121 protein-coding genes, 2 pseudogenes and 1 other annotated feature (1 of these 124 running past the window's edge) are annotated in these 115343 nt (G+C 41.6%); of the genes and pseudogenes, 35 read left to right on the forward strand and 88 right to left on the reverse strand.

Annotation, left to right across the window (positions count from 1 at the left end; translation table 11 throughout):
• Window positions 1-243 precede the first annotated feature (243 nt).
• From ACSU6B_RS10255 to ACSU6B_RS10290, 8 genes are all read right to left on the reverse strand, one after another.
• Window positions 244-1068, reverse strand: coding sequence for a hypothetical protein (locus tag ACSU6B_RS10255; protein ID WP_410884918.1), 825 nt, complete (start codon window positions 1066-1068; stop codon window positions 244-246).
• 60 nt (window positions 1069-1128) lie between these two features.
• Window positions 1129-1380: a binding site (T-box leader), on the reverse strand.
• A gap of 747 nt (window positions 1381-2127) precedes the next feature.
• The gene (locus ACSU6B_RS10260) at window positions 2128-3114 is read right to left on the reverse strand and encodes an acrylyl-CoA reductase family protein (protein WP_410884920.1); all 987 of its coding nucleotides are present in this window, start codon (window positions 3112-3114) and stop codon (window positions 2128-2130) included.
• A gap of 96 nt (window positions 3115-3210) precedes the next feature.
• Complete coding sequence (locus tag ACSU6B_RS10265; RefSeq protein ID WP_410884922.1) at window positions 3211-3654, reverse strand: PaaI family thioesterase; 444 nt, start codon at window positions 3652-3654, stop codon at window positions 3211-3213.
• A gap of 176 nt (window positions 3655-3830) precedes the next feature.
• Complete coding sequence (locus ACSU6B_RS10270; protein WP_410884924.1) at window positions 3831-4670, reverse strand: alpha/beta fold hydrolase; 840 nt, start codon at window positions 4668-4670, stop codon at window positions 3831-3833.
• Between the two features lie 77 nt (window positions 4671-4747).
• Window positions 4748-5878, reverse strand: a complete 1131-nt coding sequence (locus ACSU6B_RS10275) for an NADH:flavin oxidoreductase (protein WP_410884926.1) — start codon at window positions 5876-5878, stop codon at window positions 4748-4750.
• Window positions 5871-6005, reverse strand: a complete 135-nt coding sequence (locus ACSU6B_RS10280) for a hypothetical protein (RefSeq protein WP_410884928.1) — start codon at window positions 6003-6005, stop codon at window positions 5871-5873. Before ACSU6B_RS10280 ends, ACSU6B_RS10275 begins: the two co-directional genes overlap by 8 nt.
• Window positions 6006-6114: 109 nt before the next feature.
• Window positions 6115-6690 (reverse strand): TetR/AcrR family transcriptional regulator, encoded by a 576-nt coding sequence (locus tag ACSU6B_RS10285; RefSeq protein ID WP_410884930.1) that lies wholly within the window; start codon window positions 6688-6690, stop codon window positions 6115-6117.
• Window positions 6691-7366: 676 nt separating this feature from the next.
• The gene (locus ACSU6B_RS10290; RefSeq protein WP_410884932.1) at window positions 7367-8218 is read right to left on the reverse strand and encodes an aldo/keto reductase; all 852 of its coding nucleotides are present in this window, start codon (window positions 8216-8218) and stop codon (window positions 7367-7369) included.
• A 206-nt stretch (window positions 8219-8424) separates the two neighbouring features.
• On the opposite strand from ACSU6B_RS10290, the gene ACSU6B_RS10295 reads away from it, so the two are divergent.
• On the forward strand, window positions 8425-9345 hold the full coding sequence (locus ACSU6B_RS10295) for an AraC family transcriptional regulator (protein WP_410884934.1): 921 nt from the start codon (window positions 8425-8427) through the stop codon (window positions 9343-9345).
• A gap of 534 nt (window positions 9346-9879) precedes the next feature.
• On the opposite strand, the gene ACSU6B_RS10300 is transcribed toward ACSU6B_RS10295, so the two are convergent.
• Complete coding sequence (locus ACSU6B_RS10300; protein WP_410884936.1) at window positions 9880-10266, reverse strand: hypothetical protein; 387 nt, start codon at window positions 10264-10266, stop codon at window positions 9880-9882.
• A 411-nt stretch (window positions 10267-10677) separates the two neighbouring features.
• On the opposite strand from ACSU6B_RS10300, the gene ACSU6B_RS10305 reads away from it, so the two are divergent.
• The 3 genes from ACSU6B_RS10305 to ACSU6B_RS10315 all read left to right on the forward strand — a co-directional run bounded on the left by ACSU6B_RS10305 (window position 10678) and on the right by ACSU6B_RS10315 (window position 11481).
• Entirely contained in the window at window positions 10678-10785 is a 108-nt protein-coding gene (locus tag ACSU6B_RS10305; RefSeq protein WP_410884938.1) for a YjcZ family sporulation protein, read from the forward strand.
• A 68-nt stretch (window positions 10786-10853) separates the two neighbouring features.
• Entirely contained in the window at window positions 10854-10949 is a 96-nt protein-coding gene (locus ACSU6B_RS10310; protein ID WP_214711879.1) for a YjcZ family sporulation protein, read from the forward strand.
• A 421-nt stretch (window positions 10950-11370) separates the two neighbouring features.
• Window positions 11371-11481 (forward strand): YjcZ family sporulation protein, encoded by a 111-nt coding sequence (locus ACSU6B_RS10315; RefSeq protein WP_410884940.1) that lies wholly within the window; start codon window positions 11371-11373, stop codon window positions 11479-11481.
• Window positions 11482-11652: 171 nt separating this feature from the next.
• Here the strand turns inward: ACSU6B_RS10315 and ACSU6B_RS10320 are convergent, their stop codons facing one another.
• A complete protein-coding gene (locus ACSU6B_RS10320; RefSeq protein ID WP_410884942.1) occupies window positions 11653-12360 on the reverse strand; it encodes a GntR family transcriptional regulator in 708 nt (235 codons plus the stop codon).
• Window positions 12361-12448: 88 nt separating this feature from the next.
• Window positions 12449-13858 carry a GH1 family beta-glucosidase gene (locus ACSU6B_RS10325; RefSeq protein ID WP_410884944.1) on the reverse strand — a complete coding sequence of 470 codons (1410 nt, stop codon included), beginning with the start codon at window positions 13856-13858 and terminating at the stop codon, window positions 12449-12451.
• A gap of 836 nt (window positions 13859-14694) precedes the next feature.
• Here ACSU6B_RS10325 and ACSU6B_RS10330 point away from each other — a divergent pair.
• Entirely contained in the window at window positions 14695-14901 is a 207-nt protein-coding gene (locus ACSU6B_RS10330) for a DUF1657 domain-containing protein (protein ID WP_410884946.1), read from the forward strand.
• Window positions 14902-15116: 215 nt separating this feature from the next.
• On the opposite strand, the gene ACSU6B_RS10335 is transcribed toward ACSU6B_RS10330, so the two are convergent.
• Entirely contained in the window at window positions 15117-15692 is a 576-nt protein-coding gene (locus ACSU6B_RS10335; protein ID WP_410884948.1) for a dihydrofolate reductase family protein, read from the reverse strand.
• A gap of 334 nt (window positions 15693-16026) precedes the next feature.
• Here ACSU6B_RS10335 and ACSU6B_RS10340 point away from each other — a divergent pair, with 334 nt between their 5' ends.
• The 5 genes from ACSU6B_RS10340 to ACSU6B_RS10360 all read left to right on the forward strand — a co-directional run bounded on the left by ACSU6B_RS10340 (window position 16027) and on the right by ACSU6B_RS10360 (window position 20178).
• On the forward strand, window positions 16027-17382 hold the full coding sequence (locus ACSU6B_RS10340) for a TrkH family potassium uptake protein (protein WP_410884950.1): 1356 nt from the start codon (window positions 16027-16029) through the stop codon (window positions 17380-17382).
• Window positions 17383-17623: 241 nt separating this feature from the next.
• Complete coding sequence (locus ACSU6B_RS10345; protein WP_410884952.1) at window positions 17624-18412, forward strand: alpha/beta fold hydrolase; 789 nt, start codon at window positions 17624-17626, stop codon at window positions 18410-18412.
• A gap of 2 nt (window positions 18413-18414) precedes the next feature.
• Window positions 18415-18909, forward strand: coding sequence for an undecaprenyl-diphosphatase (locus ACSU6B_RS10350; RefSeq protein ID WP_410884954.1), 495 nt, complete (start codon window positions 18415-18417; stop codon window positions 18907-18909).
• Between the two features lie 402 nt (window positions 18910-19311).
• Window positions 19312-19701 carry a YmaF family protein gene (locus ACSU6B_RS10355; protein WP_410884956.1) on the forward strand — a complete coding sequence of 130 codons (390 nt, stop codon included), beginning with the start codon at window positions 19312-19314 and terminating at the stop codon, window positions 19699-19701.
• A 210-nt stretch (window positions 19702-19911) separates the two neighbouring features.
• Window positions 19912-20178, forward strand: a complete 267-nt coding sequence (locus ACSU6B_RS10360; protein WP_410884958.1) for a hypothetical protein — start codon at window positions 19912-19914, stop codon at window positions 20176-20178.
• Window positions 20179-20260: 82 nt separating this feature from the next.
• On the opposite strand, the gene ACSU6B_RS10365 is transcribed toward ACSU6B_RS10360, so the two are convergent.
• The 7 genes from ACSU6B_RS10365 to ACSU6B_RS10395 form a co-directional block, all read right to left on the reverse strand.
• A complete protein-coding gene (locus ACSU6B_RS10365) occupies window positions 20261-22198 on the reverse strand; it encodes a beta-propeller fold lactonase family protein (protein ID WP_410885175.1) in 1938 nt (645 codons plus the stop codon).
• Between the two features lie 60 nt (window positions 22199-22258).
• Window positions 22259-24361, reverse strand: a complete 2103-nt coding sequence (locus ACSU6B_RS10370; protein WP_410884960.1) for a hypothetical protein — start codon at window positions 24359-24361, stop codon at window positions 22259-22261.
• A gap of 119 nt (window positions 24362-24480) precedes the next feature.
• Window positions 24481-25011, reverse strand: coding sequence for a hypothetical protein (locus ACSU6B_RS10375; protein ID WP_410884962.1), 531 nt, complete (start codon window positions 25009-25011; stop codon window positions 24481-24483).
• Window positions 25012-25625: 614 nt separating this feature from the next.
• Window positions 25626-26363 carry a hypothetical protein gene (locus ACSU6B_RS10380; RefSeq protein ID WP_410884964.1) on the reverse strand — a complete coding sequence of 246 codons (738 nt, stop codon included), beginning with the start codon at window positions 26361-26363 and terminating at the stop codon, window positions 25626-25628.
• Window positions 26364-26534: 171 nt separating this feature from the next.
• Window positions 26535-27323 carry an ABC transporter permease gene (locus tag ACSU6B_RS10385; RefSeq protein WP_410884966.1) on the reverse strand — a complete coding sequence of 263 codons (789 nt, stop codon included), beginning with the start codon at window positions 27321-27323 and terminating at the stop codon, window positions 26535-26537.
• A 3-nt stretch (window positions 27324-27326) separates the two neighbouring features.
• A complete protein-coding gene (locus tag ACSU6B_RS10390) occupies window positions 27327-28226 on the reverse strand; it encodes an ABC transporter ATP-binding protein (RefSeq protein WP_410884968.1) in 900 nt (299 codons plus the stop codon).
• Window positions 28223-28462 carry a PLD nuclease N-terminal domain-containing protein gene (locus tag ACSU6B_RS10395; RefSeq protein ID WP_410885177.1) on the reverse strand — a complete coding sequence of 80 codons (240 nt, stop codon included), beginning with the start codon at window positions 28460-28462 and terminating at the stop codon, window positions 28223-28225. The genes ACSU6B_RS10390 and ACSU6B_RS10395 overlap by 4 nt, the downstream gene beginning before the upstream one ends.
• Window positions 28463-28586: 124 nt before the next feature.
• Here ACSU6B_RS10395 and ACSU6B_RS10400 point away from each other — a divergent pair, with 124 nt between their 5' ends.
• Together ACSU6B_RS10400 and ACSU6B_RS10405 are read left to right on the forward strand one after the other, a co-directional pair.
• On the forward strand, window positions 28587-29126 hold the full coding sequence (locus tag ACSU6B_RS10400; RefSeq protein ID WP_410884970.1) for a transcriptional regulator: 540 nt from the start codon (window positions 28587-28589) through the stop codon (window positions 29124-29126).
• A gap of 313 nt (window positions 29127-29439) precedes the next feature.
• Window positions 29440-29949 (forward strand): DoxX family membrane protein, encoded by a 510-nt coding sequence (locus tag ACSU6B_RS10405; RefSeq protein ID WP_410884972.1) that lies wholly within the window; start codon window positions 29440-29442, stop codon window positions 29947-29949.
• A 335-nt stretch (window positions 29950-30284) separates the two neighbouring features.
• Here the strand turns inward: ACSU6B_RS10405 and ACSU6B_RS10410 are convergent, their stop codons facing one another.
• Window positions 30285-30407 carry a YjcZ family sporulation protein gene (locus tag ACSU6B_RS10410; protein ID WP_410884974.1) on the reverse strand — a complete coding sequence of 41 codons (123 nt, stop codon included), beginning with the start codon at window positions 30405-30407 and terminating at the stop codon, window positions 30285-30287.
• Window positions 30408-30734: 327 nt separating this feature from the next.
• On the opposite strand from ACSU6B_RS10410, the gene ACSU6B_RS10415 reads away from it, so the two are divergent.
• Window positions 30735-31349 carry a DUF47 domain-containing protein gene (locus ACSU6B_RS10415; protein ID WP_410884976.1) on the forward strand — a complete coding sequence of 205 codons (615 nt, stop codon included), beginning with the start codon at window positions 30735-30737 and terminating at the stop codon, window positions 31347-31349.
• Window positions 31350-31445: 96 nt separating this feature from the next.
• On the opposite strand, the gene ACSU6B_RS10420 is transcribed toward ACSU6B_RS10415, so the two are convergent.
• Entirely contained in the window at window positions 31446-32690 is a 1245-nt protein-coding gene (locus ACSU6B_RS10420) for a LysM peptidoglycan-binding domain-containing protein (RefSeq protein WP_410884978.1), read from the reverse strand.
• A 295-nt stretch (window positions 32691-32985) separates the two neighbouring features.
• Between ACSU6B_RS10420 and ACSU6B_RS10425 the strand changes: the two genes are divergently transcribed.
• From ACSU6B_RS10425 to ACSU6B_RS10465, 9 genes and pseudogenes are all read left to right on the forward strand, one after another.
• Window positions 32986-33414: a hypothetical protein gene (locus ACSU6B_RS10425; protein ID WP_410884980.1), complete on the forward strand. Its 429-nt coding sequence runs from the start codon at window positions 32986-32988 to the stop codon at window positions 33412-33414.
• Window positions 33415-33495: 81 nt separating this feature from the next.
• Window positions 33496-33720: a hypothetical protein gene (locus ACSU6B_RS10430; RefSeq protein WP_215004801.1), complete on the forward strand. Its 225-nt coding sequence runs from the start codon at window positions 33496-33498 to the stop codon at window positions 33718-33720.
• 239 nt (window positions 33721-33959) lie between these two features.
• Window positions 33960-34169, forward strand: a complete 210-nt coding sequence (locus tag ACSU6B_RS10435) for a hypothetical protein (protein WP_410884982.1) — start codon at window positions 33960-33962, stop codon at window positions 34167-34169.
• A gap of 371 nt (window positions 34170-34540) precedes the next feature.
• Window positions 34541-36295 (forward strand): alkaline phosphatase D family protein, encoded by a 1755-nt coding sequence (locus tag ACSU6B_RS10440; protein ID WP_410884984.1) that lies wholly within the window; start codon window positions 34541-34543, stop codon window positions 36293-36295.
• A gap of 265 nt (window positions 36296-36560) precedes the next feature.
• Entirely contained in the window at window positions 36561-37070 is a 510-nt protein-coding gene (locus ACSU6B_RS10445) for a CBO0543 family protein (RefSeq protein WP_410884986.1), read from the forward strand.
• A gap of 4 nt (window positions 37071-37074) precedes the next feature.
• Window positions 37075-37185: pseudogene (locus tag ACSU6B_RS10450) on the forward strand (cupin domain-containing protein); the annotation flags it as partial.
• A gap of 185 nt (window positions 37186-37370) precedes the next feature.
• Window positions 37371-37508 carry a hypothetical protein gene (locus ACSU6B_RS10455; protein WP_168240856.1) on the forward strand — a complete coding sequence of 46 codons (138 nt, stop codon included), beginning with the start codon at window positions 37371-37373 and terminating at the stop codon, window positions 37506-37508.
• Window positions 37509-38100: 592 nt separating this feature from the next.
• Window positions 38101-39732, forward strand: a complete 1632-nt coding sequence (locus ACSU6B_RS10460) for an SWIM zinc finger family protein (RefSeq protein ID WP_410884988.1) — start codon at window positions 38101-38103, stop codon at window positions 39730-39732.
• 338 nt (window positions 39733-40070) lie between these two features.
• A complete protein-coding gene (locus ACSU6B_RS10465; RefSeq protein WP_410884990.1) occupies window positions 40071-41093 on the forward strand; it encodes an FUSC family protein in 1023 nt (340 codons plus the stop codon).
• Window positions 41094-41212: 119 nt separating this feature from the next.
• On the opposite strand, the gene ACSU6B_RS10470 is transcribed toward ACSU6B_RS10465, so the two are convergent.
• Entirely contained in the window at window positions 41213-42112 is a 900-nt protein-coding gene (locus ACSU6B_RS10470) for a PdaC/SigV domain-containing protein (RefSeq protein WP_410884992.1), read from the reverse strand.
• Between the two features lie 759 nt (window positions 42113-42871).
• On the opposite strand from ACSU6B_RS10470, the gene ACSU6B_RS10475 reads away from it, so the two are divergent.
• Window positions 42872-45814: a DEAD/DEAH box helicase gene (locus tag ACSU6B_RS10475; protein ID WP_410884994.1), complete on the forward strand. Its 2943-nt coding sequence runs from the start codon at window positions 42872-42874 to the stop codon at window positions 45812-45814.
• A 181-nt stretch (window positions 45815-45995) separates the two neighbouring features.
• On the opposite strand, the gene ACSU6B_RS10480 is transcribed toward ACSU6B_RS10475, so the two are convergent.
• Window positions 45996-46478, reverse strand: a complete 483-nt coding sequence (locus tag ACSU6B_RS10480) for a hypothetical protein (RefSeq protein ID WP_410884996.1) — start codon at window positions 46476-46478, stop codon at window positions 45996-45998.
• Window positions 46479-46583: 105 nt separating this feature from the next.
• Here ACSU6B_RS10480 and ACSU6B_RS10485 point away from each other — a divergent pair.
• A pseudogene (locus ACSU6B_RS10485) lies at window positions 46584-47351 on the forward strand (DUF3231 family protein); the annotation flags it as partial.
• Between the two features lie 187 nt (window positions 47352-47538).
• Here the strand turns inward: ACSU6B_RS10485 and ACSU6B_RS10490 are convergent.
• Window positions 47539-47820: a hypothetical protein gene (locus tag ACSU6B_RS10490; protein WP_410884998.1), complete on the reverse strand. Its 282-nt coding sequence runs from the start codon at window positions 47818-47820 to the stop codon at window positions 47539-47541.
• A gap of 280 nt (window positions 47821-48100) precedes the next feature.
• Here ACSU6B_RS10490 and ACSU6B_RS10495 point away from each other — a divergent pair, with 280 nt between their 5' ends.
• From ACSU6B_RS10495 to ACSU6B_RS10505, 3 genes are all read left to right on the forward strand, one after another.
• The gene (locus tag ACSU6B_RS10495; protein WP_179195985.1) at window positions 48101-48247 is read left to right on the forward strand and encodes a hypothetical protein; all 147 of its coding nucleotides are present in this window, start codon (window positions 48101-48103) and stop codon (window positions 48245-48247) included.
• Window positions 48248-48412: 165 nt separating this feature from the next.
• On the forward strand, window positions 48413-48547 hold the full coding sequence (locus ACSU6B_RS10500) for a hypothetical protein (RefSeq protein WP_282599625.1): 135 nt from the start codon (window positions 48413-48415) through the stop codon (window positions 48545-48547).
• Between the two features lie 342 nt (window positions 48548-48889).
• Entirely contained in the window at window positions 48890-49870 is a 981-nt protein-coding gene (locus ACSU6B_RS10505; protein WP_410885000.1) for a DUF3231 family protein, read from the forward strand.
• A gap of 122 nt (window positions 49871-49992) precedes the next feature.
• Here the strand turns inward: ACSU6B_RS10505 and ACSU6B_RS10510 are convergent, their stop codons facing one another.
• The 5 genes from ACSU6B_RS10510 to ACSU6B_RS10530 all read right to left on the reverse strand — a co-directional run bounded on the left by ACSU6B_RS10510 (window position 49993) and on the right by ACSU6B_RS10530 (window position 54232).
• Window positions 49993-50310, reverse strand: a complete 318-nt coding sequence (locus tag ACSU6B_RS10510) for a hypothetical protein (RefSeq protein WP_410885002.1) — start codon at window positions 50308-50310, stop codon at window positions 49993-49995.
• Between the two features lie 157 nt (window positions 50311-50467).
• Window positions 50468-51241 carry a methyltransferase domain-containing protein gene (locus ACSU6B_RS10515; RefSeq protein WP_410885004.1) on the reverse strand — a complete coding sequence of 258 codons (774 nt, stop codon included), beginning with the start codon at window positions 51239-51241 and terminating at the stop codon, window positions 50468-50470.
• A 118-nt stretch (window positions 51242-51359) separates the two neighbouring features.
• On the reverse strand, window positions 51360-51734 hold the full coding sequence (locus tag ACSU6B_RS10520) for a CBO0543 family protein (RefSeq protein ID WP_410885006.1): 375 nt from the start codon (window positions 51732-51734) through the stop codon (window positions 51360-51362).
• Between the two features lie 387 nt (window positions 51735-52121).
• Window positions 52122-52952 (reverse strand): aldo/keto reductase, encoded by an 831-nt coding sequence (locus ACSU6B_RS10525; RefSeq protein ID WP_410885008.1) that lies wholly within the window; start codon window positions 52950-52952, stop codon window positions 52122-52124.
• A 47-nt stretch (window positions 52953-52999) separates the two neighbouring features.
• Window positions 53000-54232 (reverse strand): MFS transporter, encoded by a 1233-nt coding sequence (locus ACSU6B_RS10530; RefSeq protein ID WP_410885010.1) that lies wholly within the window; start codon window positions 54230-54232, stop codon window positions 53000-53002.
• Window positions 54233-54412: 180 nt separating this feature from the next.
• On the opposite strand from ACSU6B_RS10530, the gene ACSU6B_RS10535 reads away from it, so the two are divergent.
• Entirely contained in the window at window positions 54413-54784 is a 372-nt protein-coding gene (locus ACSU6B_RS10535; RefSeq protein WP_098932429.1) for a winged helix-turn-helix transcriptional regulator, read from the forward strand.
• Between the two features lie 114 nt (window positions 54785-54898).
• On the opposite strand, the gene ACSU6B_RS10540 is transcribed toward ACSU6B_RS10535, so the two are convergent.
• Both ACSU6B_RS10540 and ACSU6B_RS10545 read right to left on the reverse strand, forming a co-directional pair.
• Complete coding sequence (locus ACSU6B_RS10540; protein ID WP_410885012.1) at window positions 54899-56584, reverse strand: hypothetical protein; 1686 nt, start codon at window positions 56582-56584, stop codon at window positions 54899-54901.
• Window positions 56585-56775: 191 nt separating this feature from the next.
• Window positions 56776-57909, reverse strand: coding sequence for a 3D domain-containing protein (locus ACSU6B_RS10545; RefSeq protein WP_410885014.1), 1134 nt, complete (start codon window positions 57907-57909; stop codon window positions 56776-56778).
• A 147-nt stretch (window positions 57910-58056) separates the two neighbouring features.
• Between ACSU6B_RS10545 and ACSU6B_RS10550 the strand changes: the two genes are divergently transcribed.
• Window positions 58057-58185: a hypothetical protein gene (locus tag ACSU6B_RS10550; protein WP_410885016.1), complete on the forward strand. Its 129-nt coding sequence runs from the start codon at window positions 58057-58059 to the stop codon at window positions 58183-58185.
• Window positions 58186-58268: 83 nt separating this feature from the next.
• On the opposite strand, the gene ACSU6B_RS10555 is transcribed toward ACSU6B_RS10550, so the two are convergent.
• Entirely contained in the window at window positions 58269-58685 is a 417-nt protein-coding gene (locus tag ACSU6B_RS10555) for a hypothetical protein (RefSeq protein WP_410885018.1), read from the reverse strand.
• 220 nt (window positions 58686-58905) lie between these two features.
• Between ACSU6B_RS10555 and ACSU6B_RS10560 the strand changes: the two genes are divergently transcribed.
• Window positions 58906-59319 (forward strand): helix-turn-helix domain-containing protein, encoded by a 414-nt coding sequence (locus tag ACSU6B_RS10560; RefSeq protein ID WP_410885020.1) that lies wholly within the window; start codon window positions 58906-58908, stop codon window positions 59317-59319.
• 303 nt (window positions 59320-59622) lie between these two features.
• Here ACSU6B_RS10560 and ACSU6B_RS10565 read toward each other — a convergent pair whose 3' ends face one another.
• Together ACSU6B_RS10565 and ssb are read right to left on the reverse strand one after the other, a co-directional pair.
• Window positions 59623-59850, reverse strand: a complete 228-nt coding sequence (locus tag ACSU6B_RS10565; protein WP_215004854.1) for a hypothetical protein — start codon at window positions 59848-59850, stop codon at window positions 59623-59625.
• Window positions 59840-60211, reverse strand: coding sequence for a single-stranded DNA-binding protein (gene ssb, locus ACSU6B_RS10570; protein ID WP_410885023.1), 372 nt, complete (start codon window positions 60209-60211; stop codon window positions 59840-59842). Before ssb ends, ACSU6B_RS10565 begins: the two co-directional genes overlap by 11 nt.
• Before the next feature lie 246 nt (window positions 60212-60457).
• Here ssb and ACSU6B_RS10575 point away from each other — a divergent pair, with 246 nt between their 5' ends.
• A complete protein-coding gene (locus tag ACSU6B_RS10575; protein WP_168241238.1) occupies window positions 60458-60895 on the forward strand; it encodes a YwpF family protein in 438 nt (145 codons plus the stop codon).
• A gap of 39 nt (window positions 60896-60934) precedes the next feature.
• Here ACSU6B_RS10575 and ACSU6B_RS10580 read toward each other — a convergent pair whose 3' ends face one another.
• The 5 genes from ACSU6B_RS10580 to spoIIID all read right to left on the reverse strand — a co-directional run bounded on the left by ACSU6B_RS10580 (window position 60935) and on the right by spoIIID (window position 64612).
• A complete protein-coding gene (locus ACSU6B_RS10580) occupies window positions 60935-61291 on the reverse strand; it encodes a hypothetical protein (protein ID WP_410885026.1) in 357 nt (118 codons plus the stop codon).
• Between the two features lie 195 nt (window positions 61292-61486).
• Window positions 61487-61921, reverse strand: coding sequence for a 3-hydroxyacyl-ACP dehydratase FabZ (gene fabZ, locus ACSU6B_RS10585; protein ID WP_168241240.1), 435 nt, complete (start codon window positions 61919-61921; stop codon window positions 61487-61489).
• 92 nt (window positions 61922-62013) lie between these two features.
• Window positions 62014-62685 carry a DNA-directed RNA polymerase subunit beta gene (locus tag ACSU6B_RS10590; RefSeq protein ID WP_410885028.1) on the reverse strand — a complete coding sequence of 224 codons (672 nt, stop codon included), beginning with the start codon at window positions 62683-62685 and terminating at the stop codon, window positions 62014-62016.
• A gap of 457 nt (window positions 62686-63142) precedes the next feature.
• Window positions 63143-64144, reverse strand: coding sequence for a rod shape-determining protein (locus tag ACSU6B_RS10595; RefSeq protein WP_088090147.1), 1002 nt, complete (start codon window positions 64142-64144; stop codon window positions 63143-63145).
• 195 nt (window positions 64145-64339) lie between these two features.
• Window positions 64340-64612 (reverse strand): sporulation transcriptional regulator SpoIIID, encoded by a 273-nt coding sequence (gene spoIIID / locus ACSU6B_RS10600; protein WP_026568271.1) that lies wholly within the window; start codon window positions 64610-64612, stop codon window positions 64340-64342.
• Between the two features lie 93 nt (window positions 64613-64705).
• On the opposite strand from spoIIID, the gene ACSU6B_RS10605 reads away from it, so the two are divergent.
• Together ACSU6B_RS10605 and ACSU6B_RS10610 are read left to right on the forward strand one after the other, a co-directional pair.
• Window positions 64706-64879, forward strand: a complete 174-nt coding sequence (locus tag ACSU6B_RS10605; RefSeq protein ID WP_410885031.1) for a hypothetical protein — start codon at window positions 64706-64708, stop codon at window positions 64877-64879.
• A gap of 464 nt (window positions 64880-65343) precedes the next feature.
• Complete coding sequence (locus tag ACSU6B_RS10610) at window positions 65344-65652, forward strand: MGMT family protein (protein ID WP_410885033.1); 309 nt, start codon at window positions 65344-65346, stop codon at window positions 65650-65652.
• A gap of 432 nt (window positions 65653-66084) precedes the next feature.
• On the opposite strand, the gene ACSU6B_RS10615 is transcribed toward ACSU6B_RS10610, so the two are convergent.
• The 3 genes from ACSU6B_RS10615 to ACSU6B_RS10625 all read right to left on the reverse strand — a co-directional run bounded on the left by ACSU6B_RS10615 (window position 66085) and on the right by ACSU6B_RS10625 (window position 69592).
• Window positions 66085-68067, reverse strand: coding sequence for a penicillin-binding transpeptidase domain-containing protein (locus ACSU6B_RS10615; RefSeq protein WP_410885035.1), 1983 nt, complete (start codon window positions 68065-68067; stop codon window positions 66085-66087).
• 84 nt (window positions 68068-68151) lie between these two features.
• Window positions 68152-68625: a hypothetical protein gene (locus tag ACSU6B_RS10620; RefSeq protein WP_410885037.1), complete on the reverse strand. Its 474-nt coding sequence runs from the start codon at window positions 68623-68625 to the stop codon at window positions 68152-68154.
• Window positions 68626-68752: 127 nt separating this feature from the next.
• Complete coding sequence (locus ACSU6B_RS10625; protein ID WP_410885039.1) at window positions 68753-69592, reverse strand: peptidoglycan DD-metalloendopeptidase family protein; 840 nt, start codon at window positions 69590-69592, stop codon at window positions 68753-68755.
• A 158-nt stretch (window positions 69593-69750) separates the two neighbouring features.
• On the opposite strand from ACSU6B_RS10625, the gene ACSU6B_RS10630 reads away from it, so the two are divergent.
• A complete protein-coding gene (locus ACSU6B_RS10630; protein WP_410885041.1) occupies window positions 69751-70167 on the forward strand; it encodes a VanZ family protein in 417 nt (138 codons plus the stop codon).
• Window positions 70168-70188: 21 nt separating this feature from the next.
• On the opposite strand, the gene ACSU6B_RS10635 is transcribed toward ACSU6B_RS10630, so the two are convergent.
• The 38 genes from ACSU6B_RS10635 to spoIIR all read right to left on the reverse strand — a co-directional run bounded on the left by ACSU6B_RS10635 (window position 70189) and on the right by spoIIR (window position 106102).
• Window positions 70189-71148 (reverse strand): nuclease-related domain-containing protein, encoded by a 960-nt coding sequence (locus ACSU6B_RS10635; protein ID WP_410885043.1) that lies wholly within the window; start codon window positions 71146-71148, stop codon window positions 70189-70191.
• A gap of 316 nt (window positions 71149-71464) precedes the next feature.
• Window positions 71465-72502 (reverse strand): stage II sporulation protein D, encoded by a 1038-nt coding sequence (gene spoIID, locus ACSU6B_RS10640; protein ID WP_410885045.1) that lies wholly within the window; start codon window positions 72500-72502, stop codon window positions 71465-71467.
• A gap of 417 nt (window positions 72503-72919) precedes the next feature.
• Window positions 72920-74230 (reverse strand): UDP-N-acetylglucosamine 1-carboxyvinyltransferase, encoded by a 1311-nt coding sequence (murA, locus tag ACSU6B_RS10645; RefSeq protein WP_410885047.1) that lies wholly within the window; start codon window positions 74228-74230, stop codon window positions 72920-72922.
• A 32-nt stretch (window positions 74231-74262) separates the two neighbouring features.
• Window positions 74263-75039 (reverse strand): YwmB family TATA-box binding protein, encoded by a 777-nt coding sequence (locus ACSU6B_RS10650; RefSeq protein ID WP_410885049.1) that lies wholly within the window; start codon window positions 75037-75039, stop codon window positions 74263-74265.
• A gap of 168 nt (window positions 75040-75207) precedes the next feature.
• On the reverse strand, window positions 75208-75465 hold the full coding sequence (locus tag ACSU6B_RS10655; protein ID WP_088090158.1) for a DUF1146 family protein: 258 nt from the start codon (window positions 75463-75465) through the stop codon (window positions 75208-75210).
• A 566-nt stretch (window positions 75466-76031) separates the two neighbouring features.
• Window positions 76032-77543: an NADH-quinone oxidoreductase subunit NuoN gene (gene nuoN, locus ACSU6B_RS10660; RefSeq protein WP_410885051.1), complete on the reverse strand. Its 1512-nt coding sequence runs from the start codon at window positions 77541-77543 to the stop codon at window positions 76032-76034.
• Window positions 77544-77549: 6 nt separating this feature from the next.
• A complete protein-coding gene (locus ACSU6B_RS10665) occupies window positions 77550-79061 on the reverse strand; it encodes an NADH-quinone oxidoreductase subunit M (RefSeq protein ID WP_410885053.1) in 1512 nt (503 codons plus the stop codon).
• Window positions 79058-80929, reverse strand: a complete 1872-nt coding sequence (gene nuoL / locus ACSU6B_RS10670; protein WP_410885055.1) for an NADH-quinone oxidoreductase subunit L — start codon at window positions 80927-80929, stop codon at window positions 79058-79060. The genes ACSU6B_RS10665 and nuoL overlap by 4 nt, the downstream gene beginning before the upstream one ends.
• Window positions 80930-81135: 206 nt before the next feature.
• A complete protein-coding gene (gene nuoK / locus ACSU6B_RS10675; protein WP_098932392.1) occupies window positions 81136-81450 on the reverse strand; it encodes an NADH-quinone oxidoreductase subunit NuoK in 315 nt (104 codons plus the stop codon).
• A complete protein-coding gene (locus ACSU6B_RS10680; protein WP_214999308.1) occupies window positions 81447-81965 on the reverse strand; it encodes an NADH-quinone oxidoreductase subunit J in 519 nt (172 codons plus the stop codon). Before ACSU6B_RS10680 ends, nuoK begins: the two co-directional genes overlap by 4 nt.
• Window positions 81962-82381 (reverse strand): NADH-quinone oxidoreductase subunit NuoI, encoded by a 420-nt coding sequence (nuoI, locus tag ACSU6B_RS10685; RefSeq protein ID WP_088090191.1) that lies wholly within the window; start codon window positions 82379-82381, stop codon window positions 81962-81964. Before nuoI ends, ACSU6B_RS10680 begins: the two co-directional genes overlap by 4 nt.
• Before the next feature lie 126 nt (window positions 82382-82507).
• Window positions 82508-83512, reverse strand: a complete 1005-nt coding sequence (gene nuoH / locus ACSU6B_RS10690; RefSeq protein ID WP_410885058.1) for an NADH-quinone oxidoreductase subunit NuoH — start codon at window positions 83510-83512, stop codon at window positions 82508-82510.
• A complete protein-coding gene (locus ACSU6B_RS10695; protein WP_410885060.1) occupies window positions 83512-84612 on the reverse strand; it encodes an NADH-quinone oxidoreductase subunit D in 1101 nt (366 codons plus the stop codon). The genes nuoH and ACSU6B_RS10695 overlap by 1 nt, the downstream gene beginning before the upstream one ends.
• Window positions 84613-84615: 3 nt before the next feature.
• Entirely contained in the window at window positions 84616-85845 is a 1230-nt protein-coding gene (locus tag ACSU6B_RS10700; protein ID WP_410885062.1) for an NADH-quinone oxidoreductase subunit C, read from the reverse strand.
• A 3-nt stretch (window positions 85846-85848) separates the two neighbouring features.
• Window positions 85849-86361, reverse strand: coding sequence for a NuoB/complex I 20 kDa subunit family protein (locus ACSU6B_RS10705; RefSeq protein ID WP_214999302.1), 513 nt, complete (start codon window positions 86359-86361; stop codon window positions 85849-85851).
• Window positions 86352-86726: an NADH-quinone oxidoreductase subunit A gene (locus ACSU6B_RS10710; RefSeq protein ID WP_168241277.1), complete on the reverse strand. Its 375-nt coding sequence runs from the start codon at window positions 86724-86726 to the stop codon at window positions 86352-86354. Before ACSU6B_RS10710 ends, ACSU6B_RS10705 begins: the two co-directional genes overlap by 10 nt.
• 876 nt (window positions 86727-87602) lie before the next feature.
• A complete protein-coding gene (locus ACSU6B_RS10715; protein WP_410885064.1) occupies window positions 87603-87758 on the reverse strand; it encodes a hypothetical protein in 156 nt (51 codons plus the stop codon).
• 65 nt (window positions 87759-87823) lie between these two features.
• On the reverse strand, window positions 87824-87985 hold the full coding sequence (locus ACSU6B_RS10720) for a hypothetical protein (RefSeq protein WP_410885066.1): 162 nt from the start codon (window positions 87983-87985) through the stop codon (window positions 87824-87826).
• 353 nt (window positions 87986-88338) lie between these two features.
• A complete protein-coding gene (locus ACSU6B_RS10725) occupies window positions 88339-88746 on the reverse strand; it encodes a F0F1 ATP synthase subunit epsilon (protein ID WP_410885068.1) in 408 nt (135 codons plus the stop codon).
• 21 nt (window positions 88747-88767) lie between these two features.
• Complete coding sequence (atpD, locus tag ACSU6B_RS10730; RefSeq protein ID WP_214732857.1) at window positions 88768-90189, reverse strand: F0F1 ATP synthase subunit beta; 1422 nt, start codon at window positions 90187-90189, stop codon at window positions 88768-88770.
• A 180-nt stretch (window positions 90190-90369) separates the two neighbouring features.
• On the reverse strand, window positions 90370-91227 hold the full coding sequence (gene atpG / locus ACSU6B_RS10735) for an ATP synthase F1 subunit gamma (protein WP_214999298.1): 858 nt from the start codon (window positions 91225-91227) through the stop codon (window positions 90370-90372).
• 96 nt (window positions 91228-91323) lie between these two features.
• Complete coding sequence (atpA, locus tag ACSU6B_RS10740; protein ID WP_088090200.1) at window positions 91324-92832, reverse strand: F0F1 ATP synthase subunit alpha; 1509 nt, start codon at window positions 92830-92832, stop codon at window positions 91324-91326.
• A 25-nt stretch (window positions 92833-92857) separates the two neighbouring features.
• Window positions 92858-93394: a F0F1 ATP synthase subunit delta gene (locus ACSU6B_RS10745; RefSeq protein WP_410885071.1), complete on the reverse strand. Its 537-nt coding sequence runs from the start codon at window positions 93392-93394 to the stop codon at window positions 92858-92860.
• On the reverse strand, window positions 93391-93921 hold the full coding sequence (gene atpF / locus ACSU6B_RS10750; protein WP_410885073.1) for a F0F1 ATP synthase subunit B: 531 nt from the start codon (window positions 93919-93921) through the stop codon (window positions 93391-93393). Before atpF ends, ACSU6B_RS10745 begins: the two co-directional genes overlap by 4 nt.
• 99 nt (window positions 93922-94020) lie before the next feature.
• Window positions 94021-94245, reverse strand: a complete 225-nt coding sequence (gene atpE / locus ACSU6B_RS10755) for a F0F1 ATP synthase subunit C (protein WP_088090203.1) — start codon at window positions 94243-94245, stop codon at window positions 94021-94023.
• Window positions 94246-94319: 74 nt separating this feature from the next.
• Window positions 94320-95033 carry a F0F1 ATP synthase subunit A gene (atpB, locus tag ACSU6B_RS10760; RefSeq protein ID WP_214999290.1) on the reverse strand — a complete coding sequence of 238 codons (714 nt, stop codon included), beginning with the start codon at window positions 95031-95033 and terminating at the stop codon, window positions 94320-94322.
• 22 nt (window positions 95034-95055) lie between these two features.
• Entirely contained in the window at window positions 95056-95430 is a 375-nt protein-coding gene (locus ACSU6B_RS10765; RefSeq protein WP_088090205.1) for an ATP synthase subunit I, read from the reverse strand.
• Between the two features lie 2 nt (window positions 95431-95432).
• Complete coding sequence (locus ACSU6B_RS10770) at window positions 95433-95657, reverse strand: AtpZ/AtpI family protein (protein WP_088090206.1); 225 nt, start codon at window positions 95655-95657, stop codon at window positions 95433-95435.
• Between the two features lie 375 nt (window positions 95658-96032).
• Window positions 96033-98312 (reverse strand): S8 family serine peptidase, encoded by a 2280-nt coding sequence (locus ACSU6B_RS10775; protein WP_410885076.1) that lies wholly within the window; start codon window positions 98310-98312, stop codon window positions 96033-96035.
• 232 nt (window positions 98313-98544) lie between these two features.
• Window positions 98545-99174, reverse strand: a complete 630-nt coding sequence (gene upp, locus ACSU6B_RS10780) for a uracil phosphoribosyltransferase (protein ID WP_168241286.1) — start codon at window positions 99172-99174, stop codon at window positions 98545-98547.
• Between the two features lie 142 nt (window positions 99175-99316).
• Window positions 99317-100558 carry a serine hydroxymethyltransferase gene (gene glyA, locus ACSU6B_RS10785; protein ID WP_214712009.1) on the reverse strand — a complete coding sequence of 414 codons (1242 nt, stop codon included), beginning with the start codon at window positions 100556-100558 and terminating at the stop codon, window positions 99317-99319.
• 266 nt (window positions 100559-100824) lie between these two features.
• Entirely contained in the window at window positions 100825-101391 is a 567-nt protein-coding gene (locus ACSU6B_RS10790; protein WP_410885078.1) for a TIGR01440 family protein, read from the reverse strand.
• 48 nt (window positions 101392-101439) lie between these two features.
• On the reverse strand, window positions 101440-101886 hold the full coding sequence (rpiB, locus tag ACSU6B_RS10795; protein WP_088090213.1) for a ribose 5-phosphate isomerase B: 447 nt from the start codon (window positions 101884-101886) through the stop codon (window positions 101440-101442).
• 171 nt (window positions 101887-102057) lie between these two features.
• On the reverse strand, window positions 102058-102495 hold the full coding sequence (locus ACSU6B_RS10800; RefSeq protein ID WP_410885080.1) for a low molecular weight protein arginine phosphatase: 438 nt from the start codon (window positions 102493-102495) through the stop codon (window positions 102058-102060).
• A gap of 85 nt (window positions 102496-102580) precedes the next feature.
• Window positions 102581-103138: a manganese efflux pump MntP gene (locus ACSU6B_RS10805; protein WP_168241290.1), complete on the reverse strand. Its 558-nt coding sequence runs from the start codon at window positions 103136-103138 to the stop codon at window positions 102581-102583.
• 223 nt (window positions 103139-103361) lie between these two features.
• Window positions 103362-104405 carry an L-threonylcarbamoyladenylate synthase gene (locus ACSU6B_RS10810; protein ID WP_410885082.1) on the reverse strand — a complete coding sequence of 348 codons (1044 nt, stop codon included), beginning with the start codon at window positions 104403-104405 and terminating at the stop codon, window positions 103362-103364.
• A 184-nt stretch (window positions 104406-104589) separates the two neighbouring features.
• Complete coding sequence (locus tag ACSU6B_RS10815) at window positions 104590-105036, reverse strand: GNAT family N-acetyltransferase (protein ID WP_410885084.1); 447 nt, start codon at window positions 105034-105036, stop codon at window positions 104590-104592.
• A 160-nt stretch (window positions 105037-105196) separates the two neighbouring features.
• A complete protein-coding gene (gene spoIIR, locus ACSU6B_RS10820; protein WP_410885086.1) occupies window positions 105197-106102 on the reverse strand; it encodes a stage II sporulation protein R in 906 nt (301 codons plus the stop codon).
• Window positions 106103-106423: 321 nt separating this feature from the next.
• Here spoIIR and ACSU6B_RS10825 point away from each other — a divergent pair, with 321 nt between their 5' ends.
• Window positions 106424-106735, forward strand: coding sequence for a hypothetical protein (locus ACSU6B_RS10825; protein ID WP_410885088.1), 312 nt, complete (start codon window positions 106424-106426; stop codon window positions 106733-106735).
• A gap of 71 nt (window positions 106736-106806) precedes the next feature.
• Here the strand turns inward: ACSU6B_RS10825 and prmC are convergent, their stop codons facing one another.
• The 8 genes from prmC to ACSU6B_RS10865 form a co-directional block, all read right to left on the reverse strand.
• On the reverse strand, window positions 106807-107754 hold the full coding sequence (gene prmC / locus ACSU6B_RS10830) for a peptide chain release factor N(5)-glutamine methyltransferase (RefSeq protein WP_410885090.1): 948 nt from the start codon (window positions 107752-107754) through the stop codon (window positions 106807-106809).
• On the reverse strand, window positions 107747-108820 hold the full coding sequence (gene prfA / locus ACSU6B_RS10835) for a peptide chain release factor 1 (protein ID WP_168241296.1): 1074 nt from the start codon (window positions 108818-108820) through the stop codon (window positions 107747-107749). The genes prmC and prfA overlap by 8 nt, the downstream gene beginning before the upstream one ends.
• Before the next feature lie 180 nt (window positions 108821-109000).
• Window positions 109001-109513 carry a hypothetical protein gene (locus ACSU6B_RS10840; RefSeq protein ID WP_214999264.1) on the reverse strand — a complete coding sequence of 171 codons (513 nt, stop codon included), beginning with the start codon at window positions 109511-109513 and terminating at the stop codon, window positions 109001-109003.
• 339 nt (window positions 109514-109852) lie between these two features.
• Window positions 109853-110452 carry a thymidine kinase gene (locus ACSU6B_RS10845; protein WP_214999330.1) on the reverse strand — a complete coding sequence of 200 codons (600 nt, stop codon included), beginning with the start codon at window positions 110450-110452 and terminating at the stop codon, window positions 109853-109855.
• Window positions 110453-110560: 108 nt separating this feature from the next.
• Window positions 110561-110776, reverse strand: coding sequence for a 50S ribosomal protein L31 (gene rpmE, locus ACSU6B_RS10850; protein ID WP_088090223.1), 216 nt, complete (start codon window positions 110774-110776; stop codon window positions 110561-110563).
• A 239-nt stretch (window positions 110777-111015) separates the two neighbouring features.
• Window positions 111016-112281 carry a transcription termination factor Rho gene (gene rho, locus ACSU6B_RS10855; protein WP_088090224.1) on the reverse strand — a complete coding sequence of 422 codons (1266 nt, stop codon included), beginning with the start codon at window positions 112279-112281 and terminating at the stop codon, window positions 111016-111018.
• A gap of 495 nt (window positions 112282-112776) precedes the next feature.
• Window positions 112777-113739 (reverse strand): class II fructose-bisphosphatase, encoded by a 963-nt coding sequence (gene glpX, locus ACSU6B_RS10860; protein ID WP_088090225.1) that lies wholly within the window; start codon window positions 113737-113739, stop codon window positions 112777-112779.
• A 360-nt stretch (window positions 113740-114099) separates the two neighbouring features.
• A protein-coding gene (locus tag ACSU6B_RS10865) for a UDP-N-acetylglucosamine 1-carboxyvinyltransferase (protein WP_168241299.1) crosses the window boundary here: on the reverse strand, window positions 114100-115343 show its 3' portion. It continues 43 nt past the right edge of the window; 1244 of the gene's 1287 nt are visible here — the last part of the coding sequence; its start codon lies beyond the right edge, outside the window; the stop codon is at window positions 114100-114102.

Here is a 115343-nt window from a genome sequence, read left to right on the forward strand (position 1 = left end):
TTCATTTGAAAAATCCGCCAAATCTTGACTCATCCAATTCACCCACTATTATCAAAAATATAGTACATCATTCATTTATATTAAACTTTTTGGTTACAATTCCTAGTCGCTGTACAGATAAAGAATTTTTTCTATATTGTTATTTCACTAACCTGCCCGTTAGTTACACAAGAAAAAGATCGCCGCAGCGATCCCATCATTTAACTCTTGCACCCGTTAGCTTAATAAACTATTTGATTATGATTAGGCTTGGAGAGCTTTTTGTAATGATTTTTTCATTGCTTCTACAAAATTCTGACGTGTTTCAGCAGATAATTCTAATAGGGAAAGGTAAGGGTTTAAATCTTCCAATTCGACTAATAAAAGCTCCCCTTGCTCATTCCGACAAGCATCAACTCGTTGAATTCCCCAATCAAGATTGTTCCATTCAATAAATCGTTTAGCAAAAGCTAAATCTTCTTCCGTAGGTACATACTCTTTCAATTCCCATCTTTTATCTTTATCTGGTGCATAAAGAGCATACTGAAATTCTTTGTCGATAAAATAAAATGAGACTTCATATTCAAAATTGAGAAATGGTTGTACCAATGTATCTTTCGATCCTGAATTAACTTTTTCACTCAGTTCATCTTTTGTAACAAATTCCATCCCGATAGAGTCTGCTCCATCTTTCGGCTTTACGATATACGTGTCTACACTAGGAAGTTTATTTAGGGAATCAAGGGTATCAATGGTTGGAATAACAGGAAAATGAGCATTTGTTAGTTCAATTAAATATTCTTTTCCGTTCATATCAGCCTTCCCATCAAACGAATTATATGTGTTTAAATGTTTAGAAACAATTCGGCTGCGGAATGCTTCATATTTGTCTTTAAAATTTGCGACTGGACCTGCATTTCGGAAAACAATTAAATCAGCATTATCTTCAAATCCTTCAATATCTTCAGGATGACAGATGACTAAGTTAAAGGCTTCTCTAAGTTTTGAAGTTAGAAATAAATCCTCTTCATAATAGTTTCTTCCTTTTGCTTCATAATATAAATCTGTTACAAATAGTAGCGTCTTCATTACGCCTTCACCTGCTTTTCTTAGATTTTTGTTTGCTAAAAAACAAAAAATCCCGTCTCAGTAAGAGACGAGATTGAAACTCGCGGTACCACTCTTGTTTAATAAGATGTTTGAAAACATTTTATTACCCTTTACAAACGTACAATAATACGTTGTCCCTTGTAACGGAGGAAACCGATAAAGCTTACTAAACATTCGGCTTTACTTCTCAGAGATGATTTTCGGTTATTATCTGAACACTGGTTTTCAGCAAAACACCAGCTCTCTTTGGAACAGAAACAATAACGTACTCTTTCTCTTCATAGAATTTTATATAAAGTAAATTAATTTTTCCTATTATATATTAGATAGAAAATAGAATCAATAGTAGTAAAAGGTAAATGCTTCTTTTTCCTTTTTCCATTAACCTGCCCCTTTAGTCGAACAAGAAAAGGCTGCCATATTGACAGCCCCTGTCTTCAACTCTAGCACCCTATAGTTTAAGTGAAAATCTTCACAATCCTTTGTGTAGGAGCATATAAAAAAAGACGCCTTCTTACTAAAGAAAAGCGCCCGATTCTTGAATAAATAGATGTGGTTATAATAGCTGGATTACTTCAAGAAGCCTTTTACTTTTTTTGCTTCACCTATAAATACGAAACAATTGAGATTATAAATCCCACAAATGAAAGTATAAGCCCAAATATTACTAGCGAAGGGCAAGTAATGATAAAATAATTGCTATTCCTAATAGGTGTCGGCCAACATTTCGGAAATTTTGTAGGCTAAGCGAATTTCAACCTAAAAAGTCGAATTCCTGTAACGCTAAGGAATCGACTTTTTGTGTTTGGCTATGGTTAATTTGGATTGACTTTCTTTAAGATGGCGTAATCTTTTCCTTACTATTACTCTGCTGATCATGAAAAAGTTCTTCTGTGCTGGTAAACATTCCCCTTATAATTGCAGTAATAAGTAAAAGAGAAAGAGGATACTAGTAGATACTTCTTATACTCTTTCATTTTAAATTACAGAAAGACCATTGATTGAATATTTTATATGTTTTGTTATAACTTGAACAATTTATAGTTTAACAAGAATTCTTCCACGTACTTTTCCTTGTAATATAGTGCCTAATACTTCTGGAAGCTCTTTTAATGAGATTTCATTTACCATTTCTTTATTTAATTTTGTTGGTTTCAAATCATCACCTAGACGATTCCAGACATTCAAACGCTTCTCCATTGGATATTCAACCGAGTCAACACCAAGCCAATTAATACCTCTTGAAATATGAGGGAAAACGGTTGTGGAAACATCGCTGCCACCTGTAAAACCACATGTAGCTACAGATCCGCCATATTTCAATGTACTTAGAATGTATTGGAGTGTTTTCCCACCAACAGGATCAACAGCCCCAGCCCACTTTTCTTCACGCACTGGCTGATTGTCGTTATCTACAATTTCATCACGATGAATGATTTGTTTCGCACCTAATCCTTTCAAATATTCTTCTTGATCTGTTTTTCCTGTACTAGCAACAACATCATAACCTTTTTTAGCTAAGATATTTACAGCAATACTGCCGACCCCTCCAGTAGCGCCTGCAACTAAAACAGGACCATAGCTCGGTTCTAATCCATTATCTTCAAGTCTTTGAACGGCTAATGCTGCTGTAAACCCAGCTGTTCCAAGAATCATGGATTCCTTTAAAGATAATCCTGTTGGAAGCGGAACAACCCACTCCGCAGGTACACGTGCGATTTCACTAAATCCGCCAAAATGTCCTGTTCCTAATTGGTAGCTAGTAACAATGACTTCATCACCTGTTTTAAATCGTTCATCTTTTGAATCAATAATCGTTCCAGCTAAATCGATTCCTGGTACTATCGGATAGGAGGTTACGAACTTATTTAGGATAGCTACTGCACCGTCTTTAAAGTTCACACTAGAATATGCTACTCGAATGGTTACTTCCCCTTCAGGAAGATCATCCATACTTAATTGTTTAATTTCTAACTTTGTTTGATCATTTACTTTATCTAATACCATTGCTTGAAAATTAGTCATTTTCTTCACCAGATCCCTTCGTGAATTTAATCTTCATTTTATTTGTACATAAATAATTCGTGAAAAAAAGGTTGAATTCTCTATTCCTTCAAAACTTCACTTCTCTACTCTTTTTTGTTCAGAATTTCCTTTTAAAATCATACACGTACAAGTTGAATGAGCGACAAGACTCCCTTTTTCATCATATACATGACATTCTAGTAGCCCAACTGTGGCACCTTTTTTAATTAATTTCCCCTCAGCTCGAAGTTTCGCTTTAAAAACAGGTTTAAGGAAATTCAATTTAATTTCCATCGTCGTAAAAAGTTCATCTTCAGCAAGCGTACTAGCAAAAGCTAATCCCATCGCAGCATCAGCAATATCACAAAGTATCCCACCATGTAGCGTGCCCATCGGATTATGCAATCTTTCAGAAGCTTCTATTTCAACAACAACTTTACCTTCTTCAGCATCTATCACCTTAAAACCAAGTACTTGTGCAACTGGGGGGGCGGGTATTTCACCCGTCATCATTTTCTTTAAGTTTTCTAAGTGATTCATTATCCACGCCTCCTAAATAATAAATTTTAATTTTTAAGAGTATTTTTCAACGACGCAGGTGAAGATGTCCATCGAGGGTGCAGTTCCATTGTATTGCTCATGCGTACTGTGGGTATAGCATTAAACGATAAGGCAAATAATGTCAATTCTTTCGAACAAGTAGAACTCATCGAAGACTAGGCATCAAGAAAAAGCTTTACATGTTCGGCAAACAGTTTGGGATATTGGAACAGGTGTCCATGTCCGGCATCTGGGTAAATGATAAGCTGTGCGTTAGGTAGTTGCTGAGCAAGAATGTAACTATTTTCGGTAGGGACCATGATATCCTCAACCCCGTTGGTTACAAGCACTGGTTGCTTAATCTTATGTAACCACTCATACGATTGGTGAGGCACCCGTTCAGCCCACTGTTCTATCGCCTTCAATTGTGCGTCGCGTACCTGCAACGAACTTCCAATTTTTTTCTGGGCACTAATACGCTTCAGTGAAGCAGCTCCAGCCACCCGACCGATTTCGGTCGGAGGATAAAAAAGGAACATGAATCTTTCGAAGGAGCCATTAGCATCTTCGTTAGTGCCTGCCACATATACATCGTACCGAAAATGGAGACCAACGCCTGATTGTGGAGCGGTACCCGCCAATACTAAGCGGCGAATTAAATCCGGCCGTTGCAATACTAACTCCTGAGCTACGAACCCACCAATTGAGAAGCCAAGTACATCGACCTGTCGCAAACCAAGTGCAAGAATGAAGGACGCTGCATTTTTGGCCATTTCAGCTATAGTAGATGGGGTTTCACCACTGGATTCACCGACACCAGCATTATCAAAAAGAATAATTGGTCGACTTTCAGCTAAAACACCAATCATATTAGGATCCCAGTTTTCCATTGTTCCGCGGAAGTGAATGAAGAAAACTAGCGGAATTCCTGTTTCTTGGCCAAACTTTCTATAGGCAAACCGAATTCCATCGGCTTCGACATATTTAGATGTGGTTGGAATAGTAAATGTTGACATTGTATTGTCCCCTTTCGAACGAATCGCTCGGTAGTTAGAAATTAGGTTGTTATCCTTGATATTGTGGTATCGATGACTTAAACAAGCGTTTGTAATGCCTCTCCAGTAAAGGGCACAAGTTCGTCTGTTCTTCCGTCGCGTATCTTGGTCACCCAAGCAGGATCAGCTAGTAATGCTCGCCCAACTGCTACTAAATCGAATTCATCTCTTTCAAGCATGTCAATTAACTTACTAATATCAGCGTTATTGGCCCGTTTGCCTTCAAATGAAGCTCTTGAAAACTCACTGTCTAACCCTACAGAACCAACAGTGATGGTAGGCTTGCCTGTGAGCTTTTTGGTCCAACCCGCTAGATTAAGGTTAGAGCCTTCAAACTCAGGTTCCCAGAAACGACGGGTCGAGCAGTGAAAAATATCGACACCAGCATTAACTAGCGGAGTTAAAAACTGTTCGAGCTGAGCTGGACTTTCCGCTAGTTTCGCTGTATAATCCTCACTCTTCCATTGGGAAAAGCGTAATATAATGGGAAAGTCTGATCCAACTGCCCGACGGCAAGCTTCGATTATTTCTACAGCAAAACGAGTCCGTTTGACTATGTCGCCACCATAATGGTCGGTGCGTTTATTGGTTTTCTCCCAAAAGAATTGGTCGATCAAATATCCGTGTGCACCGTGAAGTTCGATCCCGTCAAAACCCAGATGTTTAGCATCTGTAGCTGCTTGCGCATAAGCATCAATCACTGCTGAAATCTCCGATTCGTTCATTGGATCAGTTACCTTGTCACCTGATGCGGTAAGACCTGATGGTCCAATCGGCAGCGCATCATGATTCGGTAGATCACCTATCTTACGTCGCATACCAACATGCCAAAGTTGCGGAATAATTCGCCCGCCAGCTTCATGTACAGCATCCACTACCTGCGACCATCCTTTTAGTGAATCTTCGCCATGGAAGTTCGGCCAGTTGGGATCGCTCGCCGCTGCCGGATGGTTAATTAAGGTACCTTCGGTTATGATTAAACCGACACCGTTCTCAGCGCGACGGCGGTAATAAGATGCTACATCTGGCCCAGGTACCCCGTCTGGAGAAAAACCTCGAGTCATCGGAGACATCACGATGCGGTTAGGCAACGTTAAATTTCCGATTGTAAAAGGTTCGAACAAAGATTGAACAGAATGAGAACAGAAACTCTCTTCATTATTATTCATAGGAACACCCCCATTTTGTTACCTCAATAATATAGAATTCCTTCACGAATCCAATAGCAAGTAAACCTAACGTATCTTCGCTTCGTTCTTTTATTTGCCGAATAATCCCTATTTTCGTTCCTATCATATCTTTCCCCTTACTCGCTTGGCTTGTTAGCTTCCTAAAAAGTGCGGGCGCAGCGGGACTCACTTATGATTCGAGAACGAACATTCTCGAAATATCAAAAAAAGAAAACTTAATCCAAGACAGACAGTGTCATGTCGATAATGTTTTCCAGTTTTTGTTTGTCATCAGTGGTTTTCACCAATACGCGTAATCCCACTAACGAATTATGGATAAACTGAGTGAGCCTTTCCACATCATGATGATCGGATACTTCCCCTGATTGTTGACCACGCAACAATAGCTCGTACAGCAGACTTTCTGTCTTGGAAAAACCCTCCACAACCTTTTCTGTTACTTCTTCGTCATGCAAGGACAATTCAACTGCTGTATTCACTGTCAAGCATCCGATCGGTTGTTGTTCGTTTTGATGGATCGCCATCTCAAATAAACGCCTGATGGCCTGCTTGACCGAATCCAGCGGCTTTACTTGCGTGTCCATTTTGGTTTCTACTATCTCGCCATAGCGTTCCAATGCTTTCATGAACAACGCATGCTTGTCTCCAAACGTATCATACAGGCTTCTGCGATGGATGCCCATATGCGTGACCAAATCTTGCATGGAGGTTTTTTCATAGCCTTGTTTCCAAAAAAGTTCCATAGCTTTTCGTAATACTTCATTCTCATCATATTCTTTGTTTCTAGCCATGCTATCCCCTCCCTTCGAACGCATTATAGCATATTTGAGAACGTTCGTTAAAAAAGTCTTTGAAAGTACTGGGAGGTTCATTTGGAAAGCATTAGAACCAGCAAGTTTGGAATCCGAAGCCACCCGGGATTTCAGCGGTCTGAATATTCCAGTGTTTTTCCAGGTGTGACAATCCTTTTGTTCTCATCCAACATATCTACGCGCAATTATGAAACCATGTATGAATTCATGCGAAGCTACTTTCGAGAATGAACATTCCCATTACTTTAAAAAAATATGGTTTATTCCCCTCCTTACACAGCCTATGATATCATTTTGAGAACGAACAGTAAAGAAATAATTCCAGTAATTATTACCACCTTTCCCCAATGCTTTAGAACCACTAGAAAGTGCTTTTTTCTCAAATTATATTTCAAACGAGAAGAAAATTGTTAATTAATAAAATTTTCATTTTACACTCCTGACTCTTGATTACCTTTCCATTTCCATCTAATGTAAATCGAGGATATTATAATATTCCAATGGGGAAAGTCCTACACAATCTGGCCCGATTGTTGAACACAAGTTAAAATCGATCTTCAACTAAACTGCTCCGTTACTTCAATAAGAAAAAGCATTACCGATGTTCCAGTAATGCTACCAGTTAGTTAAAGATTTTAAACGATTGGTGATATAATTAAATATCCAATTTACGGGTACCAATCCATTTCACCATTTCAGGGTCTCTATGCGAAAAGAACAAGCTCTCCTTAGTATCTAACGTAGCAATCTTCTCCATATCCTCAATGCTTAGTTCAAAGTCAAAGATATTGAAGTTTTCGACGATTCTTTCCTTACGAACAGACTTCGGGATCGCAACAACGCCTCTTTGTGTTAGCCAACGTAAAGCCACCTGAGCCACGGATTTATTATACTTTTCAGCGATTGATACTAAAATTTCGTTCTGGAAGAAGTTATTTTTTCCTTCAGCAAATGGTCCCCAAGACTCAATTTGGACATTGTTTTCTTTCATAAAGTTATTGCTTTCAATTTGTTGATTGAATACATGTGTTTCGACCTGGTTAACTGCAGGAACAACTTCATTATGAATGATTAAATCGATCAAGCGGTCTGGATGAAAGTTACTCACTCCGATAGCATTGATTTTACCTTCACGGTACAATTCCTCCATCGCACGCCAAGAACCGTGAACATCACCAAACGGCTGGTGAATTAAATACAAGTCCAAATAATCCAATTGAAGTCTTTCCAGTGCTCTTGCGAATGCTTTTTTTGTGCTCTCATAACCAGTATCCTGAACCCAGAGTTTTGTAGTAATAAACAATTCCTCTCTTGGCACACCACTTCGCTTGATTGCTCTGCCTACTGCTTCTTCATTTAGATAAGAAGCTGCTGTATCAATCAGACGATAACCTGCATTTATTGCGTCAAGAACAGCTTGTTCACATTCCTTTTCATCATTCATTTGAAAAACACCAAAGCCTAGTTTAGGCATCTCAACACCATTGTTCAAAGTTACTTTTTGCATGTAAAATCCTCCAGTTATTTTAATTTTATGGATAAACCCTAGAATTTGTAGATCTTGTTGAACCACTATTTATTATAATCAAATTGAAAGAAAACCTATAACCTATTCGTGTTCAATGTTTGCCTAATCCTCTTAAGGTGCATTTACAGAACTGTATATTACAAATTATAATTTACATACGAATCACCAGGAGAAGGGGAGAATTTATGCAAGAGAAAACATTAACTCAGCAAACTGAACTAGCAAGAGCCATCGAGCGTCATACAGGCACGAACGGTGTTCATGAGACTGCTATTCCTTCTTTGTTTTTTGTTCGTCGTTCTTCTACTGATAAAGATCCCAACTATGGGGTTTATAAGCCATCCCTTTGCATTACGGCTCAAGGTGTGAAAGAAGTATTGGTAGGAATGGAGGACTTTAGATATGGTCCTGGAGATTACCTTGTTGCATCTGTCGACTTGCCAGCTACAAGCCAAATCATTGAAACCTCTCCTGAGAATCCTTATCTAGGATTTATACTAGAACTTACTACAAATGAAATTCTGGAAGTTTTAGGCGATGTCAACTTTTCATCTGCTTCAGAAGGAAATTCAGGGCGAGGCATGTTTGTCAGCAAACTAAATCCATCTTTGTTGGATGCAGTAGTGAGGTTAGTTCGACTTCTAGATACCCCAGAAGATATTCCTACACTTGCTCCTCTGTTCACAAAAGAAGTTATCTATAGAGTTCTGAAGGGGGAACATGGTGATACGCTGAAGAAAATTGTAATAAAGGGCAACAGTACCTATCACATTAAAAATGCCATCCAACAAATAATGACTAACTATGATAAACCTTTTAAGGTTGAAGAGCTTGCAGAAACAGCCAATATGAGTGTGTCCTCGTTTCATAAGCATTTTAAAGAAGTAACTGCAATGAGTCCTATTCAATTTCAAAAACAATTAAAACTACAGGAAGCTCGTCGTCTGTTATTATCTGAGTCCACGGATGCCACTGCTGTGGCATATCGTGTAGGCTATGAAAGCCCATCGCAATTCAGCCGTGAATATTCACGAATGTTTGGTTTTCCTCCAATTGAAGATATGAAGCGGATTAGGGAGAACTATGACCACAGGATAAACGCTTAGCCGAAAGTCTTGATTAAAATTTAATTATGTAGAAGAGAATGCCGATTTTCCATATGTGGAGGTCGGTTTTTTTTCTATACCTTGTGAAAGATTATACTGATATGAACAAGAAATATTTGGGTTTGATTTTTTATTAAGGTTTCAAGCTGCTTCGCTCCCAATGAAAAGGTTTTTTACCCTTATTAAACTCCAAATGCAACAAAGTTTGTGAAAAGAGCCTTACTAGAAAAGGGGGTGATTCCTTTTCAAGAGGTTTTGTGCCATTCTCAAGGGGTTTTGTGCCATTTCTAATGGGTTTTGTGCCAAAATCTTGGGGTTTTGTGCAATTAGACAATATATGAAAAAAACCCACCTGAATACGGTGCTCCTCATCGAATAAAATGAAAAAATATTCGGTGCGATTGCGGACTTTTTCGACAAAAGTGAACTTGTCCAATTTTTAGAAAGGAGTAGAGCTATGAAAGGGGGTTCAATAGAAAATACCTACACTTCAAATGTAGGTATTTTCTAGTTTTTAGCCATGGCACTAAAAAGCTACTTTTTAAATTTTTGAGTAATTTTACTGAAAAAGGGTGTGATCTCTTTAAGTAGTGGTTTATATTGTTTGGTTGTCGTAACGAAGGTGTCATAGGTTTGCATAAGTAAGTCAATATCAACATTGTTCATAAAGTTTTCTATTTTATTCTGGGTGTTTTGTGTCTGATGCTGCCTGTTTTTATGAGCTGTTGCAGGTTCCTTTTTTCTACGTCCAAAAAACCAATCATTTACAGACGATCGTTTGTTTTGTTCCGGATTTTCTTTTGCATGGTTTTCGCTTTCTTTGTGTGTTTCTCTACGTTTACGGTTTCCAAACATGAATCTTGAAAAAGGGTCTATTTCTCTTGCCGGCTTTTGTTCTTGATGATGATGATCCCCATCCAATTACTTTTCCACCTCGCTTTTATCCTCTCTTAGATAAGCTATGATTGGTTTTGTATCAAAGTGTGGATACTTGGACAAAAAAATAAAAAAGCAGGCATTTTGATTATTTTTTAAAAATTTCACCCCTTTTCAGCGCTTGTCCAGTCCGCTTTAATTCTTTGGCATAGCTTATTAGGGAGAGACAGGAATCTCTCATCCTCCGTAAAAAACAGACATATTATTACCTCCGAAAAGGAGCGTAAGTCACCAGCTGCGCTTCTTTTTGATTTTCAACGGTTCATCAAAATACGGTACGATTGCGGATTTTAATAACAAAACGGGGACTTGTCCAATCATGTTTCGTTGAAAAAAATATATTAATTGAGAGGATGGAAATTACTTCCTCAATAACAAATAGGTGGTGAAGAAGATATGGGCTATGGTTGTGGAGGCGGTTACGGCGGTGGTTATTTCGGCAGCAGCTTTGTTTTAATCGTTGTATTGTTCATTCTATTAATTATCGTACTTTCAACATTCTAGTTTTTGGAACAGTTTGAACATGTCTCATTTGAGCTTTAAATCGTTATTTTCAAAATGGGGTGAGAAACATGAGTGATGGACATAGAAATAGTTCAACTGCGTTAATCGTTGTACTTTTCATCTTGCTTATCATCATCGGAGCTTCCTTCATGGGAGGCTACTAATTTAAAAAAGTGACAGGTCACTTTTTTGAAGGAAGGACAGGCTGGAATAACCCTGTCCTTTTTTCATACATAAATCAACAAAATACCTCGTATTCTGAGCAGCCCGCTAGAGAATAAGGCAAAAAATTTTCCTAACCTTTCTCAACGCTTGTCCAGTCCTTCTTATTCCTTTTGCATAGCTTATTAGGGAGAGACAGGAATCTCTCATCCGCCGTCAAGCACAGATATAGAATCACCCCTGGATGAAGCGTATGTCATCTTGCATACGCTTCTTCTTGTTTTTATCGGTTAAGAAAAATTACGGTACGATCGCGGATTTCTTCAAAATAACGGAGCATGTCCAATCACGTTCTCTTGTAAAAAATATAATAATGGTGAGATGGTATTTAACATCCACAAACGAAATAGGTGGTGAAAAGATATGGGATTTTGCGGTTACGGCTACGGCGGTGGTTATGGTTATGGCGGCAGCAGCTTTGTTTTAATCGTTGTATTGTTCATTCTATTAATTATCGTTCTTTCCACATTTTAGTTTTTTGGGACAATCTGAACATGTTTCATTTGAGAATGAAATCGTCATTTTTAAATGATCGTTCGGAAGGAAGAGCCTAGTATGGGCTCTTTCTTTCATATGTTTATTCTGCGAAAGGCATATGTACACAATAAATAAAAACCGGTTAAGAACAGGCGTCTTAACCGGTTTTTATTTAAAATTGATGCGATTTAAGATTTTTGCTTTTTGATAATGAAAGATGGATTTCGATAATTCAAAGATGGTTCCGTTCGTTAAACAGACGGTGTTTTCAATAATCAATGCAGGATCGAGCGGATGAACCTGGAGCAATCCCGCACTGGCTTCATCGATCTTTTCGCAATTGATGACTTTGTCCGCAAAACCAATCGTTAATTTTAAGTCGTCGATCAGGTAACTATAAATAGAACTCGAGGCGATCTCTTCGTTTAAGTAGGGGACAATGTCTTTTTTAAAATAACTGATTTCAATCGAGAAGGGTTCTTGATCTACGAGCCGGAGCCGCTTGATATAATAAAGCTTGGTTCCGACTTCACAACGCAATTGTTTTGCTTTCTCTTCATCGGCTTCTAGCACATGTAAATCGAGAATTTTCGTCTCAATGTTTTTTGAAGTCAAATCTTTTGTTAAGCCTCTTAGACTGCCTAAATTGATCGTATCGGTTTCGGATTTTTCCCGTAAAAACATCCCACTGCCTTGCACCTGATAGATGTGGCCGCGATTGACGAGCTGATTAGTGGCTTTCCGAATCGTATTTCGGCTCACTTCATATTTATTTATCAGTTCATCTTCTGTCGGCAGCTTTTTCGTGTGATCAAATTTTCCTTCCCGAATTTCATGTTCTAGTTGATCCGCAATTTCTTTATATTTTACAGCCATATAATCTCCCTATTGTTTCGTTCCATTATTTAATGACTTTATTATACATCAAGCCTCCTGAATAATATCAAGAGGCTTTCTTTTTAACTTAGAGCTCTTCGCCTCTCGTCTCAATGATCTGCTTATACCAATGAAACGACAGCTTTTTCTTTCGGTTTAAGTGATCCTTGTGATCGACGTAAATGAAGCCGTATTGCTTTTTATAGCCGTTTAACCAGCTTAGGAGATCAATCACAGACCAGGCGTAATACCCTTTTAAATGAATGCCTTCTTGAATGGCACGCTTAATCACTTTTAAATGCGCTTCAATATATTTAATCCGAGGAACATCGACGATTTCACCCTCAATGATCGGATCCTCATCACCGAGTCCGTTTTCGGTTACATACATTTTGATATCCCCATAACGCTCTTTTAACATATGGAGCCCGTCTAAAAATCCTTGCGGTGAGATCTCCCAGCCCCATTTCGTATAGGTTTTATCCTCCATTTTTACGGTCCGATAAAAGCCATCAAACGAAGGATTGCCAGGAGTCAGCGTCGATGTTTCTCGTGAATGTTTCATGGTTGAAACGGCTTCGTGATTTTTTTCGACGCGAATCGGCTGGTAATAATTCAGTCCGATAAAATCATTTTTTCCGGCATTTCTTTTTAAGGTATCCAGCTCTTCCTCTGTCCAGGTTGGCGTCCAGCCTTTTTCCTGTAATTGCTGCACCACATAAGACGGATATTCTCCTTTTAAAATCGGGTCATAATACCAAAATGTTTCATATTCATTGGCATGCCGGGCCGCTAGGATATTCTCCTGTTGGTCATCTACGCTGTAAGCTGGTAAGAATACATGGGTAATCCCAATTTCGCCGTAATGATTCAGCCCCTTATAGACTTCGACGGCTTTTGCATGGGCATAAAACACGTAATGTGTCGCTTGAAAGTATTTATTCTCATCGTTTTGGATTCCAGGCGGATGCGCCCCTTTTAAATAGCCTAAGCCGGTAAACATAACGGTTTCATTGAAGGTAATCCAATGTTTAACGCGGTCACCGAAGGACCGAAAACAAATTTCTGCATACTTGACGAATGCTTCCGCTGTTCGCTTATTCGTCCATCCCCCGACTTCTTCCAGCGTAAGTGGCAAATCCCAATGATACAGCGTAACAAATGGAACAATCCCATACTTTAAACATTCATCGATCACATTATTATAAAATTCCAAGCCTTTTTCATTAACTTCACCATCACCAGTTGGCAAAATACGTGCCCATGAAATCGAAAACCGGTACGATTCCAGTCCCATCTCGGCCATTAATCGAATATCTTCTTTGTAGCGATGATAATGGTCGATCGCTACATCTCCGTTGGTGCCCTCATACGTTTTCCCCGGAATTTTTGAAAAGACATCCCAATTGGTTACCCCTTTACCGTCTTCATTCCACGCTCCTTCTATTTGATAAGAAGCTGAAGCCGCGCCGAATAAAAAATCATGTGGAAACTTCATTTTTCGCCCTCCATTTTTATACCAACTTATTAGATTTATTACTATCTATTATATTTATAGGCATAAATAATAAAATGATTATATACCGTTTTTTAATATTTGACTAGAAAAACTTCCTAGATAGTATCTACTGAAATGGATCATTAAATCCGAGTGCGATTTATTATAACCTTCCCCCTTCGTTCAACTACTAACAAGAATGCTAAAAAGCCAGGGGGTTTTCCTGGCTAAGGTCATTATGTTTGCCTCTTATGGAGAACCTTTTATTTTTTGAACTGGATCTCGGACCGTGGCAGAATTTTAGTTACCTTTTTTAATCATGCTGGGATGAAAATTTTAGGTTAAGATACTAGATTCCCATTCTAGCAAGTATAGCAACAACAAAAATCAGAGTGATAGTTTGGCGATAATGGATTTGGCCGGTCTGATCAGGAATTCCGCTGCTTATCAGATCTATTTCGCCATCCAGTAGATTCATTCAATGGTTTACTGTCCACTTTTCATAGTTTACTGTCGACTTTCTTCACTTTACTGCCCACTTTGCAATTTTACTGTCCCCTTCTATCTACTTACTGTCCACTTTCCCCTGTTTACTGTCCACTCCCACAATTTCAACCTCAAACTACCCAAAAATCCAGTCGCTAGACTGGATCAGGTTATTTTTATTCCTACTTATTCCATTGGACCAACCTAAATTCAGGATCTAAAACCATTAAGTTACCTTCTGACGCTTTTTTCTATTCAAGCAGAGTAAATTTCAAATTTATGAGCATTTTAAGTAAGTCGAGTAGACAAAAATATTCGCATACTACATCAATGAAAAGAGGGTTTAAAAAATGACAGTTGGAAAAGATGTTCAAACCGCTTTAGCAAGTTTAAAAGGTGCACAAGCAAGCTTTGAAACTTTTGCTTTAGCAACCGATAACCAGAATGCAAAACAGCTTTATCAACAAGCCGCACAACAAACAAAATCCGTGCTTGAAAGCCTTGAACCTCGTCTTCAAGAAATTCAAGGGGAAGAACCTCAGTACAATCAGCAATAAAGTGTAAGCATCTTTATCAAAAATGATAAGATATCCCAGATACATTTTCTGGCGGTCGGAATATGATGTTATATAAAAAATTCTTGTCCATTTTCCAAAACCATCCTTTCTAGGATGGTTTTGTTTTTTAGAACACCATTTATTCTGTTACATATGTTTTTAGCTAAAGTACATCAAAAAAAATCACACCCGAAAGATGAATTAGTTATTAATTTTCACTTTGGATTCTCATTAAGATGATAACATAATTGAACAACACCTGAAGGAAACCTTTTTGTTTCAACCAGTTTTAAATTCACCCGCTTCTTTATGTCAATAAACAAGGGTTTTCCTTCTCCCAAAATAATAGGGTGAACAGATAATCTAAATTCATCAACAAGTCCTAGATTTAAAAAGGTTGTAATAAGACTTGCCCCACCATAAAGCCAAATATCTTTTCCAGGCTTATTCTTTAATTTAATTACTTCTTCCACAATATTTTCATTTATAAATTTTACGTTATTTTCAGACTCTTTTTGTGTTTTGGAAAATACATATTTCTCTTTACTATGTACCAATTCCCAAATTTCTTTTTCTGTATCAGAAACTTCAATATCAGGGGTATACTGACCCCATAAATCATAACTTTTTCTTCCATATAAAATAGTATCAATATGATTTAAGAAATTATTGAAGTCCATATCGGGGTCCATAATGCACCAGTCTACTTCCCCTTTTGGACCTTCAATAAATCCATCTAAAGTAACTGCCAGATCTAAAAGTATTCTTCTTGGTCTTTCGATATTAAACACGTTTTTTCCTCCTTATAGTCAGACAACATAAATTATATCCACAAATTTATGTAAAATCTCTTCTAATTTATCAGCCTTATTTTCCAGTTTAGATTACTAAAGTACTTCAACAAACCTGCCCCGTTTGCCATCCATGAAGTGCAAAAATCGGCACTTCACCACAGAGAATGAAAATGGTCTCGTCAATTAAGTCAATACCAAAAAAACTGGGTCTAATTTCATATTGCCCAAAACTTCCCGTAGCCATTTTTACTTTAGGAATAGTTGAGGAAGTAATGATAAAGGAATATTATTAAGTGATAAATTCCAATCAAATTGAGGTAAGGAGTAAATTATGCCGTTTTCCAAAAACGTTAGAAGACCTAAACTAATAAAACTACACCCTGCTCATATTCTTATTCTTGGTTTTACGGGGTTAATCTTTCTGGGAACGTGTTTATTAATGATTCCCGGTGCTACTAAAGACAGGCATCATCTCAGCTTAATTGATGCCCTATTTGAATCGACTTCAGCAATCTGTGTAACAGGATTAGCCGTTGTTGATACTGGCACTACATTTACTTTGTTTGGACAAATCGTTTTGCTGTTCCTTATTCAAGTAGGTGGCTGGGGATTTATGACAAGTGGAATACTGATGTTTATTATCCTTGGGAAAAGAATCGGCTTTAAACAAAGATTGTTGTTACAAGATTCATTAAACACTTTTACATTGGGAGGTGTCATCAAATTAGTTCAGCGTGTCATTATCATTACTTTAATTGTTGAAACACTTGGAGCTGTAGTTTTGTCCATTCGATGGGCACAGGAAATGAGTGTTGGAAAGGCAATATACTATGGTATATTCCATTCCATTTCTGCCTTTAATAATGCAGGATTTGGACTTGAAGCAGATAGTTTAAGCAAGTGGGTTGGTGACCCAACTGTAAATATTGTCATTACTTCGTTATTTATGTTGGGTGGTATTGGTTTTTTTGTGGTCTCAGATGTATTTCAAAAGAAGAATTTGAGAAGGTTTTCTCTTCACACTAAACTAGCTTTATTCTTTACTTTATTGATTAATGTTGTCAGTACACTAATCATTTTTGGTTTAGAATATAACAATCCTGCTACCTTAGGAAGTTTGGGAACAGCAGACAAATGGTGGGCTGCTTATTTTCAGGGAGTTGTCCCCCGTACAGCAGGCTTTAATACAATCGATATAAGTCAAATGACTCTAAGTTCTCTTGTGTATATGATGGGATTAATGTTTATCGGAGCATCTTCTGGTTCAACAGGTGGTGGAATCAAAGTTACAACGTTTGCTTTATTGCTTTTCGCTCTTTGGTCAGTAATAACCAACAAGGAAGATATCAATATATTTAAACGTAGAGTACCAACCTCACTTGTATTTCGAGCTTTATCAATTGCTGTTTCTGGAGTTCTTTTTATTTTCGTTATCTTCTTTTTACTGACGATAACTGAAAAAGGAGCTGATATGTCCAAGTTAGCATTTGAAACAGTCTCCGCCTTTGGAACTGTAGGATTGAGTGCTGGATTTACTACGGAGTTGAGCCCTTTAGGAAGAATTCTGATTACAATAATGATGTTTATTGGAAGGGTTGGTCCATTGACGATGGCTTTTGCACTAGCAATTCATTCAAACAAAAAGGCTAATTTCCGTTATGCAGAAGAAAAAATACTGATTGGATAAATCATAATGTTAAAGAGCATAATTTATGCTCTTTTTTTTAACGATTGAGCAGGGTTTTCTTAAGTATTGTCATTAGTACTAGATACCTGTGGTATTCGTGCCCTCTCTACCGGTGGGCAGTTAAATGGGAATTTGAGTTGTAAAAAAGCTGGGAAGACCAAGCCTTTTTTGTATGATTCAACAAAATGAACCCAATAATAAATGAAAGCAAATCAAGGTATTAATAATTTGAGGTGATATAATGCCAATCCTCGATGTTGATGAGAGTACCCTTTACTACACTATTAAAGGTAAAGGAATTCCAATCATATTTATTCATCCACCTGTTCTAACTTCTATGAATTTCATATACCAGTTAGAAGAACTATCTCGTATTTTTCAGGTTATCACCTTTGATATACGAGGACATGGAAGGAGTCCCTTTTCAAGAAAACCTGTTACCTATCCATTAATCGTTGAGGATATAAAAAAACTATTGGACCATCTGGATATAAAGCAAGCCTTTTTATGCGGATATTCAACAGGGGCATCTATCCTATTGGAATTTTTGTTATCAACATCAAAAGGGCGTGCTTTAGGTGGAATCATTATTAGTGGAATGTCTGAGGTAAGTGACTGGCGTCTAAAAAACAGAATACGCCTTGCTAAAAACCTTGCAAGGATTGGGGCATTGCCTGCATTAGCTCGGTCAATATCCAATAGCAATTCAAATACAAAAGAGTTGTTCGACAAGATGTTACTAGAAGCTAAAAAAGGTGATGCTAGAAACATCTTGCAATACTATGATTACAGTTTGAACTATAACATTTCCGATCAACTAGAGAACATTACAATGCCAATTTCCCTCATTTATGGCGGAAGAGATAAAACATTTTATCGTTATGCACAACTACTACATACGAAACTACCTCAAAATGAAATAACCTTTGTTGAAGGCATTAAACATCAGGTCCCAACAAAAGCAGCAAGTGAATTGAATCAAGTTATTTATCGTTTTATCCAAAATTTTCCAGTAAACAGAGGTGAATAAGCTTGGATGTTAAACTATTTCGTTTAATAAATTTGCTTTCCGGGCGTCATTTATTAATAGATAAATTAATGATACTTATTTCCAAAAAGATGAAATTTGTTTTCTTCATTATTTTAGTGATTTTGTTTTTTAAAAAAAGGAATGTAACTATTGAAGCAGTCGTGTCTATCATGATTTCGTTATTCATGCATTTTATAATTAAGTTATTTTATTTTAAGCCCCGTCCATTTATAGAAGGGAGAGTAGGGATACTTACCCCTTCTAAATTCGATTCGACCTTTCCAAGTAAACATACACTACTAACTTTCGCCGTTTCAACAATAGTCCTCTTTAATCAACGCATTCTTGGATCTATTATGTTGGGGTTTTCTTTTTTAACGGGATTGTCACGAATCTGGATAGGACATCATTATCCATCTGATATTGCAGGAAGTGCTGTATTAGGCTCTTTTACAAGTGCAATTATTCATAAATTATTTCAAAGAAAATGGCAATGAAAACTCTTAAGAAATTTCACTGCCTTCATTCCTTGGTTTACTGTCCGCTTTCTTCACTTTACTGTCCACTTTTGATTTTTACTGTCCACTTCTATCTACTTACTGTCCACTTTCCCCTATTTACTGTCCACTCCCTCATTTCCACCTCAAACTACCCAAAAGGCCAGTCGATAGACTGGCTCTGGTAACTTTTACTCCTACTTATTCCATTGGACCAGCCTAAATTCAATACCTAAAACCATTAAGTTACCTTTTTTAATAAAACCCCTAGTCAAGTCAATTTTAATGGAAAGGAAGAGCCTACTCTGGGTTCTTTCTTTCATATGTTTATTTCGAAAAAGGACATGAATGATTTAGTTTTTTCATAAATTGTAAAAGCGATTTAGAAAAGGGGGAAAAGATATGGAAATTCCGGTTACTGGGTTTATCATTCATTCAAGTGATTCAGATATGGATACTGAGCATTCTCACCAATTATATCTGACGTCTTGGAACGGCACACCTATTCATAGACATCATTTTTCAGGAGTGACCTCTTTTATGGGAGGGCATGACCATAGATATACAGGGGCAACAGAACCTGCCGCTACTGATGTACAACATACTCATAATTACTTTACCGTGACTTCGTTGGATGATGGCCATAAACATGAAATCCGAGGCACAACGGGTCCTGCTATTCCCTTACCTGGTGGAGTTGGACATTATCATAATTTTCACGGAGAGACGACAGTTGACGGAGTCCATCCTCATTCACATAAATATAGTGGTACAACTAGCCCTAGCGCCTAGGGAAGTTTCACCCCATTAAAAAGCCGATTTCCTGATGGTTAAGGAATCGGCTTTATTTTGGCTTCTTAACTGAGGCACCCGAAAGCTTAATAGGGGTACGACTCCCACTCATTTCTCTATTAATTTTCCACGATCCGTTTCACCCATGTTAAAACACACATAGACTAATGATGACTTTACAAATTATTTATCTAAGGAGATGACTGTATTTTGTATAACCCTTACCAATACAATCCTTATCACATTAGTCAACAGCAGCAGTATAGCCCACACCATTATAAACACACCGTATTAAGAAACATTGAACCTCTTGTTCAATATGGATTACATGAAGCCCAGCACACTTCTTTTCCTCATGCCTTACGAGAAGTTGCGGCTATTACGTACCTTATGGGTATGGGATATGAACCTGCTGTAGCCCGCAAGATCGTTGAGTCTTGGGAAATCAACGAGGCATTTTACCCAGGGCAGATATAATTCCTACCCTTTCAAAAGGGTAATGAAGCACCGTTTACACGGTGCTTTCTGTAAATTTACTTGTCTATTTTTTGATTACCCTCTATTCTATAGAACGTACATATTCGGCTATTTTTAAAATTTCACCGTCTGTAAACGCAGGCTTTCCTTCATATCGAATTCGCTTAATAACCTCTTCAATCGTATTAGCACTGCCATCATGCAAATAAGGTGCACTTGCCCATACCCCTCTTAATGTTGGAACATCAAAATGAAGAGGATCTCTTGGGTTTGTAAAACCTTGTCTAGCATTACCTTTAGATGGTCTATCTAACGGATTAGTAGTACCAATATCATGCAAATAATTAGTATTGCTCGTTGTCAAATGACCGTTTTTATCAATGGCCTTTACGCTATCTGTAAATTGAGTCCCTGCATGACATGCAATACAGCCTGCTTTCCCTTCAAACAATTTTCTTCCATCCTCTGCTGTAGAGGTTAGGCTTCCATCCTTAGTACGATAAGGACTTTTTGGGACTGGGAATGAATCTGGATCATCGAGATAGGCAAACATCGCATCATACATATGCCGGGCATCTTCAGGGAGTGGTTTTCCCGGATCAAATTCTGTCATGCCACCCATTTCACCCTGCACAGTCAATAGATAATCCGTAAAATCATCACGACTGCCATCCCACATAAATAATCCGGTTTTTGTCGTTAAAACATTGCTTGGAACATCTCTTGGTCCTTTTGGAGTCTTTAAAGTAAGTCCATTTATTTCACCATCAGCATGACAAGAAATACAACTCATCCAATTATTCCCTGTAATTCCTGTCGCAAACTCCTCGCTATTGGCACTATAAAAAATCGTTTTCCCTTCTCTTACTAGTGGGGACAGAGGATCTTTTGATATCAACTCAAGATTCTCACCTTTCATTTTTGCACGAGCGTATGGACTGTCTCCTCCTGTAGAAATCTTGGCAAGATCATGACTCATAGCGTTGTGAACATAAACGGTTTCGCCATCTGGTGAAATCACGGCACCTCTTGGATTATTTCCTTCTATTCTTCTTAAAATCTGTGTTGCATTACCACCACGTTTTAAATCGAAGACAACGAGATCTTCACTTCCAGACATGACAACATATGCTTTGTTACCGTTTGGATGAAAGACGACATCATAAGGATTTGAGGTAATGATTGTGTCATTCTTTTTATCTGTGATATTTATTTCTTCAAACAATTCTTTCCGTTCATCAATCAACTCTTCATCAGTCGATAAATCAATGACAGAGATGGCTGGAAAAATCGTTTCTTGAAAGTGAATAGGTGTATCAACATTTGTTAACAAGTGCGGAATCCAAGCTTTTTTTCCATCGGGATCAATCACAAATTGTTCTAATGAATTTGGAATCCCTTGGCTTTTTTTGCGATCGTGATTATCTGGTGAATCGGCAAGGGAAATTACTTTACTTATTTTTTCAGTTTCGGTATTAATCACACTAATTTTCGCATCTAAATAATGCGGAACATATAACTTATGCCCATCTGCCGTAATCGCTAATGTTCTAGGTCGATCGCCGACTTTAATCTCAGACTCAATCTTTTTATTAGTTAGATCGATTACTGATAATGTACTAGATCGATAGTTTGCAACATACAGCTTTTTGCCGTCCTGACTTGTTACAACACCATATGGTTCAATTCCGACATCAAGAGAATCAACCACTTTTTCTTTTTCAATTGATATGATGTCAATTTTATTGTCATACCTACAGGAAACATACAAACTATTTTCATCTGGTGAAAGGGTTAGTTGTACCGGGGATTTTCCAACTGGTATTTCAGCTGTCACCTTTTTTGTTTGACTGTCAACAATGGTAACTGTATTTACATCAATATTGGCTGTATAAATGGTATTACCCGCCTTATTCATAACAATATTGTTGCTGTTAACAGCATAGTCCCGGACAACTCCTGGCTCTTTCTCTTTTATAACTGCGTTTATTCCATCCTTACAACCAACTAACGCCCCCATCAATAGGAGCGTTAACCAGAAAAGGGCAATTTTCTTCACGATTACCTACCCTCTTTATCTTTATTTTTTTACTTCAACAGGTACAAGAACAGGTGCAATGCCGTATTTACCATGACCCGCTTGAGTTTGTGGAACTTGATCTCCATCTGTGTTTCCAGACTCATCACCATCAATGTAAAAATCACCCGTATCCCAGAATTCACTTGCCTGCATTCCTTGTTTAAGATCTGGACCATCTATCACAGTTTTATAAAAATCAACATATCGTGAAATAATGGTTTCCACTTCCAATGCTTCTGGCTGTTTTTCATCACCTTCCATATTGCTTAAGTTATTAATCGCAACACGTAAGACAGCAGATACTCCACCTGCAGTAAAGGCATCATATTTCATTTCGCCTTTCACAGTTTCATAGGCTTTTGCCTCATTATCCCAAAGCGTTTCATCCATTGCTTGATAAACGGTACGAGCAGCATTACGATATTTTTCATCTTTTGTTGCAAGATATGCTGCTGTTAAGCCGCGAACGGCACCAAGTTGTGCATTTAATGTTGTTTCCTCATCTGCACCTTTACCGAATGTATAGCCTTTTGCAACTAAGCCTGAATCTGTCATCAGTTTATCAATGATAAAATCTGCTTGTTTTGTGATGAGTTCAATTGCTCGTTTTCCTTCAGCTGTATTTAATCCTTCAGCGTCTTCTGAATTGGCATATCCAACTGGAAGACCATCAATTGCACGCTGGAAAATACGGAGTGATTCAATTGTATAACCTGCATTAAACGTGTCTACATAATTTCCTTGCTCTTTACCATTATGTTCAACTACAAATGCACCTTCTTTTTCATTAAAGTGCATGGCATCAATGTTTTTAAACACATGAAGCAGTACGTCACGGTTAACAGAGTATGGATCGTTTACAGTCACATCGTTTCCTGCATTGTTATCAAGATTTACTTTTGGTGCAGCAGGATAAGGATCACTATCAAAAAGTGCTCGGAATGATGGTGCAACATTTTTATTTTCCGGACGCTGATCTGTCGTGCCTAAGAATTCAGATGAAGGCCAAAGCATTAACCATTGATCTGTTAAAATACTGCGCGCATCTGTTACTTCTAGTGACTCGGCATTAGGAACGTCTGTATTTCCGTCTTCTTTTACTTGGATTGTATGAGGTAAATAAACATAGCCTTTTGATGGATCATACTGACTTCCAACACTTGCTGGAAGTAATCTCTTATCATTTGCCTTGTAAAATAAGTGATCACGAACGTAATTTAATTTGTTCCAAATTTCCTCTACTAGGATGGCTCCCTGCATACCATCTGCTGAGCTGACACCGATGGCAACGTTATCATTATGATCATCAGTAGGTGTTTCACCTTCCAATTCTTCATCACCGTCTACAGTATGAAACCCACCCATAAAATCTCCGGCCCAAAGAGCTTGTTTTAAGAATGCCCCCCCATATGCTGCTGGATTTAATACTTTATCCATTTTATTACGATCCCATCGAAGTGACTTAAAGTTCACTTGAAATTGAGGAACGTATGTTTTTTCTTCTCCTGAAGCATAGTTAGAAGTATCTACTTCTTGAATATAATGAGGATCACCTTTTGCATATTCAATAAAGGTAGGAAACATATTCCTATGAATCTCTTCACGAGGATAGCCAACTGCATCAGCTAATTTATAGAAACGCTCTCCTAATAATTCATCTGATTCTTTCCCCTGCTTTTTAGCTAATTCCTTGACAACTGGACCATTAATTAAATGTAGCCCTAACCCTGATTTTTCTACAACTTCATACATTGCTTCCTCTGAATATTCATACGATTCAATTCCTGCTGTATAATCAAACTTTGTGGGCGAATCTAATTTTTTTGGATCAAGAACATCCAAATCAAGTCCTAGTCCCTCTACTAAGGGTTCTCCTGAAAGTTCAAATTCTGCATAGGCGAACATGTTACCTGCTGTATCAAACGTATAATCTGTCACAGGTACTGTTACAGAAGCGTTTGTCACGTCCTTACTTACTTGTTGCTTTTGTTCTGATGTTTTTTCTTCTTTAGCAACTTTCTTATCGCTCGTACATCCAGCAATTAGTAATAAAGTGGATGCAAGTGCAATAGATGACATCACTTTCCATGGCTTGTTTTGCATAATAATATCCTTTCAACATAATAATTTTATCTATCATCATAATAAAATAAAAAATAAATTGAATAATAGCTAATAAACGACTAATTTTTAAACTAATCTAAAGAAAATCTTCATATTAATTAAGAAATATTCTTAATAAGCCTTTTTGGTATAACAGGCTCTTCTAACTTTTTGTTCTTAAAAGAAAGCTTTTGATCTATTCCAAAATATCGGTCTAAACTGAAAACATAACTACGTTGTATAAAAAATATAATTGCAAATGCGCTTGTATAAAGGGTCAGACTTATTAAATTCATATTTCCTGAAAGAATAAAATTCACATGCATAAAAAGACAAATAAAAACAGAAGGAATAATCATAATTCCAACGATTAAACATATTCCCAAAATAATCTGCACAATAGGAATTGTATAATTGAAGAAAATAACATGATCTAATGCTATATGTTCAATGAAATACTTATAGAATTCTGGAACATTCGGTTTTTCTACTGCTGTTAATAAATACTGTTCGATAAAAACACCAGGTTCACTAAACCAGTGTTTTTCACTAATCTTCGTTACACCTGCTAATAGCCATCCTACACCAAAAAGAATACGCATTACAGTTACCAATACTTGCAAGACCACTTTATTAATTAATGTACTCATTATTATCACCTCCTACGAATCTATTAAGAATATTCCATAACGAAAATGATAATGATTATCATTTTCGTTTATGATTTTATACCTAAATGATAATCATTGTCAATCAAAATTGAGTGAAAATTAAAAAATATATGCTATAATGAAAAATTTAATAGTTTAAAATAGAGTAGTATACATATTAATTGTAAGAATAAGGAGAAAAAATGGATCGATTTAAAAACGTTTTAATTATTTCTTTTTTATTAGCAAATATTATCGGACTTTGTGTTTGGATTTTTTCTATATTGAAATAGAAAAATCCCTTTATTAACAGCCTTCTTGAAAAGTTAATTTCTTAATGGAGTAACCTTATTCCACTACCCTGAACCGTTATCTGAACAAGAAAAAAAGGCTGCCAAAAAGACAACCATATCTTGAACTCAAGCACCCGTTACCACTTGTCTCCAATGAACTGAGCGACGGGTTTCACTTATAATGTATTGATAATAAATATTCCCCTTTATATACTTCTTCTACTTTTTGTCATAACTTTGTCGTTGGAGAAAATTATTTAGACAAAATTCTGGATTCCGACCCCCTAATAAGTGATGAAATACCTAAATCTTAAGCAGAATTTAAACTCCAATTTCTACTTTATAAGAATACGATTCTTTGATTAGCTGTTCCCACTGGTAATATAGGTCTTTAGCTGTCTGATAGTCATCGAAGTCCGCTTTTAAATCTTCCTGTAATTTCTCTTTTAAATTGCGGCATGATTCCTCCCATTCCTCTAAACTTTTTATATCAAAAAGTTTTGAAAACCTTGGTTTCATACTTTCCCAATTAGAATAAATGGTATTACACCATTCCAACAATTCTTCACGGTATTGTAGTTCTTCGTCTAAATCCACACGTTTATCTGTATCAACCTCAATCTCCTCTTGGTAAGCAGCCCTTTCCAATAATTCCTCATGGTATGGCTTTTCGTCTTCCCATTCCAAACGTTGATCAAAATCGACTTCAATCTCTTCTCGATAAGCATTCGTTTCCAATAATTCCTCATGAAATTGTTGTTCGTCTTCCAATTCCAAACGTTGATCAGAATCGACTTCAATTTCTTCTTGATACGCATTCGTTTCTTTAAAAAGCTGTTCCCACTGTTCATAAAGACTTTTAGCTGTCAGATAGTCATCAAAGTCCACGTTTAAATCTGCTTGTAATTTCTCTTTTAATTGACGGCATGATCCTTCCCATTCCTCTAACCTTTCCATATCAAAGAGCTTGGTAACCTTTGGTTTCATACTTTCCCAATTAGAATAAATGGTATTACACCATTCCAACAAATCATCGCGGTATTGTTTTTGTTCTTCCATTTTGAAACATTCCCCTCACCAAGGTTATTTATTTTTTCTTATCCTGATTATAAGGACCACAAATTTATACTATGTTCCACGATTGTCCTAGGTTTAGACATTCACCCATAGGTAAATAACAACATGACGTCATAAAACGGAGAGGTTTCAAGATGGTATTAATCACAGTTTTTATTCATGATTAAATTTTTTATTGGCAATCCAATAATTCGTTACCCAGAGTGTCAGCAAAATACAAGCAATTGTTAGTAGTACATTGACTATTTCGTTTAAATTTACCGAACCTGTGATTAGAGATTCCATTGCATGTTTACTCATGCTGGCTGGATTTACATAATCAATTGCTGGATTCAAACCGACGATAATTCTGCAACCTAAAAGGTAAACAATTGAAATTAGTGCGATAATACCTTGACTGTGAAAAATAGTACTAATCATCGTCGTAAAAGATACGATATAAAGAACCCATACAAGATAAAACATTAGTGCAGCAATCATGTCTAAAAATGGAACATCTTCGAAAAGATAATTTACGTAAAGAAAAGATGAAAGGTATCCAATCGTTACACTAAAAGCTACTATCAAATAATTTGATACAATTTTTCCACCGATATATGAAATAACAGTAACAGGTCGAGTTAAGATAAAGGCCAACATACCATTTGATTTATCTGTTTGAATTATCCCCATCATTGAGATAACAATAATCATAATCCCAAGCTGATCAAATTGGGACCCTAACGTGGTGGCTAGTACTTTTCCTCCTTTTTGAACTGCCACACTTGGATCAATTGTAATGCCAGTCCCTCCTCCTAACGATTCCAAAATGGATGGCAAGTAATAAGTTACAATTGGTTGAGTTATTCCTAAAAAGAGAAAGACAATCGGTAGCCAAATAACTTTAAAATCACGTACCATTTGAACAAATTCTTTTTTTGTTAGTACAGTAAAATTATTCATTTTTCACACCACCAATTTTAAAAATATTTCTTCTAAAGTATCATTATTGATTTCAAATTTTACGATGTCCACGTCGTGAGAGAGTGCATTCATCAGGAGCATATTTTTGTTTTTTTGGATGTTTTCAACTTTTATTTGGACTTTATTCCCTATGACCTCGACTTCCTTCACATAAGGTAATTTTTTTATCATGCCAATCCATTTCTGATCCTTCGATATGATTTCTAAATTTAATTTATTTTCGTTATTTCGGTTCAACAGTTCAGTGATTGTTGTATCTTCTATTTTTGTTCCATTTTTTATGATTACAAATCGTTCACATATTTCTTCTGCATCGCCTAATATATGGGTTGATAATAAAATAGTAGTATCTTTTTTTATTTCCTCGATCAGGTTTAACACTTCTCTTCGCCCAATTGGATCTAATGCAGATACTGGCTCATCCATGACAATAAGTGAAGGCTTATGTAATAGTGCTTGTGCGATACCAAGTCTCTGTTTCATTCCACCAGAAAATGTGCCGACTTTTGAGTTTTCTTCACCTTCTAGTCCGACTTTTGCCAAAATTTCAGGGATCCCGTTTGTTAATTCTTCTTTTAGCATTCCAGAAAGTTGACCCATAAACGTAAGCGTTTCTTTCGCTGTCATCCAATGAAAAAAGTTAGGGTACTGTGGCAGGTAACCAATTTCCCTTTTCATTTTCGATATTTTTTTCCCATTCAACAAAACTTCACCAGAGTCTGAATTGATAATATCTGAAATCACTTTTATTAATGTGGACTTTCCTGCCCCATTCGGACCGATTAATCCGACACATTCTCCTGAATTCAGTTCCATCGAAAAATTATTGACAGCCATTTTTCCTTTAAATTTTTTCGTAACATTTTTGATTTCTAATTTCATATTCTCTCACTATCCTTTCTCCCTATGGTGAAGTACAGAATAGGTCCAAGTGTATTGGCAAATAGAATAATTAGCACCCATGAGAGCATATTTTTTCTTGTCTTTCTATGGCGGTATAAATCAATTAATGCAATTAAATTTAAGATCGTACTTACTACAATAACTGGCATTATTATAGGTAGAAGAGCCATAAAATCAATATCCTTTAGGTCATCCAGACCATATTGCAGCTTCATTTCCATCGTTCCCTTCAATCTCATTCTCATTCTTAATAATGATAACCTAGTCGCAGGTGTGTTGCAATAGCCATTCTCATTATTTATAATGAGATTAAAATTGAACAATAAATGAGGTGAAATTGTGAGTAACAAAATTGAAGTTATCATGCATCCAGTAAGAATGAAAATTTGCCAAGCATTAATGAGAAATAAAGAAACTGGACTAACACCATTAGAAATGGTAAAAATCATTAAAGATGTGCCTCAATCAAGTCTATATAGGCATATACAAACCATGGTGGATTCCGGTGTCATCCACGTTATTAATGAAAAAAAGGTGAAATCTGTTTCCGAAAAATATTATGCTTTAAATGAAGAAGAGGCAAGAATTGACGTAGAGGAATGGAAAAAGGCTTCTAACGAGGAAAAATTAACCTATTTTTCCTATTATCAATTATTACTTATGACTCAATATCAAGATTATCTTAAGAAATTAGGAGAACAAAACTGCCAGGAGGACCTTGCTGCTTTTTCTGTAGTTGAATTAAAGATTGATGAGGAACACTTTATACAATTTCAAAACGAATTAAACGATTTATTGACTAAATACTACAATACTACGAGCAAGAAAACAGAGTCTCCGGTTCGAACAATTGCTTTTACAATTATTCCAGATGCTTAACAGACTAGAAAAAGAGAGTCTTAATTTACCTCAATGGCTTGGAGTATTCTCCGAGTCATTATTTATGCAAAAAAAAACCTTCTCCAATGTGGGAAGGTTTCAATTAGGAGCTGATCATTCAGCTTCTGTTAACCTAGAATACATTTGTTCTTTAACTAACTTGCTTCGTAAGTAGATGAAGGAAATAGGGATATTGGTCTATCTAACCCCAAAAAACTTAGTACTTTACACTCGTTGACTAAAATACCTGTTTAAACGATAATGATAATCGTTATCAATGATAAGAATTATCAATTATTTAGGGGGTTTTATTATGTTTATTACATTTTTAAAGGAAAACCGTTTGGTCTCACTGCTGCTTACTTTACTTCGACTCTATCTTGGTTGGCAGTGGTTAAATGCTGGTTGGGGGAAAATCTCTAGTGGAAAATTTGATGCAAGCGGCTTTTTGAATGGAGCAGTAAAAAGTATGTCTGGTGAACACCCTGCAGTTCAACCTTGGTGGGGAAATTTTTTAAAAGAGGTAGCATTACCATATGTCGATCTTTTTAATGTAATCGTTCCTTGGGGTGAATTTTTAGTAGGTCTCGGATTAATTTTAGGTATGTTCACCTCATTTTCTATACTAATGGGGCTTACTATGAACTTTGCTTATATGTTCTCTGGAACAACCAGTACAAATCCACAAATGGCTTTACTTGGGATGTTTATTCTAGTTGCTGGACTAAATGCGGGAAAAATTGGTTTGGATCGATGGTCCATACCTTTTTTAAAAAGATTATTTTTAAAAAAGGCAGAGAAAGAATTTCCCCAAAGTGCTTAAAAGGAAGACAAAATCAGCGATTTGCCTAAAAATACAAGAAACGTCTGCTTTATAAGCAAACGTTCTTTGGAGGTCAAACTTTATAAATATTTGGGTTGGGTGTAGTAATAATATATGTACAAGATATTAAAACTGAATAGGCAAGCGCTGAGCTAAATGAAAAAAAGTTCTCCAAAATCAGGCTTAACTCATTGGTTATTCGCATGGAAGGCTGCATAAGCTAGTGTGTAGCCGAAACCCCATTACCAATCCATGGACCATACACCTTGGTGAGTTATCGTTTCAACCAAAAAAGCCCTTATTGGGCTTTTTTAGTTAAGAATAATTGTTTCTTCTTAGAAACAGATTACTGCTCCTACGATGATTAACAAGATAAACAATACAACAATTAAAGCAAAGCCGCCGCCATAGCCGAAACCGCCGTAGCCACAACCACCAAAACCACCATAACCAAACATATTATAGCCCTCCTTTAGGATTATTCCTTACAATTTATGTTAAGAGCTTAAGAATGGGAAGGGCTTTTTCACTAGGTCTTTTACGAGACAACTACATTCCCTATGACGAAACCCGCCATATGTAGCGAATAGCTAATTTCTTTAATATCTTAATAAATAAAAAAAAACATTCGGCCATTTTTTGTCGAGTAGATATAGGACGTAAGCCGTTACTTTTGTCCAATGGTTGCATTTATTATAGTAATTGCTTTTAAAAGCACTTTGATAAAGGTTTTATAACCATTTTGTTAGGCAATTACACTAATTGGACCATGTGGAGGTTAATTAATGGCAAAAAAGAATGACAAGTTCTTTAATCATTTAAATAGCAAATCTTTAAATTTAAAAAGAAGTGTGAATTATTTTGCTGAATACAAATTAAAAAATATTAGTGATCTTAAAATTTTTACTGAAAAGATGAAAGAATTTGAATCAAACGGGGATACCATGGTTCATGAGCTTATTAGAGATCTAAATAATGCTTTCATCACTCCAATTGAGCGTGAAGATATTTTAGCTCTTTCATTAACCATGGATGATATTTTGGACGGTTTATACCATACAGCTGCACTATTTGAAATGTACTCTATTATGGAAATGGACTATTATATGATTAAATTTGTCGATGAGATCAAAAATTGTGCAACGGAAATTGATGCAGCGATTGAACTGCTTTCAACAAAGAAATTGCTTCTTATAAGAGAACATGCAATCAAAATTAAAGAAATCGAGTCTAATTGCGACAACATTCTGCGGGCATCCATTAAACATTTGTTTACCTCTGAGAAAGACCCTATCCAAATTATTAAATATAAACAAATCTATGAAGGCCTAGAAGAAATCGCTGACTCCTGTAAAGCAGTGGCTAATACGTTTGAAACAATTATTATGAGGAATGCATAACACTCTTCATCCTCCAGAAAGTATTTTGTTCCTCCATATTGCACTATATCCCAAGAAAAAAAGCCTCAAACCTGAGGCTAATTTTTTTTGTACGATTTATTGTAAAGATAGTAAAGTCATTTGTTGACCCCTTTTTCCTTCGAGTGTTAGGGTTACTTTTTCCCCTTGAAGTTCAAATAATTCATTTAACATGCTGCCTGATACTTTGGCAGCATACGTGATCCCATTTGATGTGATAAACCGAAACGTTCCTTGAGGGTCCACCCCTCCTATATATGCTGTAACTTTTATTTGATTCGTGGCCGCTGCTGTTGTGGCAGGGATTTTGATTTCTTGGCCAATTTTCAACTTTGCTGAGTCTATGGTTGGATTTAGTTCTTGAATCGATGAGACCGAGATATTTAAGGCTTTACTGATTTTTGTAAAATTGTCACCGGGCTTAATCACATACACTGATGTACTTGGTTCTGTTGTTGCTGGCAGGTTAGTAGTTAAATAGGTTTCACTCACATACGCTGCTTTGCCTTTGAAATTAATCTGAGCCCAACCATTTATAGATGAATTGACAGAAACGCGATAGTTTAATCGTAACGTACCAATTACAGCACTGCTCGTAGAGGCAGCTTCTCTCACTCTCAAGGAAGTGGCCGTTACATACATGGGTTTGGCTTGAGTGATCGCTGGTTCCGTCGTTTCTTCTGGTGCGGTAAGATAATTGGCACTCACAAAACAAACTCTTCCTTTGATCAGAATGCCAGCCCAGCCGTTTTCTATGAAGGAGACCTTCACTACATCCCCTTGTATATATTCTCCGATGACACGGCTTTCCGTCGTCGGGTGTGACCGAACATTTAGAGTGGTGGCGGTAACCGTTCTGTTATGTACTTTCGGTAAAAGAATTTTTTTACCGTTAATGGAAGTTCGGCCATTGGCCTCTACTATTTCTTGTACTGTTACTCCATGCGCTGCAGCAATCTCTTCGATTTTTTCACCGCTTTTTACCTGATATGTATATTCCTGAATAAAGGCTGCATTTGATGTGCTTGCAAAAAAGCTAAGGACGACGGTAAAAATACCCGTCACGACAAGTTTTTTTACTGGGCTAGTTTGTATCCATTGGTTCACCTGTGACACATATGTATTCCAATTGGCACGAATATCTTGTAGGAATCCTTTGACATCTAATACATTTCGAATATCAAAATAATGGACGCGTTGATCATATTCGCGTTTTTCCATCCTTGAAGTGAACTCTGGGACAGGGTTGGTTTGCTTGCTTTTTCCGTGGGTTTCTTTCCTGATTCGTGTCAATTCACCATTTTCAAATAATTCGTTCGTCATAATAACTTGTTCTCCTATTTCCTGTTTAGGGTCATCCATTTGTTGTCATTTATGATAAATGGACGATTATGTATTTTTTATAAGGCAGACGATCAAGTTTAACACTAAATGCGGCCCATGACCATTTACCTCCCCTATGTATATTTCGACATTTTCCATCATTTTCTGTCCCAATTTTCATTGGTTTTTCAGAAATATACGAAAATACTGCACACTGACTACATCACTATGACAAATTTTTCAAAGGCATTCCCCTATCTATTTGCATACGTATATAAAGAAGGAGTGAAATACAGTGAATGCTCAAACAGAAAATACAAAAGAATCCAAGGAAAATAGTAATTCTGACAAGGAGGAACTGATTTCACAACTTGAAAAACAAGTTTCCGTTGCTGTCTGGATTCAATTTATTGGTCAAATCATGGAGGCGTATTATTTATCTAAGATTATGTTGGTTGATGAGGAAATGCGATCGGATGCCAATGAAAGACAAATATTACTGGGAGCATGGATTCAAACCATGGGCCAATTTTTAGAAAGTATTGGTGTTACAAAACAAGTTTTAACGGATAAGGAATCGCTCTTGTTGGAAGCTCAAGAAATCACCAATTTGGGAGATTGGTTACAATCCTTAGGGCTTGTATTAGAAGCAAACGCAGGTACGCAAATTATTCTGGAGGAAAAAAAGAAAGAATTGAAACCGACCGAGGAGTTCTTGCCATAACTGTTATTTATTTATTGAAGTTTGAAGAATTACATTGTTACATGGCTAAGCAACTACATTGAAAAAAGGAATGGGTTGGAAATGAATCAATCGAGTATGCTCTTGTTTAATGAAAATGATAAAAGACGGATATTTCTGCGGCCTCATGCCTTTTATCACCATTTTTACTATGGGGGACCACATTTCGGCACCCCTTTCTGGGGAGGGTTTACGGGTGGAATGATGGGCGGCTACCATTTATCCCCATATGGTTACAGCTCCCCTTATTATGGATATGGTTATCCTGGCTATTATCCTTATTATTAGTTTAATGTCTTTTTTAACTGCCATGTGCAAGAAATTATAGTTGAAGATTGGGGTTGCTGCTGCAACTCCTTTTCTAATTCCACTAACTGCTGTTAGTTTATTAAGATATCTTCCATCTGTTTAATTGAGTGCCAGCTCATGTTATAATGAGTAACTTAGGATAATTACTACATTTACTTAGAATTGAACGGATGCTAAGAAAAGCCTCCGCCTAGCGATAAAATATGAGGTGTAAGAGAATGAATAAACGATGGACGATTGGTAAAATTAAAGAATTTGTTGAGAACCATTCGGAAAGCAAGTTGCTTTCTACGGAATACCAAGGTTTTTCGCAAAAGTTACTATTTACATGTGCATGTGGCAACAACTTTGAAAAAACATTTACGAAATTTAAAAATAATAACCAACGTAAATGTGACGTGTGCCAACCTCCAAAAGCGACACGATAACGCATAGCGAATAAACGAAGTGCCAATTTCTATTAAAGAGAAGTTGGCACTTCGTTTATTTTATAGGGGGAATGAAAGTGGATTTCACCTAAGTTTTCTAATCTTCGAACGGAATGATCGTTTGTAAGTTTTTTATTAAGATAATATTTAAAAAAACGGTATGAAAAGACTACTTAAAATGGATATTAATTGCCGTTGATTGGAAAAAATATAAATTTTATCCCTTTTTAAATCGAAGGTCCTATTCTAAACTAACTGTCTATCGACTACCGGACTATTTTTCTATTTACAATCTTCATATTCAATTAATAAATCCCCTTTATAATCAAAGCCGTGATAAAGAAATGTAATCTGAGAGGGGAATATGAAGCATGACAAATGAGAGATCTTTGGACGAATTAATTAGGAAGTTTAATGAACAAAATTTGAAAAAGAATGTAGACCGCCGCAGCTTTCTTCATGGAGCCGGCAAGATTGCGGGGCTGTCCCTAGGGTTGGCTATTGCTCAATCAATGGGAGGATTTAAAGTAGATGCTGCTCCGAATTTCAGCGAATACCCGTTCACTCTTGGTGTTGCTTCTGGCGATCCGCAATCAGACAGTGTCGTTTTATGGACAAGGTTAGCTCCGGATCCGTTAAATGGCGGAGGAATGCCCTCTCATATCGTTCCCGTCAATTGGGAGCTTGCAACAGATGAAAACTTCCGCAGCGTGATCAACCGAGGAACAGAACATGCTTCACCTACCCTCGCCCATTCTGTCCATGTAGAAGTGAGCGGCCTGAAGGCGAATACGGTTTATTATTACCGTTTCAAGACTGGAAATGAACTAAGCCCGGTTGGAAAAACAAAAACCCTTCCGGCAGCAGGTGCCAGTGTAGCAAGTATGACGTTCGCATTCGCTTCCTGTCAGCAGTATGAACATGGGTATTATACTGCGTACAAGCATATGGCGAAAGAGGATCTCGATCTTGTGTTCCACGTTGGCGATTACATATATGAATATGGTACGAACGAGTATCTTTCGCCCACAGGCAATGTCCGTGCCCACAAAGGCGATGAAATTATCGCGCTTGAAGATTACCGCACTCGTCATGCCCAATATCGTTCAGATGAACATCTAAAGGCTGCACACGCTGCATTCCCGTGGGTTGTTACATGGGATGACCATGAAGTGGAAAACAACTACGCAAATGTCATTCCAGAAAAAGGCCAGTCTGTTGAAGAGTTTATTAAGCGCCGGGCCGCTGCTTACCAGGCTTATTACGAGCATATGCCGCTTCGCAGGTCGTCATTGCCTCACGATGGGGGCATGCAATTATACAGGGATTTCACGTATGGTGATTTGGCGAACTTCTTTGTTCTTGATACACGCCAGTACCGTGATGACCAGGCGAATGGTGATGGAACGAAAGCTCATACACCGGAATCCTTGGATCCAAAGCGCACTCTGCTTGGAACAGAACAAGAAAAATGGCTGCTTGGCAATCTAGGAAACTCGAAATCTCATTGGAACGTCCTCGCCCAGCAGATTTTCTTTGCGCAGCGCAAATCCGGAAGCAGCACGGCTCCAAAATTCAGCATGGATTCATGGGATGGCTATCCGGCCGCACGAGAGCGCATTACGGATTTCGTTGCTGGGCATAACATCAACAACGTGATCGTTATTACTGGAGATGTCCATGCAAGCTGGGCTTCTAACCTGACAAAGGATTACAACAATCCAGACGCTCCGATTTTTGGAGCAGAGTTTGTGGGTACATCGATTACTACAGGAGGAAACGGATCGGATTGGCGTGCAGACACAGCCAAATCTTTAGCGGACAACCCGCACATCAAATTCTTTAATAATTACCGCGGTTACGTTCGCTGCCAGGTCACTCCGCAACAATGGCGGGCAGATTACCGTGTCGTTCCATTCGTTACTGAGCCGGGAGCAGATATTTCAACAAGAGCGTCATTTGTTTATGAGAAAGACCAGAAAGGGATAAAGGAAATAGCAGCCACCACGGTGCCTATGGGTATCCAAATGTCTGCAGAAGTGGAAGAAGACCGCCACAAAGCCCAAGCACGAGCGCATGAAATCCAAATGGAGAAAAAGCGCAAACGCGAAGCTGTTCCTAATTAAATAAGATAATACCTGTAGAACTGCAGGCATTTCATACGAAGGATACAAAATAGAATGATCTATTATGTATCCTTTTTATTTTGAGGCATAATATCGTAGTTATTCTTAGAGTCCACGGATTCAAACTCTGAAATAAGAAATTTTTACGGTATAGATTCAAAGATAGTAAAAGAATGGGGTTTTTATTGCACCTGTCAGTTGAAGAGGAAATAGTAATAATTTTAAGCTTTTTGGTAAATTTTAAAATAAAAACTGTTGAAATTGGGTGTTCCTATTGCGTGTTGTTCTGTCCCTAACTCTGGTACTTTGCTGCTGGAAATTTGGAGATATAAAAAATTGGAGAAAATATTACCCCACTATTTTATACCTGATTGTAAATAATTTATTATATAGCTTCTTTATTAACGGAAAATATTTTCTATGGAAGCTGGAACCTGATTTTTTATTAAACCATACCTTTTCAGTATTAGTTCTAACTTTCATCAATTTTCCATGTGTTGTCATACTATTTTTGTCCTATTTACCTAAAAACCGGAAGAATCAAATAATGTATTTACTAATATCAGGAGTAATTCTTGTTTGTATCGAAGGTATAATGTTTATTGGTGAAAAAATCACCTATCATAACGGGTGGAACTTCTGGTGGTCAATCGCCTTTAATTTCATGTGGATTATTATGTTGAGATTTCATTACCTTAATCCGATTCCAGCTTGGTTGGTTTCTTTTTTAATTACAGCTTTTTTTGTCATTTATTTTCATGTTCCGTTGCCTTAACACAATCTATTGTATATCTGGTTCTGCAACAGTATCCATACTGAAGCCATTTACAAAACAGATACTCAATTACACGATTACTCCTGGACAGGCGGCGAACGTTCCTCACAACTATAACTGGGACGAAGACCGCTTCGAATCTTGAAGGGGTCTTTGTATGTTTATATAGATGGGCTGGTCTAACTAATGATTTAGTTAGACTTTTTTGCGATGGGCATACCCCTACTCAAGTTTACTGGTATAAGAGAGTGATAGTTTGGCAATAATGATGATAGTTCCATATTCGAGGGGGTTATGAGGGTGAAAGAGAATAGGTTGTTATTGTCAGAGTTTGCGAGTGAGGAAGGTTTTGAGCTTAACAGCTATCTTACCAGTTTGTTTGAATACTTTTCTAGTTTGACAAAAAATGAAGGTACGAAGATCGAGCCAACCCCTTGATTTGTGAGGAGTGGCTTTTTTTGTGTGTTAATTTTACTGTGTTTGGGATTGAGAATGGGGTTTCAGGCATTTACTGGCAACCAGTGGATTCATTCCATGGTTTACTGTCGACTTTTCATAGTTTACTGTCGACTTTTTTCACTTTTCTGTCCACTTTTGATTTTTACTGTCCACTTCTATCAACTTACTGTCCACTTTCCCCTATTTACTGTCCCTCCCTCCATTCAACCTCAAACTTTCCAAAAAGCCAGGGGCCAGACTGGCTCTGGTAACTTTATTTTTTTTCCATCGGACCAGCCTAATTTCAAGACTTAAAACCATTAAGTTCCCTTTTTTTATTAAAACCCTGCCACCGCCTGCAGCTTGGTGTCAGGCACCGTGACACTCGAAGAAGTATTGGTGTCAGGCACCATGATAATTGCTTTGAGATGAATTGCGGTGCGATGGAGTTTTCGCAAACGTTTCCTATTCGGCGAGGGCGAGTTTGGGTTCATTTTTCAAAAATGTGTTTTGGATTGAGGGTTGCCTTCCTCTTTGGGTGAGTTTTTGGGTATAATAGAGGAATATGGATTTTTTGGAGGGGGTTGTGGCTTTGGAGTCGACGCCTGCAAGTGAACGGATTGAGCTTTTTGGGGATCAGGTGCGGGAATTGCTGCACCCGACGGTGACGGAGGATGCGAAGCTGGTTCAGAAGGGTTTGATGCTGTACCGGCAAGGGCTGGTGAAGCAGTTACAGATATGGAATGAGCAGATTACTGCAGCGGTCCATGATGTGACGCCTTGTTATGTGAAGTTGAATTTTGAGTTTTTGTCGCAGAGTGAGTGCACGTGTCCGACTGAGGGGTTTTGCCGGCATCAGATGGCGGTGTTTTTGAGTGCTTATTCTCGGGTTGGCAGTGTGGCGGATTGGGTCGCTGAATGGCGGGAGCCGATGCGTGAGTCGAAGGCGGTTTCGGACTGGGGGCTGCAGACGGCGAAGGATTTGATTAAGGCGAACGGGGTGTCGAAGCCGGATTATGGGCGTTGGGTTCATTCGTTTGAGGTGAGTTTTGATACGCTGCTCGCGACGAAGAAGTATACGAGTCCGTATGTGATTCCGGAGTTGTTTGGGATTTATGAGCGCCGGATTCATGCGAGTGCGCCGGTTGAGCAGGAGTGGCGCTTGCTGTATGAGTTGGTTGGGATTGTGGTTTCGTTTCGGAAGCTGGCACGGCTGAGTGAGCAGCTCGGGCATGATGAGGATATGGTGAAGCGGGCTTATTTGCATTTGTTCCATAATTTGATGGATGATGCGGAGGAGCTCTCGATGAAGATTGGCGTGCAGTCGCTGCCGTTTGATTTTGACGAGTTTGTCGATAAGTTACGGGAGGATACGTTTGAGCTGTTGACGTGTACGCAGGGGTTGGCATATGAGAGGATTTTCTTATACCGGCTGTTGTGGATTCATTTTTTCAAGAAGAAGGCGTGGCGTGAGGAAGAGTTAGTGAAGATTCAGGCGCGGATGAAGGAGCTGCAGGATTGGGAGAGCCCTGCGCCGCTGCTGCTGGCTGGGATTCATTTGAATTTCTTGCTTGGGGATGATGAGGCGGCGTTGAAGTTGACGGGTCCGTTTGGCGATGAGGAGATCGCACCTTATTTGGTGTATTGGATTGAGTATTTGTCGGGGCTGAAGGCGTGGAAGCGTGTTGGCCCGGTGATTGAGTTGTTTTTGCAAAAGGTGAAGGGTTATTTGGAGTGGCTCGGCGGTTATCATAGCTGTGCGACGTTTGTGCGGAATGCGCTGCGGGCGGTGGCGCCTTATTGTGCGGAGAGTGACCGGGTGGATTTGTATGAGCGGGCGATGCTTTCGATGCTGCCGTATAGTTTTGGGGATTATGAGTTTGTGTTGTTTGAGCGCGGGCAGTATGATCGCTGGGGTGAGCTGCAGGCGTTTGTGGGCTTGGATTATTATGAGTTGCCGAAGGACCGTTTGAAGCTTGTGGAGAAGGAGCGTCCTGAGGTGCTGTTGGCGATGCTGCATCAGACGGCGCAGCGGGAAATTGATCAGAAGAACCGAGCAAGTTACCGGATGGCGGTACGGCATTTGAAGAAGCTGCGGACGCTGTATAAGAAGCTGAAACGGGTCGACGACTGGGAGTATTTCTTGGATACCTTGATGGAGCGGACGAAGCGGCTGCGGGCGTTTCATGAGGAGTGTAAGCGGAGTAAGTTGATTGATGGTTGATACTAACGACGGGTTCCGTTTAGAGTTGCAAACAACCTATTACACATCTTGTATCTCCCCGAAAATCTCAAAGTCATTCATATAAATAAACACATAAGAAAACGCTGTTGAATCTGACTTCAACAGCGTTTTTCATTTAACTAAAGCTCATTCATTAGTTGAAGATTGGCATATTAAAAGAAAAAGACAGGAATGATGAACACTAATGGTGCAAGAGTTAGCAAGGAAATGAGCTAGACAAGACCAGCTACTTTTTATATTAAATATTTGCTGCTTCTGTATAAAAGGCCAGGGAGTACCAAACATAATGAAGAAGGACGGATGGAAGGTGGATCCACATGAAAAGGAAAAAGAATCATTTTGAAAATAAAACAGCCATGGTCTGGAAAATGGCTATTGGATCGGCTTTTTCTTGGGAATTAGCAAAACTAGTGGGCTCTGATCACCCCTATTTAGCACCGCTTTCTGTTGTTTTATGTTTGCAATCTACCATTGATCAGTCGATTCGATATTCTTTTCACCGTATTTTGGGAACTATTATTGGTATCATTTTAACGGCTTTTCTTGTGAGTTACTTAGACATGAATGGTTGGATATTGGGTCTAATAATGTTAGGCGCGACCTTCATTGCAAAGTGGTTAAGACTAGATGAAACGGTTTTACATCAAGTAGCCCTCACCATTGTATTAATCTTTACGTTTGAACGAAAATCAAAGGATTATGCCCTAGATCGGATAGTCGACACGATTATTGGAGCAGTAATCGCTGTATTGATTCACATGTTTTTATTCCCGCCAGATTATACAAAGAAAGCAGCTACTTCTTTTGAAAAATTAACTCGTCAGCTGTCTGAAATACTTTTAGAACTTTCCCATTGGATCGAATTAGAATGGGGAAGTGAAAAAGCAAAAGTGATGGAGGACAAAATAAATCTTTTTTCACAGGAGTTACATAATACAAAGGATGCGTTAAATATGGCATCCAAAAGCTTAAAATTCATTCCTTTTAGCAAAAAACATAAATCTAATCTTTCTATGTATCGAATGGAAATCAAAAAGATGAACAAAGGCTTCCAGTATGTTTCAACTATAGTTGGGACCCTAAAAGAATGGGAAAAGGAGGGGCAGCCATTTTCATATGATCAAATGGAAGTTGGAAATCATTTAAAAACTTTAAGTGAGTTCTTTGAAAATCTGGAAGTTCTACAACAGAACGAATTAAACAAGGAGAAAGAAACCGATCTTCAGGGTTTACTGGATTTGCTTCCTTCAAAAATGCTGTTGAACCCACAACCCAGTTATAAGCTGTATAGGGATTCTTTCTATTTAGAAACAAAGAAATTATTAAAAAGTTTATTATAAAGAATTTACGCTTAAATCTTATGGTGATTTACTTTTTTGACCCCCGAATCGGAACCCGTTAGGTTGATACTGGCACCTTTTGTTTTTTACTAGGGCGGTTGCAAATCTAATGCTGGATGTTACTGTTGAAGCAGGCTAAGTAACATTAACGAATGTATGTTTTGAGCTATGGCCTGATAGGTGATCTCGAATTCTGCATGGTCCCCTTCTGCATGGCTGACGGGAATGCTAATTCCGAGGGAGTCGCTGGTGAAATAGCTAAATGTGTCGGACTGATTTTCGGTACCGATATTGTCGAGTGAATCGGCGTTTGTGAGCATGTTTAGTAGGTCGCTTGGGTGTATGCTGCTAAGGATGCCTTGGTGTTCATGCTTCATGGATTTGGCGTTTTGCTTGAGATTATCTACAAAGTTTTCATCGATATTGATCATGTCTTTTAATTTTAGAATCGTTCCCGTTTCGATGTCGATATTGGTTGTATAGTAATGATTATTGGGATGGGCTGCACCGTTCATGTACCCCACGCCTGTGTACTGGATGCTCAGCAGGCTGGGACTTTTGGATTTGATTTCATAATTGATTTCGAGGGTTAGGGCTTGAAGATCGGGCAGGTAGTAGTTTAGTACTTTGATGGCTTCTTTTTTTATAAGTTGATTAATGGTTTTCTCCTTTTGATGATCGCTTGATTTCGTGAGTTGGGGATAGTTTATTTTGATGTTGTTTTCTGTGTAGTTTGTTTTTGTTATTTCGTAGGGATTACTGGATGGACTTGGATTGTTAGGGCTGCTATTGTTGTCGGGCTGTTCGGCGGGTTTTACGCCGGGGTTGGTGTCAGGTTTTTCATCGGCATCGGGCTTGGGTTCGGGCTTATCGGCGGGTTTTTCAGCGGGTTTATCGTTTGGATTTGCTGGATTCGGATGTGGATCACCACTCGTTTTCGGATTATCCCCTTGACTGCATGAGGGTAACAACAAAAGTAAAAATATTAATAACATTATAATTAGATTCTTCTTTCCCATATACAATCTCCTCGTTTTATGTCCTTAATAGATACAATAAAAAATCATAGCTGAAGCTTCTATTGGTGAGTCCAGATGAAACTTGATTTCGCCATCAATTATATGCCAATTTATTCGTTTTATGATCCGACTAAGGGCTTTCCTTTCTCCGGTCATTGTCTTTCCGATTATGGAGAATCAGCACTTATTAATGGCTGGATCTCTTGCCCGGGACTACTTTTTAGTTACCTTTTTTACCAATAAACCACGTACGAATATACTACTTACGGAAGAACTTCATGCCTCGCCCTCCTCTAACCACACTTTTTTGGGTATAATAGAGGATATGGATTTTTATGGAGTAATTTAGATTTCATTTATGAGATTTTTTGGAGTTAATATTGATGTATTTTAGTGTTATTTTTGGTGTGTATTTATGGTGTCACATTTATGGTGTCAGGCACCGCCCGTGGACGCTTTAGTTATTTTGTCCATACAGGGCGGACATTTGGTTAGGATTAGATAGGTTGACTGGTATTGTGGCTTGTTTATTTTTAGGGGAAATTTGTTTTGTGCTATTTTGGATGGGTTTTGTGCCATTTTAATAAGGTTTTGTGCCATTTCAGGGGGCTTTTGTGCCATTTTTAAGGGGTTTTGTGCAATTAGATATTTTCTGGAAATTTACAACTAGTAAATAGCTTTGATGTTTGTGAAATTATGCATTTTTTGGAGATTTCCATCTAACTTTGTTCTCTCCCCCAATAAAGGAGTTTTGGATCGATGCTTAAAACAAGGTTTATGAAATTGCTGACAACTAAATTAGGGGAAGGTCGCTTTCTTCTTACTGCGGAGGATGAACGGGGTCATGTGATGAGCCCGTCTAGATGGAAGAATCTCGTTTTCAGCAGTCATGAGGAAAGCTTCTTTGGTACGCTCCTTGAGACAGAGACGGTGAACGACGTCGAGGGTGTGGTGGTGAGCGGCTGGCATCTGGTTTCGCTTTTTGCCAAGGAGTCGTTTAATCGCTATATCGAATGGGATTGGAATGAGCAATCTGAGATTTGTCTGGCGGCCGCCCATTCGCTGTATGAAGGCATCGTCGAGAAGGATTGGCTGCCGGACTTTTCGGTCTGGGAGCACGGGGATTTCCGTTGGAAGCTTCCTGAACGCGTGAAGGATGAGTTTGACCCATCGTTTTGGGAACAAAGGATTGAGGAGTCTGAGCCCGCCGTCGACGAACTGATAGCCCATGAGCTTGGGACGACCAAAAACTATATCTCAGACTTGTACAATGATGCCCTCGATGGCTATTTAACGCGGAATTCAGCAATGAAGGAGTTATTTGGGCCAAAGCTTGATTTGCTCCGGAAGCAAAATATTTCCGGCGGCGAACTTGCTCGTTATTTTGATGAAGAAAGCTGGCTGGAATGGGTCGGAATTAAGGAAAGCGACACACCGTTTACGATTGGGCTGCGCTTAGATGAGCCGGTTGATGGCGAAGGTGCGTGGAGTCTGGATCTATTTATACGGGGAAAGAAAAACGTCGATGAGGTTTATGATGTGGATGGGACCACCAAGATCCCAGCGAAGTGGCGTCCATTTTTAGAAAAGGTTGACCGCGAGCGGGAGCGCTGGATGCGATTGATTCCGTGGTTGGGTGAAGACGGCTATTTCAAAACGTATCTGAGCGAGGAAGAAGCATGGATGTTTTTGACGGAGGCGAGTGAGACGCTGGTGGCATTGGATGTCGAAATCCTCCTCCCTTCCTGGTGGCAGGCGATGAAAAATGCCAACCTAAAAGTGAAGGCATCGCTGAAGGGTGGCTCGAGTCACCGGCCGTCATTCGTCGGGCTTCAGGCTATGCTCGATTTTAACTGGCGCTTTTCGATGAATGGTGTCGACTTGTCCGAAGATGAGTTTGGGAAACTTGTCGAGGAAAAAAGACGGCTTGTCTTCATTCGCGGCCGTTGGGTGAAGCTTGACCCGCAGTTTATTCGACAAATACAAGATATGATGAAACGTGCTGAAAAAGAAGGCCTGCATGTCCGCGATTTGCTGGAACAGGAATTGATGGAGTCGGATACTGCTGAAGATGAACTGGACAATCCAAAGGCGTTTGCGAAAATTCAAATTGAGTTGAACCGCCAATGGAAGCAAATGATCAAACAGCTGGCGGAAGTCCACGAAATTCCGCTCGAAGACGTGCCTTCTGGGTTGCAAGGTGAGCTTCGTCCTTACCAGCAGCTCGGCATGAGTTGGCTCTGGTTCTTGCGCCAGTACGGATTTGGCGCCTGCCTCGCCGATGACATGGGTCTCGGTAAAACCGTCCAGCTGATCTCTTACCTTTTGAAGGTGAAAGATGTGGTCGGGGATGAATTGGCTGTGGTGCCTGACACCCAAACTGAGACGAAAAAACGCCGCAAAAAGGATGATGAGGCGGCTACAGTTAAGGTTCCGACGAAGGCTGCGCTGATTATTTGTCCGACTTCTGTGCTTGGAAACTGGCAGAAGGAGCTGGAGCGCTTTGCACCGGAGATGAACGTGTATTTGCATTACGGGTCCAACCGCCTGAAAGAAGAAGCTTTTGCGGAGAAGGCAAAAGACGCCGATATTGTTTTGACTTCGTATGGGCTGAGCCACATCGATTTGGCGGAGTTTGAGTCGCTGATTTGGAGTTCGATTGCGATTGATGAGGCGCAAAACATTAAGAACTCCCAGACAAAACAGTCAAAGGCAGTTCGCAGGCTGCGTGGACGTCATCACATTGCGCTGACAGGAACACCGATGGAAAACCGCTTATCGGAGCTGTGGTCGATCTTTGATTTTACCAATCATGGCTATCTTGGCAGCTTGGGGCAATTCCAGAAAAAGTTCGTGATTCCGATTGAAAAAGATGAGAAGAAAGACAAGGTTCAGCAGCTGCAAGCGTTGATCCGGCCATTCTTGCTGCGTCGCACGAAAAAGGATGAAGAGGTTGCCCTTAACCTCCCTGACAAGCTGGAGCAAAAGGAATATTGCCCGCTCACCGCTGAGCAGGCGTCGTTGTACGAACAGCTCATCCATGACACGTTTGCAGAAATTGAAAAGCTGTCAGGCTTTGAGCGCAAGGGGTTAATTTTACAAATGTTAAGTAGATTGAAGCAGTTGTGCAACCACCCTGCCCTCTATCTGAAGGAAAAGTCGGCTGGGCGCGAGCTGCTGGAACGCTCGAATAAGCTAGAGAAACTTGTCGAATTGATTGACGCAGTTTTGGAACAGGGCGAAAGCTGTCTGATCTTCACCCAATATATCGAAATGGGCGAAATGATTCGGAGTACATTGAAGAAGAAGTTTGGCATTGAGGTGCCGTTCTTGAACGGAAGTGTTCCGAAAGTGAAGCGTGACGAGATGATTGAGCGATTCCAGAATCAGGAGTTTCCGGTGTTCCTGCTGTCGTTGAAAGCAGGCGGAACCGGGCTGAATCTGACGGCGGCCAATCACGTCATCCACTACGACCGCTGGTGGAATCCGGCTGTGGAGAACCAGGCCACCGACCGTGCCTACCGGATCGGTCAATCGCGCTTCGTTCATGTGCACAAGATGATTTGCACGGGTACCCTCGAGGAGAAAATCGATGCGATGCTTGAGAAGAAGCAATTCTTGAATGACCAGATTATCCAAAGTGAGAACTGGATCACCGAGTTATCAACGGATGAACTGAAGGACTTGGTATATCTGGGGTAATGTGGTTTTTCGTGTAATGATAGTGTCTGTGATGGTAATGGTGTCAGGCACCATCGTGTAGACCTAAAAAACATACAATGAAAAAATGCTCAGAGATTTCCACTCTGAGCGTTTTTTCATTGTTGCACTTATAGTCCCCCGTTTGTAGATAGGCTCCTCTTTTTGGAGGAATATTCCTAAATTAGGATTTGCAATTAATAAATTTCTTGTGTAATGGGAGGAAAAAGCTAAATACAACAAAATACAACGGTATTGAAAAGAAAAAGCTCCAGCCGTGTGGCTTGATATAACCCACTTTTCGCATTCCCCATTCCACTAGAGTAGCAATTATGGTAAATATAATGACTAGTATCCATTTATTTGTTTTCTTAAAATAGTTTAAAAAAATAACGGAAAGAGATGAAGGAATTAAGCTGTAACTTATAAACTCTCCTATTCCCGTGATATTTGGGTTACCAAAATCAACAAGGTCGAACATTTTTGCAAATAAGGAATCACCAATCCAAGCAAAATAACCAATTACTCCAAATGTAATATAAAGATCTCTCCAACCGATTTCTTTTTTGGGCATAAAAAGAGCATATAAAAACAATAGCAAGCCTACACTGATCGGCAGCCAATTTCCTTGTGCATGTAAATCTAAATTCTTACTCAATGAACTCAAACTAATCACCTCTTATTTACTCTCTCCAAATTTCTTATGATTATTTCAAGCTTTGCCCTACGGATGGACTAGTCATTTAATTTAAGATTTGTAGATTATTACATCCTTAATAAACGTGCTGAGAGATTGTTTTCTGACTCCTTCTGTTTGAATTATTTGCATATTATGACTTTACACGGTTTGTTGGGACATACAACCGCTTTAAGTGTTTCTGTCAGAAAGGACCTACGGGATTTTTACAATTCATGTGATAATGATGCAAAAAATATGTACGATTTAACCATTGAGATATTGCTTGAAAAAGGAAAATTCCAAAGAGACCCCTATTTCTATCCTAACGAGAGCCCTGAATTTATTTCTACCAAAGATTTTACTGATGGATTCTTCGGAAAAGGGAGACTTTTATCTGCTACAGAAATAATTAGTATTTCACTTAACATTAAAAAGAGCATTATGGCAAAAGCTCTTTCAATTGGATTCAGTCAAGTCACTGAATCGAAAGAAGTAAGAAAGTTTTTTGAGGAATCTGAAAAAACAGCTGATGAAAACATACAAGCCCTTACAAAAATTATGCACAAGGATAATTTGCCCGTTCCAATGTCGTGGGAATCAGAGGTTACAACGTCAAAAGACTCTCCTTTTTCGGATAAATTAATGTTGTATCATATTGGTTTCTTGTCTCAAACTGCACAAGTATATCACGGGACAGGACTAGCAGCAGCCATGCGAACAGACCTGGGTGCAGTTTATGAAAAAGCCATTCTAAAAACATTAGCAATTACCAAAAACTGGTTTGATGTTATGGTGAAAAACAAGTGGTTAGAACAGCCACCACTTGCTCCTAATAGAAAAGAAATCGCAAAAGAGAAATAATAACTTTTATGTCCTTCCTCATACGGATGGGCATTTTTAATTTCTAGAAAAAAATCTTATTGAACTATCCTGCAACTTTAGTCAATAAGAAAAAGCCGCCAAGTAGGGCAGCTGGATCTTCGAATCTTGCACCCGTTAGTTTTCCAAGTATCTTTTCTTCTATAATAAAGCATCTTCGTACTTTGAATTAATGATTATTTTTCATTCCTATAATTAGAGTTTCTATTTGTTCTTGTGAAAGTTGCTCACGATCAATCTCAACATCTTTGCCGCAACCAATCAAAACTAGATCATCATGATTTGATAAAGGTTTTCTTCCTCTGGGTACAGATTCTGTGTATTTTTCCCACACACCATTAATCTTAGCGAGTGATACGTCACCTCTTTTCATCATCAAACCACCTATACTTTTCGGCATCATCAAACCTCTTATAAATTGTTTTTTTGAGAAATAAAAATCTTCTTCCATTTATTCATCTCCTTAATATAGTATATGTAAATTACGTCATAAACCATTTATGAATTTTCATCGTTATTGTTTAACTTACCTGCTCCGTTAGTACAATAAGAAGAGCCACCAAAAAGAGAGCTGGATCTTCAAATAAAAGTAATGCACTTAGTCCACAAACTTCTCTTATTTTTCTGTATAATTTTGCTATTTCGCCTATTTTGTAACCGCTTTTATGTGAAGTGATTCACATGTATAATAGGATTATAAGGAATCCAATAACCCATTCCAGGGAGGAATCATGATGCTTACTGATTTTTTGTTTGAACTCAAAAACTGGTTGCTTGGCGAGCCAATGGATGAAATCCACGAATTCGAACGATTAGAATCAAAACATACCAGGGTTCACCACGATGAATATATTTACGAAATTATCCGGGTCCATTAATCCATTTTATACGTCAAAGAAGCCTTCAACTTATAGGGCTTCTTTTTTTCGAATGAGACGAAAGAAATTCAGCTAGCATAGCCTCAAAAAAAGAAAGCAAACTAAAATCGTGGGGTGCTGAAATAGTTGCAGCCTTAAAGGAATAATTAAATGGGTGGTGAAATAATGGCTAAAAATAAGAATAACCAATTTAGAAAACATAATACGGCTCTACCAAAAGCCGATTTAGAATTTGCGGAAGAACGTGGAAATGGCTTTGAAAAAGTCGCATTAAAAGCCCAAAAAAGTCATAATAAGTAAACAAAAAAGGGACAGTTAACCTTTAACCTGTCCCTTTTGTTGTTCTAGTGGTGCGTTTCTGTTATGTGAAAGTGTTGGAAAATTAGAGAGATTGGAAATTCCTAACGGGTTGCTTTGGTTTTCCTATAATTCTTCCGATAACCCCTTTTTCAACTATCCTGCTTAAAGTTAGTCGAAAAAGCAAAGGGATAGGCGCAGCATTCCCCGATCTTCAACTCTTAAAACTGTTAGTTGAACAATTTCGTGTTCATATTTTCTTAAAAAGTTTATTTTTAAGGAAGAATAATCCTTACCCTACAGGAAATTCTAAGATTTAATTAGGAAAAATAAGGGGAATGTAAAATGGATATACCAAAATTAACTCCAGCAGAAATGACAAATTTATGGAATTCATATTTAATTAACACAATGACACAATGGGTTACACGCTATTTTATAACGAATTGTCAGGATGAAGATTTACGTCCTATCCTTGGGTATGCGGAAGAGATGGCAATAACAGAAGTCCAAAAGTCTAGAACTTTCCTAGAAGAGGCAAATCATCCACTCCCTCAAAAGTTTGATGCTGAAGATGTGGATGTTAATGCTCCTGCTCTCTTCACAGACAAGTTTGTCCTCATTCTTAAAGGTGTGTTGTGTCAAGAGTCACTAGGTGTTTATTCACTTTCATTAAGCACTTCTACACGGACTGATATTCGTCAATTTTATGAAGATTGCCTAAAAAATGCTTCACAACTATTTAATAGGTTGGCTGACCTTAGGATAAAAAAAGGGTTACACCATCCGGAAATACATATTCCTACTCCAGAACTTGTTGAAAAAGTTAGTAAGCAGAACTTTTTGGCTGGTTGGTTCACTGAACGTCGTCCACTAACATCTTATGAAATTACTCAATTAGTAGCCAACATTCGAATTAATGAAGTAACAAAAGAGTTAATGAGAGGTTTTGCTCAAGTCACTCGGTCAAACGAATTTAAAAATCACTTTCACCGTGGAGCAGAGATAAGGCAAAAGCATATTGAAATATTCCAATCAATTCTTCTTGCTAATGAATTACCTCAACTACCTACGTGGGAAAGTGAGGTTACTGACACAACCGTTCCTCCTTTTTCCGATAGACTAATGTTGTTTAAAATGATATTGCTAACAGGAGCAACGGCAGCACATTATGGAGTTTCTCTTTCAAGTGTCCTAAGAAAAGATATTGGAGCTCACTATACACGTTTAATGGCAGAGGAATTACTATATGGTGAAGATTGTGTCAACTTAATGATTGAACATGAATTTTTGGACCAACTTCCAATGGCAAAGGAACGGAAATAAGGTCTTTTATTTGGAGACTAATAATGAAAATTATAAAGAACAATATATTTTAAAGTGTCATCTTTTCTATATATACAAGATGACACTTGATTTGTTTAACAGATAACGACCTACTTCCACTTTTAGAAATAACTTCTGTAATAATATAACATTACTCCAAGGTTAATGATGGTATATGCCAGGGAGGTTAGGAAAACAACATTTGGTGAAAACTCATACTTTTGTTGATCAACTTTCGTTCCAGTGGTTGCTTGAATTGACATATCTAAAAGTCTTGAAGTGTGCCCGCCTTTTGAAGTAAAGAACCAAATGATTACGGTGGAAGCTAATCCAATAAAGAAGGAATAATCAATGAATTTTGTATGGGTATAATACGTTATGCCATAACTCAATCCTGTTAAAACTAAAAACGTAATCACGATGGTAATTAGTCTTTTCATTATTTTTAACTCCCCTTTTAAAATAGTTATCTCTATATACGGATTTACCGCAAAAGGGTTCCAATTATTGGGTTTTTACTATTAGCTCTTTGTTCACAGAGGTACAGAACCATTACCAGGCTTAACCAAAAAGAAGGACCCAATATGGTCCCCGTGATCACTCTTTTATCCCCAGTACACGAATCCGCTTATAATCCGCGATCCACTCACCGTTGCGGAATAAAACTTCTCTTAGGTTCTCTTCCACTCTTGTGATGATTAACTCTTTAGTTTCGCTTGTCACGCCTTCGAACATGCTTGTTGCGAACATCTCGATCCAGTTTCTTAAGCCTTGCTCTTCAGATAAAGGGGTCGGCCGATCAAAATGTTGGGCGTGGGTGACCCGAAATCCTACTTGTTCCATTATGGATGTGTATTCGGCAATGCTTGGGTAGTACCAAGGGAACTGCTCTGATTTATACGCGGTACCGTGTTCGCCTAATTGGTTAATGATTGCATCGGTAATTTTCTGGACGTTGCCTTTCCCGCCGAATTCAGCGACAAATCTGCCCCCAGGTTTTAAGGCATTATAGATGGACCGTAGAGCCTGTTTCGGAGTTTTAATCCAATGAAGTGTAGCATTAGAGAAAACTGCATCAAACTCGTTGGTGTACCCCATGTTCACAGCGTCCTGTACCTTGAAGGTGAGACCCGGGTACTTTTTTTGTGCCTGTTGGATCATGTTTTCGGATTTATCAATCCCAATAATATCGACGCCTAGTTGATTCAGTTGGTTGGCTAGATCCCCTGTTCCGCAGCCAAGATCCAGAATCTTTCCACCTGACTCCGGTGCTAGCCATTGGACCAAATCCCCTCCAAATAGAGAAACAAAAGAATGCTTCGTATCATATAAACTAGCATTCCAACTATCTTCCTTCACCCTATAAGCCATTTTCTCACAACCCCTTTTAGATACTCCATTTAATAATTATGGCAAAGGAATGTGAAAAATACCTGTTAAGCTTCTCCCAAGGGGGACAGATGTCCACGGGCGGTACCTGACACCATTATTATTTCTCGGCGGTTTTTCTAATGAGTGACATGAGGATGCGCACGATTAAAAAGGTGGCTGCGATGGATGCAAAGCTATGTAGTGAGGTCCAGGATTTTTTATATTTGATTAATTTTGTGTTTTTTTCGAGCCAAGATTCAACTAGTGTCGATGGTAATGTAAATAATAGGCACTTGGCTAGAATTCCTATAACACCTGAATTTCTGGTTATTTGATTGAAATAAATACAGCTGATTGGGAAAATGAGATAGCTAAATAATACACTTATGTCAAAGCTTTTAGATAAGTTAACAGGGTATTTTAAGTATCCTCTTTTTACTAATAAATTATCTATAATGGTGGCTATATAGCTTTTCAATAAGAAAATAATCAACCAGTCCTTTAAAGGCGGCTTTCGAATTAAGTTAAAGAACGTACCAATCCCAAAAACAAATAAAAACCTTAAGATGTTTTTTCAAGCTGATTTCGCATTTTCTTCACCCCTCAAGCATGTCGCCTTAGTTTATCCAATAAAGCTGAAAAAAAAGTACTGCATTCATTATTGTGCTTTAAGCTCTCTCCATTTACCACAAGTGCAGCTTTCGCTTTGACACGGTAAATGCAAGCATAGAAATAAGGCCAATCTCAGTAGCGAGATTGACCTGTCCACACCTGGCGGACCAATAGGTGCATTTGTCCACGAACGGTGCCTGACACCAATGATGGATGACATAAAAGATCTAACACCAATGATGGCACTAAAGATGGAACCAAAGGTAATTTAAAAGTCAAAGTTGTCGGGGTCTGGGCCGACGCGGTGGTTTTGGTTTAGATTGTTGATTTGGTGCATGTCTTCTTGTGTTAGCTCAAAGTCGAATACTTGTGAGTTTTCGATGATTCGGTGTTCTTTTGTTGATTTTGGGATGGTGACGACGCCGTTTTGCAGATCCCAGCGCAGGATGATTTGGGCGACTGATTTCTTGTATTTTGCAGCGATTGCTGCTAATCCTTCATTGTCTAACAATTGGCCTTGCATTAATGGCGACCAGGCTTCCATCTGAATTCCCTGTTCGCGGCAGAATGCTTGAACTTCCTTTTGGGTTAAGCGCGGATGGTATTCGACTTGGTTTACCATCGGCTTAATTTCTGCATCTTTCATCAAGTCTACAAGCTGGTGTACTTGGAAATTGCTTACCCCAATTGCACGTACACGCCCTTCTTTATAAAGCGTTTCTAATGCTCTCCACGCCTCCTTGTATTTCCCAGCCACAGGCCAATGAATCAGATAGAGGTCCAGGTACTCTAAACCTAGTTTATCTAGGCTTGTTTGATACGCTGCTAATGTAGATTCATAACCGAGGTCAGCATTCCAAACCTTGGATGTGACAAATAAATCTTCTCTAGCGATGCCTGATTCCTTAATCCCTTGTCCGACACCCTCTTCGTTTTCATAGATGGCCGCTGTATCAATGCTGCGGTAGCCATGTTGGATCGCCGTTTTCACCGCGTTCACGAGCTCCGGTCCTTCCTCTACTTTAAAGACGCCAAGGCCGAACCAAGGCATTTTTACCCCGTTATTTAATGTAGTTGTACTTTGTAAGTTGTTATTCATTAATATAACCTCCATTTTTTTTAAATTGAATTACGCTGTTGCCCTCCTCAGGAGGACAGTTGTGTTTTAGTGGTGCCTGACACCACTGCTGTTGCAGTTGTTTGATCTCTCCGTTCCAATGCTCGGCTCCATCCTGTTAGGATGGCAGCTGCTAGGACCATTAAGGCTCCGATCCATGTGGTGTGGATGAGGCCAAGTGTGTCGGTGATGGTGCCGCCTAGGTAGGAACCGATGGCGATTCCGGCGTTGAAGGCGGCGATGTTGAGGGCGGATGCGACATCGACGGTACTCGGGACGTAGCGCTCCGCAAGGATGACGACGTATACTTGCAGTCCTGGTACGTTCATAAAGGCGAGTAAGCCCATAAAGATAATCGTGATGAGGCCCGCGATTTTGAATTGTGCGGTGAACATCAAGACGAACAGGACCACAGCCTGGACGATAAACATATAAAATAGGGCTCCAATCGGATTGCGGTTTGAGAGCTTTCCGCCCACCATGTTGCCAATGGCGATCGCCAATCCGTAGGCTAATAAAATAATTGCAATCGAGCCTTCATTAAAGCCGGTTATTTCCTGTAGTAATGGTGACAAATAAGTAAAGACAACAAATGTACCGCCATACCCCAGTGCCGTGATTGTGAATAGAAGTAAGAGCCGGCCATTGGTCAGGAGCTTGAACTGGTCTCGAACGCTCGTCTGGGTTCCTTTTTTCAAAAAAGAAGGAATGAGAATCCAGTTGGCGATGAAGCCGATGATGCCCACGGCGATAATGATGACGAAGGCGAGTCTCCAGCCATATTGTTGGCCAATGAATGTTCCGAATGGCACGCCCGTGACGGTGGCGACGGTGAGGCCGGAGAACATGATGGATATGGCGCTGGCGCGGCGGTTGGCCGGGACGAGGTCGGCGGCGATGGTGGAGCCGATCGACATGAAGACGCCGTGCGAAAGCGCAGAAATCACGCGGGCGACGAGTAAGACGCTGATGGTTGTTGCGCTTGCGGCGATGCTGTTACCGATGATGAAGACGATCATGATCCATAATAAAAGCGTTTTTCGTGACATTCTTGATGTCAGTGATGTTAGGACGGGTGCTCCGAATGTGACCCCGAGGGCGTATAGTGAGACGGTTAGTCCGGCCGTTGTGACGGGAATGTCTAAATCGGTGGCGATGAGCGGCAGCAGGCCGACGCTGATAAATTCGGTTGTTCCGATCGCGAAGGCGCTGACGGCTAGGGCCAGTAGTGCGAATGTGCTTTGTTGTTTATTTAAAGGCATGAATTTTCCTCCTCATTTGTGTAGGTTTATTTAAAAAAGTGTATGATTGTTTTCATCCGGCAAATGTTATTATGGGATATATGAGGAATATTAGGAAGTACGCACTTTTAAGTGATATAGATACCTTTTGGTGCGGTAGGTACTTTTCGGTGCCTGTCTGAATGAGGAGGAAGATGTGTAATGGAGAAGAAGAAATACAATATATCGGTGGAAGCGACGCTTGAGGTGATTGGGGGGAAATGGAAGTGTGTAATTCTCTGCCATTTGACGCATGGGAAAAAGCGGACGAGTGAATTGAAGCGGTTGATGCCGAATATTACGCAGAAAATGCTGACGCAGCAGCTGCGGGAGTTGGAGGAGGATGGCGTGATTAATCGGATTATTTATAATCAGATTCCGCCGAAGGTTGAGTATGAGCTGAGTGAGTATGGCCGGAGCTTGGAGGGGATTCTGAATTCGCTTTGTACATGGGGCGAGAATCATATTACGAGGGTCTACGGGGATAAGTTTTCTGTCCTGGAGGAAAATGTATTGAATGATCATCTTAAATAGATGGTGTTCCGGTGTCAGGCACCATGAAAAGGCACGATAAAAAAATGGTTCCGGCGATTGTTGCCCGGAACCATTTTGCTTTTCTTATGCTTATAGCGTCTTGTGGGACGCCTTTTATGATTGTATAAATGGCCTGTCTTTTAGATGGTCGGTATGCTCCATCATGTGAACGTAAAACAGGTCGTATCGGACCCAGCGGAGCGGGAATTTAAACGCAAGTTCATTTTTCTTGTCGTAGACGAGAACGTGCTTTTTGTTGTATTCTACCTTTTTGATTTCGTGCATTCCGATCGCATGCTGTTTAGAACCGTCCTTCATCACCAGCTGCTGGCCGACGACCTGGATGGCTCTTTTCTTATTTTTTGTCAGTTCATATAGACAGAGCACGCCGCCGATCACGGTTAGTGCAATTAAGAAAGGAATCGAGTCTTCTGAAAATCCTCCGACCGCCTCTCTAATCCAGTTAACCACCGCGAGGCTGAGGAAGAACCAGGCACCTTTGCTGAGCCGTGGCGAACTTTCAAAATAGACACTGATTTCATGTTCTTGCTTTTCCTCTTCTCTTTTTTTGAAAAAAGCGGCTTTGTGTTCTTCGATGCTGGCTGAATCCCATTCGACAAAATCAGTGTAGCTGCCATCCCATATTTCGGCCGTATCGTCGCCATCCTCGAGCGCATAGCCGCCTGCCCAGCCCGCATATCGGGTCCCGATATGCATGAAACTCAGTAAGTAATAGCGGATCGGCTGTCCATAGGTGTTTTCCGTATCGACTTTATCGATGATCTGAATGTCTTCAGGAAAGCGGATGACTCCTTCTTCTTCCTCTGGCAGATTGATAATTGTCGAAAAAAGCCTAGATTTCGCCAAATGGGGCTGCTTTCCTTCAGCGATCGGATACAGATGCTCGAGATTTCTTTCCTTCAACTCCCAATAAACGATTTCTGCACTTTCGATCTGATTTGCAGCCTCTACTAATGTTTTCTGATCATATGGAAGGTTTTTGGCGATAGATATGATCAGCGCTTCTGTTTTAATAGACGGATCACGGAAAGCCATTGCCTGCTCCAGCTCGGCGCCTATGTCAGATGAATAATAATATTCCATTAAGTTAATTAATAATCGCATTCTCGAACGAAGAGCAAAATAGCTAACCTTCCATGCAGAATACACATATTTGAGTGTAAAATCGGTATCATATTTCAAGTAAGCTTGTTTCTCTGCCTGATAATCTTCAAGCAGGATCGGGAGGATTACCTCTTTTTTATAGCCTTGCTCGAACCCGGATGAGTTTAGCGATAATAACAAATCATAGAGCATGAATTTATAGTGTTTGGTATTTAGATGCTCGAGTGTTTTATCAAGGATTCCCTTGATCAGCATCGGATAATTTTCAAGTTCTTTAACGGGAATAAAGAAATCCTCTGTCTGGATTAACCCGATTATTTTTTCCTCGAGGACGTAGAAAACCTCTTCGTCTTCTGTTGCTAGCAACATTACAATTGCCAGCTCTTTTGCCAGTAAATCGAAACCGTCGAAATGCTTTATGAGTCCCTCCACCACTTCAGGCATGGGAAAATCACAGACAAAGTCAATGAGATAAAAGGATGGGTTGTCCCAATTTTCCACACGCTCTGGAAAGTTGGATGCAGCCGTCTTGATCATATCCTTTAATACATCGATTTGAACCTCGAGTCCTTCTTGAAATTTATATTGAGCAAGCTGTTGTAGTGCCTCAAGTCTTTTTTGCGGACTTTGGCTTTTTACCTGTTTTAAAATCGAACGCAGCTTTAATTCAATCATCGATCCCATCCCTTATCTCATTCTTCTGATTTATGACATTATGAATTTATTTTATTTCATAACCAGCAAATCAGCAATGAGTTCATGGGTCATGGGGTGCTCAAAAAAGGAAAATGAATCAAAATTGTGTCAAAAAAAGACCTAACAGTGGATTGTCAGGTCTTCTTGGGTAGCTGAAGTGATTGCCGGGATTAGTTTAGGACGACAACTTTCACGGTCCTTCTGCCCCATTGTAATGCTTTTGCTCTATTTGGCACTAATACGTCGATTTTATGGCCCTTAATCGCGCCGCCTGTGTCACCTGCGATGGCAACGCCATAACCTTCTACCCAGACTTTTTTACCAAGTGGAATGACTCTAGGGTCGACGGCAATCAATTTCATATTCGGATTATTACGAATGTTGTAGCCGAGTGCGGTAATGGAACCGGACTCTTCTGAGCTGTATGCTGTTGCAGTGACATACATCTCCTTGCCACTTATTGTTGCTGCTGCTGTTGTGATGTTTTCTGATGATGATGGCGCTGCTTTTGTTGTTTTTGCAGTTGTACGTGCTTTGGCCTCATCTTGTTCTTTTTTGATTTTAGCTTGAATATCCTTCATTTGTGACTCAACGCCGGCTTTTTCCTGTTCAGCAAGCGCCATTTGTTTAACGATTTGACTCAATTTTTGTTGCATAACGGTTAAGGTTTGTTGTCGTTTTTGCATATTTTGATCTAGGAGAGCTTGTTGATTCGCAAGTTCCTCTTGGTCTTTTAATAAAATTTGTTCTTGTCTATCAATCTCTTTTTTATCATTTTCAATCTCTTGAAGGTCTTCCTTCTGGGCTCCTAAGATATCTTTATCCGCATCCATCAGGGCCGAAACGGCGCTCGCACGTTGGATAAATTCTGAGATACTATCAGACTCGAAGAATAGGTTGATCATTACATTGACGTTATCATTTTGTTGAAGTGCGACGGCCCGCTGCTTCATAATCCCTTTACGTGCAAGGATTTTATCTTCAAGGACGACTATTTCTTGTTTCTTTTGTTCAATGAGTTGATTTGTTGCGTCTATTTTTTGCTGCGTTTTTGCCATTGTTTCTTTGTTCTTTGTAATATCGCTGTAAAGAGAGTTCAATTCTTGTTGAATTTTTTCTATCTCTTGATTAACAGTCTGCTTTTCTTGGGCCTTTTGCTCTACTATTCTTTGTTTCTGCTCCAGCTGTTGCTGGGCATTATGTAGGTCTTCACTGCTTGTTTGTGCATATGTAACCATAGACCCCGTTACTGATAGGATGATTGTAAGTAACACGAGAATGATACGCTTTTTTGTCGTTTGCATACGCTTTCTCCTTTCCTTAGTACTCTATTTATACCAGATGAATGTACCAGTAATGTTACAGAAATATTAAAAGTACATCACTTTTTGTCATATTACACGTAAAAGTGTCAATTCTGTGTCATAACAGTGTCCTCTTTTTTCGGTGGAATGTCAGTTGTGGGTGGGGGTTCTTGGCGGTGGAAAATTATTGGTGTCAGGCACCAGGGTAGTCATTTACCTGAGCCAGGCTGGACGACTGGCTTTTTAGTGGTCAAACGTAAAAAAGGTCCCGAATAAATCTTCGGAACCTTTTCTATGCTGCCAGTGCATTTTCCACTCTTCTCCGTTCGTTTTCGCGCACCTCATATTAAAAACCTTATCTATCGCTCTTCCCCCTTTAAGTCCCTGCTCTCCGCGCGAATGAATGCTTTTCTCGCTCCTTTAAGTCTTCTTTTACTATTCGGGAATACCGCTAAAAAGGAAACTTTGTTATCTTCTTTTATAGCAAAATGATTGAGGAGCTCGAACACTTCTTTTTCTGTTAGATCAATATCTTCTTTAACAATTTGCAGCGAATGACGGTGACGGTGGTAGCTGATTTGAATATTGCAATTATTGATTTGAATGGGAATGATTGCTTTTTTATAAAACGGGATGGATTGGTATGGAATATCTCCTGTTGTTTGGGGCGACTGGGTAGAAAGTTGTAATGCATCGAAAAAACTGGGTTTACCTTTGATTTCAACTTTTTGGTTGTTGTTATGCTCACCAATAAATATGATTAAGTTTTTTTCCACAAATATAAATACCTCCCAATATTACAATTATTTACACCAACTATCATTATTCGACGATAATTTCCAATTTCCTTTATTGCGATTTTCCGCCAGCCCATATTTTGTCGACATCGTGCATTTTTTTCACAAAAATAATTGTGCATAATTCACATATTCAAACTTAATGTTCTGTTTTCCCGTTAAGTTAAAACCATGAATTGTTTTAATGGCGGTGAATTAAATGTCTTTATCGGAAAAATTAAGGAAATTGCGCGACAACCGAAACTGGTCCCAGCAAACGCTTGCCGACATGATGAGGTTGGATCGGCCCACAGTAAGTCGCTACGAAACGGGTAGAAGTATTCCCAACTATCAGACGGTGGTTCGATTTGCGGAAATTTATCAGGTCGATAAGGAATATTTGGTGGAGGAGCTCGATCAGCTGCTGCCTAAAACGGAGGGGTCTGGATTCATCGCGAAGGAAACCAGCGACGATCACGATCTGCTCATTATTAACCAGTTTCTTCAGAAAGAACCCGATTTTAAAATGGCCTTATTAGAGCTTTATCTCATGCCGCCCAAACGGAAAGCTTTTTATATTGATTCATTTATCAGCCAGATTAAGGTGAGTAGGCATCATAAGGATAAGTTTTAAGAAGAAGGTTTTCCTGTTTAAGCAGTTTACAATCGTATAAACATCAAAGAAGCCGCTGACGAGTTCAGCGGCTTCTTTTTAAAAAAAACAGGGGGGTTTTTTACATAGTTTATCCTGATTAATTATTTTTATACCTGTAGACAACAAAAAAATTCCGGCAATTACCTGCCGGAAAAATGGAGATGAAACACGGAGCTGTTTTTGATTTTCTATATAGATAGTCGTTGCGGGGATATTTTTTTAAAAATATTCGCCTGGCAGCTTGAACATAATGCAACCAAGGCGTATTTTTTTGAATATCACTTAAGAACGAAAAGGAATGTTTTGTGAAGAATCGTGTGGATGTGAGGAGTAAATTCTGATGAGGTTGTCTCTTTCCTTGATTTCATGTTGTTGTTCCTTAATGGCCCATTCTAATTGGCAGACGCGCCTTTGGAGGCTGTCGACGTTTTTGTTGGCATTTCCCACCATCTTAATTAAGCTTTCCAGTAATTGCTCGAGGTTGCTGGCCATTTCATTGTTAGACCCCAATCGTCATTTCCTCCTTTTTTGGCTCAGGCGCTGCTTCATGCGGCTTCGAGCTTAGGAAGCGGACTGTTTCGGAGATCACCTCGGTCACATACACCCTTTTCCCCTCTTTGTTATCGTAGTTCCGGGTTTGCAACCTCCCGGTGATCCCAACAACTGAACCTTTACGGCAATACTTGCATGTATTTTCTGCCGCTTTCCGCCAAAGTGTGCATTGAACGAAATCTGCTTCAATTTCGCCGTTTTGATTGCGATAGTGACGAGTCACTGCTAAAGTGATATGAGACACTTGTGTCCCTTCTGTTGTCTCTTTTAATTCCGGGTCCCGCGTCAACCTGCCAACCAATGTGACTTGATTGATCATTTTTTCATCTCCTTTTTGTTTGATGGTCCTAGCATAGCCCGTTGGACTGATGGTTGTAAAACAAGGAAAAGGAAGTTATCGAGACTGATTCTTGCAGGATAATCGGTTTTTCTCGGGTCTTTTTGTCAAAAAGGAAGGGCCTTTTTTGCAGGAAAACTAATCTTTGAAATTTCGACAAATATTATTCGACATTTTCTTTAAGCAAACCTATGTTATAATTTAGGAAAAAGAAATCAGGAGGTTGTGATGAAATCTTTTAAATTGTACTCATTAGATGTGGTCGAAAATGATGCTTCAGTTGAAGTTCCGTTGGTGGATGGCTTGATTCTTAATAAGGAAGACGAGCGCTCGACATGGCTGCTTGAGGCGTATACAGATTTGTCCCTCTATGATTATTTCAAAAAAATTTCCGAGCAAGACCGCGACCTTATTGTCGAAGCTGTCATCACGAAGAAGGATAATGCGCCTGCTTATTTTCAAACAAAAATTTGTTCATTGACTAAATTCGAAAAGCATATCAGCGTTTTGTTCGAAGGCAGCATTCGCCGCAACAAAAGTGATTACTCCGAACTACTGCTCGAAAGTCTCCTCCAAAAAGGGCTTGAGGGTCCCGCGCTGCTTACTGAATTTAGGGATAAAATAAAAAGCAAACCGAAACTAAAGGTAAAAAACGAAATAAAATAGAAACAAAGGGACAGGCAGATGCCAGTCCCTTTTTGTTACTTATTCATCTTTATTGTCTCTGTCATTTCTGTCAATATCATCTTCGATTATTTCTTCCTTTTTGGTGTTGCTATCCTTAATTGGATCTTTGTCGGTATCGGTATTTTTGTCTTCTGTGTTTGGATAATGGTTGTTCTTGTTGTCTAAATCGATATTGTCATCATCATATCTAACACCATTTGGATTATTCAGATCTGTTCGGTTGTTCAAATCTGTTCGATTATTATTATCTGCTGGATTATTTACAGCCGGTGGTGGTGGATTTTGGTCATCATTATCATTATCGTTATTACAGCCTGTTAATACGCCAGCAGATAAAACCGAACCTGCGAGCAAAAGAAATAACTTTTTCTTCAAAATCATGTACCCCTTCCAAACATAATTTGACCTATCTTTTATTGGTCTGTTTTTAGGGTTCCCGACATCTTTCAATTGATAGCAAGCATTTTTTTACAAAAATGTTTTCAAGGTAATTGCTGCTTCTATGTTTTTGCGCGCCTACATAATAGCATATGAAAAAGCGACCAGAATCCTCCGGCCGCTTTCATTTGGTTATTCCTTTTTCTCGCCTAAAGCAAATGTGATTTCCGCTTCGCAGGCAATTTCACCGTCAACAGTCGCAACAGCTTTCCCTTTGCCGATTGGTCCGCGCAAGCGTACGATTTCCACTTCTAGTCGAAGCTGGTCGCCTGGCTTGACTTGCTTTTTAAAACGACAGCCATCAATTCCCGCAAAGAAGGCTAAGCGGCCGCGGTTTTCTTCTTTTTTCAACATAGCGACAGCGCCAACCTGTGCCAGTGCTTCCACGATTAACACACCAGGCATCACTGGATAATCTGGGAAATGACCGTTGAAAAATTCTTCATTGGCGCTGACGTTTTTAATCCCAACAGCGCTTTTTCCTTCTTCCACTTCTAAAATTCGATCGACCAACAAAAATGGGTAGCGATGTGGGATGATTTCTTTGATTTGTTCGATATCGAGCATTATTTAGTACCTCCTACTAGTAACAAGTGTCTATTTTCTATTCTACTACTTAAGGGATACAAAAAGGAAGGGATTTACGTCCCTTCCTCCATTTATTTTCCTTTTTGAACTAAATCAATAATATGTGTCCATGTGGATTCTTGGAAAACTTCTGCTACTTTTCCGCCGCCAAGCATGCCGTAACCAACAACAGCACCTGCCGTCACACAGAAAATGGCCATTACTAGTAATAGAACGAGCCGCAGCCAAATCGGAATGAGCCGTATTCTGATCCGTTGGTACGAAACAGGTGCTGTCTCCGCATTCTTACCCGCGCTGTTCGTGTTGTTTGAATCCTTTGACCTTGGGGCCTCATAAGTTGAGCTGATTTTCGTTTCTTTGACCCTTGGCGTCTCGCTTTTCTGACGCGGCTGTTTGGTTTTTGTCTGTTGACCCGCATCCTGAGTTTTTCTTGCGACATTCAGGGCTGGTTTTTTTAAACCCTTTAGTCTACCTGCTACATTCTTGGCTAGTATCTCTATAATCTTTGTTGGCGCTTGTTTCTCTACGACCTTCGTTTGTTGTGCTTCGTCCCTAGCCAGTTTCTCTGCGTCCTTTATTTGCCGTGCTTCGTCCTTGGCCGTTTTCTCTGCGTCCTTTATTTTCCGAGGTTCGTCCTTGGCCTGCTTCTCTGCGTCCTGTTTCCGTTGCAGCTCTTCGGCTTTAGCGCGTTTGTAATCTTCTCTCGTGCTATATTGTTCATGGTTTGAATTATTTACTGACATTCCTTAATTCCCCTTTAACTGAAGCCGTCCATTTATTTTTATCTGGCATGGTTGACCCCGGATTCAGTGAGTTAGTACATATTATAACCATTAATTGTGTTCAACTCATGTTGCTGAGTAATTCAATTTATAATTTTAAAAAAATAATTTTTCCAATTCATTACCTCTATTATAAAAAATAAATTGAAAATACTCATCAACTTTTTACAGGAAATAGTCAATAAACGTAGAAATAGCTCAATTTTTGTCGCTTTCTTTGGTTTTTAAGGTGTATTATTTCAAAATTATTCCTCTGAACCCAAATAAAAAAGCCCAATGATCGAGGCTTGTCCTGCCTGCTTCATTAGACTTTTTGTATCCAAGGTATGATGTCATACAACAGTAAACCTGAAAGGGTCATAGTGATTAATTGTTTATCCAATTTCTACTCGCAGGCAAAGGACAATTTTTCAAAAAATCATCCAAACTTCCGATTTGGAATCTTGTCGATGTTATCTAGCATAATTCCTGTTCCAATTGCCACACAATCCATTGGATTTTCTGCGACAAGGACTGGAACCTTTAATTCGTCCGCTAGCAGCATGTCAATGCCGTGCAGCAATGCTCCGCCACCCGTTAAAATCACACCGCGGTCAATGATGTCAGCCGATAGTTCCGGCGGTGTCCGCTCAAGAACGCTTTTTGCAGCCTGAACGATCACGGCCACTGATTCACGCAAGGAGCCTTCGATTTCTTCCGAACGAACAGAGATGGTACGCGGCAGTCCGCTAACCATATCACGGCCGCGGATTTCCATTTCTTCCGAGCGTGATCCTGGGAAAACTGTCCCGATGTTGATTTTAATATTTTCAGCTGTGCGCTCACCGATTAACAGTTTGTACTCGCGCTTGATGTAGTTGAGGATTTCCATGTCGAACTTGTCGCCGGCCATTTTGATGGAGGAGGAAGTCACGATATCGCCCATTGAAAGAACAGCCACATCCGTCGTTCCTCCACCGATGTCCACTACCATGTTTCCGCTCGGTTGGAAAATGTCCATTCCCGCACCAATTGCAGCTACCTTTGGTTCTTCTTCTAAGTAAATCTTTTTCCCGCCGCTTTTTTCAGCAGCTTCTTTGATTGCCTTTTGCTCAACGCTTGTAATATTCGTTGGGCAGCAAATCAGAATGCGCGGCTTCGATAGAAAGCCTTTTACGTTCAACTTATTAATAAAATGCTTTAACATTGCTTCTGTCACATCAAAGTCAGCGATCACGCCATCTTTTAATGGGCGGATCGCTACAATGTTCCCAGGTGTCCGACCAACCATGCGGCGGGCTTCTTCACCAACAGCAAGTACGCGATTTGTATTTTTGTCAATTGCCACTACGGACGGCTCATTTAATACGATTCCACGGCCCTTGACGTGAATTAACACGTTAGCCGTTCCTAGATCAATCCCAATATCTCTTGCAAACATTCTCTTTTCTTTCCTCCTTAAAACGGTATCCACATACTTTTCCTAATTGTATATTGTACCATACTCATTAAAATTTCCATACTTTTAGAAAAGAAAAGATGGTATATTTTGCTGAAGGATGTCGAGTTAAGGAATTCTAGAGAATGCCCTTGAAATATTTTGTTTTCTCAGCTTGAATGATTCGGAAATTGAGGTCTATTTTACAGCTTCGCCTTCCTTTTCTTCTTTTTGATATTTCATTTTCGTTGCCTCTCCCCCCCGGAGATGACGGATCGATTTATGATAATCTAGAATACCTTTAACCTCATTTGCCAGCTCTGGATTAATCTCAGGAAGCCTCTCAGTTAGATCCTTATGGACTGTACTTTTGGATACGCCAAACTCCTTCGCAATCACGCGAACCGTTTTCCTCGTCTCCACGATATACTTTCCAATCTTGATAGTTCTCTCTTTGATGTAATCGTGCACACTCTCGCCCTCCCTAAATTGGATGTGAGAAGTGTGAAATGAGACCCGCTTATCACTTCGACGAATTCTGCTTCCGTTTTGGTGTCTGTTTTGGTGTCATCAATTTTAGTGTCATGGTGGTGTCATTTTTGGTGCCATTTTGGTGTCACCATTTGGTGCTATTATTTGGTGTTACCATTTTGGTGTCAGGCACCATTAAAAGACATTTGTCCACCAGTGGAGGACACTTCTGTTGATGAGTGTCAGGCACCAGACGGCAGAAAGTAATTTTACCTTCTGACTATACGATGAATAATCATGTCCCCGACTGAATATCCGCTAATTTCAAACGACTCTTCACCTCAAACACTCTCTTTGTAAAGGTTTGTAATCATTTTATTAGCTTGGATAGGGGATTATGCTATAAATACTCAATCTGGACAAGATGATATTCCAAAGTTTTTTGAAAATTGGACTTCTTACTTATTTTCGACAATCGTGGAGAATCGTCCAGAATCGCATGATATAAGGGTTTTGGGCTGGAAATATCACGCTCTCAGCATTTATTTCCCGAGAAATTTGTCGAGAGAAAATTATTCAAATATGGCGATAATTATTGGAATGAGGAGAGAATTTAGGTTTCGAAAGCCCGTACTTGATATAATTTGGGGCAATTTTTTACAAAAAGGATTGTTCAATTTATTATATTTTTGATACCTTTTTGATATGTACTTTTCGAAAGGATGATCACGATGACACCTTTTACGGAAAATGTAGTAGAAATTATTCGCAGTATCCCTGAAGGCAAGGTCGCGACTTATGGTCAGATCGCTGGGCTCGCTGGAAGCCCCCGTGCTGCCCGCCAAGTTGTCCGCGCCCTCCATTCCATGAGCAAGAGGCACCGCCTCCCCTGGCACCGCGTCATCAACGCTAAGGGGCAAATCGCCCTCCTAGATGACGAGTCCTACAATGAGCAAAGGCTGTCGTTAGAGGCAGAAGGCGTGGAGATCGGTCTAAACGGGGTCATTGATCTGGAGCGGTATCAGTGGAAGCCACAATAATACTCGTCAGGGAGGGAAATTGCCTCCCTGGCATCATCCGCTGAAAAATGGATATTGAGTTGGACAGTAAAGTCGAGAAAGTCGACAGTAAATGTTTGAAACTCGACAGTAAAACTTGAAAAGTCTACAGTAAATCTCTAAACCTTGACAGTAAATGGCTCAAAGTGGACAGTAAAACCCTAACCGGACAATATATGGCACCAAGTGAACAGTAAATCCCCCGAGCCCGACAGTAAATCCTCAAACCCCGACAGTAAATGGCCAAAACTGGACAGTAAAACCCTAACCCAACAGTAAATAGGACTCCCCGCAATCAGCCCCACATAAAAATGACCTCAAAACAAAGAAAAACACCTAGCCCCCTAGGTGTTATCCCAAATCCATTTAAAAGTCAACATGGTGGTGCCTGACACCAACCGATCCATCGTCCATTTACCGCACCAACTCAAATACCTTCTTCACTTTCTTCACGGGCACCAGCGAACCGCCCCGGCCCTGGACGTTCTCGACCATCATTGCCACCATCAAACTCGGCGACTCTGTGTTGTAACCAATAAACCAGCCATTTTCCGTGCCTGTTTCGCCCTGTTTCTGTTTTATCTCCGCCGTCCCCGTTTTACCAGCCAACGGATACCCCAATATTTCGGCAGCATGGGCCGTTCCGCCAGTGTCACCAACGACCTTCCGTAAATCTGACGCAATGACGCCGGCGTGCTTAGGCGAAACTACCGCCTCTTTCAGCACCTGCCCCTGCTGCTCATCCGCCAAAAGAATCGGCCTAATCATATTGCCATTATTCACAAACGGCGTATACGTCGAAAGCAAATGAACGATACTCATCTGAATCTGCCCTTGGCCATAACCAGAATCGGCCAGTGCAATATCCCGATCCAACGCACCAATCGTTGATGTTTCAAGCGGGAATGGGAACGCCAAATCTTCCTCAAAGCCAAATTTCTTCAGCCCATCCGCAAACACATCTTTCCCCGTTTTCAACGCCGCCTGAGCAAAATAAATATTATCGGAGAACACCAATGCTTTTTCAAGATTAATCGGGCTGCCTCCATGGACCCGCGTCACAAAATAGCCGCCCCACGATTTATCCTTTTGCCACTTCGACCCTAGAATCGGCACCGCCAGCTCCGGCGTAATCGCCCCGCTCGACAACGCCACCCCCGCCGTAATCGGCTTCATGACCGAACCCGGCGCATAGGCCTGTTTAAACCGCGTGGAGAGCGGATTTTGCTTATTATCCTGCAGCGCCTTCCATTCAGCCGCCGAGAAGCCAAGCATCGCTTGATTCGGGTCAAACGAAGGCGTGCTTACAAGCGCCAGCGTTTCCCCCGTCACAGGGTTTATAGCCGCACCCGTGCCGGCTTCCTTGCCAAGTTCATTATAAATAGCCGCCTGAACATCCGCATCGATCGTCAACTTGACATTCTTTCCATCTTCGACCGGTTTTTCAGCAAGCACCTCGGCGTCACCATTCTTCTTATTAATCGTAATCTTCACACCGGGCTTCCCTTTTAACTGCTCGTCATACACTTGCTCGAGCCCTCTTTTTCCAATCATACCACTACTCGTGTACCCTTTATCCTTCAACTTTTCCAACTCATCCGCTGTAATCGCACCCACATAACCAATCAGCTGCGCCGCAGCCTGATCATACGGATAAATCCGTGCCTCCACCTTCCTCGTCTGCACCGGCTCGAGCGCAATCAACTGCGCAATCCGCTCCTCATCCTGCATCGACACCCGCTTCAACGGCACAAACAGCTCCGGCTTTACCCAACTCGCCGTAATCGCCTTCTTGATTTGATCCGGGCTCATTTTTAACAGCGAGGCTAACGGTTCCAACACTTGGTCCGTCACCTTCCCAGCAACCACGCCAACCTCATACACCTGGCCATTCACCGCCAGCCCGATGTCATTGCGATCAAGAATCTCCCCTCTTTGCGGCGCTTCCGTACTAATCCCGATCTTATCGCCTTCCTGCAATTTTGGAAAAATGAACTCAGTATTCCAGTCTACATACCAATTCTTCTTGTCGTCTCTTTCTTCTTTTTGCAACTGAGCTTCCTGGGTGAATTGAATAGATCCAGCAATGCTATTCATTTTCGCGTTAAAAGAATATTGGGCTTGCTCTTTGTCTGCCTGCTTATCCTCTTTCGGTTCTTTGAAGTCAATCTTGAGGTCAGTAATCTGAAGGTCTTTGTAGATTTTATGATAGCGGTTCGTAAATTCCTCTTTAGTGATTTTTTTCTGGGCATCCGTTGAAAGATAATCATACATCTGATCAAACTTTTGCTCATTCCACAAAGCTATGTACTTAGAAAATCGATCCTGTGGCGTCGGTTCTTTGCTACAGCCAGCGACTAGTAGAATCAGAAGCATGGCTGCTATTATTTTTCTCAATGTAATCCCTCCTTTTATTACCATTTTAACACACATGCTAGAAACACCTTTTAAATTTTCCTCAACAAAAAATCCAGTCTTGTCTTACTCACTGGATTTCGGTCTCGTTATATATAATTGGTATCCATATAGAGCTAGAGCAAAACTAAGCGTAGTATATAAAAGCTGTTTAGGTGTAATGTTGACCAATTTATAAACGTTCAACTTTTGAAAAAGCCAATTGAAAGGGTATAAAAGGATCGTATCCATAAAAATGTTGATCAAACTATATAGCCAAAATTTCCCGAAGCTAAGGTGAAAAATCCACATCGTCCCCACAAAGTAGGGCCCAAAAATAAAGCTGAAATCATTAAAAATTTTATCTAGTATTCCACCTTTTACTCTCCACCATTTAAAATGAAACGATAACATACTTAGTATAACGACCAATAAAGATGAAAAAGTGGCAACCGGCAAATACTTTTTTCTTGCTTCTTTTGGGAGAAAGAAAATCGAGGACCAGGATAACATGATTAATCCTATCCTAATGACTGTTGGCAATTGATCTTTCTTTTTCATAATATTAGACCTCCAGTGAGGAATTTTTTATCCAAGTTAGTATTTCTGCCTTTATGCCATTTAATTCCTCAAAAGCCATCTAAACGAAAAAAAGAGGAAAGAATTCCCCTTCCCCTTTGTAACGATATTATGAATTTGTATTTTTTGTAGAAGTAGATGATTCTTCGTCCACATTTGTTTCTTGGTCGGAAGAGTTTGCTGGGTCTTCAATCTTTTGTTGTTCTTCCTTCATTTGTGGAGTCTCTACTGATTCGCTTGCCTTTTCATTCGAAAGTTCGGCTTCCTGTAACGTGCTTAACGATTTGTTAAAATAGTTAGTCGGATTTACAGCAATTCCATCTTTACGAATTTCAAAATGTACATGTGTTCCAGCTTTTTCATTGAACAAGCTTTGTCCAGCCGTGGCAAGAACTTGTCCCTGTTTTACTTCGTCGCCAACCTTGATCTTTATGTCTTTTACGGATTGATATTGTGTTACAATACCTTTGTCGTGTTCCACTTCAATGACATTCCCAAGGACTGCATCTTCATCAACTCGTGTGACCGTACCGCTTAATGCTGCAACGACATTAAAGGACTCATCGTCTTTCATGGTAACATCGATTCCAGTGTTTGGCTGGTAGGTATTATTATAAAATACCAAAGCCGCTTCCTGGTCTTCTGTTTTTCCATTGAAATCATAGAATTTCGTTTTAACGACTGCTGCGTCTGCATTTTCCACTGGCATTTTGAAGTTTTCAAGTGTTTTGCTAACTTCAATCGCTGGTTCTTGGTTCTTTTTACCGGCAATATCAGTGGATTTGTAATCGTATTTGTCTGTCGCACTGTTGCTCGATTGATACCATAGTACTGCGGTCAGAATGAGTGCTGCACTTGCAATATAGATGGCTGGAAATACCCAACGCTTTTTGAAAAAGCGTTTTACGCTGGAACTTTGAGAAGATCGTTTGTTTTCTTCCTCTCTCATTTTCATCACCTCAGCAATCATTCTGAACAGATAAGTAGAATTATATACACGAGCGAAAAAAATTTTTTGAACTTATTTTTTAACAGTGTTTATGTTTTTATGCATGAAGGGTGAAAAATTATTTTAAAAATGTTTTTACTATATAGGAGGAAATTTTCATGAAAATCATAAAATGGGTGTTGCGGGTGCTCCCGTTTGCCTATATGGCAGCCATTTGGATTATGTCTAGTCTGCCAGCGGACCATTTTGTAAAGCTGCCCGATTCCCAAATCGACCACTTTATAAAGGAATCGTTGCATTTAATAGAGTTCGCGATTTTGTATGTTTTGCTCGTGCTAGCGATGTTAACTCGCCGCGCTGCCTTCACACCGGCGTTGAATATAGCCTGTGCAGTCTTCGCAGCCCTCTACGGCATCAGCGACGAAATCCACCAATCATTCTATTCCTATCGCTCTTCCTCGCTCTTTGACCTTGTAAAAGACTTCACAGGGATCTTGGTTAGTTTTTATTTTATCAGAGGGGCATTGTTTAAAGGGAGGTTTGCGCGGCTTAGGAAGGTGCTGGGGCGTGTGTAGCCACTGCAACTTTTGCGGTGGTTATTTTAGATTGTTAGGTGGGTGATGATAGACCCGGTTTCTATATGTTCCTGTAAAAAGTAAGTTCATGGAAGTTAAGAATTTACTTGCGATACTAGTCGAACCAATTTGAAGGAGCTCCCGCAGCTCCGCATTCGTGATTGAAGGCTTTACCAGCAGAAAATAATCGTTGATTGTTGGTATATGGGCGGTTTTGGATTTCAGTTTACATTTTGGACAGCACCATGTTCCATAGTGTAAGTTCATAGGTACATAGCTACATATGGGACATTTTACGCCCGGGAGGAGTTCTGATGGAGATAGGTTGAATTGTTTAAGAATATCTGGATTTTCGGGAGTGTGTTTTGGGAGGAGAAGCCGTTTTATTCTTTTCATCTCTTTACTATCTAATTTCTCCTCCTTATTAAAATTTGCTATTTGATCTATTTTGTCTATTAAATCCTCACTATTGCAAATATGCCGAGTGATCTGTTCGTTTCCCGAGGATGACGTGATCGTGGTTTTTTCATTACTGTTTACAACAAGATAATGGATTGGTATTGCTGTACAATTATGCTCTTTTAGCCATCCTTTCAGTTTCTTCGCCTGGAGCTTTGCTTGTAATACAGGGTTTTTGATTCTTTCCTCATTCCCGTTCTTTTTACAAGTAGTCTGGTTAAAGTCTTTTTCAAATTTCAACTCCCCGCTAATATTTTTCACTTCAAGAACTAAGGCAAATGCTGAACAAAGGATTAGGTAATCAATTTGAAAATAGTAACCTTGATATAATAGTCGTATACCATGGAAAATGTAGTATTTTTCATCGGGAAGCATGCTTAGGTGAAAGACCAGGGACTTTTCCCCCCGATAGCCAGCCATCCTACTTTTATATTCCGCCACTACTTCAGGATAAATCGGATGGTTGTATGGCAGCCTCCCACCTTGAAGGATAATTTCTAGTTTCTGGATTCTTAATGACATCGTGCACTCTTTACAAAACAAATGCATCATTCCTTTCCTTTTTTCTATACTTTTTTCTTCCTCCGCAAATTCCTGCAAAAATGGACACTACTTTGGAAATTATTTCTTCCCGTTTCTATGAAAAGCTGGTTTAATGTCCACTTTGAACAGTGTTCTGTCCGGTTCCAAGGATTTACTGTCGGCTTTCTAACCTTTACTGTCCACCTCCCAAGGTTTACTGTCCACTTTTACTGTCGAACCCACCCAACTTCAAAACCTCACACCTAAAATCCATCAAAAAAAGCCAGGCATCTCTCCCGCCTGGCTCCCCACTTATTCATTTCTTCGCAGTAACCGTATCTAGCATTTGATCCGCCGACGTAATCTCGACTCCTTGATAATAATGCTTCACAATTTCCTTATAATTCTTTCCTTCCATTGCCATTCCGTTAGCCCCGTATTGGCTCATTCCGACGCCATGCCCGAATCCTTTGGTGGAAATTACAATATTATCGCCCTTACGCTTCCAGGCAAAGTCAGATGACCGCAGATTCAGTTTATCGCGGATATCGCGCCCGCTCAAAACCTTTCCATTAAAATCAACCTTGCCGACACGTTTCCCCTCTGTCCGATCGACAATTTTTCCAATCGTCGACCCCGAACCGAGCTTCACTCCAAGCCGTGCCTCAAACTGATGAACCGTCATAACTTTTTGACTGTTAAATTTCGGGGAATTTTTATCCCATGGACTGGATACACTTCTTAAGTATGGGATGTTGCCTGCCCAATAATCTTCCGAGTTTTCCGTATATCCATTACTCGTGGAGAAGAACAATGCATCAATTGGCTCGCCATCATAGGCCAAAATTTGCCCAGCCGTTGCCCGAACAGCGTTTAAAATCTTCTTCCTTTTCGCGTCATACTCCATTCCCCATTCCCTTCTTAGTTCATCATCATTCATGTAAACCTGATGGATTTGGGTGTCCGTTACCTGCGCACCTTTAGGGACGCCGAGCGTATCCTTACTTAGTAACCTTTTCACGATATATGTTCTCGCTGTTAGTGCCTGGGCCTTCAGGGCTTCTTCCTTAAACTCTGTCGGCATCTCAGCTGCTACCACACCAACGAGGTAATCTTCTAATGGTACATTCTCAATTTGGGATTTTGAGGTACGGAACACCGCAACTTCGACGGCCGGATCGGAAGAAGTGGGCACCGCTTTGGTTTCTTTGGCCGGGGTCTTGGTTAAATCCTCCCCTAACTTTCCACTCGCCCGATGCTCATCCGAAAACGGTAACACAAGCACTGCGGGAATAATTAATGTCAAGGCAATGAGGACTGCTGCTAGTACGACGAAAGGTTTGATTTTTATCATGATAGTGCCTCCAGTTTGCAAATTCACAACCCCGCCTACAGCACAGGCGGGTTGCGTCTCAATTAATACATATGGAGGCGGACAAGCATTTATTACGGATTTTTTATATAAATAATGAAACGGGTGCCAGGCACCGCTCGTGGACAAATGTCTTTTATTGGTGTCAGGCACCATTCAAACACAAATGTCCTTCTATGGTGTCAGGCACCAAAGAAACACAAACGTCCACACCACACGCACCACACACTACACACACGCACCACGCCACGATTCCCGGAAAATATAAATAAGGCCCTGATTCTACATCAGGGCCCGTTGTTTTGCGTTTGCTTTTATTGGCTGTAGGAATTTGGTTAAGCATCGCCTAACAATCCGATACAAGTTACACGATCTAAGATCTAAGATCTAAGATCCAAACTAAGCGTTCATATCCGATACGTAGTCTTGGACTTCTGTGAATATTTCGTCTGCTTCTGTAACACGCTCGATGTCGGCTCCTAGGCTTGCTAGCTTGCCGTGGAAATCCACGTAGCCGCGGTCTAAGTGTTTCAACTCGGTCACGCGTGTCATGCCTTCAGAAACTAAACCAGTCAAAATTAATGCGGCAGCGGCACGTAGATCTGTTGCAGATACTTCCGCACCTTGTAAATTGGAAGAACCATTTAAAATAACAGAACGGCCTTCAATTTTGATGTCGGCATTCATGCGGCGGAATTCCTCAACATGCATAAAACGGTTTTCGAACACAGTTTCTGTAATCATCGAGGTGCCGTTTGCGCGAAGCAATAAAGCCATCATTTGTGATTGCATATCGGTTGGGAAACCTGGATGCGGCATCGTTTTGATGTCAACAGCCTTCAAACGATCGGTTCCGATGACACGAACGCCATCTACTTCCTCACGGATTGTGATACCCATTTCAACCATTTTTGCAATCAAAGAAGATAAATGTTCAGGAACTGCGCCTTTTACCAATACATTTCCGCCAGTGATTGCGGCAGCCACCATAAAGGTTCCCGCTTCGATTCGGTCAGGAATAATATGGTGTTCTGCGCCAAATAACACGTCCACACCTTCAATACGAAGGGTCCCAGTGCCAGCGCCGCGAACCTTAGCGCCCATTTTATTCAAGAAGTTTGCAAGGTCAACGATTTCTGGTTCTTTTGCCACGTTCTCAATAATGGTCGTACCAACCGCAAGAGTTGCAGCCATCATAATGTTTTCGGTAGCCCCAACACTTGGGAAATCCAAATAAATCTTTGCACCTTTTAAGCGGCCATTAACTTCCGCTTCAATAAAACCGTTTCCTACCTTCACTGACGCTCCCATGGCTTCAAAGCCTTTGAGATGCTGATCGATAGGACGGGATCCAATAGCACAGCCACCCGGCAGGGCCACACGTGCACGGCCATTTCGAGCGAGTAATGATCCCATGACAAGCACAGACGCGCGCATCTTTCGAACATATTCGAACGGCGCCTCATCCTTTAACACTCTGGATGCATCTACTACGACTGTATTGTTTTCAAACGACACTTCAGCGTTTAAGTTGCGTAAAACTTCATTAATTGTGTATACATCGGAGAGTGTAGGTACATCACGAATTACACTTTTTCCGTCACTTGCTAATAATGTTGCAGCGAGTACAGGCAAGACAGCATTTTTTGCGCCTTCTACTTTAACAGTTCCATCAAGCCTTTTTCCGCCGCGGACGATAATCTTTTCCAAGAGTATTCCCCTCCGCGTCCATTTTCTCTATATTAATATTCAATCGTAATGATTGGTGTGCCAACTACGATGGTAGTCTTACCGCCCAATCCTTCGGAGCGTATACCAATTTGTAAATTCATGTTATCTCTTTGATCATCTATGGAGCCTTTAAACATCGGCGAGTTCGCCGAAACAGACATGAATGTCTCCTCTTTTAACGCTTCGATTTCTTTTGCCTTAAATACGGACAGCAAATGATTCGCTGTCTTGGGTAAAGCCGTATTCATCTTATCACCGACCGTACCTTTCATACAAGAGAAAATTGTTGGTTTCCCTCGAAATATGTCAGACAGCCTAGATTTAAATTGACGGGTCGTGAAATAGGCCTCAGTAGACTTGTTCCACTCTTTACCACTGATACTATATACTATATACGCATTAACCGGTTGTTTTGTGTGGGTTGCCAATATTTGAAGCTTTTCTATGTGGTGTTTAGTCGTTGGAGATACTGCCGTTACTTCCCATTTTTCGCTGGTACTTTTTACAGACCATTCCCAATCAGGAAACTTCTTTTGAAGCTCTTTAGCATATTCCTTAACTTCCTGCTCACTTTTTAGGCTATCCACATGCTCTCTTGCATAAAAAGTCCAATCATCGAGCAAAATATCTTCGGCTTGTAAAATAGAGCCGATTTTCGTTAAGTCCATTTCTTTTTGAAAAATGGAGCCGATTCCGCCACCGTTTGCTTCAGTTTGGTTCCCAATAACAACCAGGATTAAACTGATGATTGTTATCACGCTCAAAAGGATCTTACTATTTCTCTTCATCTCTACTCCCCCTCATTACCATTGTTACCAGGTAGAGGAGTAGCATACTTGGGAAATGTCGTCACTTTTAGACAAGTTCCAAACTCTATGACAGTTCATTTGAAGTTATTTTTCCACATAAAGACGATTGTACTCAATTTATTAACAAATTGGAACATGTACGAAGACCTAAATTTTTACCAATTGAATATTTTGCATGATCAAAGGTAGTTGTCTAGACCATTGGAGATAATCAAGGAAAAAGTTACTAACAGATGATCCGACGAAAATTGCTAATAATATGTAAAGTAAGCGCGCCTGAAATACATGGTTGGGTTTCAGCAATTTTTCTAAACGGATTGCTTGTAGGGCCCACCAGGAAATCGTTATAAAAATTAAATGAGACAGGATACTTAACACGGCAATTTGCCCAAAATCATTTATCACTCGGTAACCTCCTTTTTTCACACAATGATTATTCTATCACAAAGAAGGTCAGAAAAGTTTCCTTTTGTACCCATATTTTAAAAATAAACACATTTTCTATCTTTTAAAAAAAATTCACCTTCCTATGACTCGAATCGAAGGCGAATTTTTATTGCTTTATCTGGTCGGTTGATACAACTTTTCTTCATTATGATGAGGGATAGGAAACAAAAGGAAAGTTCCTTTTTGTTTCCTATCATTATACTAACCTAGTAAAACTGTCATACTTTTATTTTTTTATAAGACATACAAATTTTAAATAAGAGGAGAAAAAAAAACATTGTAGGTTAATCGGTAAAGATCACAATCATGCTGTTTACGTTACTGAAGAAACAGGCACTGCAGCCGAAGATACCGCAAAAACGAATACGTTGTTTGCAGCCATTTTGATATAACATATGGGCTATGTTAACGCGCCAAAAATAAAAAAGAAGAGGTTCCCCAACCTCCTCTTCTTCCTGTATAAAACCCCTTTAATTTGACCGGCTGCCTTCCCCAAAGTTGCCAGTAAAAATCTCCCTTAACGACTAGCTGAAAAAGTCTGCTAAGATATCAAGGTTATTTTGCATAAAATCTAAAGCGATATTCGGCATTACACCAAACAGTACTGAACCAACCACCGCAACAATCAAGACAACAATAATCCCGAATGGAAGATTGAACTTGCTGTCATCGCTTGCCGGACGGAAGAACATTTGCGTCATTATGCCGAAATAATAGAAATATGAGACGACCGTCGTCGCGATCATAATCGACGCAAGCACATAATGTGGCGTACCATAAAATGCCCCGATAAAGATGTTTAATTTTCCGATGAAACCAGCTGTACCTGGGAAACCTGCCAACGAAACAAGCAGTAAGCCCATCACGACTGAAAGCACCGGCGAGCGGCGATACAATCCAGCAAAATCCGCAATCTTCGTTGAGCCTGTTTTTTCGCTAACCACCTGGATGACCGCAAACGCGCCAAGGTTCATGAATAAGTAAGCGAGCAGGTAAAACCAGATTGAATAAAACATATTCGAGCTCAAAGATGTTAACGCCACTAAAATATAGCCGGCATGAGCGATACTTGAGTAAGCAAACATTCGTTTTATGTTCGACTGCTTTAAAGCGATCACGTTACCAATAATCATAGTTGCCCCAGCGATAAAGGCGATATAGTCCTGCATCTCTAGCAAAATCGGCATTTGTGAATTTCCAACCGATGCAGCCGAACCAAATACTGTTAACAAAATGCGGAGCACAATCACAAAGCCCGCTGTCTTCGAAACCACACTTAGAAAAGCAGTAACCGGCGTTGGCGCCCCTTGGTAAACATCAGGTGCCCACATATGGAACGGAGCCGCACCCAGTTTAAAGGCTAATCCAACAAAAACCATCAAAAATGCCAAGGTTAACAAGTACGCTTGCTGGCCATCCGTAACCGTGGACAACCGGCCGGCAATGTCGAGCAAGTTGGTTGAGCCTGTTAAGCCATAGATATAGCTCATCCCAAACAACGTAATCGCAGTTGAAATTCCGCCATTGATGACGTATTTCATCGCTGATTCGTTAGACTCTAAATGATACTTGCGGATCCCCGCTAAAATATAAGAAGAAACAGTTAACAATTCCAAGCCGATAAACAGCGTAATTAGATCGCCGCTGGATGTCATAATCATCGCACCGAGCAAGGCCGATAAGAACAAGTAATAAAACTCGCCGCGATATTCTTCCAAGCCTTCTTTCGGCTCATAGCTGATGGCCAAGAACATGACCAGACCTGCACCCGCAAGAAGCAATAATTTAAAGGCCATCGCGAAACTATCTAAACGGAATGAATTCTCCAAAATCGACGTCACTGGTCCGCCGACCATGCCAAGCACAGAAACGATCGCTGCAAAAATGGCCGCAATCCCGATCCAGCCGAGAATTTTTCGATCCATATTTTTCGGCATAAATAAATCTAAAAGTGTAAGAAGTGCAGATACACCAAGGATGATGAACTCTGGCGTCATGGCACTCCAATTGATTTGCTGCAAGGTCTCAAGACTCATCCTTCATCACCCTCCTATCCCTAGCATGATCGTTTCAAGTGTAGTTTGTAGCGGTGCGCTGAGGACACTTGGGAAAACACCAATTAAAACGATTAACAGCATCAAAATAACCACCGGCATGAATTCCACGCCTTTAAGATCGAGGATGCCGGTAAATTCACGATGTGACTTGCCGTACGTGATCCCTAACACCGCGCGAAGCAAGTAAGCCGCCGTCATGATAATCCCGATCGTACCAACTGCGGCAATCCACGGCATTTCTTTGAAAAGACCGAGGAACGCCATAAACTCACTGACAAATCCAGACATCCCTGGCAAGCCAAGCGACGCCATCCCTGCAGCCAACAAGAAGCCCGCTGCAATCGGCATGCCCTTCGCCATTCCGCCCAGATTCTCAATCAGCGATGTACCGGTGCGTTCATAAAGGATGCCCACCAAGAAGAACAACAGCGCGGAAATCAATCCGTGCGAAATCACTTGGAAAATCGCCCCTTGAACCCCAGCCTCATTCATCGCCGCAAGTCCGATTAACACAATTCCCATATGAGAAATGGATGAATAAGCCAAAACCATTTTAAAATCTGTTTGAATGAACGCTAGAAACGCCCCGTAAAGGAGATTAATCACTCCAAGGACAGCAATCAGTGTCGCAAGTGTCTTAAATTGCTCGGGAAAAATACCCATCCCAAAACGGATTAATCCGTACGCACCGATTTTCAGGAGAATCCCTGAGTGGATCATAACAACAGATGGCGGCGCTTGAACGTGTACCTTCAGCATCCAGCTGTGTAATGGGAAAATCGGTAATTTTACCCCAAACGCGATCAATAAGGAAATGAACAAGCCAAGCTTCAAGTCGCCAGACAGCGGCGCATTTGGATCAGCCACCATTTGGACTAACGTATCAATGTTTGTTGTGCCTGTTTTTGCAAACAGAATCATGATCACGATAAGCAGTACGGCTGACCCTAAGCCGTTATAAATTAAGAAGCTGTAAGCTGCCTTTTCTTTTTCAAAATAACCCCATTTTCCAATTAAGAAGAAGGTCGGGATTAAGGTGATTTCAAAGAAGATGAAGAACAGAATTAAGTTTTCGGCGGTAAACACGCCGAGCATTCCGATTTCTAACAGAAGGAAGAGCATAAAATAGCCTTTCCATTCTTTTTTCACAAACTTTGCCGCCGCAATCGCTGACAGCGTCGCTACGACCGCTGTGAGGACGACCAGCAAGAGTTGAAAGCCGCTCAAGGCAAGTTCATAGTACACCGAGAAAACTGGCTCTTCGATGCCTGCAATGCCGCGGAATTGAATCCACGGGACGGATACGGTAAAGTCCGCCAAATCCTTGCCAAATTGATAATGCAGATAAGCCGCGATTGCCAACAGTAAGGCCGGCAGTGTGGCTAGAAAGCCTACCGCTTTAATCGCTTTTTCTTCCGTTTTAGGCATAAAAGCCAAAACCACGATACCTAGTAAAGGGGAGAATACTAGGATTGAAAGAACAAATGTTAAATTCATCGTAAGTACCCCCCTGTTAATGCAAAGATGACAACGAGTACCGCTAACCCAATAAAGGCGACCGCGCCGTACGTTTGAACCTGTCCGGTTTGCAGCTTCGAACCTGCTGCCCCAAGACCTTGGACAATCCCAACTACGCCCTTGACGAGTCCTCCGACAAGGAAGACATCAATGAACCGTAAAAAGTAGCTGAGTCCTTTGGTGAATGCGACGACCGTCAGTTGATAGAACTCGTCGACGTAATATTTGTTCGTTAAAATCGTGTGTAATGTATCCCCTGTGCCGCTTAACCAGTTGCGGGCCACAGACCGCTTGCTGTACATCAAGTATGCAAGGTAAATTCCCGCTAAGGAAACAACCGTTGCGGCAATCATGATCCAGCCTGGACCTTCGACGTGACCATGGTGTGCGAGCGCTTCGTTGCCATCGACAAGCCAGTCGCCAAGGAACGTTCCAAACCAAGGTGTATTGACATAACCAGCAACAATCGCCAGCACACCGAGGAGAATCATCGGGTAAGTCATGTTCGCTGGTGATTCGTGCACATGCTTTTGTTCTCCGCGTGCTTCACCGGTAAATACCATGAAGAACAAGCGGAACATATAGAAAGCTGTCATAAATGCGGCCGCAAGTGCGAGTAAGAAGAGGAATGGATGTCCGCCTTCCCAGGCCGCAACTAAAATTTCATCTTTGGAGAAGAATCCGGAAAGCCCTGGGACACCGCTGATCGCGAGTGTTCCAATTAAGAAAAGCGGTCCGGTTAGTTTGAGCTTTTTCCAAAGTCCGCCCATTTCTTCGATGTTCTGAGTATGTACCGCATGAATGACGGAGCCGGCGGCTAAGAATAATAGCGCCTTGAAGAATGCGTGTGTCATCAGGTGGAATACCCCAGCAACATAACCGGCAGACCCTAAGGCGAGCATCATGTAGCCAAGCTGTGAGACCGTTGAATACGCGAGTACGCGTTTGATATCAGTTTGCACAAGACCAATACTTGCCGCAAAAATCGCGGTAAATGCGCCAATGACGGCGATCGTAAGGAGCGCTGTTTTGCTTGCTGCGAACAGTGGAAATAGTGCCGCTACCAAATAAACACCGGCAGCAACCATCGTCGCCGCGTGGATTAAGGCCGAAACAGGCGTCGGACCTTCCATCGCATCCGGAAGCCAAGTGTGAAGCGGGAACTGACCCGACTTTCCCACCGCCCCGATGAAAATAAGGATGGCAGTTAAGGTAATCATGGTGCCTGACACCGCACCGGCATCAACAGCAGCGAAAATTTCACTATATTCAAAGCTTTTGGTTTCCCAGAATAGCAGAATCATGCCGATAAATAAGCCTACGTCCCCGATCCGGGTCATAATGAACGCTTTTTTCGCGGCCGCCTTTGCTTCGTCCTTGTAAAAATAAAAACCGATTAATAGGAAGGAACCGACACCGACAAGCTCCCAGAAAATATAGGTTTGCAGTAAGTTTGGTGAAATCACCAGACCAAGCATTGCAAACGTAAAGAGTCCTAAATAGGCATAGAATACTGGAAACCGCTCGTCCCCTTGCATATAACCTTTGGAGTAGGTATGTACTAAGAAACTTACGAGCGATACGATAAACAGCATTAATGCATTTAATTGATTCACTTCAAAGCCCGCTGTTAGATGCATATCTCCTATCGTGAGCCAGTCAAATTTCGTAACATAGGTTGGCTCAGAAAAGCGCTCGAATAATACCAAAATCGAGTAGACAAGCGATGCCAATGTGAGCAGAATCCCCACATACGCACTCGCCTCTTTCAGTCGCTTCCCGAAAAGAAGAAGGATCAAAAACGATAATAGCGGGAAAAGCGGTATGAGCCATGCATTCTCCATCATTATCACTATCCCCTTAGACACGGGCGGTGACTGTCACCACCCGAGTTTTGTCGAAAGTTATTTTTATCTGGTGCCTGACACCCTTCCTGGACAAATCCACATAAATGTCCGCGTACAGTGGACAACCAAACACAAAGTTTCAGTGTCCGTCCACCGTGGACAAAATGGCGAAGTGTCTTTTCGTGGTGCCTGACACCCAATTTTTTTTAGTTTTTCATTGTGTCCATTTCGTCGATGTTGACGGTCTTTTTGGCGCGGTAGAGTGAGATTAATATGGCTAGACCGACAGCTGCTTCGGCTGCTGCGACGCTGATCGCGAACAGGGCGAAGATTTGGCCGGTAATGGATGGCGCCATTCCATATTTGCTGAAGGTTACAAGATTAATATTGACCGCGTTCAGCATTAATTCAATCGAAATCAGGACAATCACGGTGTTTCTTTTGGTAAGTGCACCGTATAAACCGATGCAAAACAAGATCAGTGCAAGTGCCAGGAAGGCTGAAGCGGGAACAGAACTCATTGGTCGTCCGCCTCCTTCTTCTCATTTTTCGCTAAGATAATCGAACCAACAAGGGCAACCAGTAGTAAAACAGACGTTAACTCAAACGGAATGATGTATTTTGAGTAAAGTGCTTTACCGATTTGCATCGTGTTGTTTTCATGCAAGGTGGTCGGAACCTGTGCGATATTGAAATTGTAAATGCCAATGTAAACAGCAAATGCAAAGCCGAGAATCCCTAAGAAGACGAGGATTTTTCTCCATTTGCCGGTTTGTGGCTCATGTTCATCATTATGCTTTGTTAACATGATTCCAAACAGCATGATGATGGTAATCGCACCTGAATAGATTAAGATTTGCACAGCTGCCACAAATTCGGCTGACAGCAGCACGTAAATTCCAGCGATTGCGACAAAGGTGAAGATCAGTGAAACGACCATATGAACCACCTTGGTAAGGTTTAAAAGAAGCACACCGCCAATAATGGCGACAAGTGCGAGTCCCATAAAAGCGAGGAATTCGCCGGAAAAGGTCATGGTTTATTCACCTGCCGTATGTTTTCATCGTTTTCATCTAACCATTCTAGGTTTTTAAATAACATGTCACGGCTGTATTCAGCGAGCTCGAAGTTATTGGTCATGATAATCGCTTCGGTCGGGCATACCTCCGTACATAAGTCACAAAGGATGCAAATTTCAAAGTTAATATCATAGGTATCAATGATTTTCCCTTTTTTCGTTGGGTCCGGATGCTTTTTACCCGTTAAATTAATACAATCCGTCGGACAGATGTTCATGCACTGATTACAAACAATACATTTTTCCGGATAAAACTTTTGAATACCGCGGAACCGGTCTGGCAGTGGAAGCGGCTTGTTAGGATAATCATACGTAACCTTTTCTTTGGTCAAGTTTTTTAGGGTATATTTCAAGCCTTTTGCTAATCCAAGCACGTTTTTCACCCCTTTTACATTTTAAAGATGGTTTCCTTTATTTACGTTGTGTTAAACTTGGCTGTTGATTTGCGCTTTAATCAACTTGGTTATAAAAATCAATACTGACCTTTAAACACAGCTTTTTTAAAAGAATAAAGATTTAACTAAGGCTGTTAGAAATATGTTTGCTAGTGCGATTGGCAATAGTACTTTCCAGCCAAATTCCATGAGTTTGTCGGCGCGGAAACGTGGTAGTGTGGCCCGCAGCCAGATGTAGACAAAGACGACGACGCTGAATTTAAGTGCGAACCAGACGGCGCCTGGGATGAAGTCCAGGAAGCTGATTGGTGCCAGCCATCCGCCAAGGAAGACGACGGTAATGAGTGCGGACATTGCGAATAAGTACACATATTCAGCGAGCATAAAGAAGGCCCAGCGGAATCCGGAATATTCTACGTGGTATCCAGCAACTAGTTCATTTTCCGACTCCGGCAGGTCGAATGGTGTCCGATTTAATTCGGCGATTGATGCAATGAAAAAGACGATGAAGCCGATTGGCTGTAAGAGTATGAACCAGCCATGTTTTTGTGCTTCGACTATATCATTTAGGTTTAAACTTCCTGATAAAAGGATGACGCCTAGGACGGACATGACTAACGGGATTTCGTAGGAAATCATTTGGGCTGAAGCACGCATTCCTCCTAAGAGGGCGTACTTGTTATTTGATGCCCAGCCGCCAAGGAGCATGCCAAAGGTGGTTAATCCGCTAACGGCTATATAATAGAGTAACCCGACACCAATGTCAGCAAACTGAAAGGCGTCTGTGAACGGCATTGTCGCCAGGACCATAAAGGATGGCGCGAAGGCGATAACTGGTGCAATGATAAATAATGGCTTGTCGGCTGCCTTTGGAATGATGTCCTCTTTTAGTAACAGCTTGAGGACGTCTGCGACGGTTTGTAATAGTCCCCATTTACCGCCGACCTGGTTTGGACCATGGCGCAGCTGCATGTAGCCTAAGACTTTCCGCTCTGCTAAAATTCCGTAGGTAACAAATCCTAATACGATTAAAAGCAAGACAGCGCCGAGTAAAAGGAAAATTCCAAAGTTAGCCCAACCCGGACTTGACTGGAGCAATTCTTCTATCATTAGCCGTCAACCTCCCCAAGGACAATATCAACTGCCCCTAAAATAGCAATCATGTTTGCAATGTTTTCACCCTTTAAAAGTTTCGGGAGAATTTGCAGGTTATAGAAGGATGGTCTTCTAAACTTTAAGCGGTACGGCTCTTTTTTGCCGTCGCTGTAAATATAGCAGCCAATCTCTCCGCGCGGTGATTCAATGCGGACAAAGGCTTCGCCTTTAGGTGCCTTAATGATTTTTGGTACTTTCGCCATAATGGGACCTTTACCAGGGAATTGTTCCACGGCTTGTTCAAGGATTTTCAAGGATTCTTCAATCTCCGCCAAACGCAAATGGTAGCGAGCTAAGCAATCGCCGTCTTCTGAGGTTGGTACATCAAAGGTAAAACGGTTGTAAACGGAATAAGGCTCATCTTTACGAAGATCCCATTTCACGCCCGTACTGCGCAGGTTTGGTCCGCTCAGTGAATATTGAAGCGCCTCTTCTTTTGTATACTTGCCGACGCCTTTGACCCGGTCGAGGAAGATTTCATTTCCACTGACAAGCTCGTGATAGCCTTTCAGCTGGCCGCGCAGATATGGTACAAAGCTGCCTACTTTTTCAATCCAGCCTTCAGGTGCATCCCACTTCACGCCGCCAACGCGCATATAGTTGAAGGTCAAGCGGGCCCCCGATAATTCGTTGAGCATATTAATAATCATTTCGCGGTCACGGAAGGCGTAGATGAACGGACTTGTTGCACCTAAGTCAAGGATATACGTACCCCAGGCAACAAGGTGGCTGGCAATCCGGTTCAATTCCATCGCAATCACACGTAAGAAATCAGCTCGTTCAGGAATTTCAATCCCCATCATCGTTTCGACGGCATGACAGAGGATGTAGTTATTGGTCATCGAGGACAAATAGTCCATTCGGTCGGTGTAAGGAATAATCTGCGTATATTGCAGGTCTTCAGCTAACTTTTCTGTTCCGCGGTGTAAGTACCCGATGACAGGTTTCGCTTCGGTAATGATTTCCCCATCAATTTTAACAACCAGCCGGAACACTCCGTGCGTACTTGGATGCTGAGGACCGACGTTTAATATCATTTCTTCTGTTCTGATCATTGGTTACACCTCCACGTCGTACGGCTCGTAATCTTTTCGCAGTGGATGGCCAACCCAATCTTCGCCCAGCAAGATGCGCCGTAAGTCTGGATGTCCTGGAAACTTGATTCCTAGTAAATCATAGGCTTCACATTCAGGCCATTCTGCGCCTGCCCAAAGCGGCTGCAAGGACTCGATTGTTGGTTCGCTGCGGTCAATCTTCACTTTTAGGGCGACGGACTGACGGTTTTTGTATGAGTACAAGTGAACATAAACTTCCATATGTGTTTCAAAGTCTGTCCCATGAAGCTCTGATAAATAATCGAACCCTAAGAGCTCGTTGTATTTTAAAAATTGAGCTACTTTGTAATATGTATCACGCTTCGCCACGAGGGTTGGAACGTCCTTAGATAGTTTATTAATATAAGAATCTGCTAAAACATCTGGTCCCAGATGTTCGGTAATCACCTTCACATACTTATCGAGGTATGGCTGGTTTGGTGATGGCTTCGTTTCGGCTGTCGGTGCCGCTGTCTCGTCGACTTTTCCGCCCGCTGCCGCTTTCGCCTTGGCTGCTGCCGCTGCTTTTGCCTTTGCTTTAGCCGCCGCAATCGCTTTTGCTTTTTCGTCATCGCCGCCTGCTGGTGCGACTGAGTCGGTTCCTGCTCCTGCCGCTTTAGCTTTTGCCGCCGCTGCTGCCTTTGCCTTTGCTGCCGCCACTGCTTTTGCCTTGGCCGCTGCTGCCGCTTTTGCCTTAGCATCGTCGCCGACTGCGGCGTTATCGCCTGCCTCGGATTCAGCTGCTGGGGCTGCTCCGCCAGCTAGTTCCATCGCTTTTTTCTTCGCTGCGGCCGCCGCTTTCGCTTTCGCTACCGCTGCTGCCTTTTTCTTTGCTAAATCGTCACTGTCGTCTGAAGCCGAAGCTTCAGCTGCTGGTGGTGCCGGCGTATCAGCTGGCGCAGATTCCTCGGCTGGGGCTGTACCGCCAGCAAGCTCCATCGCTTTTCGCTTTGCCGCTGCTGCCGCCTTCGCTTTCGCTACCGCCGCCGCCTTTTTCTTCGCTAGATCGTCGCCGTCTATTGCCGGTACTGGCTCTGGTGCTTCGGCCTTAACTGGTTCCACCGGTTTTTCCTCCTGCTTCGGAGTTGGTGAGGCTTCCCCTGCGGCCTTCGCCGCCCGTTTCGCCGCCGCTGCAGCTTTGGCCTTTTCAACGGCTTCCTTTTTTAACTGATCAAGATCTTTATCCCCACTCATCGGTTAGATCACCTTCTTCCCAGTCTTCGCCTCATAACGAATCTTTTCCTTTAATTTATTGATTCCATAAATTAAAGCGGCTGGGTTTGGAGGGCATCCAGGTATATACACATCGACAGGAACGATTTGATCGACTCCTTTAACGACGGAATAAGACTTTACATACGGCCCACCTGCTGTCGCACAAGAACCCATCGCAATGACCCATTTCGGTTCAGGCATTTGGTCATATAATCTTCGTAAAATTGGTGCCATCTTCTTCGTCACCGTTCCAGACACAATCATACAATCCGACTGGCGTGGTGATGTACGGAAAAAGGAACCCGAACGATCCAAATCATAATTCGCTCCGCCTACACCCATCATCTCAATCGCACAACAAGCCAGACCAAATGTCACCGGGTAGATCGAACTGCTTCGAGCCCAAGCTTTAATTTGCTCTAGCGTAGTCATAAATACATTTCGCTGTAACTCGGACATTTCTTGTTGTGAAATGCCATCTAGTTTTAATTCCATCGTAGCACCTTCTTTTTCCAGGCATACACAAGGCCAATTAATAACATAATAACGAAAATCAACATCTCGATTAGTGCAAAAATCCCCAGTTTATCATAAGCCACCGCCCACGGATATAAAAACACGGTTTCTACATCAAAAATAACAAACATCAGGGCAAAAATATAATAGCGGACATTGAACTGTACACGGGAATCGTGAAAAGGCTCAATACCGCTCTCATATGTGGTATACTTCGCTTCGCTCGGTTTATGCGGCCGCAGAAGCTTACCTAAATATAAAGCCACCACAGGCAGCAGCACCCCAAGACATAGAAACGCAAAGACGATCAGATAATTATTCTGATATACATTTAGAAGTTCCATGTCTATCCCCTCCAATGTTGTAAATTTTCATACTAATGAATATTGTAACCGAATTCATTATAGCATTGTTACAAACCCATGTCGACAAGCCGAATTCATAATAATTGGAATTCTATCCGCCGCGAAATTCCTGATTAAAAGGCTCTTGAGAGCTCGCTCTCAAAAGAGACTTTCAATCAGGAATTTTGCAAGCTTCAGCGATAGCTGAAGCGCAGGATGTGCTAGCATCCGGCGGGTAGAATTACAATTTACCTGAACTAAGTCGTCGACATGAAGTCCCCTCCCCTGAGCGTTTGCGTGATCTCACAGAAACACATCTTGAATTACTTCAGAGATGACGCAAGAGCGAACCCGACACTAGATTAAAAGGACATGCTTTAGCGCACGTGATCTGGAGCGTTAGCGGAAGATGACGTGCATAAAGGGTTCGCAAGACCCCAATAACCTACCTAATAATTCGACAACAACCTCTATTTAACAACAAAATGTGTATAATGTCAGTGAGTTTTGTCATTAAAAATACATCGAATATCTCTTTTTTTAGACAAACTTATATTTTTCTAAAAAAGTAATAAACAAACCAAACAAAACTCAACCTCACATTAATGTAAACATGTCCCCTCTACAATCATATTCACTCCTAAACTTTTCATGCTATTTTCCGGATCAAGTCTTAGCTCCCGCTAAAAAGCCAATCGCAAGACTGACACACCTAACTAATTTCCCACAATTATAGAAATAACTCTCCCTCATAACCCTTTCCAAATACCACACTTTCAATAAAACCTCATATTTACTGTCCACTTCCCCAATACACCCTCAAACCAAACCAAAAAGCCAATCGCAAGATTGGCCCAACTTACTAATTTACCCCAATTATAGAAATAACCCTCCTTCATCGGCCTTTCCAAATACCACTTTCAATAAAACCTCATATTTACCGTCCACTTCTCCTAGTTTACTGTCGACTTTTATAAATTTACTATCCACTTCTAACCATTTACTGTCCACTTTCCTTATAATACTGTCCATCCCCCAATAAACCATCAAACCAACCCAAAAAGCCAGTCGCAAGACTGGCTAGGTATCTAATTTCCTCAAATAAAAGAACGAGCTGCTCCCTCTTTAACATTTCCAGATACATCTTTTAATAAATCCTGATATTTACCGTCCACTTCTCCTAGTTTACTGTCGACTTTTATAAATTTACTATCCACTTCTAACCATTTACTGTCCACTTTCCTTATAATACTGTCCATCCCCCAATAAACCCTCAAACCAACCCAAAAGGCCAGTCGCAAGACTGGCTAGGTATCTAATTTCCTCAAATAAAAGAACGAGCTGCTCCCTCTTTAACATTTCCAGATACATCTTTTAATAAATCCTGATATTTACTGTCCACTTTTCCTAATTTACTCTCCATCCCCCAATAAACCCTCAAACCAACCAAAAAGCCAGTCGCAAGACTGCCTAGGTACCCTTCTTTCCATCATGAATACGCTAAAATCCCCCTCCCTCCACACCACAGCCATAAATACAAACACCCAAAAACCACAAAAAACCCCTCCAGCAGCATTTAGCCGCCAGAGGGGTTTTACTTTTTTCAAAAAAACTACATTCTTCTATCCGATACGCCGAGGCGATTGATGGCACGCTGCAAGGCAAGCTCAGCACGTCTGAAATCGGTATGATCGACTTGATGGTCTCTCAGACGCTGTTCCGCGCGTTCCTTCGCTCTTAGGGCACGTTCAACATCAATTTCAGACGCAGTTTCCGCTGATTGGGCTAAGATAGTCACCTGATCAGGACGGACCTCTAAAATTCCACCACTGACTGCAACATAATCTGTTTTACCGCCTTTTTTAAGACGAACAGAAGTAATTTCCAGCGGGGCAACCAACGGCATGTGGCCAGGGGAAATCCCCAAATCACCACTTGTTGCCTTGGTACTTACCATTTCTACATCTGATTCATACACCGGGCCATCGGGAGTAACAATACTGACTCGAATCGTCTTCATTTTTTACCCTCCAGGCTCTGTTTAGACCTCTACACCCATACGTTTCGCGCTCTCAATAACATCCTCAATACGGCCAACGAGACGGAATGCATCTTCTGGAAGGTGGTCATACTTGCCTTCAAGAATCTCTTTGAAACCACGAACCGTTTCCTTAACAGGTACATAAGAACCTGGCTGGCCAGTAAACTGTTCAGCAACGTGGAAGTTTTGAGATAAGAATACTTGAATACGACGCGCACGTTGTACCGTTAACTTATCATCATCACTTAGTTCATCCATACCAAGGATCGCGATAATATCTTGTAACTCTTTATAACGTTGTAAAGTTGATTGTACTTGGCGCGCTACATTATAGTGCTCCTCGCCAACAATATCAGGTGACAATGCACGTGATGTTGAAGCCAAAGGGTCCACCGCTGGATAAATACCCATCTCAGAAAGCTTACGCTCAAGGTTTGTTGTTGCATCTAAGTGAGCGAATGTTGTAGCCGGAGCCGGATCCGTATAGTCATCGGCTGGTACATAAATCGCTTGGATCGATGTAACTGATCCTAAGTTTGTAGACGTAATACGCTCTTGTAATTTACCCATCTCAGTTGCAAGAGTTGGCTGGTAACCTACCGCTGATGGCATACGGCCAAGTAGCGCAGAAACCTCAGAACCTGCTTGCGTGAAACGGAAAATGTTATCCATGAAGAAAAGAACGTCTTGTCCTTGCTCATCACGGAAATACTCAGACATTGTCAAACCTGTTAAAGCAACACGCATACGTGCGCCAGGCGGCTCGTTCATTTGTCCGAATACCATCGCAGTTTTCTTGATAACGCCTGAATCAGTCATCTCGTGGTAAAGGTCATTACCTTCACGAGTACGCTCACCAACACCGGCGAATACCGAAATACCACCGTGCTCTTGAGCGATGTTATTGATCAATTCCTGGATTAATACGGTTTTACCTACACCCGCACCACCGAAAAGACCGATTTTTCCACCTTTAATATATGGTGCCAGAAGGTCTACTACCTTAATACCAGTTTCAAGAATTTCAACTTCAGTAGAAAGGTTTTCAAATGTTGGTGCTTCGCGGTGAATCGAATCACGGCGCTCACTTGCAGGAATTTCAGCCGCAAGGTCAATCGTTTCACCCAATACGTTAAATACACGCCCAAGTGTTACATCACCAACTGGTACAGAAATCGGTTTACCAGTATCTTCAACTTCTATTCCACGAGTTAAACCATCTGTGGTAGACATCGCGATCGTACGAACTGTATCATCACCTAAATGAAGAGCTACTTCAAGGGTAATGTTGATATCAACTTCGGATGCATTACTCGCTTTACTTGAAATTTTCAACGCATTATAAATCGCAGGCAGATGACCGCTTTCGAACTTAACGTCAACTACCGGACCCATAATCTGAAGAACGCGTCCTTTGCTCATCGTTTTCCCTCCTTACTTACTCTCTCGCGGAAACCACCACAAGCATTTTTATGAAAATGAACTCATTGTGGTCACGCGTCTTGTTCTATAATGAACAAAATGAGTGGGAACGGACCTAGCGTTCCCTGCTCAAAATCTAGTCAAACCCGCTACATCGGGTTCATTTTTAAAATAAAGGTTTTATTCTAGCGCTGCCGCACCGCCAACGATTTCCGTGATTTCTTGGGTGATCGCTGCTTGACGGGCACGGTTGAAAACTAGTGTATAGTGATTAATTAATTCTTTAGCATTATCAGTTGCATTTCTCATTGCCGTCATCCGAGCAGCATGCTCACTCGCTTTGCTGTCTAAGAGTGCTCCGTAGATCAAACTTTCAGCATATTGAGGCAGGAGAACTTCTAATATTTCTTCAGCAGACGGCTCAAATTCATAGGAAATGAGTTTGTTTGAAGTGGCTAAGTCCGATAACGGAAGGAGCTTCTTCTCCTGTACTTCCTGTGAAATGGCACTTACATAATGACTGTAATAGACATATAATTCATCGAAAGTTCCATCGGTAAACATTCCAACCGTTGCCCGGGTAATGTCTTGAATGTCAGCAAAGTTAGGCTGAGCTGGAATCCCAATTGATTCAAGGACCACATTCATGCCGCGTTTGACAAAAAAGTCACGTGCCATTCTTCCGATTGCAATGATCGCGAATTCATCATTCGATTTATGACGGCTTTGGATTGTTTGATAAACATGACGGAGAACGTTGCTGTTAAAACCGCCAGCAAGTCCGCTGTCAGAAGTCATAACAATATAACCGGTTTTCTTAACAGGTCGACTGGTCAGCATGGGATGATTTACTCCGCCTGAGCCAATTGCAATCGATGCCGTTACTTCTTGGATTTTTTCCATATAAGGTACAAATGCTTTCGCATTTACGACGGCACGATTCCACTTTGCAGCAGAGGTCATTTCCATTGCTTTGGTTATTTGACTCGTCTTTTTGGTTGAATTAATACGAGTTTTTATCTCACGTAATGAAGCCATAGGTTCTCACCACCCTTTTTCAAAGAATGTCTGGCAAGGACGTGCGGCACGCCTCACGGGGCCGCACACTCTCACCGTTCTAAATGTCAGACCCTATTATTCGGAAACTGCAAACGTCTTTTTGAAGGCGTTGATTGCAGAAGCCATATCGTCATCAGAAGGAAGGTCCTTCGTTTTTGTAATATGGTCTAACAACTCTTTGCGGTTGTGGTCTAACCAATTAAGGTATTCTGATTCAAAACGACGGACATCCTCTAATGGAATATCATCAAGGAAACCGCGTGTTAATGCGTAAAGGATTGCAACTTGCTTCTCAACTGAAAGTGGCTTGTGAAGATCTTGTTTAAGAACTTCAACTGTACGTGCACCACGATTAAGTTTCGCTTGGGTTGCTTTATCTAAGTCTGATCCAAACTGAGCAAATGCTTCTAATTCACGGTAAGATGCAAGGTCAAGACGTAGGGTACCAGATACCTTTTTCATCGCCTTGATTTGTGCAGATCCACCTACACGTGATACGGAAAGACCCGCGTTGATCGCCGGACGAACACCGGAGAAGAATAAGTCAGATTGTAAGAAAATTTGTCCATCAGTAATTGAGATAACGTTTGTTGGGATATACGCTGAAACGTCGCCTGCTTGCGTTTCAATGAACGGAAGCGCAGTGATTGAACCAGCACCAAGTGTATCGTTAATTTTTGCGGCACGCTCTAGTAAGCGGCTGTGCAAGTAGAAAACATCCCCTGGATAAGCTTCCCGACCTGGAGGACGACGAAGCAGCAAGGAAAGCTCACGGTAGGCAGCTGCTTGTTTAGAAAGATCATCATATACGATCAATACGTGTTTGCCAGCATACATAAACTCTTCAGCCATTGCAACGCCCGCATATGGAGCTAGGTAAAGCAACGGAGCCGGTTGTGATGCAGATGCAGTTACAACGATTGAGTATTCTAACGCACCGTATTTACGAAGCGTTTCAACCGCGTTACGAACGGTTGATTCTTTTTGTCCGATCGCAACATAGATACACACCATGTTTTGACCTTTTTGATTGATAATGGTATCAATCGCAACAGATGTTTTACCAGTTTGACGGTCACCGATAACTAACTCACGTTGACCACGTCCGATTGGCACTAGGGCGTCAATTGCTTTAATACCTGTTTGTAATGGCTCATGAACGGATTTACGAGCCATAACGCCTGGAGCAACTGCTTCTACTGGGCGTGTTTTTGTTGTATTGATTGGACCCATACCATCTACTGGTTGTCCAAGCGAGTTGACAACGCGTCCGATTAGTTCCTCACCAACTGGAACCTCCATGATGCGTCCTGTACGGCGAACCTCGTCACCTTCTTTGATTTCAGTGAAAGGTCCGAGAATGATAATACCAACGTTATTTGCTTCAAGGTTTTGTGCCATACCCATAACGCCGTTTGAAAATTCAACAAGTTCTCCAGCCATGACATTGTCGAGGCCATGAACACGTGCGATACCGTCACCGATTGAGATAACTGTACCGACATCAGTCACTTGAATTTCCGCCTGATAGTTTTCAATTTGCTTTTTTATCAGGGCACTAATTTCTTCAGCTTTGATGCTCATGAGTTTCACCCCTAATCTTTCGAATCTAGCTTAACAATTTACGTTCTAAACGATCGAGTTTTCCTCTTAACGACCCGTCATATATACGATTTCCAATGCGAAGGCGGATACCGCCAAGCAGATTGGAATCTACGATATTTTCAATTTTTAGGGACTTTTTGCCCACTTTTGCTGCAAATACAGACGAGATTGCATCGCGTTCCGCATCCGTTAATTCACGGGTGCTGTAAACTTTCGCCTCGGCAATGCCCATCTCATCATTTGCCAGCTCTAAAAATTCATTTGCCACGTCAACGATTTGGTCTTCACGGTGGCGGTCGATTAAGATCAACATTGTATTTAATACATTTACATTTACTGTTGCGAAAGATACTTTAATGATTTCTTTTTTCTCTTCAATTGAAAGCTTAGAAGAATTTAAGATATTTTTTAATTCAGGATTGTATTGTACAACTTCCTTCACTACACGAAGTTCTTCTTCAATAACTCCGAGCGCTTGAGTCTCTTTCGCAATTTGGAAAAGAGCCAACGCGTAGCGTTTTGCTACCATTGAGTTACTCATCGCTCTTCTCCTGCCTCTTTAATATATTCGTTAATGAGTTGCTCCTGATCTGCTGCAGTTAATTCCTTTTCAATTACTTTAGAAGCAATTAATACAGATAGAGAGGCAACCTGTTCACGAATAGCGGCAACAGCTTTTTCTTTTTGCTGCTCAATTTCAAGCTTTGCTGCTTCTTTTACGCGTTCAGCTTCTGTACGAGATGCCGCAACGATTTCTTCACGTTGAAGTTCACCTTGCTTTTTGGCATTTTCGATTAAGTTTTGCGCATCATTACGTGCTTCTTTTAAAAGATTTCTTTGTTCTTGTAAAATCTTATCTGCTTCTATACGGCTGTTTTCTGCCGCACTAATTTCACTACCAATATGCTCTTCACGCGTCTTCATAATGCCCATTAATGGACCCCATGCAAACTTTTTGAGCAAGGCTAACAATACTAGAAAAACGATAAGCTGGAAGAAAATATCTCCAGTATTAATGTGGCCGCCGCCTTCAGCAGCAGTGGCTAATACTAAACTGTTTGTTAACACCCTCGGTTCACTCCTTTCAAGAGTTGCTTAACGATAGCAAAAACACATAAATGAATGGCGAGGATTTGTTGATCATCGCCATCTGGAATTTTTCTACTATTATCGGTTTAATACCATGAACGCGATAACTACACCGATAATCGGTAATGCTTCTACTAACGCAACCCCGATAAACATAGTTGTTTGAAGCAAACCACGATGTTCAGGTTGACGAGCGATACCTTCTACTGTACGACCTACGATAAGACCGTTACCAATACCTGCACCTACTGCTGCTAAACCGATTGCGATTGCTGCTGCTAAAACACCAATTGATCCTGTCATTACTTTTTTCCTCCTTAAATGTATAAAACATCAATTAATTTTTTATTTTGTTCATAAAAATGAACGGTGTATTATTAATGGTCGTGACTCACTTTATGAGCCAAGTAAACCATTGTTAACATTGTGAAAATATAAGCTTGAATCGTACCAACGAAAATCGAGAACCCTTGCCATACCAATGTTAGCGGCACAGCTGCAATGGTACCAGCTATTCCTTGATGTGCTAAGCCTGTTGCTAATAGTGATAGAAGCAACTCACCCGCGTAAATGTTACCATATAGACGCAGACCAAGAGTCAGCGTATTGGCAAATTCTTCAATGATCTTCAATGGGAATAAGAATTTCATTGGACTGAAGAAACCTTCTGCATAGCCTTTGACACCTTTTAGCTTGACGCCATAATAATGGGATAGCGCCAGAACCATAACTGCTAGTGTTAAAGTGATGATTGGATCGGCTGTTGGTGATTTCCACCATAGCTTTTCATCCACCACAATCGCAAATGGAAGACCTAACATATTGGATACAAAAACATACATAATTAATGTAATCCCAAGGATGTGGAATCTCCCGCCATCTTTCCAATCCATCGTGCTGTTGATGATCCCTTTAACAAAGTCCATTACCCATTCAAAAAAGTTTTGCATCCCTGTAGGTTTCATTGCCAGCTTTCGTGTGGAAATGACAGCAATTAGGAAAACAATTAGACTTGCTACTGTGATCATCAGCATATTTGCGCCGTTAAACCAAAGGCCCATAAATTTAAACTCTGGAACCTCATGATGCATGTAAACTCACCTCGCTTCCGCTTCATTTATGTACATGCAATGCATGGTAAAAATAATCTATCATAATGACAATATAGGATGTCATTAATCCTATCACTAAACTAATCATATCGAATTGCTCTGGGTATCTTAATGCGATTAACGCAGCAATTCCCGCCACAGCCATCCTCGAAAGTGAACCTAAGGACTTGGGCTTTTTGCCCTCTGTTACCTTTTTATCAAAGCTTTCCGTCTTTCTAACTAGTATCCAAAGATTTAGATAACTAAAGCATGTCCCAAGAATCAGCCCTAGAAATATGGTTTGGTACGAGGTGAAGCCCCAGCCTAGAACATAAATGGACAACAAGTAAAAAATCCATTTGCGCTGCCTGTTGAACATTACTCTGAAATCTGGCATAGTTATTTATCTCCTGAATAGAAATGGCGGATTGAAAGAAGCATGGAATAGGTACCCGCTCCAAGACCTATAAGCAGTCCGATTATTAAGAAAATTGGTTCGGTACCCCAATGCTGATCCAGCCATCTGCCTGAGAAAATACCTATTAGAATGGAACCTACTAATTGGGAGACGATTGCGGACATTAAAGCCATAGCTTGTAATGGGTTGCGGTTGTTTTTACGCATTATAACACATCCTCACTCTGAGAGAATGTCAATCGGGCAAAAAGTAAATTCCATAGCCTAAATACTATCTTTAGATAGATTTATTTACATGAAAACCCTATCATTTACACCCTTAGTTAGCATACAATAGCACCCTGTCAATGTCAATGAAATTACGTGAATTATGCCACAAACTATTTCCTAAAGTATTTTCCAATTTGGAATTTACTCAACAATCTTATTGTAGAGTAAATTGTGAAGGAATTTTGTTCATTTTGTGTCTATTTTGTGAACAATTATAATTATACTAATGGTACAATATTATGAACTTTTATTATGATTTTGTTAAAAAGACCATGTCTTGGTATAGACAAGGTCTTTTCTTAAAATTGCTATTTAGTTTTCTTTCCTCTCAATCGTGATCATCCGTTGGATATGGTCCTCTTTGCTGGCCTTTTTGGCAAAAACCTTTACTAAATAGGTCCCGTTTGCTGGAAGCTGGTCGTCTGGGATTTCCTTGCGAACAAGTCCCTTTTTCACATTGGTAATCGTATCTAAATAGCCGACAAACCGATAATCCTCCGGGTTAAACAAGGCAATCCCAAATTCCTCCGCCCCGCCTGGCAAATACACCTCATAGCGGTACTGCCCTGGTTTGTCGCCTTCGGCAAAATCAAAGCCCATAACCCGTGGATAGTCCGGTTCTTCTAAAACATAGAGATAGGGAATGCGAACCGTTGCCCCGCCCGCCTGCAAGCGGAGATACCCGTCATGAATTTTCCCTTTAAACACCTGCGGGTCCACCGTTAACTCGACCGTTATGTCCTTTGTTTGCTGAGGTTCGAGCGTAAACGAAAGCGGCAGCCTCCATTCCAGTCCCTCGACATATGGCGGGATATCAAACGAATACCGCTGGTCTTGCTGGCTTGTATTTTCGACATGCAGATAGGCTTTATGGACGTCACTCTGTTCCGTAAATTTCCCAAACCGGATACTGCTCGGTGTGACGAGTGTGGTGGCTTGGATTGCTTCGTCGACCTGGATTCTGCCTGCCCCCTGTTCAAAGGTGCGGTAGTAGGCGGGTTCCCTCTGTGTCCCAAGGGTTCGGCCGTTGATGGTAGTGGTCTTACGTCCGGCTCCGTTCGGGATGATCGCCGTACGGTCAACACTATTAGACTTTGCGAGCGGTTTTGCCGTGTTCATCAGGGCCGCTTTGATTTGTTCGGGTGTCCAGTCCGGATGGGCCTGCTTAATTAATGCGCAGGCCCCAGCAACGTGAGGCGCCGCCATACTCGTTCCTTGAAGCGACAAATAGCCGCCCGGAATCGTCGAATTAATGGCTACCCCGGGGGCAACAATATCCGGTTTGATTTCCCAAGTCCCCGTCACCGGACCCCGCGAACTAAAGTCAGCAAGCCGGTCTGAATCCTCGCTGACCGTGACCCGTGCCGAGGTGGTTTGTTTTTTTAAGGCCTGTTGTAAAGTAACCCCGTCTTCCTTCGAGATGGCCCCGACTGGGATCGACATTTGCGTATCGAGGTTTCCCATGAAACGGCCGCCGCTCATATTGTTGTAGATGAGCACCGCTTTTGCCCCTGCCCGCTTCGCATTTTCCGCTTTTTTTGAAAAAGTTAAGACCCCTCTTTTGATGAGGGCAATTTTCCCTTCAATATTTTTCAATTCATCAGGTCTCCCGATGCCGCCATCGACAAGATCAGCGGAGCGGTCGAGCGCCCACTTGGCTGAGCCTTCGAGCGGTTCAATCTGGAGTTTATCCCGACTTCCTTCTATTAATAGATAGGGTGTCTCCAAAGTTGGGGTCGAGGCACCTACGGATATCGCTTTGGAGGCGGTTCCAGGTGAGCCAACACTCCAAACATTTGGCCCGGAATTACCAGAAGCCGCCACGGCGACAATTCCGCGGTCGACCGCGCGGTTGAGGGCAAGGCTGATTGGCAGGTCGGGTCCGTTGATATCATTTCCGAGCGAGAGATTGACGACATCCACTTTATCCTTAATAGCCTGGTCAATCGCCGCGAGCACCTGCTCGGTAGTTCCGCCCCCACCCGGCCCAAGCGCCCGGTACGCAACAATTTTTGCTTCCGGGGCAACGCCTTTTATTTTTCCATTGGCCGCAATAATACCGGCCACATGGGTTCCGTGGATCGTCGCCTTCCCGAGCGCCAGCGTTTCCATCGGATCGCGGTCGTTGTCAACCAGGTCCCGGCCGCCGGCATAATTGCGCTTGAGGTCGGGATGGTTGTAATCGACGCCCGTATCAATGACCCCAACCGTTACCCCTTTCCCAGTCAGCCGCTCATTTTTTTTATCAAAAAAACTGCGGACTTCTTCCCCGCCAATAATTTTGACGCTTTCCTCGGTTTCGGCTTGGTAGGTAATAACAGGCGAGACGTTTTTGATTTGTTTATGGCTGCGGCCGATTTCGGCAAGTGTTTCTGCACTGCCTTCGACCGAGAATCCATCAAGCGCATGGTGGAAAACACGGCGCAGCTTAACGTCTTTATAGGGTTTCATGAGCTGTTGGATTTCCTGGTCGGTGTGTGGTTTGTCCAAGATTATAATGGCGGTTGTCTCCCGCGTGCTTTTGGTTATCGAAGGATGGATGAGTATTTTCGGAGTTTGAAAAGCTAGCAGTAACGCGAGTAGAAGTTTCATCGATAGATTTCTCCTTTTTCCATATCGTTTTCTTCGAGGGGGGAAAGTATGCACGACTATTTTGGGAATCGGGTATCGGGTATTTCCTATTTACCTGGTGGGAATCGGGTATGCGTTGATTTCCTTTCATAACAATTCAGGCTCCAAATCCTATTTTATTCCAAAAATGACCTATTTTAATAAAACCAACAAAAAAAAGCCGAATAAGCTCGACTTTATTTCAAACGGTATCCTATTTCGTTCCAAACAACCGATCTCCTGCATCACCAAGGCCTGGGACGATGTAGCCGTGGTCATTTAATTTCTCATCCAAAGCAGCGATATAGATATCCACGTCCGGGTGGGCTGACTTTACTGCTTCCACGCCTTCTGGTGCTGCAATTAAACACATAAATTTGATATGTTTCGCGCCGCGCTTCTTTAAGGAGCGAATTGCTTCAATCGCCGAACCGCCTGTTGCAAGCATCGGATCAACCACAATGAAATCACGCTCTTCCACATCACTTGGGAGCTTAATATAATACTCAACCGGCATCAAGGTTTCAGGGTCGCGGTATAAACCGATATGGCCCACTTTCGCAGCTGGGATTAATTTTAAGATGCCATCAACCATTCCGATTCCTGCACGCAAAATGGGCACAATCCCGATTTTCTTACCGGATAGAACCTTGGATTTCGCTGGGCAGACAGGTGTTTCGATATCGATATCCTCAAGCTGCATATCTCTGGTAATTTCAAACGCCATCAGTGTCGCGACTTCATCGACAAGCTCGCGGAATTCCTTTGTTCCTGTGTTTTTATCACGTATGTAAGTTAGTTTATGTTGAATGAGTGGATGGTCGAATACGAATACCTTGGCCATAATCATCGCTCCTTATTTTAAATTATAAACACTTCGTCTCATTTTACAGAAAAAAAAGGCAATGAGCAAATAGAATTCAGCACTTTCAACTAGTTAGATTTTTCAAAAAAAATCGGCCTACGATAGGCCGATTTTCTGTTGCTTAATATTCAGGATAAAGAGTAAATTTGCTTGTTAATGCTTCGACACGACCTTGAGCTTCTTCAAGTTTCGCCTCATCTTCATGGTTCTTCAAGGTAAACGCGATAATTGAAGCGATCTCGTCCATATCTGCTTCAACAAAGCCACGGCTTGTCACTGCTGCCGTACCGATACGGACACCGCTTGTTACAAACGGACTTTGCGGGTCAAATGGAATTGTGTTTTTGTTAACCGTGATGCCAACCTCATCCAGGACCTTTTCAGCAACCTTGCCAGTTAATCCAAGCGTCGTTACGTCCACTAACAAGAGGTGGTTGTCCGTTCCGCCGGATACTAACTTCAAGCCTTCTTTTTGAAGACTTTCAGCTAAGCGCTGAGCGTTCGTGATAATCTGACCAGCATATTCTTTGAAGCTTTCCTGTAATGCTTCGCCAAATGCAACAGCTTTTGCAGCAATGACATGCATTAGTGGACCGCCTTGAATACCTGGGAAGATCGATTTATCAATTTTCTTGCCGAATTCCTCTTTGCAAAGGATCATCCCGCCGCGTGGACCGCGTAATGTTTTATGCGTAGTTGTGGTAACAAAATCAGCGTACGGTACTGGGTTTTGATGCAAGCCTGCTGCAACAAGTCCAGCGATGTGCGCCATATCCACCATGAGGTATGCACCGACTTCATCGGCAATCTCACGGAACTTTGCAAAGTCAATCGCACGCGGGTAGGCACTAGCACCAGCAACAATCATTTTCGGCTTGTGCTCGAGTGCTTTTGCACGCACATCATCATAATTGATGCGGTGCGTTTCTTGGTCCACACCATATTCAACAAAATTATATTGAACACCACTGAAGTTAACTGGGCTGCCGTGTGTTAAGTGGCCGCCGTGGGATAAATTCATGCCAAGCACGGTGTCACCTTGCTCTAGAACTGTGAAGTAAACCGCCATATTAGCTTGTGCACCTGAGTGAGGCTGCACGTTTACGTATTCCGCTCCGAAGATTTCCTTTGCGCGGTTGCGTGCTAAATCTTCGACGATATCAACATATTCACAGCCGCCATAATAGCGTCGGCCAGGATAGCCTTCTGCATATTTGTTTGTTAAAACGGACCCCTGGGCTTCCATAACTGCTTCACTTACAAAGTTTTCTGAGGCAATTAATTCGATTTTTGAACGTTGACGACCTAATTCTTTTTGAATCGCTTGAAAAACCTGTTCATCAGCTTGTGGCAAATGCTTCATGACAAAAATCCCCCTTATATGTAAGTAAATTAGATACTTTTCGAAAATTCTTTTTTATTTTAGCAGAAACACCCTTAAATTAAAAGAGAAACATTTTTCGGTTTTTAATTATATTTTATACCTAAAGTGAACATCTTTATACGCCAGTACGTTATTTTCCGAACGAAATTAATTTTTATCACATAAACATTCGTGTTTTAGCCTAATGCATCAAAATTTACCAGAATATAAAAAACTTTAATGATGGTGCCTGACACCCAAGTTTATTAAGAGCAGCTCGTGTTTTCCTGATTCCGTTCGTATACGGCTCTTGCGCCACCGATCAGTTTCGGGCGTACTTTGGCGAGTGTTACATGAGCCTGTCCGATGCTTTTTTGCTTCACGCGGACTGGAACGGCGACATGTTTTAAGTGCATTCCGATGAGTGTGTTGCCGATGTCAATCCCGGCATCCGCCTTCACGAACTCCACTACAACCGCGTCATTCATCGCTCCAAACGCGTAAGTCGCCATCGCCCCGCCTGCTTTTCGGACAGGGACAACCGAAACTTCATCGAACCGCCTTTCCTCCGCAACCGCACGTTCGACGACCAAGGCCCGGTTTAAATGCTCGCAGCATTGGAAGGCAAGCGTGATCCCCGTCTCCGCTTGAAGGTTTTTCAAACAGCGATAAATCATTTCCGCCACTTCAACCGTGCCAGAGGTGCCAATTCGCTCCCCAATTACCTCACTCGTACTGCAGCCGACCACTAACAGCTGCCCTTGTCTTAACGCACCCTGCTCTTTGAATTCCGTTAAAATCGCTTCCAGTTCTTTTTCACACGTTTGAATCATACGCCTTGACCTCCACTAAAAAAGATTTCCAGTCCAGCCCGAGCTAAATTAGAGGTGCTTATCCTCGTATTCACCAATTTTTCCTATCCGGTTCGCATGACGGCCGCCTTCAAATTCACCCGTCAGCCAGATTTCAGCTATATCTCGGGCCAGGCCAGGGCCAATGACACGTTCACCCATCGTTATGATGTTTGAATCATTATGAGCCCGCGTTGCTTTGGCGCTAAACGTATCATGGACCAAGGCACAGCGGATCCCTTTCACCTTATTAGCAGCAATACTCATGCCAATTCCCGTTCCGCAAATCAGAATCCCGCGGTCAAACTCGCCGCTCGCCACCTTCTCAGCAACTGGCAGCGCGTAATCTGGATAATCAACCGATGTTTCACAGTCACAGCCAAAATCCTCAAATTCAATCCCCAGTTCGTTAAGTAATTGCGCAATTTCCTTGCGAAGATTCACTCCGCCATGGTCTGATGCTAGTGCCACTTTCATGTGAAAAACCTCCTCTATTCTATTTATCTTTTACAGACTAGCCCCAGCTCCTCGCCACTAGTGTCCGTCACGAAAAGGGGCTTTGCTCTCCTGATTAATTTTGACATACTGCCACAAAAATATAAAGTTTCAATCAAAAAATAAAAGCCCTCTTCGAAAAGAGAGCATCTGTCACTTTAGTTTTCCAATTGTTTTATCAATTAATCCATTTAGTTCACGAAAGGTTTCTTCGTACATGGCGAGCGGTCCGCCGTACGGGTCGACGACATCATGATTGAAGCCTTCCCCGCTGTATTCCTTTAAGGTATATACCTTCTGACCCTCATGAGGGTATTGCTGCAGAATGGCCAACTTATGTGAGGATGTCATCGTTAGGATGAGGTCGGCCCATTCGACCTCATCACTCGTTAACAAACTGGAACGGTGATTGTGCACAATCCCATTGTCCTCCAACACCCTTTTTGCATGTGGCGATGCCTCATTGCCGTTCGCAGCATAAATTCCTGCCGACCTTACTTCGATCTCGTCGACCGCTTTATTTTTCAAAATCGCTTCTGCCATTGGACTCCTGCACGTATTTCCTGTACATACAAACAAAATGCGCTGCAATGTGTTTGCCTCCTTACAAGATCTTATGTAATTTATTTTATCATATTTAAGTTAGGGATTCGAAAAGGTTGGCCGATCCCGCCCGTTAAAAGAAGGGCGCGAGTAGCTTTAAGCCAAAGGCCAGTAAAATAGCTCCTCCAAGTGCCTCACTATATGACCCGACCCAGCCCTGCATCTTGCGGCCAAGCAGCAGTCCCGCCCATGTTTGGATGGTTGCCATGATTCCAAAACACAAAATAACCATAATCGTCTTCGCACCATAAATGCCTAAGGTAAGCCCTACGGAAAAACTATCCAGACTCACACTCAAGGCAAAGAGCAGCAAGCCGAAACCAATTGGGGAAATAACCTTCTCATCGCTCTTTTTGAGGGTGGACCAAACCATTTGCACACCGAGTAAAATCAGCAGAAAACCGCCGATAAAGGTCGCAAAGGTACCAAATTTATCTGATAAAAATTTCCCAGCAATTAAGCCAAGCAGCGGCATCCATACATGGAACAAACCGATCGTGATGCCAATATTAAAAATTTTCTTGAGCCGAAGTTTGTACATCCCCATGCCAAGTCCGACTGAAAATGCATCCATCCCTAGTGCAAACGCCATTAACATAAGAGTTACTATTTCGCCAATCATTTCAGACATTCGGACCCCGCCTCCTTGGACTAACTACCCTAGCATATGCACGTCCAAACTAATTTAGAAGTCATGTTGAGGAACTGGAATATTGGTCGCATACGTCTATTATACCGCTTCTTCCACGTTTCTAATTCCAAAATTTGTTACATAATTGTGTTTGCGGCCACAAATAATTGGTGCCTGACACCAAAAAAAACACCAGGTCCCCCCTTACCGGAGAACCTAGTGTTTATTCAGCGATTAATTTATTTCCAGCGGCTTTCTGAAGGCGGTTCATGATTGCATTTCCGACACCTTCGTTCGGAAAGATCTCACTGTAAATGACATCGACCTTTTCTAGATTAAATTTTCGCAGCGTATCATAAAGCGCCGCGGCAACGGTCGTAAGTTCTGCCCGCTTCCCGCAAGCTAGCACCACATCCGCTTCATAAACATCCACCTGCTCTTCCGTTGTCAGCACCCCGACCCGCAACCCCTCCATCCGTTTTTCTTCTATTAGACGCTGGAGAAATTTCGTGGTGCCTGACACCATAAATAGCGGTGCATTCGGGGCGTAGTGTTGGTATTTCATTCCTGGGGCTTTCGGCCGCGCCTCCTCGTCTGTTAACGCGGCATCGACACGTACTTCACCGAGCACAGCCTCAAGCTGCTCCTTCGTTACCCCACCCGGTCTTAAGATAACCGGAATCGCTTCGGTGCAATCGATGACCGTTGATTCCACACCAATTCCTGTTGCGCCGCCGTCGATCACCCCAGCAATTTTCCCGTTTAAATCGTCCATGACATGTTGGGCCTTCGTTGGACTTGGTTTGCCCGAACTGTTGGCGCTCGGGGCAGCAATCGGCAGTCCACAACTTTTCAACAACGCCAGTGCGACAGGGTGGTCCGGCATTCTCACTGCAACCGTCGACAATCCCGCCGTGGCCGTTTCCGCTAGGACGCCTTCCTTCTTTTTAAAAATAATCGTCAGTGGTCCCGGCCAAAACGCATCCATCAACACTTCAGCCTTGTCAGGAACCTCAGTTACAAACGTGCTCAGCTGCTTTTTTTCAGCAATGTGGATAATTAGTGGATTATCACTCGGCCTTCCTTTGGCTGCAAAAATCTTCCCAACCGCCAGATCACTTTCCGCGTTCCCGCCAAGACCATAAACCGTCTCTGTCGGCAGGGCGACCACTTCGTTATCCCGTAAAAAATTCGCTGCATCCACAACTTGTGGATTATTTTCAAGATTATCCACATACTTATCCACTTTCCAGACCTTTGTGTTCATAGTTATCCACCTTTATCTCGAATGAGTCTATTAGCGAAATTTGGCGAATTTAGTCACCTAGACTCATATTTTTAGCTCAATACGTTTGAAAGTATAAAAGAAGGTGGGTATAAATACAAGCGTTATCCACAAATTGTGCACAACTTCCTTGAAAAAGTGGATAACTTTGTGGATATATCCACAATTATAGTAAAAATTTCAAAAATATAGAGTTATCCACATTTAAAACGTGTCGAATATGTTCAGATTGATAAAATTCGCTGGGTATATCCTCCCGATCCACTCTTTGGAAGCCCATTAATTCGAAAAACGGTAAGGCCACGCTCTTATTTGTTGCCAAAAACAAACCTTTCATCCCTTTTTCTTTCGCTAATTGCACCATTTGATCAAAAAGAACGAAGATTTCCTTTTCAGCTTGGCCAGGTGTCACAACGAGTGAGCGCAAGAGCCCGAACTCCGTGAAGGCCTCCATGCCAAGCGAACCCTTTAAGGTGCCCTCCTCATTCTCTAGCAGCAAAAAATAGTCAATCGTTTCATCTGTTAGTCCATCCGTCCCCAGATTGGCTCTGGATAAAAACGCTCGTAAACTGCCCAAGTCTTGTTTATTTGCTCTGCGAATCAATGCCTGCATCGCTTCCACCTCATTTTTAAGATTCTACTCTATGGATATGGATGAGTTAGAACAAATAGAACCGCTAGATTTGGGAATCTAGTAAAATTTTATTGAAGAAACGACCACAGCCTCGCCGAATTTTTCCACACAAAAAACCAGCCCCATTGCTGGACCTGGTCTAATTAAACATCTTCTCCCACATCTCTACGACGAAAAACTTCACTTCCACCGGCTTTTCATCATCAGCAGTATACACGGGCGCATCCTTTTTAGCCAACTTCACTGGCTCATCATCAACCTCAGCCATTATCTCATTGAACACCGGTGCATCCTTTTCAATCAGCCTCTCCGGCTTCTTCATTTCTTCTTCGTCCACAGTTGCGGCTTTTTCCCCTTTTTCAACCTTAACCTCTTTTTCTACCTTGACCGCAACCTCTTTCTTATCCTCAACTGAGCTTACTCCTTCTTTTACCTTTTCAACCGTTGCCACCGTTTTTGCCTTTTCAACCTTTTCCTCCGATTTAGCAGGTCTCACTGTTTTTGCCTTCGCCTTTTTCTCTCCTTCAAAGCCATCACTGACAGCTACACCATTTGAAAAATCAAGGAAGCATAATGGCGGGTAAAGCACACACCACCAGTTCGCGCCTTCCCCGCTCCCGAGCGTAATCAAAATCGCTTGATATTCTCCGGCAGGATATAAAAATTGACCATATAATTTCGTCGGAAACTGAACCTTGCCAAACTCCACTTTCACCGATTGATCAGACCCTTGGTCGCGAACCACTTGTTCCGAAATCGCTTGAATCTCAGGAAGCTTCGACTTGATGACCGTTCTTGCTTTTTCCATTGACGTTAAATCCTGAACCCACAGGGTAATCTGCGCATTCACCGCATCGCGCACTTTCCGTTTAATGGCCTGATCTTCTTCAAAATCACTATTCGCAAGAATCCTAAGCCGAATCGCTTCACCAGGAATCACAATCGATTCTTTCGACGCGGCTTCCGTCTTCGGCATATATAAACTCAACATCGTCCCTAAAGACAAAACGATAAGATATCCCCAAACAATCACTTTACTTTTCAATTCTAGCACCGTCCCTTCGATACCTTCATTTTGGACAAAATGCCAGAATCTTAAACTATTAAATTTTGATATTTTCCAAAGTTTACGGTTGCATGTGAAAGAGGGTAAAATCTAAATGAATGTTTAAATAAGAGGATGGTCTGTCCTGCGAATGGTTATTTGCTCATTGGACACTATTTTCAGATAAAAGGTGCTGAAATTGCATCCAATCAGGCTTATTGGCATCACTTTTTCGTTTAAAATCTATAAATTGCATCCAATCGCCCCTATTGGTTTCATTATCGAATTAAAAATTAATCTACTGAAAATGGAGTGTAAAAAATGGATCATTCAAAATCTGAATACGTGGACCTAAAAGTAATTTGCCCCGACGATTTTCACTGGAATATCATCGGTCAACATCAGATCCAAGGAAAAGAAAAAGTGATCGAAATCCTCAAACAAAACCAAAATAATAAAGTAACCGAACTGCAGATTAACACTATTATCACCCACGGCTATCACGGCTCAGTTAACGGTACCCAAATCGTAGAAAACAAAAAGAAATATGCATTTTGTAACGTATACCAATTTGCCAGTTCCCGTAATAACTCCAAAATAAAAGAAATGACATCCTATCTAATTGAACTATAAAAAAGCTCAGAGCCAACATACTCTGAGCTTTTTTATAGTTTTCATTATAGTATTCACCACATCAATGGAACCTAAGCCCCGAAGCCGATCTCCGCAAACACCATCCGGTCCTTGCCATTCAAATCATTCACGATCTCTACCTTTGCATTGGCAAACGCTTTTTGAAAAAGCTCCGCTACCGCTTCGCCCTGACCAGCCCCAATTTCAAATCCAACCAGTGCGCGCTTCTCCAGTACCTGCGGCAGCTCGACCATAAAGCGGCGGTAAAAATCCAAGCCTTCCGCCCCCGCAAACAAGGCCCGGTGCGGCTCATGCTCCGTCACAACCTCCGACATCGCCGTCATATCACCGACCGGAATATACGGCGGATTCGAGAGGATCACATCAAACCGAGCCCCGTTCTCGATAAATGGGCCAAGCAAATCCCCCTGAACAAACTCCACCTCAGCCCCAAGCCGGGCCGCATTCTCCCGCGCCACAGCCAGCGAAGCCTCCGCAATATCAGTGCCTGACACCAATAACACTGGCTTGATAGGAGAATTGGTGCCTGACACCATTTCCCCTAGCTTGATGGTACTATTGGTGCCTGACACCCTAAGTTCCGCTTCTTCCAGCTTCATGGTAATTGCGATGGCGCCGCTCCCGGTCCCGATATCCGCTAACCTGATAACCTGCTCTCCACTGAACAGCCGCTTGATCCGTTGAAGTGCACCGTAGACAAGTTCTTCCGTTTCCGGCCTCGGGATCAGCACCTCTTCATTGACGATAAACGGGCGCCCGTAAAACTCCTCCGTGCCGATGATATATTGGACCGGCACACCCTTCACGTGTTCACCAACCGCTTTTTCAAAGACTTCCCACACGCCCGGCGCTAACTCATCACGCATATTCGCAAACAACTGCGCCCGCGACATTCCGGTGAAATGGCGAAGTAACAGCTCCCCGGCATTCTCATCACGACGCGCTGAAACTAAAAAAGAAGAAGCCCATTGGAGAGCTTCATAGACTTTTTTACTCATTAGAGGCACTTTCCAGCCTGCGCGCTTGATCATCCATAATCAACGCATCGATGACATCATCGAGCTTGCCCTCTAAAATTTGATCGAGCTTTTGAATCGTCAAGCCGATGCGGTGGTCCGTCACCCGGTTTTGCGGGAAGTTATACGTACGAATCCGCTCCGAACGGTCCCCCGTACCAACCGCAGATTTACGGACAGAATCATACTCCGCCTGCGCTTCCTGTTGATACTTATCATAAATTCGTGCCCGTAAAACCTTCATCGCTTTATCTTTATTCTTGTGCTGCGATTTCTCATCCTGAATCGAAACAACGATCCCAGTTGGAATATGCGTTAACCGAACCGCTGACATCGTCGTGTTAACGGACTGTCCGCCGGCCCCACTTGACGCAAACGCATCAAAACGGATATCTTTATCGTTGATTTCCACTTCTAATTCTTCCGCTTCCGGCAAACAGACAACCGTCGCCGTCGACGTATGAATCCGGCCGCTTGACTCCGTCTCCGGAACACGCTGCACACGGTGTGCGCCGTTCTCATACTTCAACTTCGAATAAGCACCCTGGCCGTTAATCATAAAACTAATTTCCTTATAACCGCCAAGACCAGTCGGGTTCGCATCAATCAATTCCGTCTTCCAGCCCTGCGCTTCCGCATAACGGCTGTACATGCGATATAAATTCCCAGCAAACAAGGCCGCTTCGTCTCCGCCCGCTGCTCCGCGGATTTCAAAGATAACGTTCTTGTCATCATTCGGATCCTTTGGAATCAACAATAGTTTCATCTTAGCTTCTAACTCAACGATTTGCGCTTCCAGCTCATTAACTTCTTCCTTCACCATTTCACGCATATCCGCATCCAGCTTCTCATCAAGCATCGCCTTGGCATCCTGAAGCTGTTCGCGCGCCTCTTTATATTCACGATACGTTAGTACAGTTTCTTGTATATCAGATTGTTCTTTTGAATATTCACGAAGTTTCTTTGAATCATTAATAATTTGTGGGTCGCTCAAAAGTTCATTCAACTTATCATAACGATCTTCCACCGATTGAAGACGATCAAACACGGTCTATTCACCTCAATTTTTTGTCCATAACATTCTAATTATAGTATAGGTGAAAACAACCGTCAAAACCAAATTAAGGGGAAATTTTTTCGCGGGGTGATTTTTCAGGTCAAAATCCTTTTTTTAAAAGGAACTCAAGCTACAGCCATAGAAAAAACATGCCCTGATAATCAGAGCATGCTACCTTCGATCTTCTTTGACACGTACTTCCATTTTATAACGCGGCAAGGCCTGGATTAGTTTCTTATGGAGTCGTGCTTCGGCATTAATTTTTCCCCGCTCAGACTGCATTCCTTTTTTATAAACAGATACCCACATCCGGTCGCCGTTAATCCAGATGGAATCGGCCGTAAACTCATCGGAATCCGCGATAACCTGCTTGGCCTTCTGGATATCGTTGCCTTGATTATTCGCACCAGCTTCGCTGCCGCTTCCTGTCCCCTTCAGGTCAAGGAAGTTCGGATTTTGATTGGTGATATCATCTTCAACCATATGCTGCTTATTCTTGCCCCGATCCGATATATTTGTCGGCGTGTTGCGGTCATTGCCACGATTGGATATATAATTGGGTTTTGATTGGTCACTCCGTAGGTCATACGCCTCTTCATTCCCATGATTCCCACCCCGATTTCCGTCACAGCCGCTTACTAAAAACAACATACTTAATGAGAGAAACAACATAAATTTTTGCATCTTACACCTCCCATTAATATCATGCCCGGTCACGCCGCAATAGGTCGAGTGAATTCTTTCCAAGTCCGGGGGGCGGAATTTGCGGTCGCACAAGTAATTCCGCTAAAACTGGGTCGGATTCCGCCAACTTCCAAAGTGATTCCGCCAGACTCCCCGGAATTCCGCCGAACTCAAAGTTTATTCCGCCGAACTACCCAAACATTCCGCCAAACCGCAAATTTCCCCCTAATCAAACAAAAAAACTGCCTGAGAATCCCTTCTCAGACAGTTTTTCCAATGGTGTCAGGCACTAATTATGTAAACTCAACCAACCCTGACATTCATTTGTACCTTTTTGCTCTATGCATGAACGGTATAGGACGCCGTTTTTGGGACTTCGTGATGATGACGGCAGCGGGGCTCGTACGCTTCGGAGGCACCCACTAAAATCACTGGGTCATGGTAAGAGGCTGGACGTCCATCAATCAGACGCTGCGTCCGGCTTGAAGGCGAACCACAAACAGAACAGACCGCTTGCAGCTTCGTCACCGACTCAGCAATCGCCATCAACGCAGGCATCTGCCCGAACGGCTCACCGCGGAAATCCATATCAAGACCCGCACAAACCACCCGATGGCCTCTGTCAGCCAGCTGCTGAACAACCCTGAGAATCCCCTCATCAAAAAACTGAACCTCATCAATGGCAATAATATCCATATCCGCTTCCACATGGTGAAGAATCTCAATCGAATGAGTAATTGGTTTCGCATCAAAAGAAGATCCATTATGAGAAACGACAGATTGATCGTGATAGCGATTATCAATTTTCGGCTTAAAAACAGCTATCTTTTGTTTGGCGAACTGAGCACGTCTAACGCGGCGAATCAATTCCTCCGATTTCCCAGAAAACATACTGCCACAGATAACCTCAACCCATCCGCTTTGCTTCATTAAATACATAAAACGGCGTCTCCTTCCAAGCAAATCCTTAAATATCTATCAATTATTTGAATTTTATTAAAATAAAAAACAGGCAAGTAAATTGCTGCTTGCCTGTACTTTTTACAATTATTGTTGCTGTTGGCTCTTGATGCCGTATTTCTTGTTGAAACGGTCAACACGTCCGCCAGCTTCGGCGAATTTTTGACGACCAGTATAGAATGGATGACATTCTGAACAAGTTTCAACGCGAATTTCTTTCTTCACTGAACCAGTTTCAAAAGTGTTTCCGCATGCACAAGTCACCTGTACCATTTTATAATTTGGATGAATTCCTGCTTTCATTCTTTTCATCTCCTTCCGCCCTGAATCATTCGAAACAGAGTTATATAAAGCACTTGTAAAAACAAGCACTGAAATACTAAAAACACACTGCACCCATTATAACAAGCAAAGCCATCTTTGGCAAGTTGGGATTTATTGGTTTCTTTTTTTAAAAAGGAACCCATCATGCCCCCTTTACCAGGGTTGTCCGATACCTAATTGACAAGGACCGGCTTAATTTGACCGCTTCACCGCATCGACTACGAACGTCTAGATTTCAGCTCTTCCCCTAGTTGTGCGAAGAATTCCTCATTCGATTTAGTTTGTCTTAATTTTTTCAAGAAGCGTTCCGCAAAATCTGGCGAATCTGACATCGATTTTCTGATCGCCCATAATTTATCCAAATGATCCTTCGGAATCAACAGCTCTTCCTTACGAGTTCCCGAACGACGGATATCAAGCGCAGGGAAAATACGGCGTTCAGCCAGCTGACGGTCAAGGTGCAGTTCCATATTACCTGTCCCTTTAAATTCCTCATAAATCACGTCATCCATCCGTGAGCCTGTATCGACTAAAGCCGTCGCAAGAATCGTCAAACTGCCGCCCTCTTCGATATTACGGGCTGCCCCGAAGAAACGCTTTGGACGGTGGAAGGCTGCTGGGTCAATACCACCAGAAAGCGTTCTTCCGCTTGGCGGAATTACAAGGTTGTATGCACGAGCCAGACGCGTAATACTATCCATCAGGATCACGACATCGCGTTTGTGCTCAACTAAACGCATCGCGCGGTCAAGCACCAACTCCGCTACTTTAATATGATTTTCAGGTACTTCGTCAAACGTTGAACTGACGACGTCACCGGCAACCGAACGCTCGATGTCGGTCACTTCTTCCGGACGTTCATCGATTAACAGCATGATTAATTCCACTTCAGGGTGGTTCGTTGTAATGCTGTTCGCAATTTCTTTTAACAGCATTGTTTTACCAGCCTTTGGCGGAGCGACGATTAAGCCACGCTGCCCAAAACCAACCGGTGCCACAACATCCATAATCCTTGTCGATAGATGTTTTTGTGTCGTTTCTAATTTCATCTGTCTGTTTGGATATAATGGTGTGAGGCCCGGGAAGTACACCCGCTCTTTCGCTGATTCCGGATCTTCCCCGTTGACAGCCTCTACGTGCAATAGTCCATAATAACGCTCGTTTTCCTTTGGAGGTCGTACTTTACCGGAAACTTTATCCCCATTACGAAGGTCGAAGCGGCGGATTTGCGAAGCAGAAATGTAGATATCCTCTGAGCTTGGCGAGTAGTTAATTGGTCGTAAGAATCCAAATCCTTCTGATTGGATGATTTCCAAGACGCCTTCCATAAAGAAATACCCCTGCTGTTCCGCACGAGATTTCAGGATGGCAAAAATTAATTCTTTTTTTGTTAATTTGCTGTAATAGGTCACTTTATATTCGCGAGCAAGCTCATAAAGCTCCTTCAGCTTCATATTTTCTAAACTTGAAATTGTTAAGTCCATTTGTGCACCACACTTTTATTTTTTTGGCTCTTTAAACTTGGTCGTTGATTTCCGCTCCAGGTGCGCAGCGCCGCGCGGGCGGTTCGGGGAGCCTCCTCGGCGCAAAGCGCCTGTGGGGTCTCCCCTGCCCCGTCCTCCCGCAGGAGTCTTCGCACCTTCCGCTCCAATCAACGTAGGCTTTAAATCAACAATGACCTCTAACACAGCCATTTCTTTAAATCAGATAATAAATAAGAGAGTTGAGGAATTGAAATAGAAGTAGTAAGAAATGAATAGAATTGCAGAAAAATGAATAAAAACAATTACTATTTTACCCTCTATGCAAAAAATTAATCAACTAAATTTTCTATTTTCATTCATTGGGAATTTTTTCTGTGAAGGAGTTCGTTGAAAATTCCTAATCGAGTGTAATAGGAGTTTTTTAATTTAGGAGAGGTGATGCCATGAAGGGTGCCTGACACGCACTGGTGTCAGGCACCCTTCACGGGGCATCGCCTATTTAATCACTAAATTAGGTTTTTTCTTTAAACTATGACGACCTTCGACAAAGCGGACGGTGCCTGATTTGGCACGCATAACGATTGAGTGGGTCGAACCGTAGGATCCTTTAAATTGAACACCGCGCAGCAATTCTCCGTCGGTAATCCCTGTCGCAGCAAAAATAGCGTCATCGCCTTTGACCAGGTCCTCCATCCGCAGGACGCGATTGACATCGAGGCCCATCTTGATGCAGCGCTCAAGCTCCGCATCATTTTGCGGCAATAGTTTACCGATGATTTCGCCGCCAAGACATTTTAAGGCAACAGCAGACAGAACACCTTCAGGAGCACCGCCAGAACCAAAGAGAATATCAACACCGGTATTGTCGAATGCCGTATTAATGGCACCTGCCACGTCACCATCATTAATTAACTTGATTCTTGCCCCTGCTTCACGAAGCTGGGCAATGATATGCTCATGGCGCTCACGATTTAAAACAGTCGCCACGACATCCTCGATATCTTTATTTTTCGCTTTGGCAACGGCCTTTAAGTTATCTAGAACAGACGCATTGATATCAATATGTCCGACTGCTTCGGGTCCAACCGCGATTTTTTCCATGTACATATCAGGAGCATGAAGAAGGTTGCCATGGTCAGCAATCGCAAGAACTGCTAAAGCATTCCAGCCGCCTGATGCTAAAATATTGGTACCTTCGAGCGGGTCAACGGCAACATCGACGCGTGGTCCGTAGCCTGTCCCAAGTTTTTCACCAATATAAAGCATTGGTGCTTCATCCATTTCCCCTTCACCAATGACAACTGTACCTTTCATTGGCACGGTGTCAAACACATCGCGCATGGCAGAAGTAGCTGCACCATCGGCCTCATCTTTTTTCCCACGGCCCATCCAACGGGCTGAAGCTAGTGCTGCTGCTTCTGTGACACGGACAAGCTCCATCGTTAAACTTCTTTCCATCGGTCTCCATCTCCCCTATGTCTTTTGTTTATCTCCCGAACTTTGCTTTCTGTCTAGGCTACAGCGCTCTGCGGCTAATGTCGCCGCTGAACCCGAGCTTCCGCTTTTCTATGTGTCTAGCTCCAGCGCCTAGGGGCTCGGGGTCATAAGCCAATCCGTCCTGAAGGTCAAAAAGCAACCTTCATGCCGGCTCGTCTTATGCCTGTCGCCCCTGGGCAAGGCGCTTCCGCTTTTCTATGTGTCTAGCTCCAGCGCTTAGGGGCTCGGGGTCATAAGCCAATCCGTCCTGAAGGTCAAAAAGCAACCTTCATGCCGGCTCGTCTTATGCCTGTCGCCCCTGGGCAAGGCGCTTCCGCTTTTCTATGTGTTCTTCATCTGTTCTACTTCTTCTTTTGTTAACGCTTCCCGCCAAATGGTTGCACCGAGTCCGTTTAGTTTTCCGACAAGGTCACTATAACCGCGGTCGATATGTTCAAGACCGGTTACTTCAGTAATTCCTTCGGCAATCAAACCGGCAATGACAAGAGCGGCTCCTGCCCTGAGGTCGCTTGCCTTCACTTTGGCACCTTGAAGCTGAATCGGGCCATTTATGATGGCGGAGCGTCCTTCCACCTTGATATTGGCGTTCATTCTTCTTAGTTCATCGATATGTTTAAAGCGGGCACCGTAAATCGTGTCTGTCACAACACTTGAGCCGGCAGCTTTTGTCAGGAGTGTTGTAAACGGTTGCTGTAAATCGGTCGGAAACCCAGGATAAACAAGCGTTTTAATGTCGACAGCCTTTAATTTTGTTGACCCGTCAACAAACACTTGATCATCGCCGGATTCGACACGAACACCCATTTCGCGCAGTTTGGCAATTAATGATTCTAAATGCTGCGGGATGACGTTATCGATTAACACGCCTTCGCCTACTGCTGCGCCTAAAATCATATACGTGCCAGCTTCAATTCGGTCCGGAATAATGGTGTGGCGGCAGCCATGGAGTGATTCCACACCATCGATACGGATCACGTCGGTTCCTGCGCCTTTAATTTTCGCACCCATACTTGTTAGCAGCGTCGCCACATCAATGATTTCTGGCTCTTTCGCCGCATTTTCAATCACTGTCCGGCCTTTGGCCCGAACAGCCGCCAACATGATATTAATCGTTGCTCCCACACTGACGACGTCGAGATAAATCCGTGCGCCGCGAAGCTCGTCCGCCCGTAAATAAATCGCCCCTTGTTCATTGGTGATTTGGGCCCCAAGTGCTTCGAAACCTTTAATATGCTGATCAATCGGTCTTGGTCCTAAATGGCAGCCGCCAGGTAAGCCAATTACCGCCTTTTTAAACCGGCCGAGCATCGCACCCATTAAGTAATAAGAAGCACGGAGCTTTTTTACTTTCCCGTTTGGCAGGGGCATGGAAATCATCGTAGATGGGTCGACCGTCATATCGTTGTCAGAGAGCTGAACATTTCCGCCGATTTCTTCAAGAAGATCCTTCAAGATTTCAACATCTGAAATGTCCGGCAATCCCTCAATTGTCACTGGTGATTCCGCTAAAATTGTTGCAGGAATTAACGCGACGGCACTGTTTTTTGCCCCGCTGATCCGTACAG

It is taken from the genome of Neobacillus sp. C211, from assembly GCF_051842875.1.
In the GTDB taxonomy this organism is placed as follows: Bacteria; Bacillota; Bacilli; order Bacillales; family Cytobacillaceae; genus Neobacillus.

Bases quoted from the DNA above. Each gene is read 5' to 3' on its own strand.
- nuoK (WP_098932392.1), bottom strand. From the start codon at position 81,450: ATGAGTTCTGTTCCCGCTTCAGCCTTCCTGGCACTTGCACTGATCTTG.
- ACSU6B_RS10380 (WP_410884964.1), bottom strand. From the start codon at position 26,363: ATGGAAGAACAAAAACAATACCGCGATGATTTGTTGGAATGGTGTAAT.
- ACSU6B_RS10420 (WP_410884978.1), bottom strand. From the start codon at position 32,690: ATGACGAACGAATTATTTGAAAATGGTGAATTGACACGAATCAGGAAA.
- ACSU6B_RS10545 (WP_410885014.1), bottom strand. From the start codon at position 57,909: ATGCAAACGACAAAAAAGCGTATCATTCTCGTGTTACTTACAATCATC.
- ACSU6B_RS10495 (WP_179195985.1), top strand. From the start codon at position 48,101: ATGATGCTTACTGATTTTTTGTTTGAACTCAAAAACTGGTTGCTTGGC.
- ACSU6B_RS10440 (WP_410884984.1), top strand. From the start codon at position 34,541: ATGACAAATGAGAGATCTTTGGACGAATTAATTAGGAAGTTTAATGAA.
- ACSU6B_RS10715 (WP_410885064.1), bottom strand. From the start codon at position 87,758: ATGGACAGTATTATAAGGAAAGTGGACAGTAAATGGTTAGAAGTGGAT.
- ACSU6B_RS10665 (WP_410885053.1), bottom strand. From the start codon at position 79,061: ATGAATTTAACATTTGTTCTTTCAATCCTAGTATTCTCCCCTTTACTA.
- ACSU6B_RS10315 (WP_410884940.1), top strand. From the start codon at position 11,371: ATGGGATTTTGCGGTTACGGCTACGGCGGTGGTTATGGTTATGGCGGC.
- ACSU6B_RS10375 (WP_410884962.1), bottom strand. From the start codon at position 25,011: ATGAGTACATTAATTAATAAAGTGGTCTTGCAAGTATTGGTAACTGTA.
- ACSU6B_RS10695 (WP_410885060.1), bottom strand. From the start codon at position 84,612: ATGATCAGAACAGAAGAAATGATATTAAACGTCGGTCCTCAGCATCCA.
- ACSU6B_RS10265 (WP_410884922.1), bottom strand. From the start codon at position 3,654: ATGAATCACTTAGAAAACTTAAAGAAAATGATGACGGGTGAAATACCC.
- ACSU6B_RS10535 (WP_098932429.1), top strand. From the start codon at position 54,413: ATGGAGAAGAAGAAATACAATATATCGGTGGAAGCGACGCTTGAGGTG.
- atpE (WP_088090203.1), bottom strand. From the start codon at position 94,245: ATGACAGGATCAATTGGTGTTTTAGCAGCAGCAATCGCAATCGGTTTA.
- ACSU6B_RS10435 (WP_410884982.1), top strand. From the start codon at position 33,960: ATGAATAAACGATGGACGATTGGTAAAATTAAAGAATTTGTTGAGAAC.
- ACSU6B_RS10510 (WP_410885002.1), bottom strand. From the start codon at position 50,310: ATGAAAAGACTAATTACCATCGTGATTACGTTTTTAGTTTTAACAGGA.
- ACSU6B_RS10770 (WP_088090206.1), bottom strand. From the start codon at position 95,657: ATGCGTAAAAACAACCGCAACCCATTACAAGCTATGGCTTTAATGTCC.
- ACSU6B_RS10390 (WP_410884968.1), bottom strand. From the start codon at position 28,226: ATGAAATTAGAAATCAAAAATGTTACGAAAAAATTTAAAGGAAAAATG.
- ACSU6B_RS10775 (WP_410885076.1), bottom strand. From the start codon at position 98,312: ATGAAACTTCTACTCGCGTTACTGCTAGCTTTTCAAACTCCGAAAATA.
- upp (WP_168241286.1), bottom strand. From the start codon at position 99,174: ATGGCCAAGGTATTCGTATTCGACCATCCACTCATTCAACATAAACTA.
- ACSU6B_RS10625 (WP_410885039.1), bottom strand. From the start codon at position 69,592: ATGAGAGAGGAAGAAAACAAACGATCTTCTCAAAGTTCCAGCGTAAAA.
- ACSU6B_RS10475 (WP_410884994.1), top strand. From the start codon at position 42,872: ATGCTTAAAACAAGGTTTATGAAATTGCTGACAACTAAATTAGGGGAA.
- ACSU6B_RS10845 (WP_214999330.1), bottom strand. From the start codon at position 110,452: ATGTATTTAATGAAGCAAAGCGGATGGGTTGAGGTTATCTGTGGCAGT.
- ACSU6B_RS10260 (WP_410884920.1), bottom strand. From the start codon at position 3,114: ATGACTAATTTTCAAGCAATGGTATTAGATAAAGTAAATGATCAAACA.
- ACSU6B_RS10290 (WP_410884932.1), bottom strand. From the start codon at position 8,218: ATGCAAAAAGTAACTTTGAACAATGGTGTTGAGATGCCTAAACTAGGC.
- ACSU6B_RS10700 (WP_410885062.1), bottom strand. From the start codon at position 85,845: ATGAGTGGGGATAAAGATCTTGATCAGTTAAAAAAGGAAGCCGTTGAA.
- ACSU6B_RS10560 (WP_410885020.1), top strand. From the start codon at position 58,906: ATGTCTTTATCGGAAAAATTAAGGAAATTGCGCGACAACCGAAACTGG.
- nuoH (WP_410885058.1), bottom strand. From the start codon at position 83,512: ATGATAGAAGAATTGCTCCAGTCAAGTCCGGGTTGGGCTAACTTTGGA.
- ACSU6B_RS10680 (WP_214999308.1), bottom strand. From the start codon at position 81,965: ATGACCTTTTCCGGCGAATTCCTCGCTTTTATGGGACTCGCACTTGTC.
- atpA (WP_088090200.1), bottom strand. From the start codon at position 92,832: ATGAGCATCAAAGCTGAAGAAATTAGTGCCCTGATAAAAAAGCAAATT.
- ACSU6B_RS10395 (WP_410885177.1), bottom strand. From the start codon at position 28,462: ATGAAGCTGCAATATGGTCTGGATGACCTAAAGGATATTGATTTTATG.
- ACSU6B_RS10310 (WP_214711879.1), top strand. From the start codon at position 10,854: ATGAGTGATGGACATAGAAATAGTTCAACTGCGTTAATCGTTGTACTT.
- ACSU6B_RS10765 (WP_088090205.1), bottom strand. From the start codon at position 95,430: ATGCCAGATTTCAGAGTAATGTTCAACAGGCAGCGCAAATGGATTTTT.
- ACSU6B_RS10355 (WP_410884956.1), top strand. From the start codon at position 19,312: ATGGAAATTCCGGTTACTGGGTTTATCATTCATTCAAGTGATTCAGAT.
- ACSU6B_RS10340 (WP_410884950.1), top strand. From the start codon at position 16,027: ATGCCGTTTTCCAAAAACGTTAGAAGACCTAAACTAATAAAACTACAC.
- ACSU6B_RS10385 (WP_410884966.1), bottom strand. From the start codon at position 27,323: ATGAATAATTTTACTGTACTAACAAAAAAAGAATTTGTTCAAATGGTA.
- ACSU6B_RS10345 (WP_410884952.1), top strand. From the start codon at position 17,624: ATGCCAATCCTCGATGTTGATGAGAGTACCCTTTACTACACTATTAAA.
- ACSU6B_RS10295 (WP_410884934.1), top strand. From the start codon at position 8,425: ATGCAAGAGAAAACATTAACTCAGCAAACTGAACTAGCAAGAGCCATC.
- ACSU6B_RS10620 (WP_410885037.1), bottom strand. From the start codon at position 68,625: ATGAAAAAGAAAGATCAATTGCCAACAGTCATTAGGATAGGATTAATC.
- ACSU6B_RS10790 (WP_410885078.1), bottom strand. From the start codon at position 101,391: ATGATTCAAACGTGTGAAAAAGAACTGGAAGCGATTTTAACGGAATTC.
- ACSU6B_RS10410 (WP_410884974.1), bottom strand. From the start codon at position 30,407: ATGTTTGGTTATGGTGGTTTTGGTGGTTGTGGCTACGGCGGTTTCGGC.
- ACSU6B_RS10465 (WP_410884990.1), top strand. From the start codon at position 40,071: ATGAAAAGGAAAAAGAATCATTTTGAAAATAAAACAGCCATGGTCTGG.
- ACSU6B_RS10575 (WP_168241238.1), top strand. From the start codon at position 60,458: ATGAAATCTTTTAAATTGTACTCATTAGATGTGGTCGAAAATGATGCT.
- ACSU6B_RS10635 (WP_410885043.1), bottom strand. From the start codon at position 71,148: ATGTCATTAAGAATCCAGAAACTAGAAATTATCCTTCAAGGTGGGAGG.
- ACSU6B_RS10255 (WP_410884918.1), bottom strand. From the start codon at position 1,068: ATGAAGACGCTACTATTTGTAACAGATTTATATTATGAAGCAAAAGGA.
- rpmE (WP_088090223.1), bottom strand. From the start codon at position 110,776: ATGAAAGCAGGAATTCATCCAAATTATAAAATGGTACAGGTGACTTGT.
- ACSU6B_RS10470 (WP_410884992.1), bottom strand. From the start codon at position 42,112: ATGGGAAAGAAGAATCTAATTATAATGTTATTAATATTTTTACTTTTG.
- atpD (WP_214732857.1), bottom strand. From the start codon at position 90,189: ATGAGCAAAGGACGCGTTCTTCAGATTATGGGTCCGGTAGTTGACGTT.
- nuoL (WP_410885055.1), bottom strand. From the start codon at position 80,929: ATGATGGAGAATGCATGGCTCATACCGCTTTTCCCGCTATTATCGTTT.
- prmC (WP_410885090.1), bottom strand. From the start codon at position 107,754: ATGAGTAAAAAAGTCTATGAAGCTCTCCAATGGGCTTCTTCTTTTTTA.
- ACSU6B_RS10825 (WP_410885088.1), top strand. From the start codon at position 106,424: ATGGATCATTCAAAATCTGAATACGTGGACCTAAAAGTAATTTGCCCC.
- ACSU6B_RS10650 (WP_410885049.1), bottom strand. From the start codon at position 75,039: ATGAAGAGAAATAGTAAGATCCTTTTGAGCGTGATAACAATCATCAGT.
- atpB (WP_214999290.1), bottom strand. From the start codon at position 95,033: ATGCATCATGAGGTTCCAGAGTTTAAATTTATGGGCCTTTGGTTTAAC.
- ACSU6B_RS10530 (WP_410885010.1), bottom strand. From the start codon at position 54,232: ATGCCTTTAAATAAACAACAAAGCACATTCGCACTACTGGCCCTAGCC.
- ACSU6B_RS10525 (WP_410885008.1), bottom strand. From the start codon at position 52,952: ATGAATAACAACTTACAAAGTACAACTACATTAAATAACGGGGTAAAA.
- spoIID (WP_410885045.1), bottom strand. From the start codon at position 72,502: ATGATAAAAATCAAACCTTTCGTCGTACTAGCAGCAGTCCTCATTGCC.
- ACSU6B_RS10815 (WP_410885084.1), bottom strand. From the start codon at position 105,036: ATGCAGGCATTGATTCGCAGAGCAAATAAACAAGACTTGGGCAGTTTA.
- ACSU6B_RS10840 (WP_214999264.1), bottom strand. From the start codon at position 109,513: ATGCAAAAATTTATGTTGTTTCTCTCATTAAGTATGTTGTTTTTAGTA.
- ssb (WP_410885023.1), bottom strand. From the start codon at position 60,211: ATGATCAATCAAGTCACATTGGTTGGCAGGTTGACGCGGGACCCGGAA.
- ACSU6B_RS10590 (WP_410885028.1), bottom strand. From the start codon at position 62,685: ATGTCAGTAAATAATTCAAACCATGAACAATATAGCACGAGAGAAGAT.
- ACSU6B_RS10630 (WP_410885041.1), top strand. From the start codon at position 69,751: ATGAAAATCATAAAATGGGTGTTGCGGGTGCTCCCGTTTGCCTATATG.
- ACSU6B_RS10610 (WP_410885033.1), top strand. From the start codon at position 65,344: ATGACACCTTTTACGGAAAATGTAGTAGAAATTATTCGCAGTATCCCT.
- ACSU6B_RS10490 (WP_410884998.1), bottom strand. From the start codon at position 47,820: ATGGAAGAAGATTTTTATTTCTCAAAAAAACAATTTATAAGAGGTTTG.
- ACSU6B_RS10710 (WP_168241277.1), bottom strand. From the start codon at position 86,726: ATGGAACTTCTAAATGTATATCAGAATAATTATCTGATCGTCTTTGCG.
- atpG (WP_214999298.1), bottom strand. From the start codon at position 91,227: ATGGCTTCATTACGTGAGATAAAAACTCGTATTAATTCAACCAAAAAG.
- ACSU6B_RS10745 (WP_410885071.1), bottom strand. From the start codon at position 93,394: ATGAGTAACTCAATGGTAGCAAAACGCTACGCGTTGGCTCTTTTCCAA.
- rpiB (WP_088090213.1), bottom strand. From the start codon at position 101,886: ATGAAAGTGGCACTAGCATCAGACCATGGCGGAGTGAATCTTCGCAAG.
- ACSU6B_RS10550 (WP_410885016.1), top strand. From the start codon at position 58,057: ATGTCAGTTGTGGGTGGGGGTTCTTGGCGGTGGAAAATTATTGGTGTC.
- ACSU6B_RS10595 (WP_088090147.1), bottom strand. From the start codon at position 64,144: ATGTTTGCAAGAGATATTGGGATTGATCTAGGAACGGCTAACGTGTTA.
- ACSU6B_RS10505 (WP_410885000.1), top strand. From the start codon at position 48,890: ATGGATATACCAAAATTAACTCCAGCAGAAATGACAAATTTATGGAAT.
- ACSU6B_RS10280 (WP_410884928.1), bottom strand. From the start codon at position 6,005: ATGATAGGAACGAAAATAGGGATTATTCGGCAAATAAAAGAACGAAGC.
- ACSU6B_RS10285 (WP_410884930.1), bottom strand. From the start codon at position 6,690: ATGGCTAGAAACAAAGAATATGATGAGAATGAAGTATTACGAAAAGCT.
- ACSU6B_RS10320 (WP_410884942.1), bottom strand. From the start codon at position 12,360: ATGGCTGTAAAATATAAAGAAATTGCGGATCAACTAGAACATGAAATT.
- ACSU6B_RS10430 (WP_215004801.1), top strand. From the start codon at position 33,496: ATGAATCAATCGAGTATGCTCTTGTTTAATGAAAATGATAAAAGACGG.
- ACSU6B_RS10275 (WP_410884926.1), bottom strand. From the start codon at position 5,878: ATGAATAATAATGAAGAGAGTTTCTGTTCTCATTCTGTTCAATCTTTG.
- nuoN (WP_410885051.1), bottom strand. From the start codon at position 77,543: ATGAGTCTTGAGACCTTGCAGCAAATCAATTGGAGTGCCATGACGCCA.
- glpX (WP_088090225.1), bottom strand. From the start codon at position 113,739: ATGGAAAGAAGTTTAACGATGGAGCTTGTCCGTGTCACAGAAGCAGCA.
- ACSU6B_RS10365 (WP_410885175.1), bottom strand. From the start codon at position 22,198: ATGGGGGCGTTAGTTGGTTGTAAGGATGGAATAAACGCAGTTATAAAA.
- ACSU6B_RS10805 (WP_168241290.1), bottom strand. From the start codon at position 103,138: ATGTCTGAAATGATTGGCGAAATAGTAACTCTTATGTTAATGGCGTTT.
- ACSU6B_RS10325 (WP_410884944.1), bottom strand. From the start codon at position 13,858: ATGAAGTTTCCACATGATTTTTTATTCGGCGCGGCTTCAGCTTCTTAT.
- ACSU6B_RS10810 (WP_410885082.1), bottom strand. From the start codon at position 104,405: ATGAACACAAAGGTCTGGAAAGTGGATAAGTATGTGGATAATCTTGAA.
- ACSU6B_RS10370 (WP_410884960.1), bottom strand. From the start codon at position 24,361: ATGCAAAACAAGCCATGGAAAGTGATGTCATCTATTGCACTTGCATCC.
- ACSU6B_RS10705 (WP_214999302.1), bottom strand. From the start codon at position 86,361: ATGGAATTAAAACTAGATGGCATTTCACAACAAGAAATGTCCGAGTTA.
- ACSU6B_RS10330 (WP_410884946.1), top strand. From the start codon at position 14,695: ATGACAGTTGGAAAAGATGTTCAAACCGCTTTAGCAAGTTTAAAAGGT.
- ACSU6B_RS10405 (WP_410884972.1), top strand. From the start codon at position 29,440: ATGTTTATTACATTTTTAAAGGAAAACCGTTTGGTCTCACTGCTGCTT.
- ACSU6B_RS10540 (WP_410885012.1), bottom strand. From the start codon at position 56,584: ATGATTGAATTAAAGCTGCGTTCGATTTTAAAACAGGTAAAAAGCCAA.
- ACSU6B_RS10415 (WP_410884976.1), top strand. From the start codon at position 30,735: ATGGCAAAAAAGAATGACAAGTTCTTTAATCATTTAAATAGCAAATCT.
- ACSU6B_RS10305 (WP_410884938.1), top strand. From the start codon at position 10,678: ATGGGCTATGGTTGTGGAGGCGGTTACGGCGGTGGTTATTTCGGCAGC.
- ACSU6B_RS10720 (WP_410885066.1), bottom strand. From the start codon at position 87,985: ATGGACAGTATTATAAGGAAAGTGGACAGTAAATGGTTAGAAGTGGAT.
- ACSU6B_RS10515 (WP_410885004.1), bottom strand. From the start codon at position 51,241: ATGGCTTATAGGGTGAAGGAAGATAGTTGGAATGCTAGTTTATATGAT.
- ACSU6B_RS10500 (WP_282599625.1), top strand. From the start codon at position 48,413: ATGGCTAAAAATAAGAATAACCAATTTAGAAAACATAATACGGCTCTA.
- ACSU6B_RS10270 (WP_410884924.1), bottom strand. From the start codon at position 4,670: ATGTCAACATTTACTATTCCAACCACATCTAAATATGTCGAAGCCGAT.
- glyA (WP_214712009.1), bottom strand. From the start codon at position 100,558: ATGAAGCATTTGCCACAAGCTGATGAACAGGTTTTTCAAGCGATTCAA.
- ACSU6B_RS10725 (WP_410885068.1), bottom strand. From the start codon at position 88,746: ATGAAGACGATTCGAGTCAGTATTGTTACTCCCGATGGCCCGGTGTAT.
- fabZ (WP_168241240.1), bottom strand. From the start codon at position 61,921: ATGCTCGATATCGAACAAATCAAAGAAATCATCCCACATCGCTACCCA.
- rho (WP_088090224.1), bottom strand. From the start codon at position 112,281: ATGGACTTAACAATTTCAAGTTTAGAAAATATGAAGCTGAAGGAGCTT.